This is a genomic window from Pseudomonas sp. JV414, from assembly GCF_032424305.1.
Lineage (GTDB): Bacteria > Pseudomonadota > Gammaproteobacteria > Pseudomonadales > Pseudomonadaceae > Aquipseudomonas > Aquipseudomonas lini.
On the sequence record NZ_VYKC01000020.1, the window covers coordinates 343337 to 458100 of the forward strand.

103 protein-coding genes and 1 tRNA gene (2 of these 104 running past the window's edge) are annotated in these 114764 nt (G+C 59.1%); 65 read left to right on the forward strand and 39 right to left on the reverse strand.

The genetic code is table 11. The annotated features are described in order from the left end of the window. Positions 1–432: the 5' portion of a methyl-accepting chemotaxis protein gene (locus F6R97_RS21255; protein WP_315867046.1), read on the reverse strand. It extends 1458 nt beyond the left edge of the window; only the first 432 of its 1890 coding nucleotides appear in the window; the start codon lies at positions 430–432; its stop codon lies off the left edge, out of view. A 174-nt stretch (positions 433–606) separates the two neighbouring features. On the opposite strand from F6R97_RS21255, the gene F6R97_RS21260 reads away from it, so the two are divergent. After that, positions 607–2094 (forward strand): helicase HerA-like domain-containing protein, encoded by a 1488-nt coding sequence (locus F6R97_RS21260; RefSeq protein WP_315867090.1) that lies wholly within the window; start codon positions 607–609, stop codon positions 2092–2094. Between the two features lie 78 nt (positions 2095–2172). On the opposite strand, the gene F6R97_RS21265 is transcribed toward F6R97_RS21260, so the two are convergent. Continuing rightward, positions 2173–2628 carry a DUF721 domain-containing protein gene (locus F6R97_RS21265; RefSeq protein ID WP_315867047.1) on the reverse strand — a complete coding sequence of 152 codons (456 nt, stop codon included), beginning with the start codon at positions 2626–2628 and terminating at the stop codon, positions 2173–2175. 307 nt (positions 2629–2935) lie between these two features. Here F6R97_RS21265 and secA point away from each other — a divergent pair, with 307 nt between their 5' ends. The 4 genes from secA to F6R97_RS21285 all read left to right on the forward strand — a co-directional run bounded on the left by secA (position 2936) and on the right by F6R97_RS21285 (position 8746). After that, complete coding sequence (gene secA / locus F6R97_RS21270; RefSeq protein WP_315867048.1) at positions 2936–5671, forward strand: preprotein translocase subunit SecA; 2736 nt, start codon at positions 2936–2938, stop codon at positions 5669–5671. A gap of 120 nt (positions 5672–5791) precedes the next feature. Beyond that, positions 5792–7009: a bifunctional glutamate N-acetyltransferase/amino-acid acetyltransferase ArgJ gene (argJ, locus tag F6R97_RS21275; protein ID WP_008015216.1), complete on the forward strand. Its 1218-nt coding sequence runs from the start codon at positions 5792–5794 to the stop codon at positions 7007–7009. Positions 7010–7172: 163 nt separating this feature from the next. Further along, positions 7173–7805, forward strand: coding sequence for a glutathione S-transferase family protein (locus F6R97_RS21280; protein ID WP_315867049.1), 633 nt, complete (start codon positions 7173–7175; stop codon positions 7803–7805). Next, positions 7802–8746 carry a Nudix family hydrolase gene (locus F6R97_RS21285; protein WP_315867050.1) on the forward strand — a complete coding sequence of 315 codons (945 nt, stop codon included), beginning with the start codon at positions 7802–7804 and terminating at the stop codon, positions 8744–8746. The genes F6R97_RS21280 and F6R97_RS21285 overlap by 4 nt, the downstream gene beginning before the upstream one ends. Before the next feature lie 134 nt (positions 8747–8880). Here F6R97_RS21285 and F6R97_RS21290 read toward each other — a convergent pair whose 3' ends face one another. The 3 genes from F6R97_RS21290 to F6R97_RS21300 are packed head-to-tail and all read right to left on the reverse strand — an operon-like array spanning position 8881 to position 12464. Beyond that, positions 8881–9462 carry a cob(I)yrinic acid a,c-diamide adenosyltransferase gene (locus tag F6R97_RS21290; RefSeq protein WP_315867051.1) on the reverse strand — a complete coding sequence of 194 codons (582 nt, stop codon included), beginning with the start codon at positions 9460–9462 and terminating at the stop codon, positions 8881–8883. 2 nt (positions 9463–9464) lie between these two features. Next, positions 9465–11501, reverse strand: a complete 2037-nt coding sequence (locus F6R97_RS21295) for an ATP-binding protein (protein WP_315867052.1) — start codon at positions 11499–11501, stop codon at positions 9465–9467. 45 nt (positions 11502–11546) lie between these two features. Then, entirely contained in the window at positions 11547–12464 is a 918-nt protein-coding gene (locus F6R97_RS21300) for a putative 2-dehydropantoate 2-reductase (RefSeq protein WP_315867053.1), read from the reverse strand. Positions 12465–12604: 140 nt separating this feature from the next. Between F6R97_RS21300 and F6R97_RS21305 the strand changes: the two genes are divergently transcribed. After that, positions 12605–13090: a YajQ family cyclic di-GMP-binding protein gene (locus F6R97_RS21305; protein ID WP_007906601.1), complete on the forward strand. Its 486-nt coding sequence runs from the start codon at positions 12605–12607 to the stop codon at positions 13088–13090. A gap of 137 nt (positions 13091–13227) precedes the next feature. Continuing rightward, positions 13228–14070 carry a mechanosensitive ion channel family protein gene (locus tag F6R97_RS21310; RefSeq protein WP_315867054.1) on the forward strand — a complete coding sequence of 281 codons (843 nt, stop codon included), beginning with the start codon at positions 13228–13230 and terminating at the stop codon, positions 14068–14070. Between the two features lie 145 nt (positions 14071–14215). Here F6R97_RS21310 and F6R97_RS21315 read toward each other — a convergent pair whose 3' ends face one another. Beyond that, positions 14216–15568, reverse strand: coding sequence for an OprD family porin (locus F6R97_RS21315; protein WP_315867055.1), 1353 nt, complete (start codon positions 15566–15568; stop codon positions 14216–14218). An 899-nt stretch (positions 15569–16467) separates the two neighbouring features. Here F6R97_RS21315 and F6R97_RS21320 point away from each other — a divergent pair. Both F6R97_RS21320 and F6R97_RS21325 read left to right on the forward strand, forming a co-directional pair. Then, positions 16468–16893, forward strand: coding sequence for an HIT family protein (locus tag F6R97_RS21320; RefSeq protein ID WP_007897048.1), 426 nt, complete (start codon positions 16468–16470; stop codon positions 16891–16893). A gap of 3 nt (positions 16894–16896) precedes the next feature. Next, positions 16897–17103 carry a SlyX family protein gene (locus F6R97_RS21325; protein ID WP_050683199.1) on the forward strand — a complete coding sequence of 69 codons (207 nt, stop codon included), beginning with the start codon at positions 16897–16899 and terminating at the stop codon, positions 17101–17103. Positions 17104–17158: 55 nt separating this feature from the next. Here F6R97_RS21325 and F6R97_RS21330 read toward each other — a convergent pair whose 3' ends face one another. Next, positions 17159–17761 (reverse strand): cold-shock protein, encoded by a 603-nt coding sequence (locus F6R97_RS21330; protein ID WP_038981954.1) that lies wholly within the window; start codon positions 17759–17761, stop codon positions 17159–17161. A 464-nt stretch (positions 17762–18225) separates the two neighbouring features. Here F6R97_RS21330 and F6R97_RS21335 point away from each other — a divergent pair, with 464 nt between their 5' ends. From F6R97_RS21335 to nadA, 18 genes are all read left to right on the forward strand, one after another. Next, a complete protein-coding gene (locus F6R97_RS21335; RefSeq protein WP_315867091.1) occupies positions 18226–18564 on the forward strand; it encodes a ribbon-helix-helix domain-containing protein in 339 nt (112 codons plus the stop codon). Between the two features lie 136 nt (positions 18565–18700). Continuing rightward, positions 18701–18922, forward strand: coding sequence for an FmdB family zinc ribbon protein (locus F6R97_RS21340; RefSeq protein WP_010457489.1), 222 nt, complete (start codon positions 18701–18703; stop codon positions 18920–18922). Positions 18923–19044: 122 nt separating this feature from the next. After that, on the forward strand, positions 19045–20820 hold the full coding sequence (gene aspS / locus F6R97_RS21345; RefSeq protein WP_048395647.1) for an aspartate--tRNA ligase: 1776 nt from the start codon (positions 19045–19047) through the stop codon (positions 20818–20820). Positions 20821–20943: 123 nt separating this feature from the next. Beyond that, positions 20944–21690, forward strand: coding sequence for a YebC/PmpR family DNA-binding transcriptional regulator (locus F6R97_RS21350; RefSeq protein ID WP_315867056.1), 747 nt, complete (start codon positions 20944–20946; stop codon positions 21688–21690). Positions 21691–21847: 157 nt separating this feature from the next. Continuing rightward, a complete protein-coding gene (gene ruvC, locus F6R97_RS21355) occupies positions 21848–22372 on the forward strand; it encodes a crossover junction endodeoxyribonuclease RuvC (protein WP_007897036.1) in 525 nt (174 codons plus the stop codon). A 115-nt stretch (positions 22373–22487) separates the two neighbouring features. Next, the gene (gene ruvA / locus F6R97_RS21360) at positions 22488–23102 is read left to right on the forward strand and encodes a Holliday junction branch migration protein RuvA (protein ID WP_038981959.1); all 615 of its coding nucleotides are present in this window, start codon (positions 22488–22490) and stop codon (positions 23100–23102) included. Next, on the forward strand, positions 23103–24164 hold the full coding sequence (gene ruvB, locus F6R97_RS21365) for a Holliday junction branch migration DNA helicase RuvB (protein ID WP_008006678.1): 1062 nt from the start codon (positions 23103–23105) through the stop codon (positions 24162–24164). Between the two features lie 127 nt (positions 24165–24291). After that, complete coding sequence (gene ybgC, locus F6R97_RS21370; RefSeq protein WP_007933231.1) at positions 24292–24759, forward strand: tol-pal system-associated acyl-CoA thioesterase; 468 nt, start codon at positions 24292–24294, stop codon at positions 24757–24759. Beyond that, complete coding sequence (gene tolQ / locus F6R97_RS21375) at positions 24749–25444, forward strand: protein TolQ (RefSeq protein WP_007897030.1); 696 nt, start codon at positions 24749–24751, stop codon at positions 25442–25444. The genes ybgC and tolQ overlap by 11 nt, the downstream gene beginning before the upstream one ends. 23 nt (positions 25445–25467) lie before the next feature. Continuing rightward, on the forward strand, positions 25468–25920 hold the full coding sequence (tolR, locus tag F6R97_RS21380; RefSeq protein WP_161794748.1) for a protein TolR: 453 nt from the start codon (positions 25468–25470) through the stop codon (positions 25918–25920). After that, on the forward strand, positions 25920–26999 hold the full coding sequence (gene tolA / locus F6R97_RS21385) for a cell envelope integrity protein TolA (protein ID WP_007897028.1): 1080 nt from the start codon (positions 25920–25922) through the stop codon (positions 26997–26999). Before tolR ends, tolA begins: the two co-directional genes overlap by 1 nt. After that, positions 26996–28297: a Tol-Pal system beta propeller repeat protein TolB gene (gene tolB, locus F6R97_RS21390; protein ID WP_038981961.1), complete on the forward strand. Its 1302-nt coding sequence runs from the start codon at positions 26996–26998 to the stop codon at positions 28295–28297. Before tolA ends, tolB begins: the two co-directional genes overlap by 4 nt. A 52-nt stretch (positions 28298–28349) precedes the next feature. Further along, entirely contained in the window at positions 28350–28847 is a 498-nt protein-coding gene (gene pal, locus F6R97_RS21395) for a peptidoglycan-associated lipoprotein Pal (RefSeq protein WP_003178634.1), read from the forward strand. Between the two features lie 6 nt (positions 28848–28853). Beyond that, on the forward strand, positions 28854–29693 hold the full coding sequence (ybgF, locus tag F6R97_RS21400; protein ID WP_315867057.1) for a tol-pal system protein YbgF: 840 nt from the start codon (positions 28854–28856) through the stop codon (positions 29691–29693). Between the two features lie 165 nt (positions 29694–29858). Next, on the forward strand, positions 29859–30506 hold the full coding sequence (gene queE / locus F6R97_RS21405; RefSeq protein WP_008072914.1) for a 7-carboxy-7-deazaguanine synthase QueE: 648 nt from the start codon (positions 29859–29861) through the stop codon (positions 30504–30506). 1 nt (position 30507) lies between these two features. Further along, positions 30508–31200, forward strand: coding sequence for a 7-cyano-7-deazaguanine synthase QueC (queC, locus tag F6R97_RS21410; protein WP_038981963.1), 693 nt, complete (start codon positions 30508–30510; stop codon positions 31198–31200). A 63-nt stretch (positions 31201–31263) separates the two neighbouring features. Then, a tRNA-Lys gene (locus F6R97_RS21415) sits at positions 31264–31339 on the forward strand. Positions 31340–31590: 251 nt separating this feature from the next. Then, positions 31591–32649 (forward strand): quinolinate synthase NadA, encoded by a 1059-nt coding sequence (gene nadA, locus F6R97_RS21420; protein WP_008072916.1) that lies wholly within the window; start codon positions 31591–31593, stop codon positions 32647–32649. A gap of 135 nt (positions 32650–32784) precedes the next feature. Here nadA and F6R97_RS21425 read toward each other — a convergent pair whose 3' ends face one another. From F6R97_RS21425 to arcD (F6R97_RS21480), 12 genes are all read right to left on the reverse strand, one after another. Then, positions 32785–33273, reverse strand: coding sequence for an RDD family protein (locus tag F6R97_RS21425; RefSeq protein ID WP_007903319.1), 489 nt, complete (start codon positions 33271–33273; stop codon positions 32785–32787). Positions 33274–33368: 95 nt separating this feature from the next. Beyond that, positions 33369–33581 (reverse strand): cold-shock protein, encoded by a 213-nt coding sequence (locus tag F6R97_RS21430; RefSeq protein ID WP_003175786.1) that lies wholly within the window; start codon positions 33579–33581, stop codon positions 33369–33371. A gap of 391 nt (positions 33582–33972) precedes the next feature. Further along, a complete protein-coding gene (gcvT, locus tag F6R97_RS21435) occupies positions 33973–35097 on the reverse strand; it encodes a glycine cleavage system aminomethyltransferase GcvT (RefSeq protein ID WP_315867058.1) in 1125 nt (374 codons plus the stop codon). A gap of 33 nt (positions 35098–35130) precedes the next feature. Then, a complete protein-coding gene (locus tag F6R97_RS21440) occupies positions 35131–36507 on the reverse strand; it encodes an L-serine ammonia-lyase (protein ID WP_038981965.1) in 1377 nt (458 codons plus the stop codon). 205 nt (positions 36508–36712) lie between these two features. Continuing rightward, positions 36713–39565, reverse strand: a complete 2853-nt coding sequence (gcvP, locus tag F6R97_RS21445) for an aminomethyl-transferring glycine dehydrogenase (protein ID WP_315867059.1) — start codon at positions 39563–39565, stop codon at positions 36713–36715. Positions 39566–39576: 11 nt separating this feature from the next. Next, entirely contained in the window at positions 39577–39951 is a 375-nt protein-coding gene (gene gcvH, locus F6R97_RS21450; protein ID WP_050683193.1) for a glycine cleavage system protein GcvH, read from the reverse strand. Between the two features lie 471 nt (positions 39952–40422). Beyond that, positions 40423–41931 (reverse strand): sigma-54-dependent transcriptional regulator, encoded by a 1509-nt coding sequence (locus F6R97_RS21455; RefSeq protein ID WP_038981967.1) that lies wholly within the window; start codon positions 41929–41931, stop codon positions 40423–40425. A gap of 238 nt (positions 41932–42169) precedes the next feature. Continuing rightward, positions 42170–42532, reverse strand: coding sequence for a DUF5064 family protein (locus F6R97_RS21460; protein WP_038981968.1), 363 nt, complete (start codon positions 42530–42532; stop codon positions 42170–42172). A gap of 12 nt (positions 42533–42544) precedes the next feature. Beyond that, on the reverse strand, positions 42545–43474 hold the full coding sequence (gene arcC / locus F6R97_RS21465) for a carbamate kinase (RefSeq protein ID WP_038981969.1): 930 nt from the start codon (positions 43472–43474) through the stop codon (positions 42545–42547). A 182-nt stretch (positions 43475–43656) separates the two neighbouring features. After that, positions 43657–44667 carry an ornithine carbamoyltransferase gene (locus F6R97_RS21470; protein WP_038981970.1) on the reverse strand — a complete coding sequence of 337 codons (1011 nt, stop codon included), beginning with the start codon at positions 44665–44667 and terminating at the stop codon, positions 43657–43659. 69 nt (positions 44668–44736) lie between these two features. Next, positions 44737–45993: an arginine deiminase gene (gene arcA / locus F6R97_RS21475; protein ID WP_038981971.1), complete on the reverse strand. Its 1257-nt coding sequence runs from the start codon at positions 45991–45993 to the stop codon at positions 44737–44739. 35 nt (positions 45994–46028) lie between these two features. Beyond that, the gene (gene arcD, locus F6R97_RS21480; RefSeq protein WP_038981972.1) at positions 46029–47456 is read right to left on the reverse strand and encodes an arginine-ornithine antiporter; all 1428 of its coding nucleotides are present in this window, start codon (positions 47454–47456) and stop codon (positions 46029–46031) included. 445 nt (positions 47457–47901) lie between these two features. Here arcD (F6R97_RS21480) and arcD (F6R97_RS21485) point away from each other — a divergent pair, with 445 nt between their 5' ends. Continuing rightward, positions 47902–49329 (forward strand): arginine-ornithine antiporter, encoded by a 1428-nt coding sequence (arcD, locus tag F6R97_RS21485; RefSeq protein ID WP_038981973.1) that lies wholly within the window; start codon positions 47902–47904, stop codon positions 49327–49329. Between the two features lie 110 nt (positions 49330–49439). Here arcD (F6R97_RS21485) and F6R97_RS21490 read toward each other — a convergent pair whose 3' ends face one another. The 3 genes from F6R97_RS21490 to gap form a co-directional block, all read right to left on the reverse strand. Next, positions 49440–50780 carry a CoA transferase gene (locus F6R97_RS21490; protein ID WP_315867060.1) on the reverse strand — a complete coding sequence of 447 codons (1341 nt, stop codon included), beginning with the start codon at positions 50778–50780 and terminating at the stop codon, positions 49440–49442. A gap of 217 nt (positions 50781–50997) precedes the next feature. Further along, positions 50998–51462, reverse strand: coding sequence for a methylglyoxal synthase (locus F6R97_RS21495; RefSeq protein WP_007903352.1), 465 nt, complete (start codon positions 51460–51462; stop codon positions 50998–51000). 188 nt (positions 51463–51650) lie between these two features. Continuing rightward, entirely contained in the window at positions 51651–52652 is a 1002-nt protein-coding gene (gene gap / locus F6R97_RS21500) for a type I glyceraldehyde-3-phosphate dehydrogenase (protein WP_038981975.1), read from the reverse strand. A 219-nt stretch (positions 52653–52871) separates the two neighbouring features. On the opposite strand from gap, the gene edd reads away from it, so the two are divergent. The 11 genes from edd (at position 52872) to F6R97_RS21555 (ending at position 66599) form a co-directional block, all read left to right on the forward strand. Further along, entirely contained in the window at positions 52872–54698 is a 1827-nt protein-coding gene (edd, locus tag F6R97_RS21505; RefSeq protein WP_050681574.1) for a phosphogluconate dehydratase, read from the forward strand. Next, positions 54695–55645: a glucokinase gene (locus tag F6R97_RS21510; RefSeq protein ID WP_315867061.1), complete on the forward strand. Its 951-nt coding sequence runs from the start codon at positions 54695–54697 to the stop codon at positions 55643–55645. Before edd ends, F6R97_RS21510 begins: the two co-directional genes overlap by 4 nt. Positions 55646–55821: 176 nt before the next feature. Next, positions 55822–56553: a response regulator gene (locus F6R97_RS21515; RefSeq protein WP_008006907.1), complete on the forward strand. Its 732-nt coding sequence runs from the start codon at positions 55822–55824 to the stop codon at positions 56551–56553. Further along, the gene (locus F6R97_RS21520) at positions 56543–58012 is read left to right on the forward strand and encodes an ATP-binding protein (RefSeq protein ID WP_038981978.1); all 1470 of its coding nucleotides are present in this window, start codon (positions 56543–56545) and stop codon (positions 58010–58012) included. Before F6R97_RS21515 ends, F6R97_RS21520 begins: the two co-directional genes overlap by 11 nt. Positions 58013–58240: 228 nt before the next feature. Beyond that, positions 58241–59500, forward strand: a complete 1260-nt coding sequence (locus F6R97_RS21525) for an AGE family epimerase/isomerase (RefSeq protein WP_038981979.1) — start codon at positions 58241–58243, stop codon at positions 59498–59500. 117 nt (positions 59501–59617) lie between these two features. Beyond that, on the forward strand, positions 59618–60925 hold the full coding sequence (locus F6R97_RS21530; RefSeq protein WP_050681578.1) for an ABC transporter substrate-binding protein: 1308 nt from the start codon (positions 59618–59620) through the stop codon (positions 60923–60925). Positions 60926–61090: 165 nt separating this feature from the next. Then, positions 61091–61999, forward strand: a complete 909-nt coding sequence (locus tag F6R97_RS21535; RefSeq protein WP_007902369.1) for a carbohydrate ABC transporter permease — start codon at positions 61091–61093, stop codon at positions 61997–61999. Next, entirely contained in the window at positions 61992–62837 is an 846-nt protein-coding gene (locus F6R97_RS21540) for a carbohydrate ABC transporter permease (RefSeq protein WP_030131859.1), read from the forward strand. The genes F6R97_RS21535 and F6R97_RS21540 overlap by 8 nt, the downstream gene beginning before the upstream one ends. A 3-nt stretch (positions 62838–62840) precedes the next feature. Further along, positions 62841–64001 carry an ABC transporter ATP-binding protein gene (locus tag F6R97_RS21545; RefSeq protein WP_048395668.1) on the forward strand — a complete coding sequence of 387 codons (1161 nt, stop codon included), beginning with the start codon at positions 62841–62843 and terminating at the stop codon, positions 63999–64001. Between the two features lie 192 nt (positions 64002–64193). Beyond that, entirely contained in the window at positions 64194–65540 is a 1347-nt protein-coding gene (locus tag F6R97_RS21550) for a carbohydrate porin (protein WP_315867062.1), read from the forward strand. 204 nt (positions 65541–65744) lie between these two features. Then, positions 65745–66599, forward strand: coding sequence for a D-hexose-6-phosphate mutarotase (locus F6R97_RS21555; RefSeq protein WP_038981983.1), 855 nt, complete (start codon positions 65745–65747; stop codon positions 66597–66599). A 158-nt stretch (positions 66600–66757) separates the two neighbouring features. Here F6R97_RS21555 and F6R97_RS21560 read toward each other — a convergent pair whose 3' ends face one another. Further along, positions 66758–67618: a MurR/RpiR family transcriptional regulator gene (locus F6R97_RS21560; RefSeq protein ID WP_173667542.1), complete on the reverse strand. Its 861-nt coding sequence runs from the start codon at positions 67616–67618 to the stop codon at positions 66758–66760. 228 nt (positions 67619–67846) lie between these two features. Here F6R97_RS21560 and zwf point away from each other — a divergent pair, with 228 nt between their 5' ends. The 4 genes from zwf to F6R97_RS21580 all read left to right on the forward strand — a co-directional run bounded on the left by zwf (position 67847) and on the right by F6R97_RS21580 (position 71730). Further along, positions 67847–69316 (forward strand): glucose-6-phosphate dehydrogenase, encoded by a 1470-nt coding sequence (gene zwf, locus F6R97_RS21565; protein ID WP_048395673.1) that lies wholly within the window; start codon positions 67847–67849, stop codon positions 69314–69316. Then, complete coding sequence (gene pgl / locus F6R97_RS21570; protein ID WP_038981985.1) at positions 69303–70016, forward strand: 6-phosphogluconolactonase; 714 nt, start codon at positions 69303–69305, stop codon at positions 70014–70016. The genes zwf and pgl overlap by 14 nt, the downstream gene beginning before the upstream one ends. 17 nt (positions 70017–70033) lie before the next feature. After that, positions 70034–70699 carry a bifunctional 4-hydroxy-2-oxoglutarate aldolase/2-dehydro-3-deoxy-phosphogluconate aldolase gene (locus tag F6R97_RS21575; RefSeq protein WP_223490864.1) on the forward strand — a complete coding sequence of 222 codons (666 nt, stop codon included), beginning with the start codon at positions 70034–70036 and terminating at the stop codon, positions 70697–70699. A 305-nt stretch (positions 70700–71004) separates the two neighbouring features. After that, complete coding sequence (locus F6R97_RS21580) at positions 71005–71730, forward strand: intradiol ring-cleavage dioxygenase (protein WP_048395675.1); 726 nt, start codon at positions 71005–71007, stop codon at positions 71728–71730. A 2-nt stretch (positions 71731–71732) separates the two neighbouring features. Here F6R97_RS21580 and F6R97_RS21585 read toward each other — a convergent pair whose 3' ends face one another. Together F6R97_RS21585 and F6R97_RS21590 are read right to left on the reverse strand one after the other, a co-directional pair. Beyond that, positions 71733–72914, reverse strand: coding sequence for an aminotransferase class V-fold PLP-dependent enzyme (locus tag F6R97_RS21585; protein WP_048395681.1), 1182 nt, complete (start codon positions 72912–72914; stop codon positions 71733–71735). 25 nt (positions 72915–72939) lie between these two features. Continuing rightward, a complete protein-coding gene (locus F6R97_RS21590; protein WP_007949456.1) occupies positions 72940–73176 on the reverse strand; it encodes a DUF3820 family protein in 237 nt (78 codons plus the stop codon). Positions 73177–73380: 204 nt separating this feature from the next. On the opposite strand from F6R97_RS21590, the gene F6R97_RS21595 reads away from it, so the two are divergent. Then, positions 73381–73848 (forward strand): PA2169 family four-helix-bundle protein, encoded by a 468-nt coding sequence (locus F6R97_RS21595; RefSeq protein WP_038981989.1) that lies wholly within the window; start codon positions 73381–73383, stop codon positions 73846–73848. Positions 73849–74313: 465 nt separating this feature from the next. Further along, positions 74314–74484 (forward strand): hypothetical protein, encoded by a 171-nt coding sequence (locus F6R97_RS29665; RefSeq protein ID WP_367652142.1) that lies wholly within the window; start codon positions 74314–74316, stop codon positions 74482–74484. 484 nt (positions 74485–74968) lie between these two features. Here the strand turns inward: F6R97_RS29665 and F6R97_RS21605 are convergent, their stop codons facing one another. Then, positions 74969–75439, reverse strand: a complete 471-nt coding sequence (locus F6R97_RS21605) for a MaoC family dehydratase (protein WP_007902410.1) — start codon at positions 75437–75439, stop codon at positions 74969–74971. A gap of 43 nt (positions 75440–75482) precedes the next feature. Further along, a complete protein-coding gene (locus tag F6R97_RS21610; protein ID WP_315867063.1) occupies positions 75483–76427 on the reverse strand; it encodes an alpha/beta hydrolase in 945 nt (314 codons plus the stop codon). 245 nt (positions 76428–76672) lie between these two features. Between F6R97_RS21610 and fadD2 the strand changes: the two genes are divergently transcribed. Next, positions 76673–78361, forward strand: coding sequence for a long-chain-fatty-acid--CoA ligase FadD2 (gene fadD2, locus F6R97_RS21615; RefSeq protein WP_050681581.1), 1689 nt, complete (start codon positions 76673–76675; stop codon positions 78359–78361). A 384-nt stretch (positions 78362–78745) separates the two neighbouring features. Continuing rightward, positions 78746–80446 (forward strand): long-chain-fatty-acid--CoA ligase FadD1, encoded by a 1701-nt coding sequence (gene fadD1, locus F6R97_RS21620; protein WP_038981993.1) that lies wholly within the window; start codon positions 78746–78748, stop codon positions 80444–80446. A gap of 79 nt (positions 80447–80525) precedes the next feature. On the opposite strand, the gene F6R97_RS21625 is transcribed toward fadD1, so the two are convergent. Next, a complete protein-coding gene (locus tag F6R97_RS21625) occupies positions 80526–80903 on the reverse strand; it encodes a hypothetical protein (protein WP_048395687.1) in 378 nt (125 codons plus the stop codon). Positions 80904–81094: 191 nt separating this feature from the next. On the opposite strand from F6R97_RS21625, the gene F6R97_RS21630 reads away from it, so the two are divergent. The 3 genes from F6R97_RS21630 (at position 81095) to def (ending at position 82952) form a co-directional block, all read left to right on the forward strand. Then, positions 81095–81286, forward strand: coding sequence for a CsbD family protein (locus F6R97_RS21630; RefSeq protein ID WP_038981995.1), 192 nt, complete (start codon positions 81095–81097; stop codon positions 81284–81286). A 170-nt stretch (positions 81287–81456) separates the two neighbouring features. Next, positions 81457–82416: a YihY/virulence factor BrkB family protein gene (locus F6R97_RS21635; RefSeq protein WP_038981996.1), complete on the forward strand. Its 960-nt coding sequence runs from the start codon at positions 81457–81459 to the stop codon at positions 82414–82416. Beyond that, entirely contained in the window at positions 82413–82952 is a 540-nt protein-coding gene (gene def / locus F6R97_RS21640; protein WP_038981997.1) for a peptide deformylase, read from the forward strand. The genes F6R97_RS21635 and def overlap by 4 nt, the downstream gene beginning before the upstream one ends. A gap of 78 nt (positions 82953–83030) precedes the next feature. Here def and F6R97_RS21645 read toward each other — a convergent pair whose 3' ends face one another. Further along, complete coding sequence (locus F6R97_RS21645) at positions 83031–83444, reverse strand: GNAT family N-acetyltransferase (RefSeq protein WP_038981998.1); 414 nt, start codon at positions 83442–83444, stop codon at positions 83031–83033. A gap of 342 nt (positions 83445–83786) precedes the next feature. Here F6R97_RS21645 and F6R97_RS21650 point away from each other — a divergent pair, with 342 nt between their 5' ends. From F6R97_RS21650 to F6R97_RS21665, 4 genes are all read left to right on the forward strand, one after another. Beyond that, positions 83787–84728 carry a fatty acid desaturase gene (locus tag F6R97_RS21650; RefSeq protein WP_315867064.1) on the forward strand — a complete coding sequence of 314 codons (942 nt, stop codon included), beginning with the start codon at positions 83787–83789 and terminating at the stop codon, positions 84726–84728. A 136-nt stretch (positions 84729–84864) separates the two neighbouring features. Then, positions 84865–85656 carry a phosphate/phosphite/phosphonate ABC transporter substrate-binding protein gene (locus F6R97_RS21655; RefSeq protein ID WP_315867065.1) on the forward strand — a complete coding sequence of 264 codons (792 nt, stop codon included), beginning with the start codon at positions 84865–84867 and terminating at the stop codon, positions 85654–85656. Positions 85657–85890: 234 nt separating this feature from the next. After that, entirely contained in the window at positions 85891–86439 is a 549-nt protein-coding gene (locus F6R97_RS21660) for a sigma-70 family RNA polymerase sigma factor (RefSeq protein WP_315867066.1), read from the forward strand. Next, on the forward strand, positions 86436–87449 hold the full coding sequence (locus tag F6R97_RS21665) for an ABC transporter substrate-binding protein (protein WP_315867067.1): 1014 nt from the start codon (positions 86436–86438) through the stop codon (positions 87447–87449). The genes F6R97_RS21660 and F6R97_RS21665 overlap by 4 nt, the downstream gene beginning before the upstream one ends. Before the next feature lie 112 nt (positions 87450–87561). Here the strand turns inward: F6R97_RS21665 and gstA are convergent, their stop codons facing one another. Next, entirely contained in the window at positions 87562–88164 is a 603-nt protein-coding gene (gene gstA, locus F6R97_RS21670) for a glutathione transferase GstA (protein ID WP_315867068.1), read from the reverse strand. Positions 88165–88263: 99 nt separating this feature from the next. On the opposite strand from gstA, the gene F6R97_RS21675 reads away from it, so the two are divergent. After that, a complete protein-coding gene (locus F6R97_RS21675) occupies positions 88264–89196 on the forward strand; it encodes a LysR family transcriptional regulator (protein WP_315867069.1) in 933 nt (310 codons plus the stop codon). Between the two features lie 72 nt (positions 89197–89268). Here F6R97_RS21675 and F6R97_RS21680 read toward each other — a convergent pair whose 3' ends face one another. Together F6R97_RS21680 and F6R97_RS21685 are read right to left on the reverse strand one after the other, a co-directional pair. After that, positions 89269–89901, reverse strand: a complete 633-nt coding sequence (locus F6R97_RS21680) for a glutathione S-transferase (protein WP_315867070.1) — start codon at positions 89899–89901, stop codon at positions 89269–89271. A 67-nt stretch (positions 89902–89968) separates the two neighbouring features. Then, on the reverse strand, positions 89969–91000 hold the full coding sequence (locus F6R97_RS21685; RefSeq protein ID WP_315867071.1) for a LacI family DNA-binding transcriptional regulator: 1032 nt from the start codon (positions 90998–91000) through the stop codon (positions 89969–89971). 214 nt (positions 91001–91214) lie between these two features. Between F6R97_RS21685 and F6R97_RS21690 the strand changes: the two genes are divergently transcribed. Together F6R97_RS21690 and F6R97_RS21695 are read left to right on the forward strand one after the other, a co-directional pair. Continuing rightward, a complete protein-coding gene (locus F6R97_RS21690; RefSeq protein WP_030131880.1) occupies positions 91215–91748 on the forward strand; it encodes a gluconokinase in 534 nt (177 codons plus the stop codon). Positions 91749–91829: 81 nt separating this feature from the next. Next, on the forward strand, positions 91830–93182 hold the full coding sequence (locus tag F6R97_RS21695) for a GntP family permease (RefSeq protein ID WP_048395710.1): 1353 nt from the start codon (positions 91830–91832) through the stop codon (positions 93180–93182). 117 nt (positions 93183–93299) lie between these two features. On the opposite strand, the gene alaC is transcribed toward F6R97_RS21695, so the two are convergent. Further along, positions 93300–94517, reverse strand: coding sequence for an alanine transaminase (gene alaC / locus F6R97_RS21700; protein ID WP_315867072.1), 1218 nt, complete (start codon positions 94515–94517; stop codon positions 93300–93302). A 138-nt stretch (positions 94518–94655) separates the two neighbouring features. On the opposite strand from alaC, the gene F6R97_RS21705 reads away from it, so the two are divergent. The 3 genes from F6R97_RS21705 to F6R97_RS21715 all read left to right on the forward strand — a co-directional run bounded on the left by F6R97_RS21705 (position 94656) and on the right by F6R97_RS21715 (position 96457). Continuing rightward, a complete protein-coding gene (locus F6R97_RS21705) occupies positions 94656–95318 on the forward strand; it encodes a LysE family translocator (protein ID WP_038982008.1) in 663 nt (220 codons plus the stop codon). Positions 95319–95384: 66 nt separating this feature from the next. After that, on the forward strand, positions 95385–95870 hold the full coding sequence (locus F6R97_RS21710; RefSeq protein WP_038982009.1) for a GyrI-like domain-containing protein: 486 nt from the start codon (positions 95385–95387) through the stop codon (positions 95868–95870). A gap of 98 nt (positions 95871–95968) precedes the next feature. After that, positions 95969–96457 carry an N-acetyltransferase gene (locus tag F6R97_RS21715; protein WP_315867073.1) on the forward strand — a complete coding sequence of 163 codons (489 nt, stop codon included), beginning with the start codon at positions 95969–95971 and terminating at the stop codon, positions 96455–96457. A gap of 104 nt (positions 96458–96561) precedes the next feature. Here F6R97_RS21715 and F6R97_RS21720 read toward each other — a convergent pair whose 3' ends face one another. The 4 genes from F6R97_RS21720 to F6R97_RS21735 form a co-directional block, all read right to left on the reverse strand. Then, positions 96562–98394 carry an ABC transporter ATP-binding protein gene (locus tag F6R97_RS21720; protein ID WP_038982010.1) on the reverse strand — a complete coding sequence of 611 codons (1833 nt, stop codon included), beginning with the start codon at positions 98392–98394 and terminating at the stop codon, positions 96562–96564. A gap of 93 nt (positions 98395–98487) precedes the next feature. Then, the gene (locus F6R97_RS21725; protein ID WP_007902463.1) at positions 98488–99045 is read right to left on the reverse strand and encodes a peptidylprolyl isomerase A; all 558 of its coding nucleotides are present in this window, start codon (positions 99043–99045) and stop codon (positions 98488–98490) included. Positions 99046–99048: 3 nt separating this feature from the next. Then, on the reverse strand, positions 99049–99852 hold the full coding sequence (locus F6R97_RS21730) for an alpha/beta fold hydrolase (protein ID WP_038982011.1): 804 nt from the start codon (positions 99850–99852) through the stop codon (positions 99049–99051). A gap of 14 nt (positions 99853–99866) precedes the next feature. Then, complete coding sequence (locus F6R97_RS21735) at positions 99867–100790, reverse strand: LysR family transcriptional regulator (protein ID WP_008069097.1); 924 nt, start codon at positions 100788–100790, stop codon at positions 99867–99869. 49 nt (positions 100791–100839) lie between these two features. Between F6R97_RS21735 and F6R97_RS21740 the strand changes: the two genes are divergently transcribed. From F6R97_RS21740 to F6R97_RS21750, 3 genes are all read left to right on the forward strand, one after another. Then, positions 100840–101169, forward strand: coding sequence for a hypothetical protein (locus F6R97_RS21740; RefSeq protein WP_038982012.1), 330 nt, complete (start codon positions 100840–100842; stop codon positions 101167–101169). A 151-nt stretch (positions 101170–101320) separates the two neighbouring features. Further along, positions 101321–101920 (forward strand): FMN-dependent NADH-azoreductase, encoded by a 600-nt coding sequence (locus tag F6R97_RS21745; RefSeq protein ID WP_050681593.1) that lies wholly within the window; start codon positions 101321–101323, stop codon positions 101918–101920. 347 nt (positions 101921–102267) lie between these two features. After that, positions 102268–103134, forward strand: a complete 867-nt coding sequence (locus tag F6R97_RS21750) for a carboxylate/amino acid/amine transporter (RefSeq protein WP_050681594.1) — start codon at positions 102268–102270, stop codon at positions 103132–103134. Between the two features lie 108 nt (positions 103135–103242). Here F6R97_RS21750 and F6R97_RS21755 read toward each other — a convergent pair whose 3' ends face one another. Next, the gene (locus tag F6R97_RS21755; protein ID WP_038982015.1) at positions 103243–104541 is read right to left on the reverse strand and encodes a mechanosensitive ion channel family protein; all 1299 of its coding nucleotides are present in this window, start codon (positions 104539–104541) and stop codon (positions 103243–103245) included. Positions 104542–104734: 193 nt separating this feature from the next. Between F6R97_RS21755 and F6R97_RS21760 the strand changes: the two genes are divergently transcribed. Beyond that, a complete protein-coding gene (locus F6R97_RS21760) occupies positions 104735–106081 on the forward strand; it encodes a DEAD/DEAH box helicase (RefSeq protein WP_038982016.1) in 1347 nt (448 codons plus the stop codon). A gap of 136 nt (positions 106082–106217) precedes the next feature. On the opposite strand, the gene F6R97_RS21765 is transcribed toward F6R97_RS21760, so the two are convergent. After that, positions 106218–106496 carry a hypothetical protein gene (locus F6R97_RS21765; RefSeq protein WP_050681596.1) on the reverse strand — a complete coding sequence of 93 codons (279 nt, stop codon included), beginning with the start codon at positions 106494–106496 and terminating at the stop codon, positions 106218–106220. A 381-nt stretch (positions 106497–106877) separates the two neighbouring features. Here F6R97_RS21765 and F6R97_RS21770 point away from each other — a divergent pair, with 381 nt between their 5' ends. Further along, a protein-coding gene (locus tag F6R97_RS21770; protein ID WP_315867074.1) for a filamentous hemagglutinin N-terminal domain-containing protein crosses the window boundary here: on the forward strand, positions 106878–114764 show its 5' portion. Its footprint extends 3687 nt past the window's final position; the window shows 7887 of its 11574 coding nt (coding positions 1–7887); its start codon is at positions 106878–106880; the stop codon falls past the right edge of the window.

The following is a 114764-nucleotide window of genomic DNA, read 5'->3' on the forward strand; positions in this document are numbered from 1 at the left end:
GTACGGTTCGGTCAGTGCCGAGCCGCCGGTGCTTTGCGCACTCTTGTACCAAGGCCGGGCGCGAGGGTCATAGCCCTCAGGCATCTTGCTGTCAGGACGGATGATGAAGGTGCCATCCTTGTTGCCCAGATAGGCGCCCATGAAGGTCGAGGTCACCGCCTTCTGCTCAAGTAGTTTGGAGACATTGCCGGTGTCAGCGTTCAGGGCGACGTTTTGTGACAGGTTTTCGATCAGCAGGCTACGGCCAGCCAGCCAGGTCTGGATATTGTTGGCCGTCACACTGCCCATTTCTTGTAGATAGTTGTCTAGATCGTTGCGTATCGCATTACGCTGCAAATAGTCGTTGTACAAGGTAAACGAGGCGAAGGCAGCTATAACGATGAGGGCGGCGGCAAGCAGTATTTTATGGCTGAAGCGCAGATTTTTATTCATGGCTTGGGGTTCCGCTAAGGTCTTATTATTCAGGGCGTGCTTTTATAAAGGCACGCAAAACGGGCAGTGTTGAAATCAAGCTGATATTTCCGTCCTCTCCTTAGGGGGATTACCGACGCTTTTCAGTCTTTTATATCGGCCATGAAGGATCAAAGATTAACCATGGGTGACAAAATGCCTGACTCATCGCAACTCGTTATCGGCGCCGATCTCGCGGGCCAGTCCATTGCCCAGGCCATGCGCCTGGCGAACCGTCACGGCCTGGTGGCGGGCGCTACCGGGACCGGTAAAACCGTTACCTTGCAGCGCTTGGCCGAAGCCTTCAGCGATGCTGGCGTGGCGGTGTTCGCGGCGGACATCAAAGGCGACCTGTGCGGCCTGGGCGCTGCCGGCAACCCTCAAGGCAAAGTCGCCGAGCGGATCGCCGGCATGCCCTGGCTGAACCATAAGCCGCAGGCGTATCCGGTGACCTTGTGGGACATTAACGGTCAGTCCGGTCATCCACTGCGCACAACCCTGAGCGAAATGGGCCCGTTGCTGCTCGGCAGCCTGCTGGAACTGACCGACAGTCAGCAGTCGGCACTCTATGCCGCGTTCAAGGTGGCCGACCGCGAAGGGCTGTTGCTGTTGGATTTGAAGGATTTGAAGGCGCTGCTCAATCACCTGCGCGACAACCCCGAGTTGTTGGGGGATGACGCGGCGTTGATGACCACCGGTTCCAGCCAGGCGCTGTTGCGCCGTTTGGCGACGCTGGAACAACAGGGTGCTGAAGCGTTATTCGGCGAACCGGCGCTGCAACTGGAAGACATGTTGCAACCGGCCGTGGATGGTCGTGGGCGCATTCACTTGCTGGATGCCAGCCGTCTGGTGCATGAAGCACCGAAGGTCTATGCGACGTTCCTGCTGTGGTTGCTGGCCGAACTGTTCGAGCAATTGCCGGAGCGTGGCGATGCCGAGAAACCGCTGCTGGCGCTGTTTTTCGACGAAGCGCACTTGTTGTTCGCCGGTACGCCCAAGGCGTTGCAGGAACGTCTGGAACAAGTGGTGCGACTGATCCGCTCGAAAGGCGTGGGGGTGTATTTCGTCACCCAATCGCCGGGCGACTTGCCGGATGATGTGCTGGCTCAACTGGGCCTGCGCATTCAGCACGGTTTGCGTGCATTTACCGCCAAAGAACAGACATCCCTGCGCGCGGTGGCCGACGGTTTCCGACCGAACCCGGCATTTGAAGCCTTGTCGGTGTTGACGGAGTTGGGGATCGGCGAGGCGCTGGTTGGCACCTTGCAGGACAAGGGCACGCCGGGGATGGTTCAGCGTGTATTGGTTGCGCCGCCGCAATCGCGGATCGGGCCGCTGACCGAGACCGAACGCACCGTGCTGATCGCCGGTTCGCCGTTCAAGGGGCGCTACGACAAACCGGTCGATCGCGAATCGGCTTATGAAGTGCTGATGGGGCGCAAAGGGCTGGCGCCGGATCCCGAAGCTGCGGCGGGCAAACCAGCACCTGAAGAGCCGAGTTTCACCGACAAGGCCGGGGAACTCCTTGGTACGGCGGCAGGCCAGGCGTTGAAATCAGCCATGCGACAGGCGGCGAATCAATTGGGCCGACAATTGGTACGTGGGTTGATGGGCTCATTGCTCGGCGGCAGCAAACGCCGCTGAAAAGCAAAAGATCGCAGCCTTCGGCAGCGCCCACAGGCGCGTAGGAGCTGCCGAAGGCTGCGATCTTTTGATCTTGCTTCAGGCCTTGGGTTTGGCGTGCGCCGCCAGGCGTTCAAGGGCTGCCCGCAGGTTCGGGTCGGTTATCCCATCAGCCGTCGCCTGAATGGTCGCCGCCGCATCGGTCGACAAATTTATCGTATGCCCCGCCGCCCCTTGCTGAACGGTAGGCGGTTGAACCTTGAACAGAATTCGCGTCAGGCTGGCGAACTCGTCGAACAGCTGTAACTGCCGTTGCAGACGCTTTTGTTGATAACGCAGGCGGGTGGCCCAGTGGCCGTCGGTGACAATCAGCAATAAACTGCCTTCACGCCACGACGCCACATGGCAATGCTCGCGGGCAGCCGGCTGCAACTGGCTTTCCACCAGGCGTTGTAAATGACCCAGGCGTTGAGCATGGCCAAAAATGGCTTTCAGCGGTTTGGCTTCGCGAAGCAGAACGGCGGGTGCTCTGGCCGTGAGAGGGCGAAATGCCATGATCGAACACCTGAAGTAACAGAACGGCCATGGTAACAGAAAGCACCCGTTGCCCCCGACCCATTGCTTTGCGAGCGCTTTACCCATTAAATCAACGAGTAACTTGTGCCCTCGATGGGTTGAAGTTCAGCAAAATGCCCTTATTTTAAGTGAGCCCCGTCACAGCGCAGTGCATGCATCGTGGAATAACGCCACTTTCCTCACCATCGTTTCCGGGTAGAATGCTCGTTCGCATGCGGCCATGAGGGCTGCACGGGCGACTCACGGGGCCGCCCTCCATCCCTTTAGTGTGGAAGATCCTGCCGATATGTTTGCGCCTTTGTTAAAGAAACTTTTTGGAAGCAAGAACGAGCGTGAAGTCAAGCGCATGCTCAAGACGGTGCAGCTCGTCAATGCCTTCGAAGAGCAAATGGTAGCCCTTTCGGACGATCAATTGCGTGCCAAGACCGACGAGTTCAAGGCCCGCCTCGCCAAAGGGGAAACCCTCGACAAGCTGCTGCCCGAAGCCTTTGCGGTCGCCCGCGAAGCCGGCAAGCGCGTCATGGGTATGCGCCACTTCGATGTCCAGCTGATCGGCGGCATGACCTTGCATGAAGGCATGATCGCGGAAATGCGTACCGGTGAAGGCAAGACCCTGGTGGCAACACTGGGCGTTTACCTCAACGCGCTGTCCGGCAACGGCGTGCACGTTGTGACGGTGAACGACTACCTGGCCCGCCGTGACGCCAACTGGATGCGTCCGCTCTACGAGTTCCTCGGCATGACGGTCGGCGTGGTTACCCCATTCCAGCCGCCGGAAGAGAAGCGCGCCGCTTACGCCGCCGATATCACCTACGGCACCAACAACGAATTCGGTTTCGACTACCTGCGCGACAACATGGCGTTCAGCATGGAAGAAAAATTCCAGCGCGAACTCAATTTTGCCGTGATCGACGAAGTCGACTCCATCCTCATCGACGAAGCCCGTACCCCGCTGATTATCTCCGGTCAGGCCGAGGACAGCTCCAAGCTGTACATCGAGATCAACAAACTGATCCCGCAGCTGGAATTGCACGTCGAAGAAGTCGAAGGCGAAGTCACCAAGGCTGGCCACTACACCGTGGACGAGAAGACCCGTCAGGTCGAACTCAACGAAGCCGGTCACCAGTTCATCGAAGACATGCTGACCCGCGTCGGCCTGCTGGCTGAAGGCGAGAGCCTGTATTCGGCGCACAACCTCGGTCTGCTGACCCACGTTTATGCCGGCCTGCGCGCGCACAAACTGTTCAATCGCAACGTTGAATACATCGTGCAGGACGGTCAGGTCGTGCTGGTCGACGAACACACCGGCCGTACCATGCCGGGTCGCCGTTTGTCCGAAGGCCTTCACCAGGCCATCGAAGCCAAGGAACACCTGAACATCCAGGCCGAGAGCCAGACCCTGGCGTCGACTACGTTCCAGAACTACTTCCGTCTGTACAACAAGCTGTCCGGCATGACCGGTACCGCAGACACCGAAGCGTTCGAATTCCACCAGATCTATGGCCTGCAGGTCATGGTCATCCCGCCGAACAAACCGTTGGCGCGTAAAGACTACAACGACCTGGTGTTCCTGACCGCCGAAGAGAAATACGCGGCGATCATCAACGACATCAAGGAGTGCATGACTCAGGGCCGTCCGGTGCTGGTGGGTACCGCCACCATCGAAACGTCCGAGCACATGTCCAGCCTGCTCGTGAAGGAAGGCATCGAACACAAGGTTCTGAACGCCAAGTTCCACGAAAAAGAAGCCGAAATCATTGCTCAGGCCGGTCGCCCGGGCGCACTGACCATCGCCACCAACATGGCCGGTCGTGGTACCGACATTCTGTTGGGCGGTAACTGGGAAGTGGAAGTGGCTTCGCTGGAAGACCCGACCCCTGAGCAGATCGCCCAGATCAAGGCCGACTGGCAGAAACGTCACCAGCAAGTGCTGGAGTCGGGCGGTTTGCAGGTGATCGCTTCCGAGCGTCACGAATCGCGCCGTATCGACAACCAGTTGCGCGGTCGTGCCGGTCGTCAGGGCGACGCCGGTTCCAGCCGTTTCTACCTGTCGCTGGAAGACAGCCTGATGCGCATCTTCGCCTCTGACCGGGTGAAGAACTTCATGAAGGCGCTGGGCATGCAGTCCGGTGAGGCGATCGAGCACCGCATGGTGACCAACGCCATCGAGAAGGCTCAGCGCAAGGTTGAAGGCCGTAACTTCGATATCCGTAAACAACTGCTCGAGTTCGACGACGTCAACAACGAACAACGTAAAGTGATCTATCACATGCGTAACAGTTTGTTGGCCGCCGACAACATTGGCGAAACCATCGCCGATTTCCGTCAGGACGTGCTCAACGCAACCGTCAGCGCGCATATTCCACCGCAATCGCTGCCAGAGCAGTGGGACGTGGCTGGTCTGGAAGCGGCGTTGCAGAGCGACTTCGGTGTGGCGTTGCCGATCCAGCAATGGCTGGACGAAGACGATCACCTGTATGAAGAAACCCTGCGCGAGAAGCTGATGAACGAGCTGATCGCCGCGTACAACGAGAAAGAAGACCAGGCCGGTGCCGAAGCACTGCGCTCCTTCGAGAAGCAAATCGTTCTGCGCGTATTGGACGACCTGTGGAAAGACCACCTGTCGACCATGGATCACCTGCGTCACGGCATCCACTTGCGTGGTTATGCGCAGAAGAACCCGAAGCAGGAATACAAACGCGAGTCCTTCACCTTGTTCTCCGAGCTGCTGGATTCGATCAAGCGCGATTCGATCCGTGTGCTGTCGCACGTTCAGGTTCGCCGCGAAGACCCGATCGAAGAAGAAGCTCGCCTGCGTCAGGAAGCCGAAGCGCTGGCTGCGCGCATGCAGTTCCAGCACGACGAAGCACCTGGCCTGGAGCAACCGGAAGTGTTGGGTGAAGAGGTCGATGTAGCCCTCGCCACCGCACCGGTACGCAACGAGCAGAAGCTGGGCCGTAACGAGCTGTGCTACTGCGGTTCGGGCAAGAAGTACAAGCATTGCCACGGGCAGATCCAGTAAACCCGTTTCATACGCTGAAATACCCGCGCCGCGACCGGCTTATGCCGTCGCGGCGTTTTGCCATTTAAACCACCGACGCCCCGACGGCGGTGCAGACATCATTTATTAAGGAGCGCATTCATGGCTGTTGGTCTTGGTCCTTTGCCAACGTTGCACCCGGTTGCCGGTTTTGAACTCGGTATCGCCTCGGCCGGCATCAAGCGCCCGGGGCGCAAGGATGTCGTGGTCATGCGCTGTGCCGAAGGTTCCACAGTGGCGGGCGTGTTCACCCTCAACGCCTTTTGCGCCGCTCCCGTAATCCTGGCCAAGCAACGTGTACAAGGCCCGGTACGTTACCTGCTGACCAACACCGGCAATGCCAACGCCGGCACCGGCGAACCAGGCCTGGCAGCTGCCGAGCGCACGTGCGCCAAACTGGCTGAACTGACCGGGGTCGATGCAAGCCTGGTGCTGCCGTACTCCACCGGTGTGATCGGCGAGCCGCTGCCGGTCGAAAAAATCGAAGGCGCGCTGCAAGCCGCCCTCGACGACTTGTCGGTGAATAACTGGGAAGCCGCCGCCACCGGCATCATGACAACTGACACCCTGCCTAAGGGTGCCAGCCGCCAGTTCCAGCATGACGGCGTGACCATCACCGTCACCGGCATCAGCAAAGGCGCGGGCATGATCCGCCCGAACATGGCGACCATGCTCGGCTACATCGCCACCGACGCCAAAGTCTCGCGGGACGTGCTGCAAAACCTGCTGCTGGACGGCGCCAACAAGTCGTTCAACCGCATCACCATCGACGGCGACACCTCGACCAACGACTGCTGCATGCTGATCGCCACCGGTCAGGCAGCACTGCCGGAAATCACCGAAGCCAGCGGTCCGCTGTTCGCTTTGCTGAAACAAGCGGTGTTTGAAGTCTGCATGGACGTGGCCCAGGCCATCGTGCGTGACGGCGAAGGCGCGACCAAGTTCGTCACCGTGGAAGTCAACGGCGGCGGCAATCACCAGGAATGCCTGGACGTCGGTTACACCGTGGCCCACTCGCCGCTGATCAAGACCGCGTTGTTCGCCTCCGACCCGAACTGGGGCCGCATTCTGGCCGCCGTGGGCCGTGCCGGCGTACCGAACCTGGACGTGAGCAAGATTGACGTATTCCTCGGCGACGTGTGCATCGCCAGCCGTGGCGCTCGCTCTGCCACCTACACCGAAGCCCAGGGCGCGGCGGTGATGCAACAGGAAGAAATCACCATCCGCATCGAGCTGGGTCGCGGTGATTGCAGCGAAACCATCTGGACCACTGACCTGTCCCACGAATACGTGAAGATCAACGCTGAGTACCGTACGTAAGACTGCGTCGACCCCATCGCGGGCAAGCCCGCTCCCACAAGTTCAGTGGTGTGCACAAACTTTGTGTACGGCGCAATCACTGTGGGAGCGGGCTTGCCCGCGATGACGGGCCACCTGACGCTAGACATTCTGGATTGTTCCCCTGACGAGAAGGCACCCATATATGAGCCTCCACCTGATCATCGGCGACAAACTGTATTCCTCCTGGTCCCTGCGCGCCGCACTGGCCCTCGACCTGACCGGCGTGTCCTACACCGAAGAACTGATCAAGCTGAACCAGCCGGACACTCGCGAGCGCGTGCTCAAGCATTCGCCGACCGGGAAAGTCCCGCTGCTGAAAACCGAACACGGCACCGTCGCCGATTCTCTGGCGATTGCCGAGTACCTGGCCGAACAATTTCCCGATGCCGGCCTGTGGCCCAAAGACACTGCCGCCCGTGCCCAGGCGCGTTCGGCGTGCGCGCAGATGCACAGCGGTTTTTTCGCCATGCGCGGCAACATGCCGTTCGATCTGAGCCACGATGCGCCACTGTCGCCGACCCCGCCTGAGGTTCAGGCTGAAATCGAGCGCATGCTGGCGTTGTGGGCTGAGTGTCGTGCCACCTCGACTGAAACCGGCCCGTTCCTGTTTGGCGGCGCGACCCTGGCCGATGCGTTTTTTGCACCGATCGCCGTGCGTCTGCGCACCTATCAGGTGAAGCTGCCCGAGGCCGATGCGGCCTATGTCGAAACCATCTACCAATGGCCAGCCTTTAAGGCCTGGCGGAAGGCGGGTCTGGAGGAAATAGAGCGGTGAAACGAGTCCATGTAGCAGCCGCGGTTATCCGCGATAGCAACGGCAAGATCCTCATCGCGCGCCGTGCCGACACCCAGCATCAGGGTGGTTTGTGGGAATTCCCCGGTGGCAAGGTCGAGGATGACGAATCCGTCGAAACGGCCCTGGCTCGCGAGCTTCACGAAGAGCTGGGTATCGTGGTCAATACCGCGCGGCCGATGATCAAGGTCCGCCACGATTACCCGGACAAGCAGGTATTGCTGGATGTCTGGGAGGTCTCGGCGTTTACCGGCGAACCCCATGGCGCCGAAGGTCAGCCTTTGGCCTGGGTGACCGCGCGGGAACTGGTGGACTACGACTTCCCGGCCGCTAACCAGCCGATCGTCGCCGCTGCGCGCTTGCCCGGCGATTACCTGATCACCCCGGAGGGCCTGGAAACCCCGGCCTTGCTGCGCGGTATTCAGAAAGCCATCGCTGGCGGCATCAAGCTGATTCAATTGCGCGCGCCCAACGGCTACGACCCGCAATACCGCGATCTGGCGGTGGACGCGGCAGGGCTGTGTGCCGGCAAGGCGCAGTTGATGATCAAGGGGCCGTTTGAATGGCTGGGGGACTTCCCGTCCGCTGGTTGGCACATCACGTCGACGCAGTTGCGCAAGTACGCGGCGGCCGGGCGCCCGCTACCGGCGTCGCGCTGGTTGGCAGCGTCTTGCCACAATGCTGAGGAACTGGCACTGGCCGAGCAGATGGGCGTGGACTTTGTGACCCTGTCGCCGGTACAGCCGACGCAGACCCATCCGGATGCTTTGCCATTGGGTTGGGAACAGGCTTCGACCTTGATCGAGGGCTTCAGTAAGCCGGTATTTTTGCTCGGTGGGGTTGGCCCGGCAGAGCGGCAGAAAGCCTGGGAAGCAGGAGCACAGGGTGTGGCGGGGATTCGGGCGTTTTGGCCTGAGGCCTGATTCTGCGGTGTTGCTGCTGGCGCCATCGCGGGCAAGCCCGCTCCCACAGTGGTTCGTGATGGACACAGATTTGTGTACGACGCTGATCCCTGTGGGAGCGGGCTTGCCCGCGATGGCGTCTTCGGACGCGCCAACTAAACCTGGGGTTTCGCTGCCGCTTGCCACAAAATCTCGGCAATCCCCTGACGCTTGGCAATCAACCGTGCCGCCACAAACAACAAATCCGATAGCCGATTGATATACGCCAGGCCAACCCCGGCCAACGGCTCGATCGCATTCAACTGCTGACAGCGCCGTTCGGCACTGCGCGCCAGGCAGCGGCATACGTGGGCCTGGGCAATCAGCGCGGAACCGCCGGGCAGAATGAAATTCTCCAGCGGCCCCAACTCTTCATTCCACACATCGATCGCCGCTTCCAGGCGCTCGATTTCTACCGTGTTCAGTGCCTGATAAACCGGCATCGCCAGTTCACCGCCCAGGTCGAACAACCGATGTTGGCAGGGCGCCAGCACCTCGATCACTTCGTTCAACCCCGGATACGCGTTACTTTCCGTCGCCAATCCGGCCAATAGCACTCCCACCTGGCTGTTCAGCGTATCGACTTCGCCAATGGCCTCGATGCGCGGATGGTCTTTGGGCACCCGGCGCCCATCGCCGAGCCCGGTTTCGCCTTTGTCGCCAGTGCGGGTGTAAATCTTCGACAAGCGAAAGCCCATGGTTACCTCGACAGCTGATTGAGTTCTTGAGAAACCACCGGAGTGCCCGACAACGGCAGGCGCAAGGTGAAACAAGTGCCTTGGCCCAGCGTCGATTGCACTTCCATCTGGCCTTTGTGGTTGTTGGTGATGATGAAGTACGAGACCGAGAGCCCAAGGCCGGTGCCCTGACCGATTTCCTTGGTGGTGAAGAACGGCTCGAACGTGCGTTTGCGTACGCTCTCGCTCATGCCGATGCCGTTGTCCTCGACCTGAATTTCCGCCCACGGTGGATTCAGTCTTGTACGCAGAATGATCCGCCCCGGTTCGCGGTCGTCTGTACGTTGATGAATGGCTTGCGCGGCGTTTTTCAGCAGGTTGAGCAGCACCTGTTCCAGTTCGTTGGCAGTGCCAGGCACCGGGCCCAGCGCCGGATCGAACTGGCGAATGATCGCCTGGCCCTTGAAGTCGAAACCGATGGCCAGGTCGAAGTCATTGCCGGCGATTTCCACCGCTTGATCGATCAGCGCCGGTAGGTCGCACGGGGCCATTTGCCGGGTACTGCGGCGGCTGAAGCTGAGCATGTGCGTCACGATTTTTGCCGCCCGGGCGCCGGCCTGTTGAATGCCATCGAGTAACTGCGGCACTTCGCGAGCTTTCAAGTACTGGTTGACCGTTTCCAGCTCGATGCCCAGTTGCTCGGCCTGTTCGAGGTTTTTCGGCAGATCGGGTGACAGGCGTCGACGAATGTTCTGCACGTTGTGCAGGATCGCACCCAGCGGATTGTTGATCTCGTGAGCCATGCCGGCGGCGAGGCCACCGACCGAGAGCATTTTTTCCGACTGCACCATCATTTCTTCCAGGGACAGACGCTGGGTGATGTCGTCGATCCGGATCACCACGCCGCGCCCGGCACCGCCCATCAACGGGTAGAACGTCAGGGCGTAATGTTTGGGTTCATCGTCCTTGAGCCAGGTGACGCGTTCGATCTTCGCCACTGTGTGCTGCTCGACGGTTTGCCTGAGCTGCGGCAGAAACGGTTTGAGCGGTTCGAAGGCGAGGAAGATCGGCTGGTTCAAGGCTTCATCGAGACGCGTACCGGACAGGGCGCTGGCTTCCTGATTCCACTGGGTCACGTAGAGCTGCTCGTCGAGGGCGATCAGGGCCGACGGCATGGAATCGATGATGCTGTTGAGGTAGTTCTGGAACCCGGTGAGTTTCTTTTCGATCTTGCTGCGTACCTGAACTTCCAGCTCCAGCTTGCGGTTGGTGTGACGGGTTTCTTCGGCCAGCCCCTGGGCTTGGTCGTAAGCGGCTTGGGAGTCGTCGCGGGCGCGCTTGAGTTGCTGCTCCCGGGCCTCGATGCGCGAGAGCATGGTGTTGAACGCTTCGGCGAGGCTGCCGATTTCGTCGTGGTTGCCGCGAGAGGCGCGCAGGGCGTAGTTCTCTTCGCGGGTCACTTGCCGGGACAACTCTTCGAGCTGATGGATCGGCCGGGTAATCAGGCGTTTGATCTGCCGGGCGATCACCAGCCACAACAGCACGCTGAAGATCAGAATCCCCAGGCTGGCGGTCAGGGTCCCGGTGTAGAACGCCATCGGCAATTCGCTGCTGGCGACCAACAACAGATGGCCGGGCTCGGTACCGGGGCGGGGCAGGGTGATCACTTGATTACTGCGAAACTCCGAGGCTTGCCAGACCTCCATGTGCCGGTAGTGCCCCGGCAGGTTGAGCTTGTCGCCCGCCTGCAACTGTGCCAAGCGCACACCTTTACCGTCATAGAGGGCCGCCGCGCGCAACGGCGTATAACTGTTGAGCTCGTTGAGCAGGCGTTCGGCGTTTTGCGGCGACTTCAACGCTTCGGAGATCAGGCTCGGGTTGGACACCAGTCGGCCAATGGTCTGCAAGGCCTGGGGGGCCATGCTTTCCTGGGAGATGTAATACGCGGCGCTGATAAAGGTCAGGTTGGCGACCAGCAAAACGGTGGTCAACAGCACCAGCAGGGCGGCCAGCAATTTCTGGCCGACTGGAAGGTTTTCAAGGCGCTGGCGCAATGGCATCAGGTTCATCGCTGAAAAGGAACAAGTGGCCAGCGTAGCCGCTGCTCAGTCGCTGGGCAATCCAAGGCTGCGCAGATGGGCGATCAAGCGTTGCTGCAATTGATTGAGGTGAGGCAGGTTCAACTGATGCCGCGACGCGACTTTGCAGGCATGGCCCAACAGATAGCTGATTTCGGTGCGGCGCTGATTCGCGACGTCCTGGTACATCGAGGAGAAATTGGCCGCGGTGGCCTGGATCACCCGTTCGACTTCCTCCCGGAGGTTTTCCGCCGCTGCTGGCTGGCCGCAGCGCTCCAGCAGTTCGGTGAGCTCGGCGCACAGGGTGGCGACTTCGCAATGATGTTGCTGCAAACCGCCGTTGCGGCATTCGTGCAGCACGGTCAGCGGGTTGATCGCACAATTGAGCGCCAGTTTTCGCCACAGCCTTGTGAGGATGTCCGTGCTCCACTCATGGGGAATGCCGGCGGCGCTCAAGTCCTCCAGCCAGATCGGCGCCACCGGATGGCCGGCATCCCCCAGCCAGGTGTAGCCGTGGCCGGCGAACACCACACGCCAGTCGCCATCGCGAAATGCGCCTTCAGTGCTGGAGGCGAAGATGCAGCGCGCCTGAGGCACCTGCGCGGCAACCGCGTCCTGACTGCCGAGGCCGTTTTGCAACAGGATCAGTTCGGCGTCGGGTGTCAGACGGTGGGCGAGTTGGGCGACGGCTTTCTCGGCATCGTAGGCTTTGCAGGCCACCAGCAGACGGCTGATGGGCTCGTCGCTGTCGGCTGTTTGTGCGGACACGGCATAGGTTTTTGCTTCGCTGTGTTCCACGAGCGTCAGCCCGCCCGTCGCTTGATAAGCCTGCAAGCGCGCCGCGTCCCGCAGGATCAGCCTGACCGGTACATCGGCCCGTGCCAGACGTGTGGCCCAAAGGGTGCCGAGGCTGCCGGCGCCCAAAATATGCCAAGGGGTAGACATCAGCTTTTTGCTCGGTTTGTCGCTGGCATGTGAGGCTCGCAGTATCGGTTGGAAAAGACCCGTTATAATGAGCCCGATTTTAACCGCAAGCCAAGCGCGCTCCTTCGTTATCGAGCGTGCCTTTTTATTGGAGAGATTACATGCCGTCGTTCGACGTGGTATCCGAACTGGACAAACACGAAGTCACCAACGCGGTCGAGAACGCCGTCAAGGAACTCGATCGTCGTTATGACCTGAAAGGCAAAGGCACCTTCGAGTTCAAGGAAAAGGACCTGACCGTCAACCTGACTGCGGAAGCCGATTTCCAGCTCGAAGCGATGATCGAGATCCTCAAGCTGGCCCTGGTCAAGCGCAAGATCGACGTGCAGTGCCTTGAAGTCAAGGATGCCTACGCGTCGGGCAAGTTGATGAAGCAGGAAGCGGTCCTCAAGGAAGGCATCGACAAAGAGCTGGCGAAGAAAATCGTCGCTCACGTCAAAGACGCCAAGCTCAAGGTCCAGGCCGCCATTCAGGGCGAGCAAGTGCGCATTACCGGCAAGAAGCGTGACGATTTGCAGGAAGCCATCGCGGCCCTGCGCGCCAAGACGTTCGACATGCCACTGCAGTTCAATAACTTCCGCGACTGACTTTCAAGCGGGAACCTCTCGACGTTTTCGACGTCCGAGGCCCAAGCAACGGCAGAAACGATTGAATCCCCCACGGGTTCGGTCTTTCTGCCGCTCATTTTTTGCGTGCCGGGTAGCCGGAAATCAGGAGAAAGAAGATGGATTTGAATGCTGAAGTGGACAACCTGGTCAAGGTGTCTCAAGCCTGGATTCCAATGATCATGGAATACGGCAGCCGCGTGCTGCTGGCGGTGATTACCCTGGCCATCGGTTGGTGGCTGATCAACAAGGTGACGCAAAAACTCGGCGGCCTGCTCGCGTTGCGTAATGCCGACCTGGCGCTGCAAGGTTTCATCAGCAGCCTGGCGAACATCATTCTCAAGGTTCTGCTGATCGTTAGCGTGGCGTCGATGATCGGGGTGGAAACCACGTCGTTCGTCGCGGCCATCGGTGCGGCCGGCCTGGCGATCGGTCTGGCGTTGCAGGGCAGCCTGGCGAACTTCGCCGGCGGCGTACTGATTCTGTTGTTCCGCCCGTTCCGCATCGGTGACTGGATCGAAGCCCAAGGTGTTGCCGGTACTGTCGACAGCATCCAGATCTTCCACACCGTACTGCGCACCGGCGATAACAAAACCATCATCGTGCCTAACGGCAATCTGTCGAACGGCATCATTACCAATACCAATCGTCAAACGACACGCAAAGTAGTGTTTGATGTTGGTGTGGATTGCCACGCGGATCTGCAAAAGGCCCGCGAAGTGTTGCTGGAATTGGCCAGGGATGAGCGGGTGTTGACTGACCCTGCACCGGAAGCGGTCATTTCCATGCTGGGCGAAAGCTCGATCACTGTTTCGCTACGGGTCTGGGTCAAGACTGCTGATTACTGGAATGTGCTGTTCATGTTTAACGAGCACGCCCGTGATCGTTTGAAAGCAGCGGGTATCGATATTCCGTTTCCGCAGCGGGTTATTCGAGTGGTTCAGGAGTCGGCAACGGTGTAATGATTGGTCCTTCGATACATGTTTGACCTTTTGGTCAGACTTGTTCTGCAAGAGTCCGCTCCATTAAACACAATGCTCTAACCAATAAAAAAGGCCCATCCGAAGATGGGCCTTTTTTTGATTACCGCGAACTAACTTTCGGCAATTACAGAACCGAAATCGGGTAGTCGACGATCAGGCGGAACTCGTCGATATCGCCTTCAGCCTGGTCGGTGTTGGCGCGGTGCCATGCCTGACGAATACGGAAGGACAGATCTTTGGCAGGGCCGGTCTGAACTACGTATTTGGCTTCGAAGTTGGTTTCGTGATGCTTGCCATCTTCGCCGTAGCCGTACAGACGGTATGGGCTGTTGACATCCATTTTGGTGCCGTCGATATCCCAGCCTTTAACGTAACGGGTCATGAAGCTCAAACCAGGTACGCCGTACTCAGCCATTTTCAGGTCATAACGAATTTGTGCAGACTTTTCGTTTGGACCGTTGAAGTCGGAGTACTGGATGGAGTTGGCGAGGAAGATCGAGTCACCGCCGCGGTTGTTGTCACCCACACCGACGTAGTCGAACGGGGTGTCGCCGTTAACTTTCTGGAAACCGAGGGTGACGGTGTGAGCCTTCAGGAACGAATAAGCGGCTGCCAGCGAGAACGTGGTGTTGCTGATGTCGCCCGCTTTTGCATCGCCAGTGTCGTTGGTGCGGTAGATGTTACCGTCCAGGTTGACCGACTGGTCGCTACCCATTGGAATGGTGTAGTTCACGTTACCGTAGTACTGGTTCCAGATGTCCTTGAACTCGGAGCCATAGAGCGAAACGCTCAGGTTGTCGGTAATGCCGTACTTGCCACCGGCATAATCCATGGTTTTGCCGGTTACAGGTTGGCCGTCACTAGGAAAGCTCGAGTACTGGGAATGCAGTTCACCATCGCTGTTCATCTCGTCCTGGCTGGAGGCCGAGTAGAAGTGACCTGCTTCCAGGTCCAGGTTTGTGATTTCGCTGCTCTGCAGTTGGAAACCGGTAGCGGTTTGAGGCAACAGACGGGAACCGCCGACAGCGAACACGGGAGAGGTGCTTGGCTGCATCTCACCGAACTTCAGTTCAGTCTTGGATACGCGAACTTTGACGGCCGCACCGGCTTTGCCGAAATCGTCGTCGTTATCGCCTTGGGAGTTGCGGCTCATGTTGCCCGAGCCAGCTGTGCCATCGCCGCCGTCCAGTTTGATGCCCAGATAACCGAACGCATCAACGCCGACGCCTACAGTACCTTGGGTGTAACCGGAGCTGAATACACCGTGGAAACCCTGGGTCCAGTCTTTCTGATCGTTTGAGCCGGCGGACCTGTCACGGTTGAAGTAATAGTTGCGAAGCAGCAAGTCGAGTTTTGCGTCTTCAACAAAACCTTTGGCTTCGGCTTGGTCGCCTACGAAAGGTGCGGCTGTTGCCATTTGAGTACTGGCTGCTGCTGCAACTGCCAGTGCGATCATGCTCCACTTCATCACGCGCATCGTGATTTGCTCCTTTGGTTTTTAGAAGAGTACTGCCGTCCCGCCTGTTTTATTATCCGGGCGGCTCTTTCTTTTTGTGTCGGCGCAAACTTATATCACGCCGACCATGTTGGCGATACTTGCGGATCTAACCTTTCAGCTTCTTTACGACCCTGTCGCAAATGGCTGGGTAGATGTCGCAAATTCACAATCCCGACGCAATCGGACTGACAACTTTAGCGTTGTTTTCCATGACTTGAGCATCGGTAAAAAAGAGTCCCTGATCCTGCACTTGAATCTCCATTGGGCAACCCTGCCACTGTTTTTATTGGCCTTAAGGCTTCCACTTCCAGCGGACGCCTTATAGACGATATAGGTGTGAATGCAACAAGCGTGCACAAATCGGAATTCTGTTGCTGTTTTTTTCCAAAGGCCTGCCTGCTGCTGTAAAAACCCCATAAAACCGGGGGGTTCAAGCTCGTTTTACTTGGGCTTGACGCCATGCTTCGCATCGTGTTTACCACATCGAACTGATGGGGGCGACAACCAAAAACGTTACCGGTTCACCCCGCCAGTGAGTAGTTAGCGGATGCTGACGCACTGAGCGTAGACGCGTTGTGCGGTTTTGGTGCAAAAAATTTCAATTGCTGTACCGAATTCACACAGTGTCGCTTTGTGATCGAATCGAGCAGCCCGTTGTTTATCGGTCATTTCGGCATTTTTTGTGCTGTGGCTGGTTCTGTCATGGTGCATGCCGGATCAAAATGGCTCATGTCGGGGCGCCCGGAGGACGCTGCTGGTGGCAGTTCGTCGTGAAGCGCGTGGCATTCGCAGGTATGCTGCCGTCCTGTCGCTTGGTGCCGCCGTCTTTTGGTATGGGCGCTAAGCTGAAAAAAGATGACCAGAGGGGAGTGCGCGCTGTGTTCGCTTTAGATCCACGACTTCAACAAGACACGTTGCCAATCGGCGATTTCCCGCTCTGTCGGCTGCTGTTGTCCAATGACTCGAACTACCCGTGGTTCATCCTCGTGCCACGCCGCGAGGATATCAGTGAGATATTTCAGTTAGATGTCGCAGATCAACAGCAGCTGTGGCAGGAAACGACCGCGCTGGCGGAAATGCTCAAGGACTCATTCGACGCGGACAAGTTGAACGTCGCGGCCCTGGGTAATGTAGTCAGTCAGTTGCACATGCATGTGATTGTGCGCAAGCGTGAGGACGCCGCCTGGCCAGCTCCGGTCTGGGGCAAGCAGCAGGCTTTGCCATACAGTCCAGAGCAGATCGCGACGATTCGCGAACGGCTGCGTCTGGTGTTGACCGATGACTTCACGTTTCTGGAGGGTTGAATCATGAGCCTGGAAGAGCGCGTTACCGATCTGGAGAGCCAGCTGGCGTTTCAGGATGACACCATCCAGGCATTGAGTGATGTGCTGGCGACGCAGCAGCGCGCAGTGGAGCGCCTGCAACTGCAAATGGCCGCATTGCTCAAGCGGCAAGAGGAAATGGCCGGTCAGTTCGAGTCCTTCGAAGAAGAGGCGCCACCGCCGCATTACTGAAATGCAGGCAAAAAAAACCGCGAACGATTGTTCGCGGTTTTTTTTAGCCTTGGAATCAGCGACGCGGCAGGGCGGCGATCACATCTTCGGCTTGCAGGCCTTTGTCACGGTTCATGACAGAGAACTCCACGCGCTGGCCTTCGACCAGAACACGGTGGCCTTCACCGCGAATTGCCCGGAAATGCACAAAAATATCATCGCCGGAGTCACGGGAAATAAAGCCGAAGCCCTTGGAGGTGTTGAACCACTTGACGGTGCCAGTATCGCGGTTGCTCATGTCATAGCTTGGCGAGGCGGCGGCCGGTGAAGATTTGTAGAAGCTGACGGCCAGGTGCAAAAAAATGGCGATCAGGGCAACGACCAGGCTGAACAGAACGGCAGGTTGACCGGCGATGACAGGCATCGGGGCGATCAGTGTCAGGGTTTGCAGCACGACAGCCAGCACCAGCAAGGCGCTGACCAGGTTTTGCAGTTGATGACGCGGGCCTTTGTTCCAGTAAGGGATAACAGGTGCAAGGGTGAGGTTGAGCAGGCCGAAAAAGGCCAGGTACAGCGCATCGGGTTGTTGCAGGTAAGGTACCGCTTCGGATCGCAGGCTAGGGATGAAGGACAGCAGCAGGGCTGCTGCGCCCATTAGCAGGTGGACGATTTTCAACATTTTAATTAACTCACGTTAAGACGGATCACAAGGAAGAGCTGATGGAGCACGGTTCGCTTCAGAACAATAAGAGGCGTTGGACACGTGCCCGGTATCAGCCTATGCGCAACCCCCGGAAAATAGGCGGTAGCGACACACTGCCTATTTAACAGCAAAGCCCGCGGCTACTCAAATCAGGCAGTCCAGCGGTGCTTTCCACTGGCCGGTATGCAGATGACGCTTGCTGAGTGTTGTTCGCGCGCAGTGTTCCTCGGATCTTTTGCCTTTTCATTGAGTGATGTTGCGTCAGTTCTTGTGGGAAAACGTCCGGCCTAGGACGTGCTCCATGATCTCCCCTCCGTTGTTGGCTTATCCTACGTTGATGGTCATAAAGTCATCTGGATATGCCTGTGCGCCTGCGCTTTTATAAGGAAACGGAATATGACTCTTATAAGCAGCAAGGATGGCAAAGGAGTGTCAACGGTATGGTTCATGAAGACAGGCGAAACGAGGGGAGGGTCGGTCCACTCAAGGACGTAAGTATTGATTCATTAGTCAGCGAATTCGATATGGGCCTGGCCCAGCCATTTTCCCGGTCAGTGCGTTTGAATGGCTTTGCCACCTGTTTGCGGCTGGAGCAGGTCTATTGGGATATTTTGGGTGATATGGCCAAGGTCAATTGCTGCTCGGTCAGTGCGCTGTTGTCCCACGTGGATCGTGAAGTGCATTTGCGTCATGGCGGGGTGAAGAACTTCACCGGGCTGGTGCGGGTTGTCTGCGTCGTGCACAGCCTGAAGGAGGGAAGTTGCCTCGTCATGGCTTAGCGGTGGCGATTGATCGGGTCGAGTGTCGGTCTGTGCAGTCTTACGGCTGCACAGGCTGCATTTAATGGATATAATCCCGCCCTTTGCCGCAAAGCCCAGTATGCGCGGTAGCAATCTGATCGCCGAGACAACCCCCATGCCGATGTACGACTATCAATGTGCTTCCTGTGGTCATCAGTTGGAAGCCATTCAAAAGATCAGCGCAGCACCGCTGGTCGACTGCCCTGCCTGCCAGGCGCCAGAGCTGAAAAAGATGCTGTCCATGCCGGGCTTCCGCCTCAGCGGCACCGGCTGGTACGAAACCGACTTCAAGACCGGTTCCAAGAAGAATCTGGCCGGTGGCGACAAAGCTGACTAGGGTCTAGCGCCCGGGCTGAATGACACGCGCGAGCTCTTGCATCATCTGGCACCTTGTTTAGGTGTGGGGGTGCGGCAAGACCTCCAACCGAATTTCGAATTACGAGAAGTGAAACCACTACCATGATGCGCAGCCATTATTGCGGCCAACTGAACGAAAGCCTGGAAGGCCAGGAAATTACCCTTTGCGGATGGGTTCACCGTCGCCGTGACCACGGTGGGGTGATTTTCCTCGATATCCGTGATCGTGACGGTCTGGCCCAGGTGGTGTTCGACCCGGACCGCGCTGAATCCTTCGCCGCCGCCGATCGCGTGCGCAGCGAATACGTGGTCAAGATCACCGGCAAGGTTCGCCTGCGTCCGGCCGGTGCCACCAACGCCAACATGGCGTCGGGCATGATCGAAGTGCTGGGCTACGAGCTTGAAGTGCTGAACGAAGCGGAAACCCCGCCGTTCCCGCTCAACGAGTTCTCCGACGTCGGCGAAGAAACCCGCCTGCGTTATCGTTTCCTCGACCTGCGTCGCCCGGAAATGCTCGAGAAGCTGCGTCTGCGTTCGCGCATGACCACCAGCATCCGTCGCTTCCTGGACGAGAACGGCTTCCTTGATGTCGAGACGCCGATCCTGACCCGTGCGACCCCGGAAGGCGCGCGTGACTATCTGGTGCCAAGCCGTACTCACGCAGGTAGCTTCTTCGCCTTGCCGCAATCGCCGCAGCTGTTCAAGCAACTGCTGATGGTCGCCGGCTTCGACCGTTACTACCAGATCGCCAAGTGCTTCCGCGACGAAGATCTGCGCGCCGACCGTCAGCCGGAATTCACCCAGATCGACATCGAGACCAGCTTCCTCGATGAAAAAGAGATCATGGGCATCACCGAAAAAATGATCCGCAACCTGTTCAAGGAAGTGCTGGATCTGGAGTTCGGCGACTTCCCGCACATGACCTTCGAAGAGGCCATGCGTCGTTACGGTTCCGACAAGCCGGACCTGCGTAACCCGCTGGAACTGGTTGACGTTGCCGATCAACTGAAAGAAGTCGACTTCAAGGTGTTCAGCGGCCCTGCCAACGACCCGAAATGCCGTGTTGCCGCTCTGCGCGTTCCAGGCGCGGCAAGCATGCCGCGCAAGCAGATCGACGACTACACCAAGTTCGTCGGCATCTACGGTGCCAAGGGCCTGGCGTACATCAAGGTCAACGAGCGCGCCAAAGGCGTTGAAGGCTTGCAATCGCCGATCGTCAAGAACATCCCTGAAGCCAACCTCAATGTGATCCTTGATCGCGTTGGCGCGGTTGACGGCGACATCGTGTTCTTCGGTGCCGACAAAGCCAAGATCGTCAGCGAAGCCCTGGGCGCGCTGCGGATCAAGGTTGGTCACGATCTGAGCCTGCTGACCTGCGAGTGGGCCCCGATGTGGGTCGTCGACTTCCCGATGTTCGAAGAAAACGACGACGGCAGCTTCACCGCGTTGCACCACCCGTTCACCGCGCCGAAGTGCACGCCGCAAGAACTGGAAGCCAGCCCGGCGACCGCGCTGTCCCGTGCCTACGACATGGTCCTGAACGGCACCGAGCTGGGTGGCGGTTCGATCCGTATCCACCGCAAGGAAATGCAACAGTCGGTGTTCCGTCTGCTGGGTATCAGCGAAGCGGAACAGGAAGAGAAGTTCGGCTTCCTGCTCGACGCCCTGAAATACGGCGCGCCGCCGCACGGTGGCCTGGCCTTTGGTCTGGACCGTCTGGTGATGCTGATGACCGGCGCCCAGTCGATCCGTGAAGTGATCGCCTTCCCGAAAACCCAGAGCGCTGCCTGCGTCATGACTCAGGCACCGGGTCTGGTGGATGCCAAGGCATTGCGCGAACTGCACATTCGTCTGCGCGAAACGCCTAAAGCTGAGTAAGGCTGACCAGAAGGGCGCATCTTCGGATGCGCCCTTTCTTTATAGAATGGTCGAGATTTTTTTTTGCTGGCTGGCGCATCATGGCGTGGCGGGCAATGTTTCAAAGATAATTCGGAGCGAGTTATGGCGGGTCATTCCAAGTGGGCGAACATCAAGCACCGCAAAGAACGTCAGGATGCCAAGAAGGGCAAGATTTTCACCAAGTGGATTCGTGAACTGACGGTTGCTGCTCGTCAGGGTGGCGGTGATCCGGGCTCCAACCCGCGTTTGCGTCTGGCGCTGGACAAAGCGCTGGGTGCGAACATGAGCCGCGACATCATCGACCGCGCGGTTGCTCGTGGTGCCGGTGCCGCCGATACCGACGACATGGTCGAACTGACCTACGAAGGTTACGGCCCGGGCGGTGTGGCGGTGATGGTCGAATGCATGACCGACAACCGCAACCGCACCGCAGCGGCTGTTCGCCATGCGTTCAGCAAGTGCGGCGGCAACCTCGGCACCGACGGTTCGGTGGCCTACCTGTTCGAGCGCAAGGGGCAGGTTTCCTTCGCGCCAGGCGTTGATGAGGATGCGCTGATGGAAGCGGCCATGGAGGCCGATGCCGATGACGTGGTGACCCACGAAGACGGTTCGATCGACGTGTTCACCTCGTTCGCCGGCTTCTATTCGGTGCGCAACGCTTTGGAGGCTGCCGGCTTCAAGGGCGATGATGCGGAAATCGTCATGCTGCCGACCACCAGTGCCGAACTGGACCTGGAAGGCGCCGAGAAGGTTCTCAAGCTGATCGACATGCTTGAAGACCTGGATGATGTGCAAAACGTGTATTCCAACGCCGACATTCCAGAGTCGGTCGCCGCACAGCTCAGTTAAGGCGACTAAGATTCAGTGTGGGAGCTGGCTTGCCTGCGATGGCGGCGTGTCAGGCTACATCATTGTTTGATGTGCCTACGTCATCGCAGGCAAGCCAGCTCCCACATTTGTTATTCGCTGTAATGAATATCGTGCTTTTTCTGACCCCGCAGGCGTTATGACTTTAATTCTTGGAATCGACCCCGGTTCGCGTATCACCGGTTATGGCGTGGTTCGCGATACCGGGCGTGGCTGCGTGTACGTGGCGTCGGGCTGCATTCGCACGGGCTCCGGCGAGCTGCATGAGCGCCTGCAAATCGTCTATCGAGGCGTGCGTGAAGTGATCCAGACCTACGGCCCGGTGACCATGGGCATTGAAAAAGTCTTCATGGCGCGCAATGCCGACTCCGCCCTCAAACTCGGCCAGGCCCGCGGCGCAGCCATCGTGGCTGGTGCGGAGGAAAGCCTGGAAATCGCCGAATACACCGCGACCCAAGTCAAACAGGCGGTGACCGGCACCGGCGGGGCGAACAAGGAACAAGTGCAAATGATGGTCATGCACATGCTGAAATTGACCAGCAAGCCGCAAATCGATGCCTCGGACGCCCTGGCCATCGCGATTTGCCACGCTCACACCCGCTCCAGCCTGTTGCCTCATGGTCTGGGTACGGCACGCAGTCGTGGCGGGCGCCTGCGTCTCTGATAGCATCAGCAATCATTTTTTATGGAATGAGGGTTTTGCGCCTGTGTTGTCGGCGCAAAACCCTTGTTCTGTCAGTCGCCAGCACTGATCTGGCCAAGGCTCAAGGATCTGAAACGTGATTGGACGCTTGCGCGGCACTTTGGCTGAGAAACAGCCGCCGCATCTGATTCTGGATGTAAACGGTCTGGGGTATGAGCTGGAAGTACCCATGACCACGCTTTATCGCTTGCCGTCGGTCGGTGAACCGCTGACCTTGCACACCCATTTGGTCGTACGCGAAGACGCGCAGTTACTCTATGGCTTCTTCGGCAAGCGCGAGCGAGACTTTTTTCGCGAGTTGATCCGTCTCAATGGTGTGGGACCGAAACTGGCGCTGGCCTTGATGTCGAGCCTGGAGGTCGACGAGCTGGTTCGTTGCGTGCAGTCCCAGGACACTTCGGCGCTGACCAAGGTGCCGGGCGTGGGCAAGAAGACGGCCGAGCGTTTGCTGGTGGAACTCAAGGACCGCTTCAAAGCGTGGGAAACCGTACCGGCGATGTTCGCGTTGGTGCCAAACCAGCCGGGTGGGCCAGATGCGCCTCCGGTCGCCACCGCCGAAAATGACGCGGTCAGCGCGCTGATTTCCCTGGGCTACAAGCCGCAGGAGGCCAGCAAGGCGATTTCCGCGATCAAGGAGAAAGGTTTGAGCAGTGAAGACATGATTCGTCGTGCCCTTAAGGGAATGATCTAAGTGATTGAAGCTGATCGTCTGATCGCCGCCACGGGTGGTCCCCGTGACCGCGAGGAAGTCCAGGACCGGGCGATTCGTCCCGTCAGCCTGGCCGAATACATTGGCCAGCCGACCGTTCGCGAGCAAATGGAGTTGTTCATTCAGGCCGCGCGCGGGCGCAATGAATCCCTGGATCACACGCTGATTTTCGGCCCTCCGGGCTTGGGTAAAACCACCCTGGCCAACATCATTGCCCAGGAAATGGGCGTGTCGATCAAAAGCACCTCGGGGCCGGTCCTCGAGCGTCCGGGTGATCTGGCGGCGCTGCTGACCAACCTTGAACCCCATGACGTGCTGTTCATCGACGAGATCCATCGCCTGTCGCCGATCGTCGAAGAAGTGCTGTACCCGGCCATGGAAGATTTCCAGCTCGACATCATGATCGGCGAAGGGCCGGCCGCGCGCTCGATCAAGCTCGATCTGCCGCCGTTCACCCTGGTCGGCGCAACTACTCGCGCCGGCATGCTGACCAACCCGTTGCGCGACCGTTTCGGGATCGTCCAGCGTCTGGAGTTCTACAACACCGCCGACCTGGCAACGATTGTCAGCCGTTCGGCGAACATTCTCGGTTTACCACTGGACCCGGAAGGCGCCTTCGAAATCGCCCGCCGTGCCCGTGGCACGCCGCGGATCGCCAACCGCTTGCTGCGCCGGGTCCGGGATTTTGCCGAGGTCCGCGCCAAGGGCCACATCACCAAACCGATCGCCGACCTGGCGCTGAACCTGCTGGATGTCGACGAGCGTGGTTTCGACCATCAGGACCGACGCCTGCTGCTGACCATGATCGAGAAGTTCGACGGTGGGCCGGTGGGGGTGGACAGTCTGGCGGCGGCGATCAGCGAAGAGCGTCACACCATTGAAGACGTGCTGGAGCCGTATTTGATCCAGCAGGGCTATATCATGCGCACTCCGCGGGGGCGGGTGGTCACTCGGCATGCGTACCTGCACTTCGGTTTAAACATCCCGTCACGATTAGGCGAGATGCCCGTGGTAGACGAGTTCCTCGATGCCGTGGACGATTAGTAACCTTTGCGCGCTGATTTATTCGGGGTTTGTGCTGTCCCAGGACCGTACTTTCGCCATAAAGCCGCGAATCAATGAAAAACAGTTGCCTGGCCGGATTGGCAACCTGAGGAGTAAGCACTAGAGTATGCGCGCGCAAAACGGGCTTGAGCCTTTCGCACATCGTTGTCGCGTTTATTACGAGGACACCGATGCGGGCGGCATCGTGTATTACGTCAATTACCTCAAGTTTATGGAACGGGCTCGAACCGAGCGGCTCCGAGAGCTGGGCTTTGCCCAGTCGGCGCTGGCAGGGGAGGACCTGTTGTTTGTCGTGCATTCCAGCGAAGCGCGTTACCACGCGCCGGCGCGACTGGACGACGAACTGCTGGTAAGCGCTGAAGTAATTGAATTGAACCGGGTCAGCCTGCGCTTCAAACAGCAGGTCAGGCGGGCTACGGATAATGTGCTGCTCTGCGAAGGGCAGTTTCTGGTGGCCTGTGTGCGCACCAACAGTTTGAAACCCCGGGCCATTCCCGAAGCTCTACGTGCGGCCTTTGCCGACGTGAGCGGCGCGGGTACACACTCAAAGCAGGAGATAAAGCGTGGAAGCTAACGTCGTCGACCATTCCTCCATGTGGAGCCTGGTCAGCAATGCCAGTATCGTGGTGCAACTGGTAATGCTGATCCTGGTAGCCGCATCGGTGACCTCATGGATCATGATCTTTCAGCGCAGCAACTTGCTGCGCGCCGGTCGACGTGCCCTGGAGAGCTTTGAAGAGCGCTTCTGGTCCGGTATCGACCTGTCCAAACTCTACCGTCAGGCTGGCAGCAACCCTGATCCGGATTCGGGCGTCGAGCAGATCTTCCGTGCCGGCTTCAAGGAATTCTCCCGCCTGCGTCAGCAGTCCGGCGTTGACCCGGAAGCGGTCATGGAAGGCGTGGCCCGTGCCATGCGCGTCGCCATTTCCCGTGAGGAAGAAAAGCTCGAGCAGAGCCTGCCGTTCCTCGCCACCGTCGGTTCCGTCAGCCCGTACATCGGTCTGTTCGGTACGGTCTGGGGCATCATGAACTCCTTCCGTGGTCTGGCAACTGCCCAGCAAGCGACCCTGGCCACTGTGGCCCCGGGTATCGCCGAAGCACTGATTGCTACCGCGATCGGTCTGTTCGCCGCCATCCCGGCCGTTATCGCGTACAACCGTTTTGCTGCTCGCAGCGAAACCCTGTTGGGCCGTTACTACACCTTCGCCGACGAATTCCAGGCGATCCTGCACCGCAAAGTGCACACCAGCGAAGAATAAGCAGGTAATTTCCAATGGCTTTAATCGCTCGAGCTCGCAAAAAGCGCAAGCCGGTTGCCGAGATGAACGTGGTGCCTTACATCGACGTGATGCTGGTACTGCTGGTCATCTTCATGGTGACCGCGCCGATGCTCAATCAGGGCGTGAAAGTTGATCTGCCCAAGGTTTCCAGCGAAGCCTTGCCGCAGGACAACAACACCCAGGTCCTGACCATTTCGATCAAGTCTGACAAGACCTACTACTGGAACCTTGGCAGCGAAGTCGACACCGATAAGCAGCAGGACAGGGCCATGACCTTGCCGCAAATGACCGACGCCGTGACCAAGATCATTCGCGTCGGTACTGAAGGCGGCAAGCGTACCCAGGTATTCATTCGCGGCGACAAGACTGTCGATTACGGCTCCGTCATGGGCGCGATGGGTGGGTTGCAGAAAGCCGGGGTCGGTAATGTTGGCTTGATTACCGAGGCACCCTGATGCAGCAAATGCGAGAGCCGTCCGCCTCGGAAAGCTACTTCTGGCCTAGTGTCTGGGCGATTGTCCTGCACGTGCTGGTTTTCGGCATGCTGTTTGTCAGTTTCGCCTTCACACCGGAGCTGCCGCCGGCCAAGCCGATCGTCCAGGCGACCCTGTACCAGTTGAAATCGAAAAGTCGGGCGACCACCCAGACCAATCAGAAGATTGCGGGTGAAGCGCAGAAATCTGCTGCGCGCCAGACCGAAGTCGAACAGATGGAACAGAAAAAGATCGAGCAGGAAGCGATCAAGGCCGCGGAACAAAAGAAGGAAGATGCGGCTCAAAAAGCCGAAGAATCCAAGAAGGCCGACGAGACGAAGAAAGCGGAAGAGGCAAAAAAGGCTGATGAAGCCAAGAAAGCCGATGAAGCCAAGAAGACCGCCGAAGCCAAAAAGGCCGAAGAGAAACAATTGGCTGATATAGCCAAGAAGAAATCTGAAGAAGAAGCCAAGAAAGCTGCTGAAGAAGAGGCCAAGAAAGCGGCCGCTGAAGAAGCGAAGAAAAAGATCGTCGAAGACGCGAAGAAGAAAGCCGCGGAAGACGCCAAGAAGAAATCTGAAGCTGAAGAGGCGAAGAAGAAAGTCGCCGAAGACGCGAAGAAGAAAGCTGCTGCCGATGCCGCGAAGAAAAAATCGCAGGAAGCGTCGCGTAAATCCGCCGAAGAGAAAAAGGCTCAGGCCCTGGCAGATTTGCTTTCCGACACGCCGCAGCGTCAGCAGGCCTTGGCCGATGAGCAGGGTGACGAAGTCGCCGGCAGTTTCGATGATCTGATTCGTGCTCGTGCAGCGGAAGGTTGGGCTCGTCCACCTTCGGCACGCAAAGGCATGACGGTCGTGTTGCAAATCGGCATGTTGCCGGATGGTACGGTGACTTCGGTTGGCGTGGCAAAGTCCAGCGGCGATGGTCCGTTTGACGCCTCCGCTGTAGCGGCGGTCAAGAACATTGGACGTTTGACAGAAATGCAAGGAATGAAGCCGAGCGATTTCGCTCCGTATCGTTCATTCAAGATGACATTCACACCTGAGGATCTAGCCTTGTGAGAAACCTTCTTCGAGGAATGCTTGTCGTTATCTGCTGCCTGGCAGGGATAGCGGCAGCTGATGAAAAAAACATTCTGGTCACCAGCGGCAGTGATCGGGCCACCCCGATTGCAGTCGTTCCGTTTGGCAACCAGGGCGGCAGCGTGCTGCCGGACGACATGGCCGAAATCATCGGTAACGACCTGCGCAACTCGGGTTACTACTCGCCGATTCCGAAACAGAACATGATCAGCCAGCCAAGCCAGGCCAGCGAAATCATCTTCCGTGACTTCAAGGCGCTGGGTGCCCAGTACGTCATGGTCGGCAGCATTGTTCCAGCGGGCGGTCGCCTGCAGGTTCAATACGCACTGTTCAACGTCGCCACCGAGCAGCAAGTGCTGACCGGCAGCGTGTCGGGCAGCGTCGATCAACTGCGCGACATGGCGCACTACATCTCCGACCAGTCATTCGAAAAACTCACCGGTATCAAAGGTGCGTTCTCGACTCGTCTGCTGTACGTGACGGCCGAGCGGTTCTCCGAGAAGAACACTCGCTACACGCTGCAACGTTCGGACTATGACGGTGCCCGTGCCGTGACCCTGCTGCAATCGCGCGAGCCGATCCTGTCGCCGCGTTTTGCACCGGATGGCAAGCGCATTGCCTACGTCTCGTTCGAGCAGAAGCGTCCGCGCATTTTCATGCAGAACATAGACACCGGTCGCCGTGAGCAGATCACCAACTTCGAAGGCCTGAATGGTGCGCCGGCATGGTCGCCGGATGGTCAGCGCCTGGCGTTCGTACTGTCGAAAGACGGTAACCCGGACATTTATGTAATGAACCTGGGTTCGCGTCAGATCAGTCGCGTCACCAACGGTCAGGGCATCAACACCGAACCGTTCTGGGGTAAAGATGGTTCGACCATCTACTTCACCTCCGACCGTGGCGGCAAGCCACAGATCTACAAAACCAGCGCAAGCGGTGGTGGTGCGGAGCGTGTGACCTTTATCGGTAACTACAACGCCAACCCTAAACTGTCGGCCGATGAAAAGACCCTGGTGATGATCCATCGTCAGGAAGGCTTCACCAATTTCAAGGTGGCGGCCCAGGATTTGCAGCGCGGTAGTGTAAAGATCCTCACTGATAGCACTCTGGACGAGTCGCCTACTGTTGCGCCCAACGGCACCATGGTAATCTACGCCACCCGCCAGCAGGGCCGGGGAGTCTTGATGCTCGTGTCCATTAATGGACGCGTGAGGCTCCCGCTTCCTACCGCACAAGGCGAAGTCAGAGAACCGTCCTGGTCCCCTTACCTGAACTGACGCGGCGCTACACGTTGTACTTAACACACTGGGGTTCATTAGGAGTTTCACGATGGAAATGCTGAAGTTTGGTAAATTTGCTGCGCTGGCTCTGGCCATGGCTGTAGCTGTAGGTTGCTCGTCCAAAGGCGGCGACAATGCCGGTGAAGGCGCTGTTGATCCAAACGCTGGTTACGGCGCAAACACTGGTGCTGTTGACGGCTCCCTGAGCGAAGAAGCTGCTCTGCGCGCAATCACCACCTTCTACTTCGAATACGACAGCTCGGACCTGAAGCCAGAAGCCATGCGCGCTCTGGACGTTCACGCCAAAGACCTGAAAGCAAACGGCGCTCGCGTTGTTCTGGAAGGCAACACCGACGAACGTGGTACTCGTGAGTACAACATGGCACTGGGCGAGCGTCGTGCGAAAGCCGTTCAGCGCTACCTGGTACTGCAAGGTGTTTCCCCAGCTCAGCTGGAACTGGTTTCCTACGGCGAAGAGCGTCCAGTTGCTACCGGCAACGACGAGCAGTCCTGGGCTCAAAACCGTCGCGTCGAACTGCGTAAGTAATTCGTCATGCGAACGTGCCGTCGTGCTGTAACTGTTTTGGCTCTCAGCCTCGCACCGCTTGCGGTGTGGGCTGCGGTTCCTGTGGTCGAGGACAACTCCGGCTATAACAATAGCGGGAGTAGTTATCCGCCTGCGGGTTACGGTACGAACGGCGCCTATGCCGGGGGAGGGGTTTCGGCCCCTGTCTCGGCACAGGGCGAGCTGTTCAACCAACTGCAATCGATGCAGGAGCAGATCTCACGCCAACAGGGTGTGATCGAAGTTCTGCAAAATGATGTAGCGCGCATGAAGCAAGAGAACCTGGAGCGATATCAGGATCTTGATCGGCGCATAGGAACCGGCGTTGCACCAGCCGCGACTCCTGATAATTCTTCCACCGGTGGCAATTTGAATGCCCCCGGTGCAGCAGCCGGCGCAGGTGCCGGAGCGGCAGCCGCTCAAGCGCCTGCCGCGGGTGGCGAACCGGCTGATCCGGCGAAGGAAAAACTGTATTACGATGCAGCTTTCGACCTGATCAAGGCCAAGGATTTCGACAAGGCCAGCCAGGCTTTCGCCGCATTCCTGCGCAAATACCCGAACAGCCAATACGCGGGCAACGCCCAGTACTGGTTGGGTGAAGTGAACCTGGCCAAAGGCGATCTGCAAGGTGCGGGTCAGGCTTTTGCCAAGGTTTCGCAACTGTACCCCAAGCACCCTAAAGTGCCTGATTCGCTGTACAAGCTTGCTGATGTAGAACGCCGCCTCGGTCATACCGACAGGGTCAAAGGCATTCTGCAGCAGGTTGTGTCCCAATATCCGGGTACTTCCGCCGCTCAGTTGGCTCAGCGCGATTTGCAGCGCATGTAAGCCTGCTTGGTCGTTTTGAAGAAACCCGCGCTTGTCGCGGGTTTTTTCGTTAGAATTCATCCCCTTTTTATGAAACACGCTTTTGGGGATCCGCGCGTTGGCGGGGTTCCTTGAAGTGCCTGACGGAGGCGGACAGCCTGTTTAGCTGTTACGCCCGTGGCGACTATGCAAGACACATTGAGAATCACCGAAGTTTTCTACTCGTTGCAGGGTGAAACGCGGACTGCCGGGCTGCCCACTGTTTTTGTGCGCCTGACCGGTTGCCCATTGCGTTGCCAATACTGCGACAGCGCCTACGCGTTCACTGGCGGCACCATTCGCACGCTCGATGACATCCTCGAGCAAGTCGCCGGTTTTCGTCCGCGTTATGTTTGTGTCACGGGCGGCGAACCCCTGGCGCAACCTAATGCCATTCCCTTGCTCAAGCAGTTGTGTGATGCCGGCTACGAAGTGTCCCTGGAAACCAGTGGCGCGCTGGATATCTCGGCGGTCGATCCACGGGTCAGTCGCGTCGTCGACTTGAAAACCCCGGGTTCAAAAGAAGCGCACCGCAACCGCTACGAGAACATCGAACTGCTCACGCCTAACGATCAGGTGAAATTTGTCATCTGCTCGCGGGAAGACTACGACTGGGCCGTGTCCAAGTTGATTCAGTACGGTCTTGACCAGCGTGCCGGCGAAGTCCTGTTCTCGCCGAGCCACCATGACCTGAACGCGCGTGATCTGGCGGACTGGGTGGTAGCGGACAATCTGCCTGTGCGTCTGCAATTGCAGCTGCATAAATATCTTTGGAATGACGAGCCGGGGCGCTGAAATGACTGAACAAACGAACACTGCAGAGAAACGTGCGGTCATCTTGCTGTCCGGTGGCCTCGACTCCGCGACTGTCGTGGCCATGGCCCGTGCTGAAGGCTATAGCTGCTACACCATGAGCTTCGATTACGGTCAGCGGTCTCACGCCGAATTGCACGCCGCTGCACGGGTCGCCCAAGACCTGGGTGTGGTCGAGCACAAGGTGATCGGCCTGAACCTGAACGGTATCGGCGGCTCGGCCCTGACCGACACTAGCATCGATGTACCGGAAACGCCGGGTGAAGGTATCCCGGTGACTTATGTGCCGGCGCGCAACACCGTGTTTCTGTCCCTGGCGCTGGGCTGGGCCGAAGTGCTGGGCGCACGTGACATCTTTATCGGTGTCAACGCGGTGGATTACTCCGGTTACCCTGATTGCCGTCCCGAGTTCATCGAAGCCTTCGAGCGCATGGCCAACCTGGCGACCAAGGCCGGGGTAGAAGGGCAGGGCTTCCGTATCCAGGCGCCACTGCAGAACCTGAGCAAGGCCCAGATCGTTCAGGCCGGCGTGAAGCTTGGCGTCGATTACGGGCTGACCGTTTCCTGCTATCAGGCAGACGATAATGGCCGCGCCTGCGGTAAATGCGACAGCTGCCGCCTGCGTGCAGAAGGCTTCGCGGCGGCCGGTGTGACTGACCCAACACCTTATTTTTGATTTATTTCAAATTAGGTGTTGAATAGTCCTTAAAAATCAGTATTATACGCGCCACCACACAGCGGGTCGTTAGCTCAGTTGGTAGAGCAGTTGGCTTTTAACCAATTGGTCGTAGGTTCGAATCCCACACGACCCACCATTTTAAAAAATCTGGAAGGCCCACGTAAGTGAGGATTTCCGGGTTTTTTTTTGCCCGCGATTTGAGCTCGGCTCAGTCCGGGGGACGCAGGTCAGAATCATCTTTTGCATCCACGGGATATTCTGTAGCCTTGCGCAGCTTCAACGCTATCCACGCCTGATGAATACTCACTCTCCCGGCGGTACCCCGAAGGGTCCGGAGCCGGGTGTATACTCGACTTTCGCGCGAAAGCGCCTGCAGGTCTTGCGAACATGACGCAGATTTCCGAACGCCTTCTGGTTCAAGCCCACCTCGACGCCAAGCAGCCCAAACCGCTGACCGCCGAGGAAGAGGCTTATTACCGTACTGCCATCGCTGCCGAGCTCAAGGCTCAGGACGCGGTGCTGGTTGCCCACTTCTATTGCGATCCGGTCATTCAGGCCCTGGCCGAAGAAACCGGTGGCTGCGTCTCCGACTCTCTGGAGATGGCCCGCTTCGGCAATGCCCACCCGGCCAAGACTGTGGTGGTCGCCGGTGTGAAGTTCATGGGCGAAACCGCGAAAATCCTCAACCCTGAAAAACGCGTGCTGATGCCGACCCTGGAAGCGACCTGCTCGCTGGACCTGGGTTGCCCGGTGGACGAGTTCTCGGCATTCTGCGATCAGCACCCGGAACGTACGGTGGTGGTGTATGCCAACACTTCGGCGGCGGTCAAGGCGCGGGCGGACTGGGTGGTGACTTCCAGCTGTGCGCTGGAAATCGTCGAAAGCCTGATGGATAACGGCGAAACCATCATCTGGGCTCCGGACAAGCACCTGGGCACTTACATCCAGCGCAAGACCGGCGCCGACATGCTGCTGTGGGACGGTGCCTGCATTGTCCACGAAGAGTTCAAGGCCAAGCAGCTCGAAGACATGAAAGCGCTGTACCCGGATGCGGCCATTCTGGTGCACCCGGAGTCGCCGACCGCCGTCATCGAGTTGGCCGACGCGGTGGGTTCCACCAGTCAGCTGATCGCTGCTGCGCAAAGTCTGCCGAACAAGACCCTGATCGTCGCGACCGACCGCGGCATCTTCTACAAGATGCAGCAGCTGTGCCCGGACAAGGTCTTTATCGAAGCGCCAACGGCCGGTAACGGCGCAGCCTGCCGCAGTTGCGCACATTGCCCGTGGATGGCGATGAACACTCTTGAGCGCACGCTGAAGAGCTTGCGTGAAGGGACGAACGAGATCTTTGTTGATCCGGCGTTGATTCCGCAGGCAGTGCGGCCGTTGAAGCGGATGCTTGATTTCACACAGGCTGCGCGGATGAAGTTGGCCGGCAACGCCTGAGATCTGTCAGTCAAGTCGCAAAAACTGTGGGAGCGGGCTTGCTCGCGAAGAGGGCGTATCAGTCAACATTGATGTTGTCTGACACACCGCCTTCGCGAGCAAGCCCGCTCCCACAGTGATTTTTGTCTGCTGAAATTACTTTGTTTTCTTCGGGATCCGTACAAGCTGGGTATTGGAATAGATGTCATGCCAGCTGCGCTTCTGCTTGTCGAACAGCGACCAGAAGAATCCCAGCCCGAGGCATAGCCAGGACGCGATCGACACCACAAAGCGCAATAGAGCCTGCCACAGGCTGATGGATGAGCCATCGGCGTTTTGCACGCGGATGCCCCAGACCTGCATGCCCAGCGTCTGCCCCGACCAGGTCCAGAACTTGGCGAAGAACCCGAACAGCACGAACAGCAGCACCGTCGATAGCAGCGGATCACCGTCCAGCGCGCCGGCTTCGGTCAAGGCTCGCATTTGGCCTTCGCCGATGATCGCCATCTGGATCATCTTGTAAATGCCGCTGGTGACGATCAGCAGGGCGGTGCATAACAGAAAGTCGTAGAACATCGCTGCCAGACGACGCCCCAGGCCGACGGCGGGGAAGTCGCCCTGTGGGTAGAGCAGGTGTTTCGACATGGCAGCCTCTGAACGGAAAAAGAAGCCATTTTACGGATTTGCGCGCACAAAAAAGCCCCTGATATCAGTATCAGGGGCTTTTTCGTTACAGAAGATCAGGCTTCTGCTTGTACTTCGTCAGCCTGCATGCCTTTCTGGCCTTGCACAGCAACGAAAGTCACTTTCTGGCCTTCTTTCAGGCTCTTGAAGCCGTTGCCCTGAATAGCGCGGAAATGCACGAACAGATCCGGACCGCTTTCTGGAGTGATAAAACCAAAACCTTTCTCGTCGTTAAACCACTTGACGGTACCGCTCTGACGTTGGGACATTTCTTATTTCCTTTGACGCAAAAATGAATGACAGTCTCCTTCTCGTGAAAGAGTACTGGGGCTGGTTGCAGGAGAGTAAGAAGACGTCGAACGGGATGTAGCTAACTTGTAGGCTACTGCCCAGGTCACGATTCCAAGCGACCCATGCAAACACAGTGAACAAACTCTACGCCAACTACGGGAGAAAAAACAAGCCCTGCGAAGGCCCGTATTTCCTCGGGTTGGTGACTATCAGGGAGGCACTAGCGCAGGCTTATTCGATAGAGTTGTTCAGTTGTTTTCGATCGTTATAAGTAACGTTCATAAACGAAACGTGCGCACTGTTTTATGGCGGCTGCGTTACAGATTAGTGCACTGTTAACGCAGCCGCGTTACTTATAGAAACAGTCAATCAACCGCGATAGTAGCGTTGTGGAACAAATGGCATTTTGCTTACAAGCAAAGGCACCTTTTTCCCACGAACAATTGCCCAAACCGGTGTATCCAGACCGATATAAGCGCTGTCGAGGTAACCCATGGCCAAAGGACCGCCGAGGGTCGGACCGAAGCCGCCGCTGCACACGCTGCCGATGATTTCGCCGGCTTCGTTGACGATCTCTGCACCTTCGCGCACTGGCGTGCGTTCCTGCGGCAGCAGGCCAACGCGTTTGCGGCTGATACCAGTTTGCTGCTGGGCGAACACAGTTTCAGCGCCGGGGAAGCCACCGGCCCGCGCGCCATCCGCACGACGAGGCTTGGAGATGGCCCACAGCAGGCTCGCTTCGATTGGGCTGGTTTCGGTGTTCATGTCATGGCCATAGAGGCACAGGCCGGCTTCCAGGCGCAGGGAGTCGCGAGCGCCGAGGCCGATGGCCGCTACTTCCGGTTCGGCCAGCAGGGCACGAGCCAGGGTTTCGGCGTTGGCCGCGGGCACGGAGATTTCGAAACCGTCTTCACCGGTGTAGCCCGAACGGCTGACAAAGCAGTCCACGCCCAACAGCTTCACGCGGGCGAATTGCATGAAGGTCATCTTCGCCACTTCAGGCGCCAGACGTGCGAGTACGGTGACGGCGGCCGGACCTTGCAGGGCCAGCAGGGCACGTTCTTCGAACAGCGGCTCGATGCTGCACTGCTCGCCGATGTGTTTGCGCAAGTGAGCCAGGTCCTGATCCTTGCAGGCCGCGTTGACCACCAGGAACAGTTCGTCGTTACCGAGGTTGGCGACCATCAGGTCGTCGAGGATGCCGCCGGTCTCGTTGGTGAACATCGCGTAACGCTGCATGCCCACTGGCAGGTCGATGATGTCCACCGGCACCAGGGTTTCCAGGGCTTTGGCCGCGTTGGCGCCGGTCAGGCGGATCTGGCCCATGTGCGACACATCGAACAGCCCGGCCTGCTCACGGGTGTGCTGGTGTTCTTTCATCACGCCCAACGGGTATTGCACCGGCATGTCGTAGCCGGCAAACGGCACCATGCGGGCGCCGAGTTCGAGGTGCAGTGCGTGCAACGGGGTTTTCAACAGTTGTTCGGTGGACATATCCAGCTCCTGAAAATAGTGCAGATGCGCGCATCAGCACTCGATAATGTTGACCGCCAAACCGCCACGGGCGGTTTCCTTGTATTTGCTTTTCATGTCAGCGCCAGTCTGGCGCATGGTGCGGATGACTTTGTCGAGGGAGACGAAGTGCTGACCGTCGCCGCGCAGGGCCATGCGCACCGCATTGATGGCCTTGACCGAACCCATGGCGTTGCGCTCGATGCAAGGCACTTGCACCAGCCCGCCAATCGGGTCGCAGGTCAGACCGAGGTTGTGTTCCATGCCGATTTCGGCGGCGTTTTCCACTTGCTGTACCGTACCGCCAAGCACTTCACACAAGGCGCCGGCGGCCATGGAACAGGCGACGCCAACCTCGCCCTGACAGCCGACTTCGGCACCGGAGATCGAGGCGTTTTCCTTGTACAGAATGCCGATTGCGGCGGCCGTCAGTAGAAAGCGCACGACGCCGTCTTCGTTGGCGCCAGGGATGAAGCGCATGTAGTAATGCAGCACTGCCGGAATGATCCCGGCTGCACCGTTGGTGGGCGCAGTGACTACGCGTCCGCCGTTGGCGTTTTCTTCGTTGACCGCCAGGGCATACAGGTTGACCCAGTCCAGCACTGAAAGCGGATCGCGCAGCGACGATTCCGGGTTGTTGCACAATTGCCGATGCAGCGCCGCGGCCCGACGTTTGACCTTCAACCCACCGGGGAGGATGCCTTCGTTGCGGCAACCGGCGGTGACGCAGTCTTGCATCACTTGCCAGATCTTCAGCAAACCGGCCCGGGTTTCCGCTTCGGGGCGCCAGGCACTTTCGTTGGTCAGCATTACCTGACTGATCGACAGGCCGTAAGTGCTGCAATGACCGAGCAGGTCCTTGGCGCTTTTGAACGGGAAGGTCAGTGGTGTGGCGTCTTCGACGATGCGGTCGGCACCGGCGGCGTCTTCATCGACGACAAAACCACCGCCGACCGAGTAGTACTCGCGGCTGCGGATTTGTATGCCCGCCGCATCGAATGCGCGAAAGATCATGCCATTGGGGTGATAGGCCAACGGTTTGCGAATCATCGCCAGGTGTTCTTTCTCGTTGAACGCAATGCTGTGTTCGCCGAGCAGGTTCAGGCGGCCGCTGCCACGAATCTCTTGCAGGCGAGCGGCGACGGTTTCGGTGTCTACGGTGTCCGGGTGTTCGCCTTCCAGGCCCAGCAACACAGCCTTGTCGCTGCCGTGGCCTTTGCCGGTGGCGCCGAGCGAGCCGTAGAGCTCGACTTTGACGCAGGTGGTTGCGGCCAGCAGCCCTTCACGGCGCAGACCTTCGGCGAAGCGCGCAGCAGCACGCATCGGGCCGACGGTGTGGGAGCTGGAGGGGCCGATGCCAATCTTGAACAGGTCGAACACGCTTAACGACATGGTTGTTCTCCGGTTTCTTGTTATAGGCGTAAATATCACGAGGCATGCACCCTGTAGGAGCTGCCGCAGGCTGCGATCTTTTGATCTTGCTCTTGATACCCGAGTGAACTCGAGAAAAAGATCAAAAGATCGCAGCCTGCGGCAGCTCCTACAGGGAGATGTGGTGTTCTTGGAAATGGGGGCGAGCGAACCCGCCCCCTATAGATCAAGCGTAGCTTTCGATCGACGGGCAGGCGCAGACCAGGTTGCGATCGCCGAAGACGTTGTCGACGCGACCGACCGGTGGCCAGTACTTGCCTTCGATCAGCGACGCTACCGGATACACCGCTTGCTCACGGCTGTACGGATGCGTCCACTCGCCGACGATTTCCGCGGCGGTGTGCGGTGCGTTTTTCAGCGGGTTGTCGTCCTTGTCCAGCGTGCCGTTTTCCACCGCGCGAATTTCTTCGCGGATGCGGATCATGGCGTCGCAGAAGCGGTCCAGTTCTTCCTTGGATTCGCTTTCGGTCGGCTCGATCATCAACGTGCCGGCCACCGGGAACGACATGGTCGGGGCGTGGAAGCCGAAGTCGATCAGGCGCTTGGCGACGTCATCGACACTGATGCCGCTGCTGTCTTTCAACGGACGCAGGTCAAGGATGCACTCGTGCGCCACCAGGCCATTGCTGCCGGTGTACAACACGGGGTAATGCTCTTCGAGGCGACGGGAAATGTAGTTGGCATTCAGGATCGCCAGTTGCGAAGCACGCTTGAGACCCGCGCCACCCATCATTCGAATGTACATCCAAGTGATCGGCAGAATGCTCGCGCTGCCGAACGGTGCCGCGCAGACCGCGCCTTCCTTGCGTTCCATCTGGGCGTGGCCCGGCAGGAACGGCGTCAGGTGCGACTTGACGCCAATCGGACCGACGCCCGGGCCACCACCGCCGTGGGGAATGCAGAAGGTTTTGTGCAGGTTCAGGTGGGACACGTCGCCGCCGAACTTGCCCGGTGCGCAGAGGCCGACCATGGCGTTCATGTTGGCGCCGTCGATGTAAACCTGGCCGCCGTTGTCGTGAATGATGCCGCAGATTTCGCGGATGCCTTCTTCGAACACGCCGTGGGTCGACGGGTAGGTGATCATCAGCGCAGCGAGGTGTTCGCGGTGCTCGATGGCCTTGGCGCGCAGGTCTTCGATGTCGACGTTGCCGCGGGCATCGCAGGCGGTCACGACTACACGCATGCCAGCCATGTTGGCGGTGGCCGGGTTGGTGCCGTGGGCGGACGACGGGATCAGGCAGATGTCGCGACGGTCTTCGCCACGGCTCTGGTGGTAGGCACGGATCGCCAGCAGACCGGCGTATTCACCCTGGGAACCGGCGTTCGGTTGCAGGGAGATCGAGTCGTAACCGGTGGCGGCACAGAGCATCGCTTCCAGTTCATCGGTCAGCTGCTGATAACCGGCGCTTTGCTCGGCCGGGGCGAATGGGTGCAAGGCACCGAATTCGGCCCAGGTTACCGGAATCATTTCGCTGGCAGCGTTGAGTTTCATGGTGCAGGAACCCAGCGGGATCATGGTGCGATCCAGGGCCAGGTCCTTGTCGGCGAGCTTGCGCAGGTAGCGCATCAGCTCGGTTTCCGAGTGATAACGGTTGAACACCGGGTGGCTGAGGATCGGCGATTGGCGAACCAGCGCGGCCGGGAGAGTGCTTGCAACGCTCGCGGCCAGTGCAGTGAAGTCTGGCAGCGCTTTGCCTTCAGACAGCACGCTCCACAGGGTTTCAACGTCGGCCTGGCTGGTGGTTTCGTCGAGGGACAGACCCAGACGCTCGCTATCTACAACACGCAGATTGATCTTCTGAGCACGCGCCTTGTCGTGCAAAGCAGCTGTTTGCGCGCCGGTCTTAACCGTCAGCGTGTCGAAGAAGCTGGCTTGCTCGACGGTCAGGCCCAATGCGCTCAAGCCTTTGGCGAGGATCGCGGTCAGGTGATGAATGCGCTTGGCGATCTGCGTCAGGCCTTTCGGGCCGTGGTACACGGCGTACATGCTGGCAATGTTGGCCAGCAGCACTTGCGCGGTGCAGATGTTGCTGGTGGCTTTCTCGCGGCGGATATGTTGCTCGCGGGTCTGCATGGCCAGGCGCAGGGCCGGCTTGCCGAAACGGTCCACGGAAACACCGACCAGACGGCCTGGCATGTCACGCTTGAACGCGTCCTTGGTGGAGAAGTAGGCCGCGTGCGGACCACCGAAACCCAGCGGCACGCCGAAGCGTTGCGCGCTGCCGATGGCCACGTCAGCGCCGAACTCGCCCGGCGGGGTCAGCACAGTCAGGGCCAGCAGGTCAGCGGCAACTGCGACCAGTGCATTAACCGCGTGGAAACGCTCGGTCAGTTCGCGGTAGTCGAACACGTCACCGTTGCTGGCCGGGTATTGCAGCAGCGCGCCGAAGAATGGCGTCACGTCGCTCAGTTCGCGCTCGTCGCCGACCACTACGTCGATGCCCAACGGCTCGGCACGGGTGCGCAACACGTCGAGGGTCTGCGGGTGGCAATGAACCGACGCGAAGAACGCGTGGCTGCCTTTGTTCTTGCTCAGGCGTTTGCAGAAGGTCATGGCTTCGGCAGCGGCGGTGGCTTCGTCGAGCAGCGAGGCGTTGGCGATCGGCAGGCCGGTCAGGTCGCTGATCAGCGTCTGGAAGTTCAGCAGCGCTTCGAGACGGCCTTGGGAAATTTCTGGTTGGTACGGGGTGTAAGCGGTGTACCAGGCCGGGTTTTCCAGCAGGTTGCGCAGGATTGGCGACGGCGTGTGAGTGCCGTAGTAGCCCTGGCCGATGTAGGTCTTGAACAGCTGGTTTTTGCCGGCGATGGATTTGATCAGCGCCAGGGCATCCGCTTCACTCAGGCCGTCTTCCAGGCCGAGAACGCTGGTGCCTTTGATGCTGTCGGGAATGACGCTGGCGCTCAGGGCTTCCAGGGAGTCAAAACCCAGGCTGTTGAGCATGGCTTGCTCGTCGCCGGAACGCGGGCCGATGTGGCGCGCGATGAATTCGTTGGCGGTGCTTAGGTTTACTTGAGTCATGTCAGCGCTCCTCAGGCTTGGGCGATCAGACGGTCGTAAGCGTCTTGATCCAGCAGTTGGCCGACAGCCAAGGCGTCGGTTGGCTTGAAGCGGAAGAACCAGCCTTCGCCCAGCGGATCTTCGTTGACCAGTTCAGGGCTGCTGTCCAGCGCCGGGTTCACTTCCAGCACTTCGCCGTCGAGTGGCATGTACACGCCGCTGGCGGCTTTTACCGATTCCACGGTGGCGGCTTCAGCGCCTTTGTCGTAGGACTGCAGCTCAGGCAGTTGTACGAAAACCACGTCGCCCAAGGCGTTCTGCGCGAAAGCAGTGATGCCGACTGTGACGGTGCCGTCAGCTTCGGTGCGCAGCCATTCGTGATCTTCAGTAAAACGCAACTCGCTCATGGAAACTCCTAAGGGGGCCAGACTCGTCTGGTGGACGCGATTGAATGCTTGGGCAAAAAGCCCTTCTTTATAGGTGGTTACTAAGCAAAAACGCGGCCAATGTTGTTTATTCGTTATAAATCAATGGGATATTGGTTTTTGCGGAAAGCGGAGAAGGGCTGGCTGTAGCGAAATCGCTACAGTACAGACTGAAGAAAAAAGCTGAGGTGGATCAAAGCCTTGCACAGCGGTGATCAGGAGAGAGTGTATCGATATCGTTCCACTGTAGCGCTTTCAGTACAGATGGAGGTCGCTTTTACACAGGTTAGAAACCCTTGAATTGAAATCCGACCCGTAGGAGCTGCCGAAGGCTGCGATCTTGTCCCAGGCGCTACAAAGCTAAAGTCAAAAGATCGCAGCCTTCGGCAGCTCCTACATGGATAAGCGCACGGCCCGATACAAGGGTAAGCATGCGACCGAAGGCAGGGGCATTCAGGGCTTGTTGGGTATGCCGTACTTACGCAACCGATGGGCAATCGCGGTGTGGGAGGTTTGCAGGCGGCTGGCCAGTTGACGGGTCGAGGGGTAGCTGACGTAGAGCTTTTCCAGCAGGGTTTTCTCGAACTCTTCCATGGCCTGTTCAAGGCTGTCGACCTCGCTGTCGCTCTGGCGCGCCACGGAGGTGCCGGCGATGTCGAGATCGCCGATGTCCACCAGGCTGCTTTCGCAAATCGCCGCGGCACGGAAGATCACGTTCTGCAGTTGCCGCACATTACCCGGCCAACGGTTGCCCAGCAGCGCGGGATAAGTGCCCGGCGCAAGACGACAGACCGGTCGCTGGATCTGCGCGCAGGCCTGCTGCATGAAGTAGCGCGCCAGCAGCAGAATGTCCTGGCCGCGCTCGCGCAACGGCGGCACTTCAACATTCAGCACGTTGAGGCGATAGAACAGGTCTTCGCGGAAGGTGCCTTCACTGACCATTTTTTCCAGATCGCGGTGGGTCGCGCTGAGGATCCGCACATTGACCTTCACTTCGCGATCGCCACCGACCCGACGGAAGCTGCCATCGTTGAGAAAACGCAGCAATTTCGCCTGCAAGTACGGCGACATTTCACCGATCTCGTCGAGAAATACCGTGCCCTGGTTGGCCAGTTCCATCAGTCCCGGTTTGCCGCCCCGTTGCGCGCCGGTGAAGGCGCCGGGGGCGTAGCCGAACAGTTCGCTTTCGGCGAGGTTTTCCGGTAGTGCCGCGCAGTTCAAGGCCAGGAACGGCGAACTGTGGCGAGCGCTGATGGCGTGGCAGGCGCGGGCCACTAGTTCTTTACCGGTGCCGGTCTCACCCTGGATCAACAACGGTGCATCGAGGGCCGCAACCCGTTGAGCGCGAGCCTTGAGCGTACGGATCGCCGGGGATTCACCGAGCAGGGCATCGAAGCCTTCGGCATGGTCGTGGTGCAGTGCCGAGAGGCGTTCGCCGATGCGGTTCGGTTGATACAGGGTCAGCAGCGCGCCGGCGTCGGTGATCGGCGTGGCGTCCAGCAGCAGGGTCTGGCCGTTGACGGTGATCTCCCTCAGCGGCAGGCGGAAGCCGTTTTCCAGCAATGCGTCGAGCAACGCCGGGTCGGCAAACAGCTCGCTGATGCTTTCACCTGCCGGTTCGCGGCCGTACAGGGCAATCAATGCCGGGTTGGCCAGAAGCACCTTGCCAGCGCTGTCGAGGGCCAACACCGGGTCGGTCATGGCGGCGAGCAACGCGTCGAGCTGCAAGTGACGGCGCTGGCCGGGAAGGATGTCGACCACCGTCACCGCTTGCACGCCGCGCACGCTGAACAGCGCGTCGCGCAGCTCTTCGAGCACTGCCGGGCTCAAGGTCGGGGCGTCGATGTAGACGTTGGGCGGCACCATTTCCACCGCATCCAGATTGAGATTGCGCCCACCGAGCAGGGCCAGGACTTCCTGGGTGATGCCGACGCGGTCGATGAAGCTGACGTGGATACGCATGGGGCGGTTGGGTTCTGGAGTGCGGAGGGTGGCAAGTATGCCTTGGGGCGGGTCTTAGGTGAAATGTACGTGCTAATTGTAGGAGCGAGGCTTGCCCGCGAAGAGGCCATCGAGACCGCTAAAAGCTTCGCGGGCAAGCCTCGCTCCTACAGGTCGTGTGTCGCGGTCTTTCAGTCGGTTTCCATAGCGAATGAAAGTCCGTCATCGCGAGCAAGCCCGCTCCCACAAGGTCAGTGGGTTATTCGAAGTTCTCGAGGTTTACCGGGTCGCCGGATTTCATATCCAACTGCTTGCGGATGTCTTCAAACATTAAATCGTAATGCTTGTGAATCGAGCCGATCTGGCTGTGTGTCTTCGGGATTCCGTACTTCTCGGCGATTTTTGTCACGTTGTTGGCGAAGTTGTAAGCCTCCTCCTTGGGCAGAAAGAAGGTCTCCTTCATGTCCTTTCCCTGCATGCTGCCGTGCAGGGTGAACAGCATCCCTTTGCCTTTCTTGGGATCCTGCGTGACCTCATAGTCAAGGTGCACGTTGTAGTTGACATCATCCGGGGTCAGCGCGTGGCGCTCGATGTGCAGATGACCGGGCTCAAACGTTGCCATTGACGTCTCTCCTTACAAGTAAGTTATGCCAGGTGTCGCCGTACTGATACGCGTGCCGGCCTTGCCCTGGACGATCGCCTCGATATCCGAGAGTGAACCGATCACCGCGGTTTTTCCAGTATGGCGGGCGAACTCGCAGGCCGCCTGGACCTTTGGTCCCATGGAGCCGGCCGCGAAGCCGAGTTTTTCCATGTCATCCGGGTGGGCCTGGGCGATGGCTTTCTGGGTGGGTTTGCCGAAGTCGATGAACGCCGCGCTAACGTCGGTGGCAATCACCAACAGATCGCTTTCAAGTTGTTCGGCCAGCAGCGCTGAGCACAGGTCCTTGTCGATCACCGCTTCCACGCCCTGCAGTTTGCCACTGGCGGCGTACATCGTCGGGATGCCGCCACCGCCGGCGCAAATCACAATGCTGCCTTTTTCCAGCAGCCACTTGATCGGGCGGATTTCGAAGATGCGTTTCGGTCTCGGGCTGGCGACCACGCGGCGGAATTTGTCGCCGTCCGGAGCAATCGCCCAGCCTTTCTCTGCGGCGAGTTTCTCTGCTTCGGCCTTGGTGTAGACCGGGCCGATGGGTTTGCTGGGGGCCTGGAACGCCGGGTCGTTGGCGTCGACTTCGACCTGGGTCAGCAGGGTGGCGAACGGGACTTCGAAGTCCAGCAGGTTGCCCAGTTCCTGTTCGATGATGTAGCCGATCATGCCTTCGGTTTCGGCACCGAGCACGTCCAGCGGGTAAGCGGAAACCTGGGTGTAGGCCGCGGCTTGCAGCGACAGTAGGCCAACTTGCGGGCCATTACCGTGAGCGATCACCAGTTGATTGCCGGGATAAACCTTGGCGATCTGTTCGGTGGCGATCCGGATGTTGGCGCGCTGGTTGTCCGCGGTCATGGGTTCACCCCGGCGGAGCAGGGCGTTACCGCCCAGAGCAACGACGATACGCATAATGCAGTCCTTCTAAACAGAGGTTGCGGGCGATTCGGCCCCGGTTGGAACTCGGTCAATGTGGGAGCTGGCTTGCCTGCGATGGCATCACCTCGGTGTATCTGACAGACCGAGGCGATGCCATCGCAGGCAAGCCAGCTCCCACAGGGGCTTTGTTCCTGCAGGAGGAACCGGATCGGTCCTTAGATATCCGCCAGCGCCGACACCAGGATCGCCTTGATGGTGTGCATGCGGTTTTCCGCTTGCTCGAAGGCGATGTTGGCCGGTGATTCGAAGACTTCTTCGGTCACTTCAACCCCGTTGGCCAGGTGCGGATAGCGCGCGGCGATGTCTTTGCCGACCTTGGTTTCGCTGTTGTGGAATGCTGGCAGGCAGTGCATGAACTTCACGCGCGGGTTGCCCGAGGCTTTCATCATTTCGGCGTTGACTTGGTACGGCAGCAGTTGCTCGATGCGCTCGTCCCACGCCTCAACCGGCTCGCCCATCGACACCCAGATGTCGGTGTGAATGAAGTCCACGCCCTTGACCGCTGCTTTCGGGTCTTCGGTGATGGTGATGCGCGCGCCGCTTTCGGCGGCGAAGGCCTGGCACTGATCGATGAAGTCCTGATGCGGCCACAGCGCTTTCGGTGCAGCGATGCGCACGTCCATGCCGAGCTTGGCGCCGATCATCAGCAGCGAATTGCCCATGTTGTAGCGCGCGTCGCCGAGGTAGGCGTAGCTGATGTCGTGCAGCGGTTTGTCGCTATGTTCACGCATGGTCAGGGTGTCGGCAATCATTTGCGTCGGGTGGAATTCAGCGGTCAGGCCGTTGAACACCGGCACGCCGGCGAACTTCGCCAGCTCTTCGACGATTTCCTGTTCGAAGCCGCGGTACTCGATGGCATCGAACATCCGCCCGAGCACGCGGGCGGTGTCTTTCATGCTTTCCTTGTGGCCGATCTGCGACGACACCGGGTCGATATAGGTGACGTGGGCGCCCTGATCGTGGGCCGCGACTTCGAAGGCGCAACGGGTGCGAGTCGAGGTTTTTTCGAAGATCAGTGCGATGTTCTTGCCTTGCAGGTGTGGACGCTCGGTGCCGGTGTACTTGGCGCGTTTGAGGTCACGGGACAGGTCCAGCAGGTAGTTCAGCTCGCGAGTGGTGTGGTGCATCAAACTCAGTAGGCTGCGGTTGCGCATGTTGAAAGCCATGATTGGATCTCCTTTGGTATCGGTTATCCCCCGGGCCGCGCTGGATAAGCGGCGGCCAGGGTTTGAAAGTTAATAGTCGATAGGGTCGCGAATGATCGGGCAGGTCATGCAGTGGCCACCGCCACGCCCGCGACCGAGTTCACCGGCGCTGATGGTGATGACCTCGATGCCAGCCTTGCGCAGCAGAGTGTTGGTGTAGGTGTTGCGGTCGTAACCGATCACCACGCCTGGTTCCACCGCCACCACGTTATTGCCGTCGTCCCATTGCTCGCGTTCGGCGGCGAAGCTGTTGCCGCCGGTTTCGACGACGCGCAGCGCTTTCAGGTTGAGGGCCTTGGCCACGGTGTCGAGGAAGCTGGTTTCTTCGCGGCGGATATCGACGCCGCCCGGTTTGCTTTCATCAGGGCGCACGCTGAAGGCGACGATCTGGTTCACCACTTCCGGGAAAATGGTCACGAGGTCGCGGTCGCAGAAGCTGAACACGGTGTCCAGGTGCATCGCTGCGCGGGACTTCGGCAGGCCGGCGACGATCACCCGCTCGACCGCCTTGTTCTTGAACAGGTTGACCGCCAATTGGCCGATGGCCTGTCGGGACGAACGCTCGCCCATGCCGATCAACACCACGCCGTTGCCGATCGGCATCACGTCGCCGCCCTCAAGGGTGGCGCTGCCATGGTCCTGATCCGGATCGCCGTACCAGATCTGGAAGTCGGCGTTGGTGAATTGCGGGTGGAATTTGTAGATGGCAGTGGCCAGTAACGTTTCCTGACGGCGCGCCGGCCAGTACATCGGGTTCAACGTCACGCCGCCGTAGATCCAGCAGGTGGTGTCGCGGGTGAACTGGGTGTTGGGCAGCGGCGGCAGAATGAAGCTGGAGTGACCAAGAAATTCGCGAAACATCTGAATGGTCTTGCCGCCGAAGCTGTCCGGCAGGTCATCGGCGGAGACGCCGCCAATCAGGAATTCGGCAATCTTTCTCGGCTCCAGGCTACGCAGCCAGGAACCTGTTTCGTTGACCAGCCCAAGGCCGACCGAGTTGGCGGTGATCTTGCGTTCCAGAATCCAGTCCAGTGCTTCTGGAATGGCGACGATGTCGGTCAGCAGGTTGTGCATTTCCAGCACATCGATGTTGCGTTCGCGCATCTTGGTGACAAAGTCGAAATGGTCACGCTTGGCTTGAGCAACCCACAGCACATCATCAAAAAGCAGTTCGTCACAGTTGTTCGGGGTCAGCCGCTGGTGGGCCAGGCCGGGGGAGCAAACCATGACTTTGCGCAGTTTGCCGGCTTCGGAATGGACGCCGTACTTAACTTTTTCGGTGGTCATTACAGTGATCCTCCAGATGACAAATGGGTCAGGTGTTACAGAGTCAGGAAGCCGTCATACAGCCCGTAAGCTGCCACCAGGGCGCCCACGACAACTGCTGCGAAAATCAGCTTCTCGACGTTGGTGAAAACCGGTTTGTTGACTTCAAGCTTGGCCTTGGCAAACAGGATCGCGCCGGGCGCATAGAGCAGGGCGGAGAGCAGCAGGTATTTGACGCCGCCGGCATAGATCAGCCAGACCGCGTAGATCAACGCAACGGCGCCGATGAACAGGTCTTTCCTGCGCTCGGCTATAGCGTTTTCATAGCTCTCGCCGCGCACCGCCAGCAGCAGCGCATAAGCCGCCGACCACAGGTACGGCACCAGAATCATCGAAGTGGCGAGGTAGATCAGCGACAGATAAGTGCTGGCCGAGAACAGCGTGATGATCAGGAACAGCTGGACCATGGCGTTGGTCAGCCACAGCGCGTTGACCGGCACATGGTTGGCGTTTTCCTTGCGCAGGAAGGCCGGCATGGTGTGGTCCTTGGCGGCAGCGAACATGATCTCTGCACACAGCAACACCCACGACAGCAGCGCACCGAGCAATGAGATGATCAGGCCGACGCTGATCAGCACCGCGCCCCAATGACCGACCACATGTTCCAGCACGGCGGCCATGGACGGGTTCTGCAGTTTGGCCAATTCCGGTTGGGTCATGATCCCCAGCGACAGCACATTCACCAGCACCAGGAACAGCAACACGGTGATGAAACCGATGACGGTGGCTTTACCAACGTCGCTGCGTTTTTCCGCGCGGGCCGAGAAGATGCTCGCGCCTTCGATGCCGATGAACACCCACACGGTGACCAGCATCATCTTGCGCACCTGGTTCATCACGCTGCCCAGGTCAGGGTTTTTCACGCCCCAGATGTCGGCGGTGAAGATGTCCAGTTTGAACGCGAAAATCGCGATCAGGACAAACAGCAGCAGCGGTACGATTTTGGCGACGGTGGTCACCAGGTTAATGAACGCTGCTTCCTTGATTCCGCGCAATACCAGGAAATGCACACCCCAGAGCAGCACCGACGCACCGATCACGGCAGCGACAGTATTTCCCTCGCCAAAAATGGGGAAGAAGTAGCCGAGGGTGCTGAACAAAAGTACGAAGTAACCAACGTTACCCAGCCAGGCGCTGATCCAGTAACCCCAAGCGGACGAGAAACCCATGTAGTCGCCGAAACCGGCCTTGGCGTAGGCGTAAACACCGCCGTCCAGATCAGGTTTTCGATTAGCGAGGGTCTGGAACACGAAGGCCAGGGTCAACATGCCCACTGCGGTAATTGCCCAACCGATAAGAACGGCACCGACGTCTGCACTGGCGGCCATGTTCTGGGGCAAAGAGAAGATCCCGCCACCAATCATTGAGCCGACAACCAATGCAACCAAGGCGCCGAGCTTCAGTTTTCCGGGGGATTCAGACATTGCATGACTCCAGTGCAGGAGAAGAGAGAAAACAGGTTAGTTTTGTTCGCTGTTCAATCATCTGACTTAGATCAATGCATGGTCACATTCCATTGTTAAGTAAAGAGTTATGGGGCTTTTACAGGTATAAGGCTAATGCCCGGAAAGCCCTGTGCAGAGGCCTCGGATAAAAGTGAAAGAAATAAAGCGTATCAGTTGAAGTTTAGACGCTAGTTTGTTTTTTTGTTTTGGCAAGTATTGGTCGTTTGATTTTGCAGTGATATTGATTTATTAGGATCTACCGACAAAACCGCTATTTCCGGATGCTGCAATAGCGTGATCAGTTATAAATAAAGGCAAGATTGGCGTTAATTGATAAACGTTATTACGCTTTATCTATTTAGTAAAAAACCGACTATGTGACGGTCTCGCGGCGATAGCGCGGCGGGGTTAATGGAGACGCCGAATGTCGCAACCGACGCAAAAGCTTCGCCTGAGTGCGCTGATCGCTTTGGTGGTGGGATCGATGGTTGGCGGCGGGATTTTTTCCTTACCGCAAAACATGGCGGCGCGTGCCGATGCCGGGGCGATATTGATTGGTTGGGCGATCACTGCAGTGGGCATGCTGACCCTGGCTTTCGTCTTTCAGACCCTGGCCAATCGCAAGCCGGAACTGGACTCCGGGGTATATGCCTACGCCAAGGCCGGTTTCGGCGATTACATGGGTTTTTCCTCCGCCTGGGGATACTGGATCAGCGCCTGGCTGGGCAATGTCGGTTATTTCGTGCTGCTGTTCAGCACGCTCGGTTATTTCTTTCCGGTGTTTGGCCAAGGCAACACGCCGATCGCCATCGGCTGCGCGTCGGTGCTGCTGTGGGCGGTGCATTTTCTGGTGCTGCGCGGAATCAAGGAGGCGGCGTTCATCAATCAACTGACCACCGTGGCCAAGATCGTGCCGCTGATCATGTTCATCGTCATCGCCGCTGTGGCTTTCAAGGCGGACATCTTCACCCGCGACATTTGGGGCCGCAGCAACCCGAATTTCGGCGGCGTGATGGACCAGGTGCGCAACATGATGCTGGTCACCGTGTTCGTGTTCATCGGTATCGAAGGCGCCAGTGTGTATTCGGCGAGGGCGCAGAAACGTTCGGACGTGGGCCGGGCGACGGTCATCGGTTTTATCGGGGTATTGGCGCTGCTGGTGCTGGTGAACGTGTTATCCCTCGGGATCATGAGCCAACCGGAATTGGCCACCTTGCAGAACCCGTCGCTGGCTGCGGTACTGGAACATATCGTCGGCCCTTGGGGCGCGTTGCTGATCAGCATCGGCTTGGCGATTTCGCTGCTGGGGGCCTTGTTGTCGTGGGCGCTGCTGTGCGCTGAAATCCTCTTCGCCACCGCGAAAGACAAGACCATGCCAGCCTTCCTGAAAAAGGAGAACGCCAACCATGTGCCGGTCAATGCGCTGTGGCTGACCAACGTGATGATCCAGATTTTTCTGCTGATCACACTGTTTTCCGCCGGCACTTACACCAGCCTGATTTACCTCGCCTCATCGATGATTCTGGTGCCGTACCTGTGGTCGGCGGCGTATGCGGTGTTGTTGAGCGGGCGAGGGGAAACCTATGAGCATGCGTCGGCCGAGCGCACGAAAGACTTGCTGATCGGCGGCATTGCCCTGTCTTACGCGGTTTGGTTGTTGTATGCCGGGGGCGTGAAATACCTGCTGCTTTCGGCGTTGTTGTATGCACCGGGGGTGATTCTGTTTGCCCAGGCCAAGCGGGAACAGGGCAGGCCGTTGTTTACGTTGGTGGAGAAGGGAATTTTCAGCTGTGTGGTTGCCGGGGCGGGGCTGGCGGCGTATGGGTTGTACAGCGGGATACTGTCTTTGTGATCCGGTATTTGCGGTGACTGTTCGGGCCTCATCGCGGGCAAGCCACGCTCCCACAGGTGATATGTGTTCTCCTGTGGGAGCGTGGCTTGCCCGCGATAGCTATCTGATGGTCACCACCACTGCGCGCGATGGGAACCCAATTCCCCGGCCGGCAGCGCCCACTGCAGCGGTGTCCCGGTGATTTTCAGTGGCACCTGCAGTCGGTGGGCCGGTCCCCATGGTGTCTGCTCAACCAACATCCCTTGATCGTTGTCATCCTCCGCCCGCAACGCCTCATCGGTCCCCGCGCCATGTTCAATAAGCAATTTGGCGGTCCGCGCCAACGACAACCTGGCCGACCCGCCACGACCCAATAACGTGATCGCCGTAGCCGCCATCAAATACCCGGTGGCGTGATCAAGCGCCTGCACCGGCAGCGGTGTCGGTTTGTTCGCTTTCTTCCACTGCATCCCCTTTTCGGCAATCCCGCTGCTCATCTGTACCAAACTGTCGAACCCTCGACGGTTCTGCCAGGGGCCGCTCCAACCGTAGGCGTTGAGGCACACATCAATCAGGCCCGGTGCCAGTTTTTGCCGCGCGGCGACACCGTAACCCAACCTTTCCAATGCATCGGCGCGGTAGCCGTGGAGCAAGATATCGGCGTCCTTGAGCAGACTTTCGAACACTGCGCGGTCGTCATTGTTGTGCAAGTCCAGGCGCGCACAGCGTTTGCCCAAAGTGACTTCCGGCACCACACCCGGTTCGTTCCAGGTTGGAGGGTCGATGCGCAAAACATCGGCACCGAGGCCGGCGAGAAATCGGCTGGCGATGGGGCCGGCCAACACGCGGGTCAAATCCAGCACCTTGATGCCCGCCAGCGGTTGCGCCACCGAACCCCGCCACGGCTTCGCGTTTTCGCCGCTGTCGGCGCTGTCGGCGCTGAACTGAATCAACGGTTCGGCGTTCACCGCCAAACCTTGGGGATGCGCTTGCCATTGCGACCAGCTGCGCATTTCGGCCGCGCAACCACCGGCATCAACTACGGCCTGTTCCAGATCACTTTTCACCCATTGCGCAACCTTGCTCGCCATCGCGGCGCGGTCGGCACAGGCGCCGAGGACGCTTTCAGCGGCGGCACGATGATGAGGCGCGTTGGTGTGCAGGCGGATCCAGCCGTCCTTGGTCGCATAGTCACCGGCAACCGGGTCCCACAACGGTGGAACGCTCCAGCCCATGGGACGGATTGACGTTGCGAACCAGAACGACGCCAGGCGCCGGTCGACTTCAAGGGCAGGCAAACGGCCGGTGTGTTGTTGCAGCCATTCACTGACAGCCTGACCGGCGGCGGCAATGCTCGCGCAGGCAAGGTCGGTGACGGCAAACGCCGAGGGCAGGGCGCCACTCGAGGTAAACGGGATTGGGGTGTGCGGCAAGCCGAGCGCGGCTTGAATAGACGTGAGTAAACCAGTCATCGAAGGCCCTCCGGAACGAGAGCCCGAGCATAGATCAAAATACCGCTCGATTAGATGAAAACGCCGATCGCCGGCCGAATACCCGATCCTGTGGGAGCTGGCTTGCCTGCGATGGCGGTGTATCAGCCAATAGGATTCGGCTGACACACCGCCATCGCAGGCAAGCCAGCTCCCACAAGGATTTCTGATTGTTGCTAAACCCGGAACTGGTCACGCTTCATCCACGCCCCAGCAGATAGGTCGCGTAATCCGGGATGCGGTGTTCGTGAGCCTGATCCATCAACGGGCTGCTGAGCAGGTAATCGGCGCTGCACTCGTTGCAGGCCACCGGGATGTTCCACACCGCCGCGACCCGCAGCAGCGCCTTGATGTCAGGGTCGTGGGGTTGCGGTTCGAACGGGTCCCAGAAGAACACCAGCATATCGACCCGCTGCTCGGCGATTCGCGCGCCCAGTTGTTGGTCGCCGCCCAGAGGACCGCTGATCATGCTTTCCACCGGCAGGTCGAGGCGTTGTTGTAACAACAACCCCGTCGTGCCGGTGGCGACCAGTTCATGTTGCGCAAGTTTGTCTTTCTGCCGCTCGGCCCAGTCCAGCAAAAATACTTTGCAGTGGTCGTGGGCAACCAGGGCGATACGCTTGCGCGCTGCCAGGGTTTTTTGCGTAAAGCTGATACCGATCATCGCTTGCTTCTCCCAGGCGTAATGCGCCTGCGACAATGCACTTTCGCCGTTGCAAATACCCGGTAGGAGCTGCCGCAGGCTGCGATCTTTTGATCCTGGCGGCTGTGAGGCCGACAAAAAATCAAGATCAAAAGATCGCAGCCTGCGGCAGCTCCTACAGGTCCGCGTCGACACAGGTGTCGAGCTGTTTATTCTGCGTTGCAGAGCGCCAGGCAGTTATCGAGCATGCGGTTGGAGAAGCCCCATTCGTTGTCGTACCAGGCCAGCACTTTGAGCAGCTTGCCGCTGGACTTGGTGTGGTTGGCGTCGAAGATCGACGACAGAGGGTTATGGTTGAAGTCGCTGGAAACCAGCGGCAGGGTGTTGTAACCCAGGATCTTCGAGTGCTGGCTGGCGTGTTTGAGCATCGCGTTGACTTCATCGGCCGACGCTTCACGCTTGAGCTGCACGGTCAGGTCCACCAGCGACACGTTGATCACTGGAACACGCACCGCCATGCCGGTCAGTTTGCCCGCCAGTTCCGGCAGCACCAGGCCTACTGCTTCAGCGGCGCCGGTCTTGCTCGGGATCATGTTCTGGGTGGCGGAACGGGCGCGGTACGGGTCGGTGTGATAGACGTCGGTCAGGTTCTGGTCGTTGGTGTAGGCATGGATGGTGGTCATCAAACCGCTTTCGATGCCCAGCTCGCGGTGCAGCACCTGGGCCACTGGGGCCAGGCAGTTGGTGGTGCACGAGGCGTTGGAAATGATCTGGTGCGATTGGCGCAGAATGTCGTGGTTAACACCATAAACCACGGTGGCGTCGGCGCCTTTGGCCGGGGCTGAGATAATCACTTTGCGCGCGCCGGCCGTAATATGCGCGGCGGCTTTGGCACGGTCGGTGAACAGACCGGTGCATTCGAACACGACGTCGACCTTTTCCGCGGCCCAAGGCAATTCGGCCGGGTTGCGAATGGCGCTGACCGAAATACGGTCGCCGTTGACGGTCAGGCTTTCCTGATCGTGCTGGACTTCGGCATCGAATGTGCCATGAACAGTGTCGTACTTGAGCAGGTGAGCATTCATCGAACTGTCGCCCAGGTCGTTGATCGCTACGATCTGCAGATCCTGACGATAACCTTGGGTATACAGTGCGCGTAGGACATTACGGCCGATACGGCCAAAACCATTGATTGCGATTCGAAGAGTCATTTACAGCGCCGCCGTCGTTTTGTTGTTGGAATTACAAGATTATTCGCAAAAAAATAGAAAACAAGCCTTTTTAGTGGCAATATTTTGTTTTATCTACAACGAGTGACCTGAATCAACTGGTCCGAATGATCAAGAAAACCGTCTGTCATCCCAATCACAGCGGTGCTTGATCAGCATAGACAATCAGGTCGCCACATCCGTTAGCCTGGAGTTCTACACATGCATCCCCGCGTCCTTGAGGTCACCGAACGGCTTATCGCCCGCAGCCGCGCCACGCGTGAGGCTTACCTTGCATTGATCCGCGGCGCCGCCAGCGACGGCCCGATGCGCGGCAAGCTGCAATGCGCCAACTTCGCCCATGGCGTAGCCGGGTGTGGCAGCGACGACAAGCACAGCCTGCGGATGATGAACTCCGCCAACATTGCAATAGTTTCGTCATATAACGACATGCTCTCGGCGCATCAGCCGTACGAAGTCTTCCCGGAACAGATCAAAAAAGCCTTGCGCGAAATCGGCTCCGTCGGCCAGTTCGCCGGTGGCACCCCTGCGATGTGTGATGGCGTGACCCAAGGCGAGCCGGGCATGGAACTGAGCCTGCCGAGCCGCGAAGTGATCGCGCTGTCCACCGCTGTAGCGCTTTCCCACAACATGTTCGACGGCGCGCTGATGCTCGGCATCTGCGACAAGATCGTGCCGGGCCTGATGATGGGCGCGTTGCGGTTCGGTCATCTGCCGACGATTTTCGTACCGGGCGGGCCGATGGTGTCGGGCATTTCCAACAAGCAGAAAGCCGATGTGCGTCAGCGCTACGCCGAAGGCAAGGCGACGCGCGAAGAGCTGCTGGAATCGGAGATGAAGTCCTATCACAGCCCTGGCACCTGCACCTTCTACGGCACCGCCAACACTAACCAGTTGCTGATGGAAGTCATGGGCCTGCACTTGCCGGGCGCCTCTTTCGTCAACCCGAACACCCCGTTGCGTGATGCCCTGACCCGTGAAGCGGCGCACCAGGTCACCCGTCTGACCAAGCAGAACGGCGACTTCATGCCGATCGGCGAAATCGTCGACGAGCGTTCGCTGGTCAACTCCATCGTCGCCCTGCACGCCACCGGCGGTTCGACCAACCACACGCTGCACATGCCGGCCATCGCCATGGCCGCGGGCATTCAGTTGACCTGGCAGGACATGGCCGACCTCTCCGAGGTAGTGCCGACCCTGAGCCACGTGTACCCGAACGGCAAAGCCGACATCAACCACTTCCAGGCGGCGGGCGGCATGTCGTTCCTGATCCGCGAACTGCTGGAAGCCGGCCTGCTACACGAAAACGTCAACACCGTGCTCGGCCACGGCCTGAGCCGCTACACCATGGAACCGTTCCTCGAAAACGGCGAACTGGTCTGGCGCGAAGGCCCGATCGAAAGCCTCGACGAAACCATCCTGCGTCCGGTCGCTCGCGCATTCTCGCCAGAGGGCGGCCTGCGCGTGATGGAAGGCAACCTCGGTCGTGGCGTGATGAAAGTTTCCGCCGTCGCTTTGGAAAACCAGGTCGTCGAAGCACCGGCCATGGTGTTCCAGGATCAGCAGGATCTGGCCGATGCCTTCAAGGCCGGTTTGCTCGAGAAGGATTTCGTCGCGGTGATGCGCTTCCAGGGCCCACGTTCCAACGGCATGCCGGAGCTGCACAAGATGACGCCGTTCCTCGGCGTGCTGCAGGATCGCGGTTTCAAAGTCGCGTTGGTGACTGACGGGCGCATGTCCGGCGCCTCGGGGAAAATCCCGGCGGCGATCCACGTCAGCCCCGAAGCTTATGTGGGCGGCGCTTTGGCGCGAGTGCAAGAGGGCGATATCATCCGCGTCGATGGCGTCAAAGGCACTCTGGAGCTTAAGGTGGACGCCGAAGAATTCGCAGCGCGCGAACCTGCCAAAGGTCTGTTGGGCAACAACATTGGCAGCGGTCGCGAACTGTTTGGTTTCATGCGCATGGCCTTCAGCTCCGCAGAGCAAGGCGCCAGCGCCTTTACTTCTGCCCTGGAGACGCTTAATTGAAACTGGCTCTGGTCGGTGACATCGGTGGCACCAACGCACGTTTCGCGTTGTGGAAAAACCAGCAGCTGGAATCGGTCCAGGTGCTGGCGACGGCAGACCACGCCAGCCCGGAGGAGGCTATTGCGCTTTACCTGAGCGGGCTCGGTCTGGCGCCGGGTTCGATCGGTTCGGTGTGCCTGTCGGTGGCGGGCCCCGTGAGTGGCGATGAATTCAAGTTCACCAACAATCACTGGCGGCTCAGTCGCAAGGGGTTCTGCAAAACCTTGCAGGTGGATCAACTGCTGTTGATCAACGACTTCTCGGCGATGGCGCTGGGCATGACCCGTTTGCAGCCGGGCGATTTCCGGGTGGTCTGCGAAGGCACCCCGGAACCGTTGCGGCCGGCGGTGGTGATCGGCCCGGGCACTGGCCTGGGCGTGGGCACGTTGCTCGATTTGGGCGAGGGCCGTTTTGCCCCGCTGCCGGGGGAGGGCGGTCACGTCGACCTGCCGCTGAGCAGCCTGCGAGAAACCCAACTGTGGCAGCACATCTTCAACGAGATCGGCCATGTCAGCGCTGAAACGGCGTTGAGCGGCAGTGGTTTGCCGCGGGTCTACCGGGCGATCTGCGCGGTGGACGGTCACACGCCGGTGCTCGACACGCCTGAGTCGATTACGGCGGCCGGGCTGGCGGGCGATCCGATTGCCCTGGAAGTGCTCGAGCAGTTCTGTTGCTGGCTCGGTCGCGTGGCCGGTAACAACGTGCTGACCACCGGTGCACGGGGTGGTGTTTACATCGTTGGCGGGGTGATTCCACGGTTTGCCGATTTCTTCATCGAAAGCGGTTTCGCCCGGTGCTTCGCCGACAAAGGTTGCATGAGCGATTACTTCAAAGGCATTCCGGTGTGGCTGGTGACGGCGCCGTATTCCGGGTTGGTGGGCGCGGGTGTGGCGCTGGATCAGGCTTGAAACCGCGTCGCCTTCATCGCGGGCAAGCCACGCTCCCACAGGATTACCTACATCTGAAAATGTGCGCATAACCTTGTGGGAGCGGGCTTGCCCGCGATGAGGCCCTCACAGACAACATAGATCTTTGATCGATCAGGCATAATCCTCCCCAACACAAACAACAAGGACGCCGCCCCGTGAGCTCAGTCAACAAGTCGATTTTGTTGGTCGATGACGATCAAGAGATACGCGAGTTGCTGGACACCTACCTGACCCGCGCCGGTTTCCAGGTCCGTACCACGCCCGATGGTGCAGGCTTTCGTCAGGCCTTGAACGAGGCGCCGAGCGATCTGGTGATTCTCGATGTGATGCTGCCGGACGAAGACGGTTTCAGCCTCTGTCGCTGGATCCGCCAACACCCGCGCCAGGCCCATGTGCCGATCATCATGCTCACCGCCAGTTCCGACGAGGCCGACCGCGTCATTGGCCTGGAACTGGGCGCCGACGACTACCTTGGCAAACCTTTCAGCCCCCGTGAATTGCAGGCGCGCATCAAAGCCTTGTTGCGCCGCGCGCAGTTCGGTCAGGAGCGTTCCGGCAGCGAAGTGCTGGCTTTCGACGACTGGCGACTGGACATGGTCAGCCATCGACTGTTCCACATCGACGGCGAGGAAGTGATTCTCTCGGGCGCCGATTTCGCGCTGCTGAAACTGTTCCTCGATCACCCTCAGGAAATCCTCGACCGTGACACCATTGGCAACGCCACCCGTGGCCGTGACCTGATGCCGCTCGATCGCATTGTCGACATGGCGGTCAGCCGTTTGCGCCAGCGCCTGCGCGACACCGAAAAACCGCCACGGCTGATCCGTACCGTGCGCGGCAGTGGTTACCAACTGGCAGCCAACGTGGTTGCCAGCAATGGCCACTGAGTTCCTGCGCAAGCTCGCCGGGCAGGTGCCGGTGCCGCGCTCGCTGCTCGGGCGCATGTTGCTGCTGACCCTGCTGGCGGTGTTATTCGCCCAGGCGCTGTCGAGCGTGATCTGGGTCTCGCAATTGCGCGCCACGCAGCTTGAAGGCCTGGTCACCAGCGCTCGCAGCCTGGCTCATTCGATGACGGCCAGCGTCAGTTATTTCCGCTCGTTGCCGGTGGCGTTTCGACCGCTGGTACTCGATCAATTGCGCAGCATGGGCGGCACCCGATTCGTGGTGACGCTCAACGACAAACCCTTGGGGATGGAAGTGCTGCCGATCACCCCGCGCAAAGAAGCGGTGCTCAAAGCGGTGGGCGAAGTGTTGCGCGAGTCGCTGGGTCAGGACATCGACATCTCGGTGACGTTCGTCAGCCCCGAAGACCTGCGGATTTTCAACGGCGGTTTGAAACTCGATGAGTTGCCACGTTCCTGGGCGCATTACGCGTTGACCCTGGAGCCAGTGAACCCGCCGGTGCTGGTCACGCAAATCCAGATGGCACCGGGCGAATGGCTGTACATCGCCTCGCTGTTGCCCGAGCCCTACACCAGTCTTGAAGAGCAAGGCCTGCCGGCGCAGCAGGTCTGGTTCATCGTGCTCACCAGCGGTTTCCTGCTGCTGTTCATCGGCCTGTTAGTGCATTGGCAGAGCCGACCGCTCAAACGATTGGCGCGGGCGGCGCGAGACATGTCTCTGGGTGCGGAAGTCGAACCGGTGGCGGAGGGCGGCGGCAGTGAAGTGGTGGAAGTAGGCCGCGCCTTCAATGCGATGCGCGAGCGCATCAGCCGTTACCTGACCGAACGCAGCCAGTTGTTCAGCGCGATTTCACACGATTTGCGCACGCCGATTACCCGGTTGCGACTGCGGGTGGAATTGCTTGAAGACGAAAAACTGCAAGCCAAATTCGGCCGTGATCTGGATGAGCTGGAGCTGCTGGTCAAGGGCGCGCTGCAGTGCGTGAAAGACACCGACATTCACGAAAACATCGAGCCGGTGGACCTCAATCATGTGCTCGACTGTTTGGTGGAACCGTATCTGGCACCCAACGGCAATGGCCGCGTGACTCAGCATGGCCGGGCGCTGGCGCCGTATCCCGGTAAACCATTGGCACTCAAGCGTTGCATCGGCAACCTGATCGACAACGCCTTGAAGTATGGGCAGAACGCGCATCTGCACATCGATGACGACGAGAGCGCGTTTGTCCTGCATGTCGACGATGAAGGGCCGGGCGTGCCGGAGCAGCGGCTGGAGCAGGTGTTTGAGCCGCACTTCCGTTTGGCCGGGCAGCAGCAGGGTTATGGCCTGGGGCTGGGGATTGCGCGCAACATTGCCCATAGCCATGGCGGTGAGGTCAGCCTGCAAAACCTGCGTGAAGGCGGGTTGCGGGTGACGTTGCAGTTGCCGCGTAGTGTTGATTAGGAAGACCGCGTTATCGTTCTTCGCGAGCAAGCCCGCTCCCACATTGGATTTGTGTACGACGCAGAACCACTGTGGGAGCGGGCTTGCTCGCGAAGGCGTCAGTCCCTTCAATACATCCCTCAAGGCTAATGTCACAGCTCGGTGACATAACTCGCCCCCTTCGTTACCTGCCCGCCACCGCTCGTTGTTTAGACTGCCCCCAGTCATAACAACAAAAAAGGTACTCCCATGGACACCTTCCAACCCGCCTTCAGCAGTTGGCTGAACGCGCCTGCCCATCAGCAATGGCTTACCGCCGAAGGCCTGCGCCTGCTGGCATTTGCCAAGGCTGCAAAGCTTGCCGAAGGCTTTGGCAATCTCGATGAAAAGGGTCGCCTGTCGGCCAACGCGCAAGCGGAAACCATGAACACCGCGCGCATGACCCACAGCTTCGCCATGGCCCACATCCAGGGCCTGCCGGGTTTTGCCGAGCTGGTGGATCACGGCATCCAGGCCCTCAGCGGACCGCTGCGTGATGCCAAACACGGAGGCTGGTTCTCCACGCCCGAACACCGTGATGGCAATACCGGCAAAGCCGCTTACCTGCATGCCTTCGTGGCGTTGGCCGCGAGTTCTGCGGTGGTCGCTCAGCGTCCCGGCGCACAAGCCTTGCTCGACGATGCGATCCATATCATCGACACCCATTTCTGGTGCGAGGAGGAGGGCGCCATGCGTGAATCCTTCAACCGCGACTGGAGTGAAGAAGAAGCCTATCGCGGCGCCAACAGCAACATGCACGCCACAGAAGCCTTTCTCGCCCTAGCCGATGTCACCGACGACAACCGCTGGCTGATTCGCGCGCAGCGCATCGTCGAGCGTGTCATTCACGATCATGCCGCGGCCAATGACTATCTGGTGGTCGAGCATTTCGACCGCGACTGGCAGCCGCTGCGCGACTACAACCACGACAACCCGGCTGATGGTTTCCGCCCTTACGGCACCACGCCGGGCCATGGTTTTGAATGGGCGCGGCTGTTGCTGCATCTTGAAGCTGCGCGTGTACAGGCCGGGATACTCACGCCGGGCTGGCTCGCCACCGATGCGCAAAAACTGTTCGAGCACAATTGCCGTCACGGCTGGGACGTCGACGGTGCGCCGGGCATTGTCTACACCCTCGACTGGGACAATCGCGCGGTGGTTCGCCATCGCCTGCACTGGACGCACGCCGAAGCCAGTGCCGCCGCCAGTGCGCTGCTCAAACGCACCGGTGATGAGCAATACGAGCACTGGTACCGACTGTTCTGGGGATTTTGTGACAGTCATTTCATTGACCGTTGCGATGGCAGCTGGCATCACGAACTCGATCCGCTGAACCGTCCGAGCGCCGATATCTGGGCCGGCAAACCCGACCTGTATCACGCCTGGCAAGCCGTACTGATCCCGCGCCTGCCGCTGGCGCCGAGCATGGCCACTGCGCTGGCGCAATTGTGCCAGAGCGCTCCTGTGTAACCATGTGGTGACATTCGCGCGTCCCTTCGTTACCTGCGAAGGGGCATCCCCTGTTTAGAATCCTATGCAGCGCAAGCACCAGACTTGCATGCATAACAACAAGAAAGGTACTACTAGATGAATGCGATTTCTCGCCTCGCTACTGTCATTTCTCTCGCTTCGTTGCTTCCCGTTGCTGCATTCCCAATCAGTGCCCTTGCCGCCGATGCCAAAGGTTCGGTGGAAGTCGTTCACTGGTGGACGTCTGGTGGTGAAAAAGCGGCCGTCGATGTGCTCAAGGCCCAAGTCGAAAAAGACGGCTTCACCTGGAAAGACGGCGCAGTCGCCGGCGGTGGCGGCTCCACGGCCATGACCGTACTCAAAAGCCGCGCCGTGGCCGGTAACCCGCCGGGCGTTGCCCAAATCAAGGGGCCGGACATTCAGGAGTGGGGCAGCACTGGCCTGCTCAGCACCGACACCCTCAAAGACGTTTCCAAGTCCGAAGGCTGGGATAACCTGCTGATCAAGAAAGTCTCCGACACCGTGAAATACGAAGGCGATTACGTCGCCGTGCCGGTGAACATTCACCGCGTCAACTGGCTGTGGATCAACCCGGAAGTCTTCAAGAAAGCCGGGATCGAAAAAGCGCCGACCACCCTCGAAGAATTCTATGCCGCTGGCGACAAACTGAAAGCCGCCGGCTTCATCGCGCTCGCTCACGGTGGCCAGCCTTGGCAAGACAGCACCGTGTTTGAAGACGTGGTGCTCTCGGTCATGGGCGCTGACGGTTACAAGAAAGCCCTGGTCGACCTGGACCAGAAAACCCTCTCGGGCCCCGAGATGGCCAAGGCCTTCACCGAGCTGAAAAAAATCACCGGCTACATGGACCCGAACCGCGCCGGTCGTGACTGGAACATCGCAGCCGCCGACGTCATCAACGGCAAGGCCGGCATGCAGATGATGGGTGACTGGGCCAAGAGCGAATGGACCGCCGCGAAGAAAGTCGCGGGCAAGGACTACCAGTGCGTGCCGTTCCCGGGCACTGAAAAAGCCTTCACCTACAACATCGACTCGATGGCTGTATTCAAGCTCAAAGCCGATCGCAAAGGCGACATCGCCGCTCAACAAGACCTGGCCAAGGTCGCTCTGGGCAAAGACTTCCAGAAAGTCTTCAGCATCAACAAAGGCTCGATCCCGGTGCGTACCGACATGCTTAACGACATGAGCGCGCTGGGCTTCGATTCTTGCGCTCAAGCGGCGGCCAAGGATTTCCTGGCTGACGAGAAGACTGGCGGCCTGCAACCGAGCATGGCGCACAACATGGCCACATCCCTGGCCGTGCAGGGCGCGATCTTCGATGTGGTGACCAACTTCATGAACGACAAGAACGCTGACCCGGCCAAGGCCAGCGCACAACTGGCATCGGCTGTCAAAGCTGCCCAGTAATCCCTGACACATATCTGAGAGCGTTCCCCTGTAGGAGCGAGGCTTGCCCGCGAAAGCAGTCTGACATTCAACACATTTGTCACCTGTTACACCGCCTTCGCGGGCAAGCCTCGCTCCTACAAAGGATCGCTCTGTGATTCTCACTTCTTCACCTGGATTATCCCGATGAGCTCTGTGGCGGTTTTCAGCAAAGCCTCACCGTTCGACGCATTGCAGCGCTGGCTTCCCAAGCTGGTTTTGGCGCCAAGCATGCTGATCGTCCTGGTTGGTTTTTACGGTTACATCATCTGGACATTCGTACTGTCCTTCACCAATTCCAGCTTCATGCCGAGCTACAAGTGGGTCGGCCTGCAGCAATACATTCGCCTGATGGACAACGATCGCTGGTGGGTCGCGAGCAAGAACCTCGCGGTGTTCGGCGGCATGTTCATCGGCATCAGCCTGGTGCTAGGCGTGTTCCTCGCGGTGCTGCTGGATCAGCGCATTCGCAAGGAAGGCTTCATCCGCACCGTTTATCTGTACCCGATGGCGCTCTCGATGATCGTTACCGGTACCGCGTGGAAATGGCTGCTCAACCCAGGCCTGGGTCTGGACAAGATGCTGCGTGACTGGGGCTGGGAAGGCTTCCGTCTCGACTGGCTGGTGGATCAGGATCGCGTGGTGTATTGCCTGGTGATCGCCGCCGTGTGGCAAGCCTCCGGGTTTGTGATGGCGATGTTCCTGGCCGGCCTGCGTGGCGTCGATCAATCGATCATCCGCGCGGCGCAAGTCGACGGTGCGAGCCTGCCGACCATCTACTTGAAGATCGTACTGCCGAGCCTGCGCCCGGTGTTCTTCAGCGCTTTCATGATTCTCGCGCACATCGCGATCAAGAGCTTCGACCTGGTGGCGGCGATGACCGCGGGTGGCCCGGGCTATTCGTCCGACCTGCCGGCGATGTTCATGTACTCCTTCACGTTCAGCCGTGGCCAGATGGGCATTGGTTCGGCGAGCGCCATGATGATGCTCGGCGCGATCCTGGCGATTCTGGTGCCGTACCTGTACTCCGAATTGCGAGGCAAACGCCATGAGTAATCAACTCGGAAAACCGGCCATCAGCTTCAGCCGTATAGCCATCTACGCAACCCTGTTGCTGGCCGCCGCGATCTATTTGGTCCCGCTGGTGGTGATGCTGCTGACCAGTTTCAAATCCCCGGAAGACATCCGCACCGGCAACCTGCTGAGCTGGCCGCAAGTGATTGACGGCATCGGCTGGATCAAGGCCTGGGACAGTGTCGGCAGCTACTTCTGGAACTCGGTGAAAATCACCGTGCCGGCGGTACTGATCTCGACCTTCATCGGTGCCATGAACGGCTACGTGCTGTCGATGTGGCGCTTCCGTGGTTCGCAACTGTTCTTCGGCCTGTTGTTGTTCGGCTGCTTCCTGCCGTTCCAGACCGTACTGCTGCCAGCCTCGTTCACCCTCGGCAAGATCGGTCTGGCCAACACCACCACCGGCCTGGTGCTGGTGCACGTGGTTTACGGTCTGGCGTTCACCACGCTGTTCTTCCGCAACTACTACGTGAGCATTCCGGATGCGCTGGTCAAGGCGGCGCGGCTGGATGGCGCAGGCTTCTTCACGATTTTCTGGAAGATCCTGCTGCCGATGTCGATCCCGATTGTGATGGTCTGCCTGATCTGGCAGTTCACGCAGATCTGGAATGACTTCCTGTTCGGCGTGGTCTTCGCCAGTGGCGATGCCCAGCCGATTACCGTGGCCCTGAACAACCTGGTCAACACCAGCACCGGGGCCAAGGAATACAACGTTGATATGGCCGCCGCGATGATCGCCGGGCTGCCGACACTGCTGGTCTACATATTCGCTGGCAAGTATTTCCTGCGTGGGCTGACGTCCGGCGCGGTCAAGGGGTAGAACATGGCAACTCTCGAATTACGCAACGTCAACAAGACCTACGGTGCCGGTTTGCCGGACACCCTGAAAAACATCGAACTGAAGATCAATGACGGTGAGTTCCTGATCCTGGTCGGTCCATCGGGCTGTGGCAAATCCACCTTGATGAATTGCATTGCGGGTCTGGAAAACATCAGCGGCGGGGCGATCCTGGTGGACGACGCCGACATCAGCGGCATGAGCCCGAAAGATCGCGACATCGCCATGGTGTTCCAGTCTTACGCGCTGTACCCGACCATGAGCGTGCGCGACAACATCGCGTTCGGCCTGAAGATTCGCAAAATGCCCACCGCCGAAATCGACGAAGAAGTCGCTCGCGTGGCCAAGCTGCTGCAAATCGAACACCTGCTGAGTCGCAAACCGGGTCAGCTCTCCGGTGGTCAGCAACAGCGCGTGGCCATGGGCCGGGCGCTGGCGCGGCGGCCGAAGATTTACCTGTTCGATGAACCGCTGTCCAACCTCGACGCCAAGCTGCGGGTCGAGATGCGCACCGAAATGAAACTGATGCACCAGCGCCTGAAAACCACCACGGTCTACGTGACTCACGACCAGATCGAAGCCATGACCCTGGGTGACAAAGTGGCGGTGATGAAGGACGGGATCATTCAGCAGTTCGGCACGCCAAAAGACATCTACAACAACCCGGCCAACCTGTTCGTGGCGAGCTTCATCGGTTCGCCGCCGATGAACTTTATTCCTCTGCGTTTGCAGCGAAAGGAAGGGCGATTGGTAGCGCTGCTCGACAGCGGTCAGGCGCGCTGCGAATTGCCGCTGGGCATGCAGGACGCCGGGCTCGAAGACCGCGAAGTGATCCTCGGCATGCGCCCGGAGCAGATCGTTCTGGCGGGCAGCGAGCCGAATGGTTTGCCGACCATTCGTGCCGAAGTGCAGGTCACCGAACCGACCGGACCCGACACCCTGGTGTTCGTCAATCTCAACGACACCAAAGTCTGCTGCCGCCTGGCACCGGACGTCGCCCCAGCCGTGGGCGAGACCCTGACTTTGCAATTCGATCCATCGAAAGTGCTGCTGTTCGATGCCAAGACCGGTGAACGCCTGGGGGTGGCCGGCCTGCCAAAAACCGAAGCTCACAACGCCAACGTAGCCCAATTCAAAGGCAGATAAAGATCAAATGTGGGAGCGGGCTTGCTCGCGAAAGCGGTCTGACATTCAACAGTGATGTCGACTGACACACCGCCTTCGCGAGCAAGCCCGCTCCCACAGGGGGGATTCGCGGCAAATGGGGACATCCGCCGCAATCGATGTAAACCGCGTTAGATAAAAACAGTTAATAACAATAAAGACGAGGATGTAGGGATGAAGAAGAAGAATAACGCTCAGCTTATCTGCCAGTTGTCAGCGATTGCGGCAATGATGCTGGCCGGTAGCGTACACGCGGCTGACGCGTTCAGTGCTGACTCGCAGTGGATGACCGGGGATTGGGGCGGCGAGCGGACCAAGCTGATCGAACAAGGGATCGACATCAAGGCCGACTACGTCGGTGAAGTGGGCGCCAACCTGCATGGCGGCTACAACGACGACAAGACGGCACGTTACGCCGACCAGTTTGGCTTGGGCGTGGCGCTGGACCTGGAAAAACTGTGGGGCTGGGATAACACCCAGGCCAAGATCCAGCTCACCAACCGTAATGGTGAGAACATCTCCAATGATCGTGTCGGCGACCCGCGTGCCGGCACCTTGAGTTCCTCCCAGGAAGTCTACGGCCGTGGCCACATGGTCCGTCTGACTCAGTTGTGGATCAAGCACCAGTTCCTCGACGGTAAACTGGACGTCAAGGCCGGTTACTTCGGCGAAGGCGAAGACTTCAACACCTTCCCTTGCGAGTTCCAGAACCTGGCGTTCTGCGGTTCCCAAGCGGGTAACTGGGCGACCAACATCTGGTACAACTGGCCGGTCATGCAGGCGGCAGTTCGCGTGAAGTACAACATCACGCCAGAGTTCTATGCACAGATCGGCGCGTACAACCAGAACCCGTCGCAACTGGAGCACGGTAACGGCTTCAAGCTCAGCGGCAGTGGTACCGAGGGCACCGTCTTGCCGGTCGAGCTGGTCTGGTCACCGAAGGTCAACAACCTGCCGGGCGAATACCGTGTGGGTTACTACAAGAGTACGGCCAAGGCCGATGACGTTCGTGAAGACGAAGACGGCAATGATGCGGCAACCAGCGGCAATGCCTATCGCAGCCACAGCAGCAAGTCCGGCTACTGGTTCGTGGCGCAGCAACAACTGACCACCCACAACGGTGACGCTTCGCGCGGTCTGAACATCGCGGCCAACGCCACCTTCCACGACAAGGACACCAACTTCGTCGACAACTACCAGTCGCTGATGTTTGTGTACAAGGGGCCGTTCGATGCGCGTCCTAAAGATGACGTCGGGATCGGTTTTGCCCGTATCCATGTCAACGACGACGTGAAGAAGAACGCCGAGTTGGTCAACGCCGCCAATGGAGTCACCGACTACAACGATCCGCTGTTCTCGCCGTTGCGTTCCACCGAATACAACTACGAGATCAACTACGGCTTCCACGTTACCAACTGGCTGACCGTACGCCCTAACCTGCAATACATCACTCATCCGGGCGGTGTGGATGAAGTCGACAACGCGCTGGTCGCCGGCCTGAAAATTCAGTCGGTGTTCTAACGCGTCTGCGATAAGCTCCTCTCTATGTGCGCATTTTTGCGGACGGCCAAGGCTGTCCGCTTTTTTTTGGGGGCAGCACACCCCTTGGACAGATCGTTCCCACGCTCTGCGTGGTAACGCCGCTCTGGACGCTCTGCGTCCATCGTATGTAACGCAGAGCGTGGGAACGATCAGGTAGAAAAATGATTTTCAGGACCGTGGCACATGCTTGAGCATCCGCTACAACGCTTCTTCAAATCCTTGCGCGAACGTCCGGTGTTTGCGTGGGAGCGCTATCAGATGCGCGATGTGCTGGTGATCGATCATCCGCTGTGTCAGGCGGTGTTCAGTCGGCAAGGCGCGCAGCTGCTGCACTTCCAGCCCAAGGGTCAGAAACCCTGGCTGTGGTGCGCGGCGAAGTGGCCGCATGTCGGTGCAATTCGCGGTGGTGTGCCGGTGTGCTGGCCGTGGTACGGCCGTCATCCGAGCGAAAACGCCTGGCCGTCCCATGGCTGGGCGCGTTTGCTCGACTGGAAACTGCTCGACAGCAGCAGTGATGACGATGGCGTGCACCTGCACTGGCAGTTACAGCTGTGCGACTGGCAAGTTGACTTGCACGCGCACCTGGGTGAACGCATGGATTTGCACCTGAGCACCGAGCATCAGGACGACATGCCGTGCCAGTTGAGCCAGGCGTTGCACGCCTATTGGCGTATTGGTGACGTGGGCGAGGTAGCGCTGTCTGGGCTCGACGGTGCGCAAGGTTACGACCAGTTGAGCCGCCAGGTTTGCCAGCAGCAAGGCGAGTTGCGGGTCGACGGTGGTTGTCAGCGAGTGTTCCAGCATGACGGCGAATTGCAGCTCATGGACCACGCCTGGCAGCGGCAGCTGTGCATAGATACCGGTGACCATGCGGACACGGTGGTCTGGCATCCCGGCTCGCGGCCGTTGCTGGGGGTGAGCTGGAATGAGGTTTTAGAGTTCGTCTGTGTGGAGGCAGCCAGCGGCGGGACCGACAGCCTGTGCCTGGCACCGGGAGAAAGGGCGCATTTGAGTTTGCAGGCGCGGGTTGGGGCTTAGCTCAAGATCCAGGGTGTTGCGGGTATCGCCTTCGCGAGCAAGCCCGCTCCCACAGTGGATCTGCTTTGAACACAAATACTGTGTCCACTGAAGATCTAATGTGGGAGCGGGCTTGCTCGCGAAGGCGGCTTGTCAGGCGATATAAAACTCAGATTGGGTTAATTAAACTCATCCCCAATCGGATACCGACTGGCATTCAGGCTTTCCTTGATCTTGCGCAAATGCGGCTGGAAATCCACGCCCCGGCGCAGGGTCATGCCGGTGGCGAGCACATCGAGCACGGTCAACTGAATGATCCGCGACGTCATCGGCATATAGATGTCGGTGTCTTCCGGCAGCGGAATGTTCAGGCTCAAGGTACTGGCCTTGGCCAGCGGCGACCCCTCGGCCGTCAAACCCAGCACTGAAGCGCCGTTTTCCCGGGCGATGCGCGCCACTTCCACCAATTCGCGGGTGCGGCCGGTGTAGGAAATGATCACGAACAACTCACCGGTGTGGGCCACCGAGGCGATCATGCGTTGCATCAGCACGTCGGCATGGGCGGTCACCGCCAGGTTGAAGCGGAAGAACTTGTGCTGCGCATCCAGCGCCACCGGGGCCGAAGCACCGAGGCCGAAGAAGTGGATCTGCCGGGCCTGGATCAACAGGTCGACGGCGCGGCTGATCAGGTTCGGGTCAAGCGCCTGCAACGCACTGTCCAAAGAGGCGATGGCGCTGCCGAAAATCTTTTTCGTATACGCTTCCGGATTGTCATCGGCTTCAACCGCCCGGCTGACATACGCCGCGCCACTGGCCAGGCTCTGGGCCAGTTGCAGTTTCAGTTCCGGGTAGCCGCTGACACCGAACGAACGGCAGAAACGGTTGACCGTCGGCTCGCTGACCTTAGAGGCCTGGGCGAGGGCGGCGATGCTGAACCGGGTGGCCTGCTCTGGGTTGAGCAGGATCACTTCGGCGACTTTGCGTTCTGCCTTGTTCAGGTCTTCAAGGCGATTCTGGATCTGTTCCAGTAAATTTCGCACGCGGTCCATTACATGTTCCTTAGGTCAGCAGCGCAAATAAGCGTTCGGCTAATGCAAATTGGGCCTTTGATACGACCCATAACGGTGGCCTATCCTACTGATGGCTCCGATCGACCACCACTCGGAATCTGTATTTTGCGAAAATGTTGTGGTTATTACTACATTTTCCCTTGAGTGATGCCTTGAAAAAAGGTATTTGTAGCTTAACTTGATAAAAGAACAAACATCATGCCTTCGATTACGGTTGAACCGTGCACCTTTGCCTTGTTCGGCGCTCTCGGCGATCTAGCCCTGCGCAAGCTGTTTCCTGCCCTCTATCAACTCGATGGCGCCGGCCTGCTTCATGAGGATACGCGCATTATCGCGCTGGCCCGTGAGCCCGGCAGCGAGCAGCAGCACCTGGCATTCATCGCCACTGAGCTGCGCCGCTACGTGGGTGCCAAAGAGCTGGATGAAGCGGTGGTCGAGCGCTTCCTGGCCCGCTTGAGCTACCTGCACGTCGACTTCCTCAAGGCTGACGATTACGTCGCCCTGGCCGAGCAGGCTGGCAGCGCCCAGCGGGTGATTGCCTACTTCGCCACCCCGGCAGCGGTTTATGGCGCTATTTGCGAGAACCTGTCGAAGGTCGGCCTGACCGAAAACACCCGTGTAGTGCTGGAAAAACCCATCGGTTCGGACCTGGAATCCTCGCGCAAGGTCAACGACGCCGTGGCGCAGTTCTTCCCGGAGAACCGCACCTACCGCATCGACCACTACCTGGGCAAAGAGACCGTACAAAACCTGATCGCCCTGCGTTTCGCCAACAGCCTGTTCGAAACCCAGTGGAACCAGAATTACATCTCCCACGTGGAAATCACCGTGGCCGAGCAGGTCGGGATCGAAGGCCGTTGGGGCTATTTCGACAAGGCCGGGCAGCTGCGGGACATGATCCAGAATCACCTGCTGCAATTGCTCTGCCTGATCGCCATGGACCCGCCGGCCGACCTGTCCGCCGACAGCATCCGCGACGAGAAAGTCAAAGTCCTCAAGGCACTGGCGCCGATCAGCCCGGAAGGCCTGACCACTCAAGTGGTGCGCGGCCAGTACATCGCCGGGCACAGCGAAGGCAAATCGGTACCCGGGTATCTGGAAGAGCCTAATTCCAACACCCAGAGCGACACCGAAACCTTCGTCGCACTGCGTGCCGATATTCGTAACTGGCGCTGGGCCGGCGTGCCGTTTTACCTGCGGACCGGCAAGCGCATGCCGCAAAAGCTGTCGCAGATCGTCATCCACTTCAAGGAACCGTCGCACTACATCTTCGCCCCCGAGCAGCGCTTGCAGATCAGCAACAAACTGATCATCCGCCTGCAACCGGACGAAGGCATTTCCTTGCGCGTGATGACGAAAGAACAAGGCCTGGACAAGGGCATGCAGCTGCGCAGCGGTCCGTTGCAGCTGAATTTTTCCGATACCTATCGCAGCGCGCGGATTCCCGACGCCTACGAGCGGTTGTTGCTGGAAGTGATGCGCGGCAATCAGAACTTGTTTGTCCGTAAAGATGAAATCGAAGCCGCGTGGAAGTGGTGTGACCAGTTGATCGCCGGGTGGAAAAAATCCGGTGATGCGCCCAAGCCGTACGCGGCCGGGTCGTGGGGGCCGATGAGCTCCATTGCACTGATTACGCGGGACGGGAGGTCGTGGTATGGCGATATCTGAATTGAAACTGCCTCAGGGCGTTAGCGCTCATGAGTTCAAAAGCCCGGTGCTGCTGGCCGAAGGCCTGGCGCTGAATGTGGCCAAGCAACTGAGTGACGCGATCGACGCGCGCGGCACCGCGACCTTGGTGGTTTCCGGTGGACGCAGCCCGGTGGCGTTTTTCCAGCACCTGGCCAAGCAGACGCTGGACTGGTCCAAGGTTGTCGTCACTCTGGCTGACGAGCGCTGGGTGCCGGTGGAACACGCCGACAGCAATGCCGGTCTGCTCAAGCGTTACCTGTTGCAAGGCCCGGCGGCCAAGGCTCAGTTCCTGAGCCTCTACAGTGCCACCGCCAACCTGGAACAGGCCGCCGAGCAGGCTGATCGCTTGCTCGCCGAATTGCCGTCGATCGACGTGCTGGTGCTGGGCATGGGTGACGACGGTCATACCGCTTCGCTGTTCCCCAACAGCCCGAACCTGGCCGATGCCTTGAAAGTCGACGGCACCCGTCGCTGCTGGCCGATGCTGGCGCCGACCGTGCCTCATCAACGCCTGACCATGAGTCGCGCGTTGCTGGCTTCGGCGAAGACCACCGTTCTATCGATTTCCGGTCAGTCCAAGCTGACCACCCTGAGTGCCGCACTGGCCGGTGACGATGTCGCCGCCATGCCGATTCGGGCGTTTCTGCAACCTACGTTAGAGATTTACTGGTGCCCATGAACCAAGGATCAGCCGCTATGACAAACACATCCCCGACCGTTTCCATGGCGGACAAAGTTGCCCTGATCGACAGCCTCTGCGCCAAGGCGCGGATCCTGCCGGTGATCACCATCGCGCGTGAACAGGACGTACTGCCGTTGGCCGACGCCCTGGCGGCCGGTGGCCTGACGGCGCTGGAAGTGACCCTGCGTTCGCAGTTCGGCCTCAAGGCGATCCAGATCCTGCGTGAAAAGCGTCCGGAACTGGTGACCGGCGCCGGTACCGTGCTTGACCGCAGCATGCTGGCCGCTGCCGAAGCGGCCGGTTCGCAATTCATCGTCACGCCGGGTATCACCCGTGACCTGCTTGAAGCCAGTGTCGACAGCCCGATCCCGCTGTTGCCGGGCATCAGCAACGCCTCCGGCATCATGGAAGGCTATAGCCTGGGTTATCGCCGCTTCAAGCTGTTCCCGGCGGAAGTCAGCGGCGGCGTCGCGGCCATCAAGGCGCTGGGCGGCCCGTTCGGCGAAGTTAAATTCTGCCCGACCGGCGGCGTCAGCCCGGCCAACATCAAGAGCTACATGGCGTTGAAAAACGTGATGTGCGTGGGCGGTAGCTGGATGCTTGATCCCGAGTGGATCAAGAACGGCGACTGGGCCCGCATCCAGGAGTGCACCGCCGAGGCGTTGGCCCTGCTGGACTGATTAACCGGATTTTTACCAAACACTTCGTTGTGTGTTCTACGGCTTTACGGTGCACTTGGTCGGTGCACCGTTTTTTTTTGCCTGAAATAAAACCCCTTATGGCTGCAACGCCTTTTTTTGCCAAAAGAAACCTGTAGGAGCGAGGCTTGCCCGCGAAGGCGATCTTCCAGCCACATCAATACTGAATGTGCCGACGCCTTCGCGGGCAAGCCTCGCTCCTACAGGACATCATGCGATACATAGTTACCGCATCTCACCGCTCGTCCAGCGTTAACCTGCGTTCATCTTATGGAAGAGAGAACGTCATGGACGACAACACTGCAATTACATCCCCACCTCCGGTCTGCCAACTGTCACCCGAACAGATCGCCGGCCCGTATTTTCGAAACCCGAAACTGATCCGACGGAACATCAGCGAAGGCATGGATGGCATCCCCTTGGTGCTGCGGCTGACGATCGTCGATGCGATGACCGGTCAACCGGTCACCGGGGCGGTGGTCGATATCTGGCATTGCAACGCGCGCGGGGCGTATTCGGGCTGGAGCAAGGTCGACCCGGACAAGGAAGTCGACGTCGATGCCATCGGTTCGATCCCGCGCACCGATGACGATACCTACCTACGCGGCGGGCAATTTACCGATCAACAGGGCGTGGTGCGATTTACCACCATCTACCCGGGTTTTTATGCCGGCCGCGCCCTGCATATTCATGTGGCGGTACGAATCACGGCCGGCAACAACTATCTGGAAGAGCGGCATGTCGCCTGGGTCGGCCAGCTGTATTTTCCCGAGGTGGCCTCGCGGACGGTACTCAATGCCCGCGAGTACCGTGGGCGTGGCACCTGCGCGCTGAACAACGAGCAGGATGAGTTCTATCAGGGCATGGGCGGTGAAGCCTCGACCTTGAATGTCCATGCCATCGGTCGAGACTCGAACGAAGACGGCTTTTTCGGGCACATGACCATCGGTGTCGACACGTTTGCGGTGTCATCGCAAATCAAGCCCGAGGACTTCGACAAATACACTGTGTGACCTCAGCGCAATTCAGTCAGCGCCCGGGTCAGCAGATCCATGTCGGCTGCGGTGGTGGTGAGCCCCGGCGTAATGCGGATGCACGGGCCACACGCCGCCCCGCTGCGCGCCACGGTAAACAGGTTGTAGTCGTTGAGCAGGCGCTCGACCATCACCTGCTGATCGGCATGCCGGGTAAAGCGCATCGAGGTGATGCCGCAATACAGGCGTGGGTCATCCGGGGTCATGACTTCGATTCCCGGTAACCCCCTAACGGCATTGACCCATCGGTTGCGCAGGTAATTGAGCCGCATGCCCTTGGCGATGGAACCGCCCATGGCGCGATGTTCTTCGAACACCAGCGGCAGGGTCAGCAGGGCCGGAATATTGGGCGTGCTGTAGGGCGTGCGGGCGCGAATGTCGGTGACCGGGAAATGCATCTCGCCCATGTCCGGGTCGATGTCGGCCAGACGCTGGGGCGCAATGTAGATGAACCCCAAAGTCAGCGGCGCACCGATCCATTTGTGCAGGTTGTAGCCGGCAAAGGCGATGCCCAGTTCATCGAGATTGAATTCGATCTGGCCGAGGGCATGGGCGCCGTCGAGAATCACGTCGATGCCGTGTTCCCTGGCGGCAGCAGCAATCGCCTGCACCGGCATGACCAGTCCGGTGCGATGGGTGACGTGGGTCAGGGCCATCAACTTCAGTCGCGGATAACGCACGAAAGCTTCGCGGTAAGTGGCCAGTAAACTGTCGAAACTCGCGGGGTGGCGGTGTTCGATCTCGATCACTTCCACGCCTCGATAGCGGGCCAGCCAACGCATCGCGCCCTTGACCGTGTCGTACTCCAGATCGCCTATCAGCACCTGATCGCCCGGTTCCAGGCGATTGTAGTTGCGGATCAGCGATTGCAGGCCATCCGAGGCGTTGCGGGTGAGGGCGACGGCTTCGGCGGGCGCACCGATCAGCTCGGCCAATTGCGCACGAATCTTGACGCTTTCATCCTGTTCGAAGCGCTGGCGCACATGCACCGAGTTGCCGCGGTTGATCAGCTCGATGTTGCGCTGATACTCCTCGACCACGGTGCGCGACATGCGTCCGAAGTAACCGTTCTCCAAGTTCAGGGGGCCGGGTTCGACGGCATAACGGTCGGCAAAGGTCTGCCAAAAACCTTCATCGCGGGAACGGCGGGTGTTATCGGGCATGAGCAACTCGGTGAGGTAGGGTGGGTCAGTGGCGAGGGGCGGGTTTGCCGTGTTTGGCGCGCAGCGGTTCGAGCAGCTCCGACAAGCCGTTGTGGTCGATTTCCTGCATCAAGGCCAGCAAACCGCCCAGTTCACCGTGAGGGAAACCTTCGCGAGCGAACCAGTTCAGGTACTGGCCGGGCAGGTCAGCGATGATGCGGCCCTTGTATTTGCCGAAGGGCATTTCGCGGGTAATCAGCAGTTCGAGTTTTTCGGGATTCATCATCAGTCGTCTTGATTCAAAGCAGTCTGGAAAATACAGGCATTCTGCATGCAGGCCAAATGACAGATCATGCAAAAAAAGCGGATACAGATTTCGCCTTAAACACTAACTTATTGAAATATAAGTAAAAAGACGTCAATTCAAAGCTGGCATGCAGGGTGCAACTACTTATTGCATCTTTCATCAACCGCAAGGAATTGAAAAATGACCGACATTAATAAAGACGCGATCTCTGTACTCAACGACCTGATTGAAACCAGTAAAGACGGTCAGGAAGGGTTCAAGACTTGCGCTGAAGACATCAAGCATCCAGAACTTAAAAACCTGTTCATTCAGCGCTCCGCCGACTGCGCTGCTGCCGCTGCCGAGCTGCAGGCTGCCGTGCGTTCCCTGGGCGGTGATCCGGAAACCTCCACCAGCGTCAGCGGCGATCTGCACCGTCGCTGGGTCGATGTGAAGGCGATGTTCACCGGCAAGGATGAAGAGGCAGTGCTGAACGAAGCCGAACGCGGTGAAGACCACGCGCTGAAGGCTTACAAGGACGCACTGGAAAAAATCAACAAGGACAACCTGGTGAGCATTCGTGACATCGTTGAACGCCAGTATCACGGCGTACAACGCAACCACGATCAGGTGAAAGCCCTGCGTAATCAGGCTCGCGCACGCTCATAAGCGTTCGTTATCTGTCAAAAACGCCAGCCAGCCTGGCGTTTTTTTGTGTTCGGGATTTAACACTGGGCGGGATATACGTGCCCATCACTTTGCAGGCCTTGTTCGCACCTGACCGCCGCGCCTTGCAGTTCGCGATCAAGACTTTGATCGGTGGCGGATTGGCGCTGCGGAGCGTCGCTTGTGGGGGGGTGTTCTGGACAGCGTAATGGCTACTTAGTAGCATCCGCCGCATACGGATCTTTCTCCTGCACGTCGATCGACGTGGGTCAATCAAGGAATCGAAATGCACGACTTCACCCATGGCGATAAAACCGTTTCTTTCACTGTCTTGAGCGGTGAAGTGGTGGGCAGCGAAAAACTCAGCGAGACCCGCGTGACATCCACGGGCGGCGTTCATGTGAACGGTAACGATGGTGATGTGACGCCTGTGCGCATCAGTTCTGTTTCGATCATCAATCATGAGTTCTGGGTCAGAACCCCGGACGGCGTCGAGCACGATGTAAAGCTGCGCGGCGTGGACATTCCTTTGCGCACAGGTCAGGAAATCTCTTTGATCAGTGCCTTGAAAAAGGATGGTTCGCCGCTGCACACCATTTTGCAAAACCACACGGCGTCCAAGCGCTGGGTGCTGCGTGACGCGAAGGGGCTGAATACCGAGCTGGAGCTGTCGCCCTTTAACTGGAAGACACTACTGATCGTGCTTGGATTGTGCGTCGCCGGTCTTGCTACAGCCGGGCTAGGCTTTCTGGCGGCGACAGGCTACTTTTGCTACGCGTGGTATCAGGGCTCCCAGCGCAAGAAACTGCTGATTAGCGATTTGAACGCCTACATCGAGAAGCTGGACAATCAGGTCGCCAGTCGTGGCCAGGCGCCAAGCCCTGTTCAAATTGAAAGCCCGGCCCAGGCTGAAATCTCTTTCCAGGTCGAAAGTCCTGCACCGGCGCAATCCCCTGCCGAGACTGAAAGCCCTGCGCTGAACAGTGAGAGCGTGCGCAGGGCGCTATCGCGCAATCTCTGATTTGGCTCAGAGGCAGACACAGCAAGGGGGAGCAAGCTCCCCCTTCAGTTTTTCCCGGACACCAGTGACGCAGAACGTGGGAACGATCAGCAGACTTGCAAATCAGCCGATGCTGATCGCCGGCAGGGTAGGCAACGTCACGGTCTGTTGCTTGCGCGGCGCCAGAATCTCCGCCTCGCCATCCACGACCAACTCATCGCGCTGGTTGAATACCCGAGTGGCGATGCGCACACGAAATTTCGGCAGTTTCTCGAGAATCTCCAGGCGCACAGTCAGCGTGTCGCCAATTTTCACCGGCTTCTGAAAGCTCATCGTCTGACCGATATAAATAGTCCCCGGCCCAGGCAACTCGCAAGCCACCGCCGCGCTGATCAACGCGCCGCTGAACATGCCGTGGGCGATACGCTCCTTGAACATGCTGGCGGCGGCGAATTCGGCGTCCAGGTGCACCGGGTTGTGATCGCCGGACATCGCGGCGAACAACTGAATGTCGCGTTCTTCGACGGTCTTGCTGTAGCTGGCGGTCTGGCCGACTTCGAGGGCTTCGTAAGGGGTGTTGGTAACCTGGGTCATCTGTCTCGATTCCTGTGACGAATTAAATAAATCCACAAAAAAACTATTCGGCTCTGGGTGGCCGGCGGTTGCTCAAGGCCTGGGCGATCCAGTTCAGCACGTCGGACGTCACTTCGTCGCGGTTGCTCTCGTTAAACAGTTCATGCCGGGCCTGCGGGTAAATAGTCAGCTGCAGGCTCTGGCAGCCAGCGTCGCGCAGGGCGTGGGCCAGATCTTTCAGACGTTTGCCTTCGCTCACCGGATCACATTCGCCGCCAATCACCAGCAACGGCAGGCCCCGATCGATCTGGGCGAGATTGGACGCTTTGCTGATTTGCTGCAAGCCGCCGAGCAAATCGACCCACAGTTGATTGGTGCAGCGAAAGCCGCAGAGCGGGTCATTGGCGTATTTGTCGACTTCGGCGGGGTCGCGGCTCAGCCAGTCGAATGGCGTGCGCGCCGGTTTGAATTTTTTGTTGAACGAGCCGAACGACAGCCATTCGATCAGCGCACTGCGCCCCTTGGGCCCTTGGCGCAGGCGTTCCAGACGAGCAATCTGCCGCGCTGCGCGATAGAGCGCTATTGGCTGGAAATTCGAGCCGCTGAGAATCGCCCCGTGCAGGCTGGCGCTGTGGTGCAGCAAATAAGCCTGGGCGATATAGCTGCCCATGCTGTGGCCGAGCAACACGATTGGCACGCCGGGATGCTGTTGGCCGATATGTTGGTTAAGGCTGGCGAGGTCGCCGACCACTTTGCACCAGCCATCATCGTCGGCGAAATGGCCCAGCGTACCGTTTTCGGCAGTTTTGCCATGTCCACGCAGGTCCGGCGCATAAACGCCGTAATCCTGATCACAGCAGGCTTGCGCCAGACGGGCGTAGCGACCGCTGTGTTCCGCCATGCCGTGGGCCAGCAGGATCACCGCCTTGAGCGGCGCGGCTGGCAGCCACTGGTTGACGAAGAGGCGGCTGCGGTCACTCGCGGTCAGCCAGAAAGTGTCGTGGATCATGGCGATTCCTTTGCGTTGGACTGCATGAGACTGCTGGGTGGAAAGCAGCCCCGCTGCATTGTATAGCGCATCCGTCGCCTACCGTCTGATCAGGCCACGGCGGGGCAGCAAGATTCACGCGATCTATGACGCCCGTGCGCATATTTGCCTGATTCACCATAGCTGCTAGTGTCCGGGAAGCACCGCTTTTTCAGAAGTGACAGAAAGCGGCCCCCGGATAGGCTCAGGTAAAGAGGACAAAAATAATGCAACCTGATTTCTGGAATGACAAACGCCCGGCCGGCGTGCCCCTGGATATTGACCTTGGGGCCTATAAGTCGGTGATCGAGGTGTTCGAGCGTTCCTGCAAGAAATTTGCTGACCGACCGGCGTTCAGCAACATGGGCGTGACCCTGACCTACGCCGAACTGGAACGCTACAGCGCCGCGTTCGCCGGTTACCTGCAAGCCCACACCGACCTGGTGCCGGGGGATCGCATTGCGGTGCAGATGCCCAACGTCCTGCATTACCCGATTGCCGTGTTCGGTGCCTTGCGCGCCGGGCTGATCGTGGTCAATACCAACCCCTTGTACACCGCGCGGGAGATGCGTCATCAGTTCAAGGACTCCGGTGCCCGGGCGCTGGTCTATCTGAACGTGTTCGGACAGAAGGTCCAGGAAGTACTGCCCGACACCGACATCCAGTACCTGATCGAAGCGAAGATGGGCGACTTGATGCCCACAGCCAAGGGCTGGCTGATCAATACCGTGGTCGCCAAGGTCAAGAAAATGGTCCCGGATTATTCCTTGCCGCAGGCGATTTCCTTCAAAAGCGCGCTGCGTCTGGGTCGGGGCCTGGGCATCAAACCGCTGAACGTCGGCCTCGACGACATCGCCGTGCTGCAATACACCGGCGGCACCACCGGGCTGGCCAAGGGCGCGATGCTGACCCACGGCAACCTGGTGGCGAACATGCAGCAGGCGCGCGCGTGTCTGGGGCAATTCGGCGCTGACGGTCAACCGCTGCTGCGCGAAGGCCAGGAAGTGATGATCGCGCCGCTGCCGCTGTACCACATCTATGCCTTCACGGCGAACTGCATGTGCATGATGGTGACCGGCAACCACAACGTGCTGATCACCAATCCACGGGACATTGGCGCCTTCATCAAGGAACTGAAGAACTGGCGGTTTTCGGCGCTGCTGGGGCTCAACACGCTGTTCGTCGCGCTGATGGACCATCCCGACTTCAAGACCCTGGATTTCTCCAGCCTCAAGCTCACCAACTCCGGTGGGACCGCGCTGGTCAAGGCTACGGCCGAGCGCTGGGAACAGCTCACTGGTTGCCGGATCACCGAAGGTTACGGCCTGACCGAAACCTCGCCGGTGGCCTGCACCAATCCCTACGGTGACAAGTCGCGCATCGGCACGGTCGGCCTGCCGGTACCGGGCACGACGCTCAAGATCATCAACGATGAAGGCGTTGAGCAGCCGCTGGGCGAGCGTGGCGAACTGTGCATCAAGGGCCCGCAGATCATGAAGGGCTACTGGCAGAAACCCGAAGCCACCGCCGAAGTGCTGGATGCCGACGGCTGGTTCAAGTCGGGCGACATTGCGGTGATCGACCCGGACGGTTTCGTACGCATCGTCGATCGCAAGAAAGACATGATCATCGTCTCGGGCTTCAACGTGTACCCGAACGAGATCGAAGACGTGGTGATGGCCCACCCGAAGGTCGCCAACTGCGCGGTGATCGGCGTGCCGGACGAGCGTTCGGGGGAGGCGGTGAAGTTGTTTGTGGTGGCCCGCGAATCCGGGGTCAGCCTTGAAGAGCTGAAGGCCTATTGCAAGGAAAACTTCACGGCGTACAAAGTGCCCAAGCACATCGTCTTGCGTGAGTCGTTGCCGATGACGCCGGTGGGCAAGATTCTGCGGCGGGAGTTGCGTGAGATCGCCTGATCTGTGAATGGCCGCGCTTCGCGCGGATCGCGGGCAAGCCACGCTCCTACAAGTCCAGTGTTGTTTACAAAGCGGTGAACGACGCGAACCCTGTAGGAGCGAGGCTTGCCCGCGAAGCTTTTAAGGGACCGAAACCCCGGTTTCAGGGGCTTCCAAGGTGCTATAGAATTTTTGCTCTAAAAGTGACTATTGAATATTCAAGAGTCATAAACGTGACCGTAGGGGCCAATTTTGGCTCTAGTCGGCCCTTGGCAAAGCTGCTACTCTCGGCGCGCTTTGTGACCTCTCGGCCTTGTTAAAAGCCAGACTCACCAATAATCAAACACCAATAATAATCGCATCAAATGCGGTATTTGAATTCGCGTTGCTGAGGAGTGGGCTTCCATGATCGAAGACTTTTGGAAGGATAAGTACCCAGCTGGAATTGCTGCCGAGATCAATCCAGACGAGTATCCGAATATTCAGGCAGTGTTGAAGCAATCCTGCCAACGCTTCGCTGACAAACCGGCATTCAGCAACCTGGGCAAGACAATCACCTACGGTGAGCTGTACGAATTGTCCGGTGCCTTTGCTGCTTACCTGCAACAGCATACCGATTTGCAACCCGGCGATCGAATCGCCGTGCAACTGCCCAACCTGTTGCAATACCCGGTTGCCGTCTTTGGTGCGATCCGCGCCGGGCTGATCGTGGTCAACACCAACCCGTTGTACACCGCGCGGGAAATGGAACACCAATTCAACGACTCCGGTGCCAAAGCCCTGGTCTGCCTGGCCAACATGGCGCATCTGGCCGAGATCGTCGTGCCGAAAACCGGCGTCAAGCACGTGATCGTCACTGAAGTGGCCGACCTGCTGCCGCCGCTCAAGCGCCTGCTGGTCAACAGCGTCATCAAGTACGTGAAGAAGATGGTCCCGGCGTATCACTTGCCCAAGGCCATCAAATTCAATGACGTGCTGAGCAAGGGCCATGGCCAGCCAGTGGCTGAAGCCAACCCGGCCAGCGGCGACGTTGCCGTGCTGCAATACACCGGCGGCACCACCGGCGTGGCCAAGGGTGCGATGCTGACCCACCGCAACCTTGTGGCGAACATGCTGCAGTGCAAAGCGCTGATGGGCTCCAACCTCAACGAAGGTTGCGAGATCCTGATCACCCCGTTGCCGCTGTACCACATCTATGCGTTCACCTTTCATTGCATGGCGATGATGCTGATCGGCAACCACAACATCCTGATCAGCAACCCGCGCGACCTGACGGCGATGGTCAAGGAGCTGTCGAAGTGGAAGTTCAGCGGTTTCGTCGGCCTGAACACGCTGTTCGTCGCGCTGTGCAACAACGAAGCGTTCCGCAAGCTGGATTTCTCCAGTCTGAAAATCACCCTGTCCGGCGGCATGGCCTTGCAACTGGCTGCGGCCGAACGCTGGAAAGCGGTTACCGGTTGCCCGATCTGCGAAGGTTACGGCATGACCGAAACCAGCCCGGTGGCCACAGTGAACCCGAGCCAGAACATCCAGATCGGCACCATCGGTATTCCGGTTCCATCGACTTTGTGCAAAATCATCGACGATGCCGGTGTTGAACAGCCATTGGGCGCCATCGGTGAACTGTGTGTGAAAGGTCCGCAAGTCATGAAGGGCTACTGGCAGCGCCAAGATGCCACTGACGAAATCCTCGACAGCGAAGGCTGGTTGAAGACCGGTGACATCGCGCTGATCCAGCCAGACGGTTACATGCGCATTGTCGATCGCAAGAAAGACATGATCCTGGTCTCCGGTTTCAACGTGTACCCCAATGAGCTTGAAGACGTGCTGGCAACCCTGCCGGGCGTGCTGCAATGCGCGGCCATTGGTGTTCCGGACGAGAAATCGGGCGAGGCGATCAAGATTTTCATCGTCGCCAAACCGGGCGTGACCCTGACCAAGGAGCAGGTGATGGAGCACATGCGCGCCAACGTCACCGGCTACAAAGTACCGAAAGCCGTAGAGTTCCGCGACGCGCTGCCGACCACCAACGTCGGCAAGATCCTGCGCCGCGAACTGCGCGACGAAGAGCTGAAGAAACTGGGTGCGAAGAAAGTAGGCGCCTAGTCAAACAAAAGCCCCGCGGATGCGGGGCTTTTGTTAGAGCCAGAAAGCAAGATCAAAAGATCGCAGCCTGCGGCAGCTCCTACATACGGAACTGCGCGAAATTGACGTTGGTACCCGTCGGGCGCATGTCCTGCAGGTAGGAGTCCTTGTCGGCGCTCAGTTCCAGGCTCAGGGCTGCCTTGCGCTTGCCTTGGTTGCGCACCACCAGGCCTTCGAGTTTTTCGCGCAGGAACACCGTCGGCACTTTCAGGTGCAGCAGTTCGTCGGTATCCGGGGTGTGCATCAGCAAGTGAATCCATTCGTACTGACCAACGGCCAGGCGCGCGACCGGAATATCGAACCAGAAGATATTGCGGTTGCGGTTCAATTCGGTGAAATGGCAGTTGTTGACGCCAAGCACAGCACCGCCGAGTTCCTGGTTTCTGCGGGCAATGGCCAGCTTTTTATCGAGTTTCATAACGTTCCTACGGGATTGGATCTTCAGCGCCATGGCCTGAATACGTTGCGCATTCTCGGGGCAAAGCCCGCAAACATAAAGCCTAACCTGCGAAATGTCCGGTTAATAAATAAATGAAACTCCGCGCAAAGGCCCTCGGTCAACCCTTGTGTAACCACTTTCCTCGTTGAAATGTTCACAGGAGAAATACCATGAGCAGCACAGGCGATAAAGTTAAAGGCATGGCAAACGAAGCGGCCGGCAACGTCAAGCAAGGCGTCGGCAAGGCCACCGGCAACGAAAAACTGCGCTCCGAAGGCGTGGCGCAGGAGAGGAAAGGAGAAACCCAGCAAGCGGTCGGCAAAGCCAAGGATGCTCTTAAAAAAGGCATCGACAAGGCGTAACCCGGGCTTTGACGAGTAATCGAAACGGCCATCCGCGGATGGCCGTTTCTGTGTCAGCTTGAACTTGAGCAAGGAAATTGTTTCAAAGTCGCCAAGTAGGCTACTTTGTTGTAGAAAACGGCCCCTGAGTCGCCATGACTTCAACCTTTTTGCGGCGAAAGGAGACGCTAATGTTTTTTCCTAACATGAAGGGTTTGCCCCTGCACCGGGTGATGATGCGAACGGTCACCGAGTTCGTCGACGACGAGATGTCGACCTATGCCTCGGCACTGGCCTATCAAATGCTGTTCTCGCTGTTCCCTTTCATCCTGTTCCTGATCGCCCTTATCGGTTTCCTGCATTTGCCGGACTTCTTCTCCTGGCTGCGCCTGCAATCGGAACTGGTCTTGCCACCCCAGGCGCTGGACCAGGTGAACCCGGTGATCGATCAGCTGCAGCAATCCAAGGGGGGGTTGTTGTCGGTGGGTATCGTGATCGCCCTGTGGACCGCGTCCGCCGGTGTGCGGTTGATGATGAGCGCGATGAACGCCGCATATGATGTGGTCGAAGGCCGTCCGGTCTGGAAACGTTTTCCGCTGTCGATTTTCTACACCATCGGGATCGCCGGCATGTTGCTGATCGCCGCCGCGCTGATGGTGCTCGGGCCGCAGGTGATGGGCTGGATTGCCGCGCAAGTAGGCCTCGAAGATTTCATCGTGACAGTCTGGACCATCGTCCGCTGGCCGGTGGTGGTGATTCTGCTGATGATGGCGGTGGCGCTGATTTACTACGTCATGCCCGACGTCAAACAAGAGTTTCGCTTTATCACCCCGGGTGCGGTGTTGTCCGTGGTGGTCTGGATCATCGCTTCGCTGGGCTTCGGTCTCTACGTCAAAACCTTCGCCAACTACAACGCCATGTATGGCAGTATCGGCGCGATCATCGTGTTGCTGCTGTACTTCTATATTTCCGCCGCGGTGCTGTTGCTCGGCGCGGAAATGAATGCGGTGATCGAGCACATGTCGCGCGAAGGCAAAGACCCTGGCGAGAAGGTCCCTGGCGAGCATGGCCCCGGCCATGAAGAAAAGCACCACGTTTCGGGACTGGGGCGCGACCACTCAAAGCCGACCACTGACGAAGCCATAAAATGATCCGTGAAATTCTGAAAATGGGCGATGAGCGCCTGCTGCGCATTGCCCCGCCGGTGCCAGCGGAAATGTTCGACAGCCCTGAGTTGTGGCAACTGATCGACGACATGTTCCAGACCATGGAAAGCGTCGGCGGAGTCGGCCTGGCCGCACCGCAGATCGGTGTCGACCTGCAACTGGTGATCTTTGGTTTCGAACACAGCGAACGCTATCCCGACGCCGAAGCGGTGCCGCAGACGATTCTGATCAATCCGCTGATCACGCCATTGAGCCCGACCCTCGAAGAGGGTTTCGAAGGCTGCCTGTCCGTGCCGGGCCTGCGCGGGGCGGTAGATCGTTATCAGCAGATTCGTTATGAAGGCTTCGATCCCAAGGGCGAACCGATCGTGCGCATTGCCTCGGGATTTCATGCGCGGGTGGTGCAGCATGAATGCGATCACCTGATCGGCCGGCTATACCCGTCGCGCATCAGTGATTTCAGCAAGTTCGGGTTTACCGAGGTGATGTTCCCGGACCTGGATCCTGCGGCGGATAGCTAAAAGATCGCAGCCTTTGGCAGTTCCTACGGATGTACGCATACCTGTAGGAGCTGCCGAAGGCTGCGATCTTTTGATCTTCTAACCTGGTTGCAAACCCATCGCAATCATCGGTTTGCTGCGCGCATAACGGCTCAACCGTTCAGCCATGGCGTAGGGCAGGGGCGGGTCGAACGTAAAACCGCGGCGCTCATAAAAGCCACGCAAATCCGGATGGCAGAACAACCAGACCGGCTCTTCGAGATCCTTGACCGCTTCAGCGATCAACGCCGCGGCGATTCCTTGCTCGCGACAGCGGGGGGCGACGAACAGCCCGGTCAGCCAATGCCCATCCGCCACCGGACGCAGGCACAGTGCGGCGACAATCTCCTCGCGGCGCGCCACCCACAATTGAGCATCGCGGACTGCTTTCATCGACGATTGATGGGCGCGGTAAAACTTGTTCATCAACGGCCACAACGGCTCGTCGAGCAAGGTGTACTGGGTGTTGGGCATGGGCCTGGACTGTCGGTGCGCAAAGCGGGTGATTATAAAAGAACGCCGGCGCCGCGATAGGTGTATACCTGATCTCACGTCCCGTATGAGTGGAGTATGTATCATGGCCAAAGGCATGGATTCAAAGAAAGCGGCAAAGAAAAAACCGGCTAAAACCGCCGATGAAAAACGTGCGGACAAGAAGGCCAAGAAGGTGGGCGTGTTCGGTCACTGATCCCGCGTCAACGGAGCCCGAGTTCTCGGGCTCTTTGTTTTTCAGGCCTATCGAAATAACCAGATAATCTGCAAGAAATCCCTGCGCCATTGCACAGAGGGGGACTGGTTCCCGTTCTGAGCAAAGCCATGCCCCATTATTTTGATGCTGCCCACCGTGAAGAAATCGAAACCCTGCGCCAACGCTTCACCGCTCGCACCGAGTGGCCGACCTGGCTGCTGTTTATCGGCGTGTACGTCGGCTGGTTCAGCATTGTTCTGGGCAGCGACCGATTGGGGCTCTGGTGGAGCACGTTGTTGCTGATTCCACTGCTGGTATTGTGGTTGTCGGTGCAGCACGAATTGCTGCACGGCCATCCCACCCGTTGGCAAACGCTGAATAAAGTCCTCGGTTATGCGCCGTTCGCGGTCTGGTATCCCTACACCCTGTACCGCGACAGTCATTTGCTGCATCACCGCGACGAAGACCTGACCGTCCCCGGTCGCGATCCGGAAAGCCGTTACCTGAGCGCCGAACAGTGGCAGCGCAGTTCGTTGTTCGAACAGGGCCTGCACTGGCTGAACAAAACCGTGCTCGGGCGCTTTGTCCTCGGTGCGCCACTGGCCTTGCTGGCACTGGCTCGGGAAGAGCTGCAACGGCTAAAAGCGGGTGAGCGCCAGGCCTGGTTGATGTGGCTGACCCACGGCGCGCTGACGCTGCTGATGCTGACGTTCATCGCGCGCTACAGCGCGTTGCCAGTCGGGCATTACCTGTTGCTGATCAGCGTGCCGGCGCTGTCGATCGCGATGATTCGTTCCTACTATGAACACCGTCCTCACGTGCAACCCGAGCAACGCACCGTCATCAACGAAGCTGCATGGCCGTGGCGCTGGCTGTTCCTGAACCTCAATTTTCACCTGGTGCACCACGACTTGCCGGGCCTGCCCTGGTACGACCTGCCACGGGTCTATCGCGCGCGCCGCGAGCAATGGCTGGCGCGCAGTGGCGGGTTTGTGGTGCAGGGTTATGCTCAGTTGATGCGTCAGCATGGGGTGAGGGCGATTGACAGTCCACGGCATCCGTTTCACTGATTGTGAATGAGTTCCCCTGTGGGAGCGGGCTTGCTCGCGAAGAGGTCATGTCAGTCAATATTGATGTTGCATGACACACCGCCTTCGCGAGCAAGCCCGCTCCCACAGGGGATTTTTGTTGCATGGGAAGATTTTGATGACTCAACACCTCGCTGAATTACTGATGTACACCTCCCCCGAGCCGATCCGCCAGGCCAACGAGCATTGGCTGGCGCAGATCGTCGAACGGCTCGGCAGCACTCGCCGAGAGGCCGAAGGGCTGTCGCTGATGGACCTTTGGCTGTCCCCGCACCTGTTGCTGACCCAGACCTGCGGCTATCCCTTGATGACGGCTTTGCGCGGTCGCGTCCGGGTTATCGGTCGTCCTCGTTACGAACTTCCGGACAGCAATGGCGGTAACCATTGCAGCCTGTTACTGACTCGCGCCGACGATCCTCGATGGACCTTGTCGGCCTTCCGAGGCAGTCGCGGTGTGATCAACGGTGAAGACTCCAACAGTGGGATGAACCTGTTGCGTCACCGATTGGCACCGTTGCAGCGCGACGGAGAATTTTTTGCCACTGTCGCCATCAGCGGCAGCCACCGCGAAAGCCTGCGTTGGCTACGTGATGACCTGGCGGACCTGGCCGCCATCGACAGCGTGACCTTCGCTTATCTCGCGCAGTATGCGCAGGGAGAGGTCGAAGGTCTGCGCGTGTTGGCGCGCACGGCGTTCAGTCCGACGTTGCCCTACATCGCGGCCGCTGGCACCACCGATGAGCAGGCTGAACAGCTTCGACAGGTGATGAATCAGACGTTGAAGGAGTTGCCCGACGTCGCCGAGACTTTGGGCCTGCAAGAAGTGCTGCCGGCCACCGAAAGCGACTATCAGGTCATTCTCGATTATCAGCAGGAGGCCGAAGCGCTGGGCTATGGGAGGTTGCGATAGCTTCGGAAAAGATCGCAGCCTTCGGCAGCTCCTACAGGGTGTACGCCATCCAAATGTAGGAGCTGCCGAAGGCTGCGATCTTGGCGATCTGATGAGCGCCGAAAGGTCGAAATGGCTAATTCATTTGTGGAATATAAAAATTCGTTTTAAGTATTATTAATGAATAAGGCTCCTTGCTAGGATCGCGCCACCGGATCACCGGACATTCAGCGACCCCTAACCCATGGAGCCTCTATGTCCGGCGCCGACCTTTCCCATCGCAACGACGTGGGCGGATTGTTCCGCGCCCACTACGCCTGGCTGTGCGCACGGCTGCGCCGATATCTGGGTGCCAGCCCCAGCGTCGAAGACATCGCTGCCGAAACCTTCGTGCAGTTGCTCGAATCACCAGGCCTGACGCCAATTCGCGAACCTCGCGCCTTGCTCACCACCATCGCCCAGCGGTTGATTTATCAGCTGTGGCGCCGTCGTGATCTGGAACGCCTGCACCTTGATCAGCTATTGCCGGTGGACCCTCTCGACGGACCATCGCCCGAAGATCTGGCGCAGTTCTCCCAGGCCCTGACACGCCTTGACCAAACACTCGACCGCCTGCCAGGCAAGGTCAGGGCAACCTTTCTGCTGTCGCGAGTCGACGGCCTGACTTACCCCCAAATCGCCGCCAAGCTGGGTATTTCCCAGCGATCGGTCAGCGTCTACATGACCCGCTCCCAGGCACTGTGCGCCCAGCACAGCGCCAACGAACCCTTGAACCGACCACCCTTGACCCAGAGGTCCGCATGAGATCGATCAAAACCTTGCTCGGCAGTTCGCTGCTAGCCCTGAGCCTTGTGGCTGGCCATGTTCCAGCCGCAGAAAAAACCACGCCCATCCACTTCGGTGACATCACTTGGGAAAGTGGCAGCCTGATCACCGAGATCCTGCGGTTGATCGTCGAGAAAGGTTATGGCTACCCGACCGACACCTTGCCGGGCAGCACCGTCAGCCTTGAAGCGGCGTTGGCGAAGAACGATATTCAAGTGATCGGCGAAGAGTGGGCGGGGCGCAGTCCGGCCTGGGTCAAGGCGGCCTCCGAGGGCAAAGTATTTGGTTTGGGCGACACGGTGAAAGGCGCCACCGAAGGTTGGTGGGTGCCGGAATATGTGATCAAGGGCGACCCGGAACGCGGCATTAAGCCTTTGGCGCCGGAGCTGAAATCCGTCGCCGACCTGGCGCGCTACAAGGACGTGTTCCGCGACCCGGAAGACCCCAGCCGTGGACGCTTCCTCAACAGCCCGACCGGCTGGACATCGGAGATCGTCAACAGCCAGAAACTCAAGGCTTATGACCTGACTGCCAGCTACGTCAACTTCCGCACCGGTTCCGGCGCGGCGCTGGATGCCGAGGTCGCTTCATCGATCCGCCGTGGCAAACCGGTGCTGTTCTACTACTGGTCGCCGACGCCACTGTTGGGTCGCTTCAAACTGGTGAAGCTCGAAGAGCCTCCGTTCGACGCTGAAGCCTGGAAGACCCTGGCCGATGCCAACAACCCGAACCCCAAGGGCACGCGTTCGATGCCGGCCAGCCTGGCCATCGGCGTGTCGGCACCGTTCAAGGCGCAGTACCCGGACCTGGTGGCGTTCTTCGAAAAGGTCGATTTGCCAATCGATCTGCTGAACCAGACCCTCGGGCAAATGAGCGAAAAACGCCAGCCACCGCGTCAGGTCGCCGAAGCGTTTTTGCGCGATCAGCCGCAGGTGTGGAAGGCCTGGGTGCCGGGGGAAGTGGCAAACAAAGTGAGTGCGAGTTTGTAGTTCAGCGGTGTTTGATCGATAGCTATCGCGGGCAAGCCCGCTCCCACACTGGATCTTCGGTGTTCACAAAATTCCTGTGGGAGCGGGCTTGCCCGCGAAGCGATCTAAAGCCTTACGCCAACTCCGCCGCCAACGCCGCTTTCACGCTTGGTCGCTGATCAATCCGCGCTTGAAACCGCGCCAACGCCGGCCAATCATCCAAATCAATCGCAAACAGCCGAGCCCAGCGCAACACCGTAAACAGATACGCATCAGCAATACTGAATCCGCCAGCCATCAAATAATCCTGCCTCTCCAACGTCTGACCCAACACGACAAAACGCTTGAACAGCTTCTCTTTGATGAGCGCTTTCACATCATCCGGAAACTGCGAATTGAACAGCCAACCCAGCCCGCCATGAATCTCGGTCGAGACGAAATTCAGCCATTCCTGCAAACGCACCCGCTCGAATGTCCCGTTCGGCGGTGCCAGGTTCGCCTCAGGCCGTAGGTCTGCCAGGTACTGCAGAATCGCCGGGCCTTCGGTCAGCACATCACCGTTATCCAGCTGCAATGCCGCAACGTAGCCTTTTGGGTTAATGGCCAGAAAGTCCTCGCCGGTGGCGGTTTGCTTGGTGCTGTTATCGACGCGGACCAACTCGAACGGCAAGTCCAGTTCGCGCAGCACAATGTGCGGCGCCAATGAGCAGGCTTGCGGGGCGTAATACAACTTCATGGGCAGGGCTCTGGTTGCGGGTTTGCGCCAGTGTCATAGTGCGCGGCACGCTCGGTAAAATTAATCTTTCAGAACACTGCCATTAGGAATGCTACTGCCATGATGAATTTGATGCACTGGCGAATGGTGGTGGCGGTGGCCGATACCGGCAACATTACCCGGGCCGCCGAGCGGATCGGCATGACCCAGTCCGGTGCCAGTCAGGCGCTGGCACTGATCGAAGAAACCCTGGGCGTTCAGCTGTTCAGTCGGGAAAACCGTCAGACCTTGCCGACCGCCATTGGCTTGCCTGTGATCGAACAGGCGCGAACCATGCTCGTGGCTCTGGAGAACATTCGCAGTACCGTCGACGCCACTAAAGATATCCAGCGCGGGACGATTCGCCTGGCCAGTTTCCCGTTGGTGCTGACGACCTTTCTGCCGCCACTGCTGCGCCAGTTCAATCGGCTGTATCCCGGCATTCAAGTGGTGGCGCTGGAGGTCAGCGACGATGAAGTGGAAACGTTGCTCAGTGACGGGCTGGTGGATGTCGGTGTGGCGTTGAACCCGGCGCCCGCGCGCAATACCGGTCGTTTGGGACGTGATGCCTGGGTGGCGGTTCTGCCCGGTGGCCACCCCTTGGCACGCCGTTCGAATGAACAGGGCGTCTCATTGGAGGAACTGGCGGAGCAACCCTTTGTGCTGGCCACGGGCGGTTGTTCGACCAATGCCCGCAGCCTGGCCGCCGATGCCGGGCTACAACTGTTGGATGTGCGGGCGGAGGTGCGAGAATGGAGCAGTGCATTCACCCTCGTGAGGGAAAACATTGGCGTGACCCTGGTGCCGGAAATGACCCTGCCGACCCATCGCCAAGGTTTGCGGGTAGTGCCTGTGATGCCGCGTATCGATCGGGAGTTTTCCTTGGTAGTCGCGCCCAACAAAGAACCTTCGGCGGCGGTGCGGGCGTTGTTGGGCATGCTCGCAGACCGCAATCCATGTGGGAGCGGGCTTGCCCGCGAAGACGGCGGTACAGTCAACATTGATGTTGCCTGACCCGCCGCTTTTCGCGAGCAAGCCCGCTCCCACAGGTTTCGCGCCTGAGCCGGGTAAATCGTTCAGGCGAAATCAAGGCACGCCGTTACAGGCGTGTTCCATGAACCCCGGCCGCAGCGCCAGTCGTTGGCAATAAGCATCGACGGCGGGGTAGTCCGGGCGCTCCATCGGTGTCATGCGCCAGCGGTTGACCGACAGCCCGATGAGAATATCGGCCAGTGTGAAGTGCGGTCCCGCAACATACGCATCGGTTGTCGCGAGTTGCTGTTCGAGGATGCCCATTTTCGCGTTCCAGCCGCGAACGCCATCAGCAATCCGCTGCGAGTCCTGAAAGTTCGGCAGTTGCCTGACCAGCGCAAAAAAGGCGTAGCCCCAGGACGGATTGAGTTCGGTGGCTTGCCAGTCCATCCATTGCTCTACGCGAGCGCGCGCCGCCGGTTCAATGGGCAACAGGTCAGTGTTTTGGTGTTTGCCAGCCAGGTACCGGCAAATGGTATTGGACTCCCACAGCACGCCGGCTTCGTCGATGAGAACCGGCACTTGTGCGTTAGGGTTGAGCTGGAGAAATTCCGGGCTCTGGGTCGATGCGAAACCGCTGCCCCAGTCTTCGCGTTCGTATGAAACCCCCAGTTCGTCGCAGGTCCACAGGACTTTTCTGACGTTGATTGACGAGGCCCGACCCAAAATCTTCAGCGTATGTCCCATTGAGCTTCTCCGTTTGCTGTTCCAGGTATCGGGAATCTAGCACGCGGAGCGTGGGAATGGTCGTACGTCAGGTGCTCTCGCGCACCTTCAATTCAAACCCCATATCCTGCACCGGTTTGGTCACTGAATTGCCGGCCAGCAAGGTCAGCATCAGCTCTGCGGATCGACGGCCAATGGCTTCTCGTGGGGTGCTGATGCTGCTCAGGCGTGGGACCATGTGCTCAGATGCCGGCAAGTCGTTGAAGCCGAGGATCGCCACGCGCTCGGGGATCTTGATTCCATTGCGCAACGCTTCAAGCAACGCGCCTTGGGCCAGGTCGTCGTTGCCGAAGAAGATTGCATCGACGTCTGGGTGGGCGGTGAGCAGTTGCAGGAACAATTCGCCGCCCAGTCCCACCGACGAGGCTCGCGGTGTCAGTACTTCCAGGGCCGGATCATACAAACCGGCCTTTTGCAGCGCGCGGCGGAAACCTTCGCCACGCAGCAGCGTGCGTTGATCCAGTTGCGCGCCGATATAGGCCAGGCGTTTGCGACCGCGTGACAGCAAATGCTCGGCCGCGGTTTCGCCGGCAGCGACTTGCGAAAAACCGACGCAATTGAGCCCGGCTCCGCTGTCCAGCTCCATCATGTACACGCACGGGATATTGCTGGCCTCGATCATTCGCCGCGAACTTTCGGTGCGGTCGAAACCGGTCAGCAACAAACCGCGAGGCTGATAAGCCATGTAATTGCGCAGCAGGTTTTCTTCTTCATCACGCGAGTAATGGAAGTTGCCGATCAGCACTTCGAAGCCCTTTGGTCGCAAAACCTGATGAATGGCTTCCAGCGTGTCGATGAACAGCAGGTTGGACAGCGAGGGCACCAAAACCACCACGGAATGGCTCTGGGCCGAGGCTAATGCGCGGGCGGCGGGGTTGACCACGTAGTTCAGGTCAAGGGCGGCCTTCTGGACTTTTTCCACCAGTTCGGTGGCCACCGTGCTGACGCCACGCAGGGCGCGGGACGCCGTAATCGGGCTGACACCGGCCAGGCGCGCGACTTCGTTGAGGGTAGGGCGGCCAGTGGTGCGAGTATTTTTATCGTTTTTAGGGGTAATCATCGGACGGCTTGCCAAACAAAATTCAAGGCACTAAGGTAGCGCTGTCTCGATGCAGCTGCAATGCGTGAACGAGGTTTGCCTGATCCTCGTTTTTTGGCCTCGAGAACGAACATGCTGCAACCCACAAAAATGACAAGAAGGCGTCGGCAACTTCTGCTTTTGCACTTGAGTCTTACGTAGCAAAGGTAGCGCTGTCTGCGCGCTGAGGTGTTACATGAATCATCCCATCACCGCCCTGGTCATCATGGGCGTTGCCGGTTGCGGCAAGACCTGCGTCAGCCAGTCCCTGTGCCAGCTTAGCGGCGCGACCGCCATTGAAGGCGACACTTTCCACCCTGCCGCCAATATCGAAAAGATGAGCGCGGGTATCCCCCTGAACGATGAAGACCGTGCCGGCTGGCTCGACAGCCTGTGCGATGAACTGCGCCGCATCGATGCCAAGGGCGAACGCCCAGTGCTGACTTGCTCGGCCCTCAAACACAGTTACCGCGAACGCTTGCGCAGTGCCTTGCCGGGCCTGGGCTTCGTTTTCCTTGAGCTGACCCCCGAAGTCGCCGCCGATCGTGTGTCTCATCGGCCGGGCCACTTTATGCCGTCGACCTTGATCGACAGCCAGTTCGCCACACTTGAATCGCCCGTTGGTGAGCCCCTGACCCTGGCTCTGGATGCGTCCAGCCACAGCGTCGATGAGTTAGCGAAGCAGGCTCATGCCTGGTGGCTCGATCATGGCTTGAAACTCGCCAGTTGAGTTTTACTCCAAAAGATAGCGCTGTCCTGACGGCTTCTGATTAACCGCTTTAATAACAACAACAAACAGGAGACACCCCTTATGTTTGGCATGTCCCACGAGACCTTTCTGCTGCTGGATGCAGTGGTCACGGTGATCGGGCTTATCGTCCTGATCACCAAGTTCAAGATTCACCCCTTCATCGCCCTGATCATCGCCGCAGCCTTTCTCGGGCTGACCTCCGGCATGCCGATCGGCACCATCATCAAGGCGTTCCAGGACGGCTTTGGTGGGGTGCTCGGTTTCGTCGGGATCATCCTGGCGCTGGGCACGATGCTCGGCAAAATGATGGCCGAGTCGGGCGGGGCGGATCAGATCGCCCAGACCCTGATTCGGGCCTTCGGCAAGGACAAGGTGCAGTGGGCCATGATGTTCGCGGCCTTCCTGGTCGGCATCCCGCTGTTCTTCGAAATCGGTTTCGTGCTGCTGATCCCGCTGGTGTTCATCGTCGCCCGTCGTACCGGCGTGTCGATCATCAAGATCGGTATCCCGCTGCTGGCCGGTCTGTCCGCCGTGCATGGTCTGGTTCCGCCGCACCCGGGTCCGTTGCTGGCCATCGGCGTGTTCGGTGCCGACATCGGTAAAACCATTCTTTACGGCCTGATCGTTGCGCTGCCGACCGCCATCATCGCCGGTCCGATCTTCGGTACGTTCATTGCCAAGCACATTCCTGGTCATCCGAATCAGGAACTGGTGGATCAACTGGTGCGCGATGAGGATGCAGGTGATCTGCCTAGCTTCGCCATTACCTTGGTCACCGTGCTGTCGCCCGTGTTCCTGATGCTGCTCAAGACCTTTGCCGATGTGGCGCTGCCGGACGGCAACTTCTTCCGCACCTTCATGGACCTGATCGGTCACCCGATCTCGGCGCTGCTGCTGGCGTTGCTGCTGTCGCTGTACACCTTCGGCTACAAGCAGGGCATCGGTTCGCAACAGATGCTCAAATGGCTGGACGCGAGCCTTGCACCAACCGCCGCGATCATCCTGATCATCGGTGCCGGTGGCGGCTTCAAACAGATGCTGGTGACCAGCGGTGTGGGTAATGTCATCGGCAACATGGCGGTGGAAGCGCAGATCTCGCCAATCCTTCTGGCCTGGCTGGTGGCGGCGGTGATTCGCATCGCGACCGGTTCGGCAACCGTGGCGACCATTACTGGCGCAGGCATCGTGGTGCCGGTGGTGGGGATGATTCCGGGTGTGAACCGTGAGTTGCTGGTGTTGGCCACCGGTGCCGGTTCGTTGATCCTGTCTCACGTCAACGACGCCGGTTTCTGGCTGGTGAAGCAATACTTCAACATGACCGTGGCGGAAACCTTCAAGACCTGGACCGCGATGGAAACCATCCTGTCCGTGGTGGGCCTGGGCTTCATCCTGCTGTTGTCGTTGTTCGTTTAAGCACACCGCAAAACAAATGTGGGAGCGGGCTTGCTCGCGAAGGGGACATAACATTCAAAGTAGATGTTGAATGTTAGTCCGCTTTCGCGAGCAAGCCCGCTCCCACAGTTATTTGTGTCAGGTGTTGGTTTTCTGAACCAGCCCATCCGCCCGGAACATCCCGCGAATCCCGCGCACGGCCTGACGAATCCGGTCCTGGTTTTCGATCAGCGCGAAGCGCACATGATCATCCCCATACTCGCCAAATCCCACACCCGGCGAGACACAGACCTTGGCCTCGGCCAGCAGTTTCTTGGCGAACTCCAGCGAGCCCATGTGTGCATAAGCCTCGGGAATCTTGGCCCAGACGTACATCGATGCTTTCGGGTTTTCGACCATCCAGCCCAGTTCATGCAGACCTTTGACCAGCACGTTGCGACGTTGCCGATACTGATCGGCAATGTCTTTGACGCACTGCTGATCGCCTTCCAGCGCCGCGATGGCCGCGACTTGCAGCGGGGTGAACGTGCCGTAGTCGTGGTAGCTCTTGATCCGCGCCAGGGCGTTGACCAGCTCTGGGTTGCCGACCATGAAACCGATGCGCCAGCCCGCCATGTTGTAGCTCTTGGACAGGGTGAAAAACTCCACCGCGATGTCCTTGGCGCCGGGCACTTGCATGATCGACGGGGCTTTCCAGCCGTCGTAGACGATGTCGGCGTAGGCCAAGTCGTGCACCACCAAAACGTCGTACTGTTTGGCGAGGGCGATCACCCGCTCGAAGAAGTCCAGCTCCACGCACTGGGCGGTGGGGTTGGACGGGAAGCCGAGGATCATCATCTTCGGTTTCGGGATCGAGCCGCGAATCGCCCGTTCCAGCTCGGCGAAAAAATCCACGCCTGGGATCAGCGGCACTGAGCGCACTTGGGCGCCGGCAATCACGGCACCGTAGATGTGAATCGGGTAGCTCGGGTTCGGCACCAGTACGGTGTCGCCCTGGTCGAGGGTGGCCAGCATCAAATGCGCCAGGCCTTCCTTGGAACCAATGGTGACGATGGCTTCGGTTTCCGGGTCGATGTCGACCGCGTAGCGATCCTTGTACCAGTTGGAGATCGCCCGGCGCAGGCGAGGAATCCCTTTGGACGTGGAGTAGCCGTGGGTGTCTTCACGCTGGGCGACGGTGACGAGTTTTTCGACAATGTGCGGCGGCGTGGCGCCGTCGGGGTTGCCCATGCTCAAGTCGATGATGTCTTCGCCACGACGACGGGCGGCCATCTTCAGCTCGGCAGTGATGTTGAAAACGTAAGGGGGGAGTCGATCTATGCGCGCAAAGCGGCGCGGCGAACCTTGTTCGGCCATTGTTGCCTCGGATAACGTAAGCGCCCGGAACCGTCCGAGCGACGCTGGCCACTGCGGTGGCCTGTGGCGGAATGTAAGGGCAGTCATGGCAAACTGTCTAGCCTGCGCATCAATAAATTTTTCCCAAGGATATGGTCGATGGAATTTACCAGTGGCTTCTTGTTGAGCCTTTCGCTGTGCCTGGACATCGGCGTGGCCAATATCGCGATGATCACGCTGGCGATGCAGCGCGGCTATTTTCAAGGCTTTGCTCTGGGGTTGGGGACGTGTGTCGGCGATCTGATTTATGCCGTGCTGGCATTGGCCGGCATGACCGTATTGCTGCAGTACGAGACCGTGCGCTGGGTGTTGTGGATCGGCGGGTCGGCGCTGCTGCTGTATTTTGCGGCGAAGATGATTTATTCGGCGATTCACCATGAAGCGCTGTTGGCGCAAACCCCGGAAGTGGGGCACAACTCGCACCGGAAAGAGTTCTTGCGCGGGATTTTCCTCGCCATGTCATCGCCCAGTGCCATTCTCTGGTTTGCCGCGGTGGGCGGCACGCTGATCGCTCGTTCCGGCGGCGGTGGCGCACTGAGCTCGGCGCTGTTTCTCGGCGGTTTCTTGTGCGCCGGAGTGCTCTGGTGTGTCGGTCTGTGCTTTGCTGCGAGCCACGGCGGCAAATTGCTCGGTGACAAACTGCTGCGTTATTCCTACATGGCATCGGCAGCGATCTTCTGCTACTTCGCGGTCTACGTGATCCTATCGGGTTATAACGAGTTTATCGGTCCAGGCGCCATCGAACAGTTGCACGCACTGTAATTGGGCGAATCGGGTTTGGCTTCTATACTCCCAGCCGAACCCACTTTTTGTACCAGGAGTTGAGTCATGGATGAGCAAACAGGCGTCGAAACGGCCGAGCCGCGCTTCGAAAACGGGCACTTCATGCTCATAGCGGGGCTTGGCGGCCGATTTACTGCGGATACGACCAAAGCGATCCCCGACCTATGGGAGAAATTCATCCCCGAGATTGGCAAAATTCCCGGTCAGAAAGGCGAAGTAACCTACGGCATCTGCTGTAATCCGGATGGCAAGGGTGGTTTCGAATACATCGCCGGTGTCGAAATCAGCAAGCTCGACGACCTGCCCGAGAAGTACCGCTGGATCGAAGTTCAGCCTCAGAAGTATGCAGTCTTCGAACACAAGGGCTCTCTGGATACCTTGCCCCAGACCTTTCAATACATCTGGAAAACCTGGTTGCCGAAGTCCGGCCATGAAGCTGCGGACGCTCCGGAGTTCGAGCGCTACAGCGACGATTTCAACCCGAAGCTCAATACCGGCGTGCTGGAAATCTGGCTGCCGCTCAAGGCGTAATGGCCTGGATCGAGAGGCGGATCGGTGATTCGCCTCTCGATGTCGTGTTGATGCTGATTTATGATCCCCAACCTTTCCCACGCCGATTCAGAGCTGCCATGAACACCGTCATCCGCCACGTCAGCCCCGCTGACCTGGATCGCTGCTATGCCATCGAAACCGTTGCCTACGAAGGCGATGAAGCCGCCACCCGCGAGAAAATCGCCACCCGCATCGCCACCTGGCCCGAGGGCTTCATCGTTGCTGAAGTGGATGGCGTTGTCGCCGGTTTCATCAATTCCGGTGCGGCGTTTGAGGTGGAGATGTCGGACGAGGCGTTCAAGGAACTGATCGGCCACGACCCGGCCGGCCCGCACGTAGTGATCATGTCGGTGGTGGTGCATCCGGACTACCAAGGGCAGGGGCTGGCGAAACGCTTAATGGGTGAGTTCATCCAGCGCATGCGCGCACTGAACAAGGCCAGCATCCACCTGATGTGCAAAGAGCGGCACATTGCGCTCTATGCCGGGTTTGGTTTTGCCTACATCAAGCCTTCGGCGTCCGACCATGGCGGGATGGCGTGGCATGAGATGGTGTTGACGCTGTAGTGTGGGAGCGGGCTTGCTCGCGAAGAGGGAGTGTCAGTCGATATTAAAGTTGCCTGATACACCGCATTCGCGAGCAAGCCCGCTCCCACAGGGTTCGTGTTGCCTCAATCGATCCCGACAAACCCTCCGGTCTGGTGTTGCCACAACCGCGCATACAACCCGCCATGGGCCAGCAGTTCGGCGTGGCTGCCGGTTTCGGCGATCTTGCCGTTTTCCAGCACCACCAACCGGTCCATCCGCGCGATGGTCGAGAGGCGGTGGGCGATGGCGATCACGGTCTTGCCCTGCATCAGGGTTTCGAGGCTTTCCTGAATCGCCGCTTCGACTTCCGAGTCCAGTGCCGAGGTGGCTTCGTCCATGATCAGGATCGGCGCGTCCTTGAGCAGTACCCGAGCGATGGCAATCCGCTGACGCTGGCCACCAGAGAGTTTCACTCCGCGTTCACCGACGTGAGCATCGAAACCGGTGCGGCCTTCAGAGTCCGACAGTAACGGGATGAATTCGTCGGCGCGGGCCTTGTGCACTGCTTCCCAGAGCTCGGCGTCGGTGGCGTCGGGTTTGCCGTACAGCAAATTGTCGCGGATCGAACGGTGCAGCAGCGAGGTGTCCTGGGTGATCATGCCGATGCGTTCACGCAGGCTTTCCTGACCGACTTCGGCGATGTTCTGGCCGTCGATGAGAATCCGTCCGCCCTGCACGTCATACAGGCGCAACAGCAGATTGACCAGCGTCGATTTGCCGGCACCGGAGGGGCCGATCAGGCCGATTTTCTCACCGGGCTTGATGGTCAGGTTGAGGTCGCCGATGATCCCGCTTTTCTTGCCGTAGTGAAAATCGACGTGATCGAAACGCACCTCGCCACAGGCCACCGCCAAGGGTTTCGCCTGTTCACGGTCGGTGACGCTGACCGGTTGAGCGATGGTTTTCAGACCGTCTTGAACGGCACCGATGTCTTCGAAAATGCCGTTAACCACCCACATGATCCAGCCGGACATGTTGACGATCCGGATCACCAGACCGGTGGCCAGGGCAATCGCGCCGACCGAGATCAGCGACTGCGTCCACAGCCACAGGGCCAACCCGGTGGTACCGACGATCAACAGGCCGTTCATGCTGGTGATGACCACGTCCATGCTGGTGACCACACGGCCAGCCAGTTGGGCTTTTTCAGTCTGTTCTTCGATGGCTTCACGAGCGTACTGCTGTTCGAAGTTGGTGTGGGCGAACAGCTTGAGGGTGGTGATGTTGGTGTAGCCGTCGACAATCCGCCCCATGAGTTTGGAGCGCGCATCGGAGGACACCACCGAACGTTCCTTCACACGCGGCACGAAGTAGCAGAGCGCGCCGATATACGCTGCCATCCACATCAGCAGCGGGATCATCAGACGCCAGTCGGCTTCGGCAAACAGCACCAGTGAGCTGATGGCGTAGATCAGCACGTGCCACAGCGCGTCCACCGCTTGTACGGCAGAGTCGCGCAGGGAGTTGCCGGTTTGCATGATGCGTTGGGCGATGCGCCCGGCGAAGTCGTTCTGGAAAAAATTCAGACTCTGTTTGAGCACGTAACTGTGGTTCTGCCAGCGAATCAGGCTGGTCATGCCGGGGTTCAGGGTCTGATGCACCAGCAAGTCATGCAGGCCAACGAATACTGGGCGCAGAATCAGTGCAACCACCGCCATCCAGGCCAATTCGAGACCGTGATCCTGGAAAAAGTTGACGTTCGGGGTGCCTTGCGCCAGGTCGATGATGCGGCTCAGGTAGCTGAACAGTGCCACTTCGATCAGCGCGCCGAACAGGCCGACGATCAGCAGGGCGGCGAAACTCGGCCAGACCTGCTTCAGGTAATAGGTATAGAAGGGGAGAACCCGATCCGGCGGAGCCGCCGTCGGTGCATCGCGGAAAATGTCGATCAGTTTTTCAAAACGGCGATAAAGCATCAGTTATTCGCCCGCGCACGGGCTCTCCTTTAAACGATATGAGCGGCGCCGGAAGCACCGGCGGCCGCTCAAAACTCCCTGTCCAGCTTACTCTCAGTCGATGCGCTTGGCCGACTTGATGAAGACAGGGTCGGCTGGCACGTCTTTCATGCCGCTTTTGGTGGTGGTCTGGGAGTTGACGATGACATCGACGACGTCCATGCCTTTAACGACTTTACCGAACACGGCATAGCCGTCGCCCTGGTCGAGGAAGTCGTTGTCTTTGACGTTGATGAAGAACTGGCTGGTGGCCGAATCCGGGACGGAAGTACGGGCCATGGACAGCGTGCCACGCACGTTATGCAGGCCGTTTTTGGATTCGTTCTTGATCGGCGCCTTGGTTTCTTTCTGCTGCATTTGTTGAGTGAAACCGCCGCCCTGGACCATAAAGCCAGGAATCACTCGGTGAAAAATCGTGTTGTTGTAGAAGCCGCTGTCGACGTACTCAAGGAAGTTCTTGGTACTGATCGGTGCCTTGACCGGGTCCAGTTCGATTTCGATCTGGCCGTTGGTGGTTTCCAGCAGCACGTGCGGCGCCTTGGCGGGCGTGGCGGCCATCAGGTTGGCGGCAAACAGAACGGAGCCGGCGACGAGGGCGATTTTTTTCAGCATAAGTCAGTGATCCTGAGTGGTGGTGTCGACTGCGGTGAGAAATTCGAGCAGCGTTTGGTTGAAACGTTCGGGTTGATCCAGCGGGGTGGCGTGGCGCGAGTCGGCGATCACTACCAGCCGCGCATCGGGCAGCAGTTTTACATAGGTTTCTTTCAACGCGACCGGGGTGTAGTCACGGTCGGCGCTGACGATGAGGGTTGGACAGGAAACCTTGGAAAGTCGTTCCTGAACCCCCCAGCCAACGATGGCATCGAAGCTGGCGAGATAAGCATGTTTGTCGTTTTTTGCCCAGCGCGCCGCTATTTTTTGTCGTAACGAAGCTTGTTCAGGCTTGGGAAACAGTTTGGCGCCCAGGGCCTTGCCGATGGTGCCCATGCTCAGCGCGCGCATCAGACTCCAGCGCTTGAACCACTGCCAGTAGTCGTTGCGGCTGCGCCGTTTGACTTCGGGCGCGCTGTTGACGATGCACAGGCTCTTGAGCAGTTGCGGCTGGTCCACCGCCAGTTGAAAAGCGATCATGCCACCCATTGAAAGCCCGACAAGATGTGCAGGGCCAAGATTCAAGTGTTCCATCAACGCAATCAGGTCGGCGCTGAACCCGGGGATGCTGTAGCGCTCGCGGGGCTTGTCGGAGCGCCCGTGGCCGCGCACATCCGGGACAATCACTCGATGGTGGGCCGAGAGCGCCGGAATCTGCATTTCCCAGTCCAGGGTGCTGGAGCCCAGCCCATGGACCAGCAGCAACGGCGTGCCGTGGCCATATTCCTCATAGTGCAGGTTGCAACCTTCATGTTCGAAATAGGCCATGGGTACACTCCGTGTCAGGCTTGTTCAGGGGCGGCGAAGGGCGCATCCAGCGGCGCGGTATCGAAGGTGCGCAGCAGTTCGATGAGAATCTGCGTGGCCGGGCCCAAGGGTTTGTCCTTGTTCGAATACAGATAGAAGCTCGGGTTGCGGCTGCCGCCCTGGTCCAACGGTAGCACTTTGAGCGTACCTTCCTTGAGCTCACGCTCGATCATGTGCCGAGGCAGCCAGGCGAAGCCCAGGCCGCTGCTGACAAAGGTCGCGGCGGTGGCCAGGCTGCCGACGGTCCAGCGCTGTTCGGCGCCGAGCCAGCCGACGTCTCGCGGTTGTTGACGGCCGGAGTCGCGGATCACCACTTGCATCTGGCTTTCCAGGTCCTGGAAGTTCAGTTCGCGGTTCAAGCGATGCAAGGAATGCTCGGGGTGGGCCACCGCGATGAATTCGACGTCGCTCAGTTCCGCGCCCAGGTAGCCAGGAATACTGAACCCGGTGATGGCCAGATCGGCCACGCCTTCAAGCAACACCTCCTCGACACCCGACAACACTTCTTCGCGCAGACGCACCCGGCAGCCACGGCTTTGCGGCATGAACGCGGTCAGTGCGCGGACGAGGCGGGCGCTCGGGTAGGCGGCATCGACTACCAGCCGCACTTCCGCTTCCCAGCCTTGCTCCATGTGATGGGCCAGGTCTTCCAGTTGACTGGCCTGTTTCACCAGTTGCCGGGAGCGGCGCAGCAACACGCCGCCGGCCTCGGTGAGCACCGCTTTGCGGCCGTCGATGCGCAGCAATGGCACACCGAGCTGGTCCTGCATGCGCGCTACGGTGTAGCTGACCGACGATTGCGAGCGGTGCAGCGCTTCGGCGGCCTGGGCGAAACCGCCGTGATCGACCACGGCCTGCAACGTTCGCCATTGATCAAGGGTCACGCGGGGCGCTTTCATGTTGAGCTCCTCTTGTCCTAAGCTGGCAGTCCTTATTGGAGACTGCCGAATGAAAAAACTGTGTTGTGTGATGGCGGGTTGTGCGGTGTTTGCGATGCTGCCGCTGACTGCATTTGCTTATCCGATCGACGTTCAAAAGCAATTGAACGGCATGAGCATCGACTACAACGCCTTTGATACAGATGCCGATATCGCTTCCATTCAGGTGAACAACTACGGCAGCACCGATGCGATCTGCAAGGTGGTTTTCAACAATGGTCCAGAAGCGCCGCGTAACCGCACAATCGAAGTGCCCGCCGGTAAACACAAAAACGCCACCGCAAAGTTCACCCGAACCATCATCAAGATGCGTATCAACCTGACCTGCACCCCGAAATGACATCAAGCGGAGCAAGCTGGCTGGGGCATGCTCCGCTTATAAACGAATTTATCGATGCTTTATAGCAGTTATTTGCGCTTTTTCATCGATATGACTCTGTTTAACCTTCACTCCATCGACCTACAGCATTCTCAGATGGAGGCTACATCCCATGTCCCGCGTTCTGATCATCGAAAGCAGCGCCCGTCAGCAAGACTCGGTTTCCCGCCAGTTGACCCAGACCTTCATCAGCCAATGGAAAGCCGCACACCCGGTCGACCAGATCACCGTTCGTGACCTGGCCACCAACCCGGTGCCGCACTTGGACATCAACTTGTTGGGCGGCTGGATGAAACCCGCCGAACAACGCAATGACATCGAACAAGCCTCGCTGGAACGCTCCAATCTGCTGACCGATGAACTGCTGGCCGCCGACGTACTGGTAATGGCCGCGCCGATGTACAACTTCGCCATTCCGAGCACCCTCAAAGCCTGGCTCGACCATGTGCTGCGTGCCGGCGTGACCTTCAAGTACACCGAAACCGGCCCGCAAGGTTTGCTCAACGGCAAGCGTGCTTATGTGCTGACCGCTCGCGGTGGTATCCATGCCGGAGCCGCCTCGGATCACCAGGAACCGTACCTGCGTCAGGTCATGGCTTTCATCGGCATCCACGACGTAACGTTTATTCACGCCGAAGGCATGAACCTGGGCGGCGGCTTCCAGGAGAAAGGCCTGAACCAGGCCAACGCCAAGCTTTCTCAGGTCGCCTGAGCCGTTAATCGCCAGATAATCGCTGGATGGTCTAGTGACCTGGCGCAACCCTTCAAGCCTGTACGCGCATCGAACCTCCCTTTGCACTTGTTGCTCCTGAGTGCTCTAGCCCGATTGAACGCATTAGCGAGATCGGGCTTTTTTTTGCCTGCGATTTAGTGAATGAGCACACAACCCCTGTGGGAGCGGGCTTGCTCGCGAAGAGGGCGTGTCAGTGGATATTAATGTTGACTGACCCACCGCATTCGCGAGCAAGCCCGCTCCCACAGTAGATTTGTGTATTGCCTGACTGTTCGCGATCAAGGGCAAAACCCGCTATCGTCGCCGCCATTCGAAATGAGGCGACCATGGGCTATCTACTTTTTGTCACGCTGATCCAGGCGTTTTCCTTCAGTTTGATCGGCGAATACCTGGCCGGGCATGTCGACAGTTACTTCGCGGTGCTGGTGCGGGTGCTGCTGGCGGGGCTGGTGTTCATTCCGCTGACGCGCTGGCGTCAGGTCGAGCCGGCGTTCATGCGCGGTATGTTGCTGATCGGCGCGTTGCAGTTTGGCGTGACTTACGTCTGTTTGTATTTGAGCTTCCGGGTGCTGACGGTGCCGGAAGTGTTGCTGTTCACCATCCTCACTCCGCTGCACGTGACCCTGATCGAAGATGCGCTGAACCGGCGCTTCAATCCGTGGGCGTTGATCGCGGCATTGGTGGCGGTACTCGGGGCGGCAGTGATTCGCTATGACCGGATCAACCCGGATTTCTTCATGGGTTTCCTGCTGCTGCAACTGGCCAACTTCACCTACGCCGCCGGGCAGGTGCTCTACAAACATCTGGTGGCCCGACATCCGAGCGATCTGCCGCACTACCGGCGCTTCGGCTACTTCTACCTGGGTGCGTTGGCGGTGGTGTTGCCGGCGTTTCTGCTGTTCGGCAAACAGAACTTCCTGCCTGAAGCGCCACTGCAATGGGGCGTGCTGCTGTTCCTCGGCCTCGTCTCGACCGCGCTGGGTTTGTACTGGTGGAACAAGGGCGCGTGCCTGGTGAACGGCGGGACGCTGGCGGTGATGAACAATTTGCATGTGCCGGTGGGGTTGCTGATCAACTTGCTGATCTGGAATCAGCATGAAGAGCTGGGGCGGTTGTTGTTTGGTGGGTCGGTGATTCTGATGGCGGTGTGGATTAGTCGGTTGGGTGTACGCAAACTTGTGGCTATCCACTGAACCCTGTGGGAGCGGGCTTGCCCGCGAAAGCATTGTGTCAGGCAATATTGATATCGACTGACATGGCCTCATCGCGGGCAAGCCCGCTCCCACAGGTTAGAGGCGCTGCTACATAACGTGTTTTTCAGACTCGGGAATGTGGCTCGCGCCCAGCACCGCCGGGAGCAACCCCGACCGCAAATCCCCACCGCTCGGCTGCTGATAAAGGCTCAAGCCAAACTCTGGCAGCACTGCCAGCAGGTAATCGAAAATATCCCCCTGAATCCGCTCGTAATCAGCCCACACGGTGGTGCGGGTGAAACAGTAGATTTCCAGCGGGATGCCCTGAGCGGTGGTCTGCATCTGGCGAACCATGCAGGTCATGTTCGGCTGAATCTCCGGGTGGCTCTTCAGATACGCCAACGCATAGGCGCGGAAGGTGCCGATATTGGTCATCCGTCGACGGTTGGCCGACATCGCCGCGACGTTGCCCTGTGCTTCGTTCCAGGCCTTGAGCTCGGCTTTCTTGCGGCTCATGTAGTCGGTCAGCAGATGCACCTGAGCCAGTTTCAGCTCTTCGTCATCGCGAATAAACCGCACGCCGCTGGCGTCGATGAACAGGCTGCGCTTGATTCGGCGCCCACCGGACTGCTGCATGCCGCGCCAGTTCTTGAACGACTCGGACATCAGGCGCCAGGTCGGGATCGACACAATGGTCTTGTCGAAATTCTGCACCTTGACCGTATGCAAGGTGATGTCCACCACGTCGCCGTCGGCACCGACTTGCGGCATCTCGATCCAGTCACCGACCCGCAGCATGTCGTTGCTGGTCAGTTGCACGCTGGCAACGAACGACAACAGAGTGTCCTTGTAGACCAACAGAATCACCGCCGACATGGCGCCCAGACCCGACAGCAGCAACAGCGGCGAACGGTCGATCAACGTGGCGACGATGATGATCGCGCCAAACACGAACAACACCATTTTCGCCAGTTGCACATAGCCCTTGATCGAGCGGGTGCGGGCATGTTCGGTGCGGGCATAGATGTCCAGCAGGGCATTGAGCAATGCGCTGACGGCCAGCACCAGGAACAGAATGGTGAACGCCAGCGCCACGTTGCCGAGGAAGTTCAGGCTGGTTTTGCCCAACTCCGGCACCAGGTGCAGGCCGAACTGGATCACCAGCGAGGGCGTCATCTGCGCCAGGCGATGAAACACTTTGTTGTGGCGAAAATCGGTGATCCAGTGCAGCGACGGCTGGCGGCCGAGTATTTTGGTCATATGAAGAATGAGGTAACGCGCCACTCGTCCGAGCACCAGCGCCACCACCAGCAGCAACATCAGCGCGAGCGTGGAATGCAGGAGCGGGTGCTGATCGAGAGCACCCCAGAGGTCTTGGGCGTTGAGCCAGAGCTGTTTGATATCCATGGGTGAAAACGGTTCTTCTGTAGGCCGCGACGGGGCGATTAGAGCATTTAAGACGTTCCGGATGACGTTTTGAGACAAAACAGGCAACAAAAAAACCACTGTTTGCAGCCGTTTGTATAAAGAAACTCGGCCTTCGCGCTCGAAACCGTTACCCTATGCAGCTGTTTTTTTGTATTTCTTCGAGGTAGCACCCGTGTTTTCCCAATTCGCCCTGCACGAACGCCTGCTCAAAGCCGTGGCCGAGCTTAAATTTGTCGAGCCAACGCCTGTGCAAGCAGCGGCTATCCCGCTCGCGCTCCAGGGGCGTGACCTGCGGGTGACAGCGCAAACCGGTAGCGGCAAAACCGCGGCCTTCGTTTTGCCGATCCTCAACCGCTTGATCGGCCCGGCCAAAGTCCGTGTCAGCATCAAGACCCTGATCCTGCTGCCAACCCGCGAGCTGGCCCAGCAGACCATCAAGGAAGTCGAGCGCTTCGCTCAGTTCACCTTCATCAAGTCCGGCCTGATCACCGGCGGTGAAGACTTCAAGGTCCAGGCCGCCATGCTGCGCAAGGTGCCGGACATCCTGATCGGTACGCCGGGCCGGATGATCGAGCAACTGAACGCCGGCAATCTCGACCTCAAGGAAGTCGAAGTGCTGGTGCTCGACGAAGCCGACCGCATGCTCGACATGGGCTTTGCCGAAGACGTGCAGCGGCTGGTCGACGAGTGCACCAACCGTCAGCAGACCATGCTGTTCTCCGCCACCACCGGCGGTTCGGGCCTGCGCGAGATGGTCGCCAAGGTCCTGAACAACCCTGAACACTTGCAGCTGAACAACGTCAGCGATCTGAACGCCACCACTCGTCAACAGATCATCACCGCCGACCACAATCAGCACAAAGAACAGATCGTGAACTGGCTGCTGGCCAACGAGACCTATCAGAAGGCCATTGTGTTCACCAACACCCGGGCCATGGCTGACCGTATCTACGGCCGCCTGGTGGCGCAGGAATACAAAGCGTTCGTGCTGCACGGCGACAAAGACCAGAAAGACCGCAAACTGGCCATCGACCGTCTGAAGCAGGGCGGCGTGAAGATCCTCGTGGCCACCGACGTTGCGGCCCGTGGCCTGGACGTGGAAGGCCTGGACCTGGTGATCAACTTCGACATGCCGCGCAGCGGCGACGAATACGTTCACCGCATCGGTCGCACCGGCCGCGCCGGCAACGATGGCCTGGCCATCTCGCTGATCTGCCATGGCGACTGGAACCTGATGTCGAGCGTCGAGCGCTACCTCAAGCAGAGCTTCGAGCGCCGCACCATCAAGGAAGTCAAAGGCACCTACGGCGGACCGAAAAAGGTCAAGGCCTCGGGTAAAGCCGTTGGCGTGAAGAAGAAAAAAGTCGACGCCAAAGGCGACAAGAAGAAGACCGGCGCCAAGGCTCCGACCAAGCGCAAGATCGCCAACCGCCCGAAGACCGACGCCCTGTCGCTGGTCAGCAAGGACGGCATGGCCCCGCTCAAGCGCCGCAAGCCGGAAGCACCGGCTGCTGAATAAAGCGCGGTAGCGATCCCATAAAAAACCCGGCCAGTGTCCGGGTTTTTTTACGTCAAAAGATCGCAGCAGCGCTTACAGCTGCACGCTCAAACCCGTGTAGGAGCTGCCGAAGGCTGCGATCTTTTGATCTTGCCGTTCAGCTCTCGGCTTTCTTCTCCGCCGACTGCAACTCCTTGAGACGCTGATCGATCAACTGGCACTTGTCCGGCAAATCCTTGCTGGCCGTCTCCAGGTCCATCTTCTGCAACTCATCATTGATCTCCTTGGCCTTGGCCGGGTTCTGCTCAGTGATCTTGGCGACCTCCTTGGCCAATTGTTCGCGCTTGGCGGTGGCTACATCGGGAGGGCAGGCCCAAACGGGGAGGGCACAGGCGAGGCTGGCAGCGAGAGTCAGTTTCAGCAGAGTGGTTTTCATGAGCGGGGCCTCATTTCTCAATGTCACGGCGTTATTGAGTGGAGGGTTTTTCCACCCGGAAAGTTCAGCCAGTGGACCCAAACCCGCGCGCTAGAGCCTCCGCCAAAAACACCTCGAACAGCTTATTGACGTCAGAATTATGGCAACTTAACATCGCGCCATCACATTGATATCACTTTGCCGTTTCGAGGGACCGAACAGACCATCCGCACGCTGATGCAATGGTCGTTTACGCCACGCCTGGGACCTTCTGACCCAAGCGCGCATTTATCCCCTTATGACGTATTCGCTCTGCAAACGCCCCCAGCGTCTGCCGTGTCGGGACGGCTGTGTCTGTGAATTGCTCACCCACCCTTATCGTTCGCAACGAGACCTTTTGACATGGACGTTCGCCACTACGCCTTCCTCGCTGGCCAGCCCTCTGCTGCGGTCAAAAACCGTGAGCACTTCTGGGGCATGCCCAAGCGCGGGTTGGCGTTCCTGTTGGCCAACGTCATGTTCTGGCAACCGATGTGGGCGCAGGCCGACGGCATTGTGGTGGCCTCGCCGGGCACCAGCCTCGGGCAGGCGGGCAACGGTGTGCCGATTGTCCAGATCGCTACGCCCAACGGCAGCGGCCTGTCGCATAACCAGTTTCACGATTACAACGTCGGCACCCAGGGCGTGATCCTCAACAACGTCGCCAACCAGACCGGCGCGACGCAATTGGGCGGGATCATTATCGGCAACCCGAACCTGACCAACGGAGTCGCGGCACAAACCATCCTCAACGAAGTGGTCGGTGGCAGCCCCAGCCAGTTGCGCGGTTACACCGAAGTAGCGGGGCAGTCGGCCCGCGTGATTGTCGCCAACCCCTATGGCATCAGCTGCAACGGCTGTGGCTTCATCAATACCCCGCGCGTGACCTTGACCACCGGCAAACCGGTGCTGGACAACGGTCGGCTGGATCGCTTCCAGGTCGATCAGGGCAGTGTCGCCATCGATGGCGCCGGACTGAACGCCAGCAACGTCGACCGCTTCGAAATCATCACCCGCAGCGCGAAGATCAACGCCGAGATTCAGGCCAGGAACCTGACCATCGTTGCCGGTCGCAACGACGTCAACGCCGACAGCCTCAACGCCACCGCCCGTGCCAATGACGGCAGCGCCAAACCGCAATTGGCCATCGACTCTTCGGCCCTCGGTGGCATGTACGCCGGGGCGATCAAACTGGTCGGTACCGAGGCCGGGGTCGGGGTGAAACTCGACGGCAAACTGATCGCCAGTGGCGGGGATATCCAGCTGGATGCCAATGGGCATCTCAGCCTCGCGCAGACTTCTGCCACAGGGGCAGTGAACGTCAAAGCCGCCAGTCTCGACGCTCAGGGACCGGTCTACGCCGGCACCGCCGTCAACATTCAAACCCAAGGCAACCTGACCAACCAGCAAACCCTCGCTGCCCGAGACAGCATCACCCTGAGTGCCGGCGGTCAGCTGACCAACAATGGCGTCATCGAAGCAGGGGTCAACGTCGACACCAGCCGCAACGCCACGGGCGATGTGAGCCTCAGCGCGCAGAACCTCAACAACACCGGCAAGAGCGTGGTGGCCAGTCGTAATCTGACGGTCAACACCAGTCAGACCCTGAACAACCAGGGCGGCACGTTGAGAGCCGCGCAAACCGCCAACATCACCGCCGGGACTCTGGACAACCAGAACAATGGCCGGGTGTTGAGCAGCGGCACGCTGAACGTAACGGCCAATCAGGTCCTCAACACCAAGGGGGTGATCAACAGCACGGGCAATTTGACGGGCACGATCGGTCAGCTGAACAACAGTAACGGTGAAGTTTCCAGTGCCAGCATCACCCGACTCAACGCGATCACACTGAACAACCGCAGTGGTCAGGTCCTGGGCGACCTGGGTTTGAATATCGACCTCAGCGGCGCCCTGGATAACCGCGACGGTGTATTGGGTTCGGGCTGGAGCGTGGATCTCAAAGCCGCCAGCCTCGACAACCGCGACGCCGGGGTGGTGGTCAGCGACGGCAGCCTCACCGCGCGCATCAGCGATTTGCTGGATAACCAGAACGCGGGTGAAATCAGCGCCAAGGGCACCATCGATGTACGCACGGGCAAACTCGACAACCGCGGTGGCACAGTCAGCGGTAAAGACACGCTGACTTTGATCAGCGATTCTGCTGATAACCGCGGTGGGGTGATCCAGGCCGACAAACAGCTGAAATTGCAAGTTGGCCAACTGGATAACCGTGACAAAGGCTTGATCAGTGGCAAGGCCGGTATCGCCTATGACGGTACTCGCCTGGACAACAGTGGCGGCTTGCTCAGTGCTGTCGGCCCGGTCACCCTCGACGCCGATGAAGTGCAAAACGCGGCCGGGCGGATCTCCAGCCAAGGTGACCTCACCGCCACCATTGGCCTGCTGCAACAACAAGGCGGGGCATTGGTCGCCCAAGGCAACCTGAGCCTGACCGGCACAACCCTCGATAACAGCAATGGCGGCCTGATCGGCACCACTAAAGCGCTGACGCTAAAAGTCGACGACATCGACAACCGCGCAGGCGAGCTCTCCAGCAGCCTATTGCTGAAGGTCGAAGGTCAACGCCTGGACAACAGCGACGGAGGGAAAATTTTCGCCGCTACCGATCTGCAAATGATCGTTGCCAAACTGATCAACCAGAATAAAGGCCTGATCGTCGCCAAGGGCGCAACGACGCTGACCGGCACCACGCTGGACAATACCGGCGGCACCTTCGACAGCCTCAAAAGTCTGGTGATCACCCTCGACGATGCCTTGCTCAATGGCCAAGGGCTGATCAGCAGCGAAGGGACTTTGACCGTCAACGCGGCCAGCCTCGATAACAGCTCTGGCAGCTTGGGCAGTGCCGGTGCGTTGTCCGTCACCAGTCGTGGCGCCTTGCTCAATCTGGGTGGTTCGATCAGCACCGACAACACCTTGACCCTAGACAGCGCCAGCCTGGATAACAGCCAGAAAGGCCTGATATCCGGTAAAGACGCCACCCACGTCATCACCGGCAACGTTGATAACAGTCAGGGCGGTCGCCTCATCAGCGGCGCCACCCTGGAGCTCACCGCCAAGCAGGTCAATAACGCCACCGGACGCATTGCCAGCCAGCAAGCGTTGACCGCCTCGGTTACCGGGCTCGACCAGCAGGGCGGTGAACTGTTCAGTCAAGCCAGCGTGAGCCTGGACCTGAACAACGGTCAACTGAACAACCAAGGTGGTCTGATCAACGCGCCGTTGCTGATGTTGAAAAACCTCAAGGACGTCAACAACCAGAACGGTGAAATCTCCAGCGCTCAAGCCTTCACACTGACTGCTCAGAACCTCGACAACAGTAACGGCAAGTTGCTGAGCAATCAGGGTCTGACCCTGCGCATCGCACAAGCCCTGAACAACCTCAAAGGCGTGATTTCCGCCGCGTCCCTCGATAGCCACAGCGACAGCCTCAACAACAGTGAAGGCTTGATCAGCAGCCGTGGCCGGCTGGAACTCACCACCGACAACACGCTGGATAACCAAAAAGGCGCGGTCATCGCTGACGGTGAACTGTTGCTCACCGCCGACACCCTGGACAACTTTGGCGGCGACGTTGCCGGCAAGGCCGACGCCACCGTTCAGGCCAAAACCCTGAATAACCAGAAAGGCAAATTGATCGCCACCGGTGTGCTCAAGCTGACCGCCGATACCCTCGACAACCGCGAAAAAGGTCTGCTGGGTTCCACCAAAGCCATGACCCTGACGGTCGATGACCTCGATAACCGTGGCGGTGAAGTGAGCACCAACGCCGATTTGTCGGTCACCGGTACAAAACTCGACAACAGCGATGGCGGTCAGGTTTTTACCGGTCAGGCGCTGACCCTTACCGTGGACCAATTGCTCAACCGCAACAAAGGCCTGCTTAGCGCCACCACCGCGCTGAACCTGCAAGGGCGTTTGCTGGATAACAGCGGCGGCAATCTGCTCAGCGTGCAGAACATGCACTTGAACCTGACCGGCGCGTTCGACAACAGCCTGGGCCAGGTCAGCAGCGAAGGTGCGCTGACCGTCAAAACCACGCAACTGACCAACACCCAGGGCAGTCTTTCCAGCGCAGCCGATCTGAAGCTCACCAGCGACGGCAGCGTCAGCAACCAAGGCGGTACTGTGGTCACCGATGGCGCGCTCACGCTCATCAGCGCCAGCCTCGACAACCACGAGCAAGGCAACATCAGCGGCAAAGGCGCGGTGACGGTCACCACCGGCGCGTTCGATAACAGCCAGGGTGGCCGACTCAACAGCGCCAGTACCCTGAACCTCGTCGCGGGCCAGGTCACCAATCAGAACGACGGCCGTATCGGCAGCCAGGGCGCCTTGACCGCTTCGGTCACCAGGCTGGATCAGCAGGGCGGCAAGTTGTTCAGCAACACCAGCCTCAGCCTGGATCTGAACAACGGCCAACTGAATAACCAGAACGGCCTGATCAATGCCCCCGGTACCTTGCTGCTCAAACAACTCAAGGGCGTCAACAATCAGGGGGGTGAAATCTCCAGCGCCGAAGCCTTCACGCTGACCGCGCAAAGCCTGGACAACGGTAACGGCAAATTGCTGAGCAATCAGGGCCTGACCCTGCGCATCGCCAACGCGCTGGACAACGTCAAAGGCCTGATCGGCGCTGCGTCCCTCGACGTGCGTGCCGCCAGCCTGAACAACAGCGGCGGCAGCCTGACCAGCCGCGGCGACCTCGAGCTGACTGTCGACGGGTTGTTGCGCAACGATGCCAAGGGCCTGATCAACGCGGCCAAGCTACTTAAAATCGGTAGCGCCGAATTCAATAACCAGAGCGGCACGGTGCTTGGCGCCAGCGCCGTCATCCTCAATGCCATGGCGCTGAACAACCGCGATAACGGGTTGATCAACAGCCAGGGCAAACTGACCCTGACCGCCACTAGCCTGGACTCCAGCAACGATGGCGAAGTCTCGGCCAAGGGCGATATCGACCTGACCCTGACGTCCCTGACCCAAGACGGCGGTCGCCTGCTTGGCGAAAAAGCCGTCACCGTGGAGCTGGCCAACGGCGATTTCGACAATCGCAACGGCGTGCTCACGGCCAAGGGGCCACTGACCCTCAAGCGCCTGCGCGATCTCAACAACCAGAACGGGGAAATCTCCAGCAACCTCGGTTTCGATGTGATTGCCCGCGCCGTGGATAACAGCGCTGGCAAGCTGATCAGCAGTCAGCTACTGACGGTCAACGGCACCAGCCTGATCAACCAGAAGGGACTGATCTCCGGTTGGCAGGGCCTGACCGTCAATGGTGACAGCCTCGATAACCGCGACAACGGCACACTCTCGAGTCGCAACGGTGATGTTGCCGTGGACCTCAAGGGCGCCTTGCTCAACAGCAATGCCGGGGCATTGGTCAGCCAGGGCAGCCTGAGCGTCAAATCAAAGAGTCTGGATAACAGTAACAAAGGCATCCTCAGCAGCGCGGCAGGACAGACCCTTACCTTGGGCGAGTCTCTCAACAACAACCAGGGTGGCTTGATCGACAGCGGCGCCACACTGGATATCACCGCCGGGGCATTGACCAACGCGGGCGGCACGATCGACGCGCAAGAGGCGATCAATGTCACGGGCACGGGCCTGGACAACACGGCCGGGAGCATCGCCGGTAATGGCGCAGTGACGCTGGATCTGCTCGGCAACGCATTGACCAATACCAGCGGCAAACTGGTCGGCGCCGGTCCGGTGCTGATCAAGGGCGTTACCGACCTCGCTAACCAGAACGGCCAACTCGCCAGCCAAAGCACGCTGACCCTTCTGACCGGTTCGTTGGACAACAGCAACAACGGCACCATCGCCGCCAAGGACGCTTTGCAGATCACCGCCAGCGGCGCGGTACGCAACAACACCAATGGTCTGATCTACAGCCAGAACGCCGGCCTGAACTTAAAAGCAGCCAGCCTGGCCAACGGCAAAGGCGCGATCCAGAGCCAGAACGGCTTGACCCTCGACGTCAGCGGCAACCTCGATAACCAGAGCGGCAAAGTCATTGCCCAAGACGGTGTCGTGAAGGTCGACGCCGCCAACATCGACAACCGTGGCGGCGTGCTGTCGAGCATCAAAGGCGCCCTTGAAGCGCGAACCGTCGGCGTACTGCGCAACGGCTACGACCTCAACAACAACCGCCAGGGCGGGATCATTCAAGGCCAGGGCCTGACGCTGTCGGCACTGGCCGGCCTGGACAACAACGGCGGGCGGATCTCGGCGCAAGCCACCGACGCGAGCATCACCACCGCCGCGTTCGACAACCGTAATGGCGTGCTCTACGCCAAGGGCCTCGCCGGCGTGACCGGCACCAGTCTGGACAACGGTAATGGGCAGATTGCCGGTAACCGCATCGACCTCAGCCTCAGCGGCGCCCTGAGCAACCGTGCCGGTATCGTTGAAAGCGACACCACGCTGACCGTCAAAGCGGCTAGCGTCGATAACCAGACTGGCCGGCTTCGCTCCCTGGGCAACACCGGCAAGACCAGCTTCCAGATTGGTGGTTTGCTGGATAACCGTAATGGCGTGCTCGAAACCGCCAACACCGACCTGACCCTGGCCGTTGGCAGCTTTCTGAATGCCGGTGGCCAACTCAATCACGTGGGGCGCGGCAAGTTTGATATCTCTACCGCCAATGTCATTGGCGCCGGGGGCAGCATCACCACCGGCGGCACGCTGGATTTGAATGCTGATACCTGGATCAACTCCAGCGTCATCCAGGCCGGGCGCTTGAACGTCAACGTCGGTAACTTCAGTCAGACCGCCAGTGGCAAGTTGCTGGCCTCGGAGTATTTTCAAGCTCGTGGTGGTAACTGGACCAATGATGGGTTGATTGCCAGCGATGGCGTCGTGGATATGCAGTTGGGCGGGATCTATGGCGGCAACGGACGGATGTCGAGTGTTGGCGGCATTTACCTGACGGCGGCGCAGCTAAACCTGACTGCTGCCTCAAGCATTGCCGGTGGTGGTGACTCCACGATCAAAATCGGCGGACAGCTGACCAACGCCGGGCGGTTGACTTCCAACGCCGGCCTGACCGTAGAAGCCGGCAGTCTTGTCAACTACGGAACGCTGGGTTCCGCTCAAAACCTCGACCTCAAAACCCCGTCGCTGCTCAATGATCGCGGGCTGATCTTCAGCGGTGCCGACATGACGTTGAGTGTGGGTAACTTCACCAACCAGAACGGCGACCTGTACGGTTTGCGCGATGTCGTCGTTAAAGGATACGGCGGAGCGGCCCAAGCCACCCAAGTCTCAAACATCTCCGGTTCCATGGAGAGCGGCGGCACATTCACACTCAACGCCGGCTCCTTCGCCAACCGTACTTCGGGCGACGACGGTACCCAGAACTTTGGCCTGTCGCGTACCCTGGTTTCCGGTTTCCTTGCGGTGCAATGCGGCGATTGCTTCGGCGACGACTACGAGGTCAATTACATTGCCCGAGAAGTCTTCGAGGGCGGGCAGGACAGCGACACCACGGCATCCGCCCTGTTGACCGCAGGCGGTGACTTCGTCTTCAACGGTGGCGACTTCCTCAATAGCAAAAGCACCGTCAGTGCGACCGGCAACATCACCATAAATGCCAACAACCTGAAAAACATTGGTGCCGTCAGTGGCAGTATCGAGCGCACGCGCACCTATCGGACCGGCCGGGTCACCGACGGAACGGTCAATCGCTTCATGCCGCAGGTGGTGGCATACAACCAGCGTAACAACCCGGATTTTCCGAACCTCTACTACATCGACGGTTCTGGAGGTTTTAGTTTAGGTACCGCTGCGTATGGCACCCGCCGGGAGGGTGGCCGGGAGGGTGGCACGATCGATATAGTCGTGGTCAAGGACACCGTGACGAATAAGGTGGTGACCAACACTCTCTCGGGTTATTCCGTCGGTTCTATCAGCCCTCAATCCCAATACGATCGCAACAACCTGGTGGAACTGCCGACCCGCTTGCAGAGCTACACCCTGGTCAGTGACATTGAAACGGCGCGCGATGGTGGCAGCGTCAACTCCGGGCGCAGCGCCGTTATCCAGGCCGGCGGCAATGTCTCGATTACCGCTGCTCAGGACCTGCAGAATAGTGTCATCCACCAAGACTACGGCTCCACCGGTGGCACCAATAAAGTCGCGGATACCAAGGCCAGCGGTACCGGCACCACGGTCATAAGGCTCAATAGTCAACTGCCCCCCGATCTTGCCCAGCAGCAAGTCAACCCG

Bases quoted from the DNA above. Each gene is read 5' to 3' on its own strand.
- F6R97_RS21260 (WP_315867090.1), top strand. From the start codon at position 607: ATGCCTGACTCATCGCAACTCGTTATCGGCGCCGATCTCGCGGGCCAG.
- F6R97_RS21265 (WP_315867047.1), bottom strand. From the start codon at position 2,628: ATGGCATTTCGCCCTCTCACGGCCAGAGCACCCGCCGTTCTGCTTCGC.
- secA (WP_315867048.1), top strand. From the start codon at position 2,936: ATGTTTGCGCCTTTGTTAAAGAAACTTTTTGGAAGCAAGAACGAGCGT.
- argJ (WP_008015216.1), top strand. From the start codon at position 5,792: ATGGCTGTTGGTCTTGGTCCTTTGCCAACGTTGCACCCGGTTGCCGGT.
- F6R97_RS21280 (WP_315867049.1), top strand. From the start codon at position 7,173: ATGAGCCTCCACCTGATCATCGGCGACAAACTGTATTCCTCCTGGTCC.
- F6R97_RS21290 (WP_315867051.1), bottom strand. From the start codon at position 9,462: ATGGGCTTTCGCTTGTCGAAGATTTACACCCGCACTGGCGACAAAGGC.
- F6R97_RS21295 (WP_315867052.1), bottom strand. From the start codon at position 11,501: ATGCCATTGCGCCAGCGCCTTGAAAACCTTCCAGTCGGCCAGAAATTG.
- F6R97_RS21300 (WP_315867053.1), bottom strand. From the start codon at position 12,464: ATGTCTACCCCTTGGCATATTTTGGGCGCCGGCAGCCTCGGCACCCTT.
- F6R97_RS21305 (WP_007906601.1), top strand. From the start codon at position 12,605: ATGCCGTCGTTCGACGTGGTATCCGAACTGGACAAACACGAAGTCACC.
- F6R97_RS21310 (WP_315867054.1), top strand. From the start codon at position 13,228: ATGGATTTGAATGCTGAAGTGGACAACCTGGTCAAGGTGTCTCAAGCC.
- F6R97_RS21315 (WP_315867055.1), bottom strand. From the start codon at position 15,568: ATGCGCGTGATGAAGTGGAGCATGATCGCACTGGCAGTTGCAGCAGCA.
- F6R97_RS21325 (WP_050683199.1), top strand. From the start codon at position 16,897: ATGAGCCTGGAAGAGCGCGTTACCGATCTGGAGAGCCAGCTGGCGTTT.
- F6R97_RS21330 (WP_038981954.1), bottom strand. From the start codon at position 17,761: ATGTTGAAAATCGTCCACCTGCTAATGGGCGCAGCAGCCCTGCTGCTG.
- F6R97_RS21335 (WP_315867091.1), top strand. From the start codon at position 18,226: ATGGTTCATGAAGACAGGCGAAACGAGGGGAGGGTCGGTCCACTCAAG.
- F6R97_RS21340 (WP_010457489.1), top strand. From the start codon at position 18,701: ATGCCGATGTACGACTATCAATGTGCTTCCTGTGGTCATCAGTTGGAA.
- aspS (WP_048395647.1), top strand. From the start codon at position 19,045: ATGATGCGCAGCCATTATTGCGGCCAACTGAACGAAAGCCTGGAAGGC.
- F6R97_RS21350 (WP_315867056.1), top strand. From the start codon at position 20,944: ATGGCGGGTCATTCCAAGTGGGCGAACATCAAGCACCGCAAAGAACGT.
- ruvC (WP_007897036.1), top strand. From the start codon at position 21,848: ATGACTTTAATTCTTGGAATCGACCCCGGTTCGCGTATCACCGGTTAT.
- ybgC (WP_007933231.1), top strand. From the start codon at position 24,292: ATGCGCGCGCAAAACGGGCTTGAGCCTTTCGCACATCGTTGTCGCGTT.
- tolA (WP_007897028.1), top strand. From the start codon at position 25,920: ATGCAGCAAATGCGAGAGCCGTCCGCCTCGGAAAGCTACTTCTGGCCT.
- pal (WP_003178634.1), top strand. From the start codon at position 28,350: ATGGAAATGCTGAAGTTTGGTAAATTTGCTGCGCTGGCTCTGGCCATG.
- ybgF (WP_315867057.1), top strand. From the start codon at position 28,854: ATGCGAACGTGCCGTCGTGCTGTAACTGTTTTGGCTCTCAGCCTCGCA.
- queE (WP_008072914.1), top strand. From the start codon at position 29,859: ATGCAAGACACATTGAGAATCACCGAAGTTTTCTACTCGTTGCAGGGT.
- queC (WP_038981963.1), top strand. From the start codon at position 30,508: ATGACTGAACAAACGAACACTGCAGAGAAACGTGCGGTCATCTTGCTG.
- nadA (WP_008072916.1), top strand. From the start codon at position 31,591: ATGACGCAGATTTCCGAACGCCTTCTGGTTCAAGCCCACCTCGACGCC.
- F6R97_RS21425 (WP_007903319.1), bottom strand. From the start codon at position 33,273: ATGTCGAAACACCTGCTCTACCCACAGGGCGACTTCCCCGCCGTCGGC.
- F6R97_RS21430 (WP_003175786.1), bottom strand. From the start codon at position 33,581: ATGTCCCAACGTCAGAGCGGTACCGTCAAGTGGTTTAACGACGAGAAA.
- gcvT (WP_315867058.1), bottom strand. From the start codon at position 35,097: ATGTCCACCGAACAACTGTTGAAAACCCCGTTGCACGCACTGCACCTC.
- F6R97_RS21440 (WP_038981965.1), bottom strand. From the start codon at position 36,507: ATGTCGTTAAGCGTGTTCGACCTGTTCAAGATTGGCATCGGCCCCTCC.
- gcvP (WP_315867059.1), bottom strand. From the start codon at position 39,565: ATGACTCAAGTAAACCTAAGCACCGCCAACGAATTCATCGCGCGCCAC.
- gcvH (WP_050683193.1), bottom strand. From the start codon at position 39,951: ATGAGCGAGTTGCGTTTTACTGAAGATCACGAATGGCTGCGCACCGAA.
- F6R97_RS21455 (WP_038981967.1), bottom strand. From the start codon at position 41,931: ATGCGTATCCACGTCAGCTTCATCGACCGCGTCGGCATCACCCAGGAA.
- F6R97_RS21460 (WP_038981968.1), bottom strand. From the start codon at position 42,532: ATGGCAACGTTTGAGCCCGGTCATCTGCACATCGAGCGCCACGCGCTG.
- arcC (WP_038981969.1), bottom strand. From the start codon at position 43,474: ATGCGTATCGTCGTTGCTCTGGGCGGTAACGCCCTGCTCCGCCGGGGT.
- F6R97_RS21470 (WP_038981970.1), bottom strand. From the start codon at position 44,667: ATGGCTTTCAACATGCGCAACCGCAGCCTACTGAGTTTGATGCACCAC.
- arcA (WP_038981971.1), bottom strand. From the start codon at position 45,993: ATGACCACCGAAAAAGTTAAGTACGGCGTCCATTCCGAAGCCGGCAAA.
- arcD (WP_038981972.1), bottom strand. From the start codon at position 47,456: ATGTCTGAATCCCCCGGAAAACTGAAGCTCGGCGCCTTGGTTGCATTG.
- arcD (WP_038981973.1), top strand. From the start codon at position 47,902: ATGTCGCAACCGACGCAAAAGCTTCGCCTGAGTGCGCTGATCGCTTTG.
- F6R97_RS21490 (WP_315867060.1), bottom strand. From the start codon at position 50,780: ATGACTGGTTTACTCACGTCTATTCAAGCCGCGCTCGGCTTGCCGCAC.
- F6R97_RS21495 (WP_007903352.1), bottom strand. From the start codon at position 51,462: ATGATCGGTATCAGCTTTACGCAAAAAACCCTGGCAGCGCGCAAGCGT.
- gap (WP_038981975.1), bottom strand. From the start codon at position 52,652: ATGACTCTTCGAATCGCAATCAATGGTTTTGGCCGTATCGGCCGTAAT.
- edd (WP_050681574.1), top strand. From the start codon at position 52,872: ATGCATCCCCGCGTCCTTGAGGTCACCGAACGGCTTATCGCCCGCAGC.
- F6R97_RS21520 (WP_038981978.1), top strand. From the start codon at position 56,543: ATGGCCACTGAGTTCCTGCGCAAGCTCGCCGGGCAGGTGCCGGTGCCG.
- F6R97_RS21525 (WP_038981979.1), top strand. From the start codon at position 58,241: ATGGACACCTTCCAACCCGCCTTCAGCAGTTGGCTGAACGCGCCTGCC.
- F6R97_RS21530 (WP_050681578.1), top strand. From the start codon at position 59,618: ATGAATGCGATTTCTCGCCTCGCTACTGTCATTTCTCTCGCTTCGTTG.
- F6R97_RS21535 (WP_007902369.1), top strand. From the start codon at position 61,091: ATGAGCTCTGTGGCGGTTTTCAGCAAAGCCTCACCGTTCGACGCATTG.
- F6R97_RS21540 (WP_030131859.1), top strand. From the start codon at position 61,992: ATGAGTAATCAACTCGGAAAACCGGCCATCAGCTTCAGCCGTATAGCC.
- F6R97_RS21545 (WP_048395668.1), top strand. From the start codon at position 62,841: ATGGCAACTCTCGAATTACGCAACGTCAACAAGACCTACGGTGCCGGT.
- F6R97_RS21550 (WP_315867062.1), top strand. From the start codon at position 64,194: ATGAAGAAGAAGAATAACGCTCAGCTTATCTGCCAGTTGTCAGCGATT.
- F6R97_RS21555 (WP_038981983.1), top strand. From the start codon at position 65,745: ATGCTTGAGCATCCGCTACAACGCTTCTTCAAATCCTTGCGCGAACGT.
- zwf (WP_048395673.1), top strand. From the start codon at position 67,847: ATGCCTTCGATTACGGTTGAACCGTGCACCTTTGCCTTGTTCGGCGCT.
- pgl (WP_038981985.1), top strand. From the start codon at position 69,303: ATGGCGATATCTGAATTGAAACTGCCTCAGGGCGTTAGCGCTCATGAG.
- F6R97_RS21575 (WP_223490864.1), top strand. From the start codon at position 70,034: ATGACAAACACATCCCCGACCGTTTCCATGGCGGACAAAGTTGCCCTG.
- F6R97_RS21580 (WP_048395675.1), top strand. From the start codon at position 71,005: ATGGACGACAACACTGCAATTACATCCCCACCTCCGGTCTGCCAACTG.
- F6R97_RS21585 (WP_048395681.1), bottom strand. From the start codon at position 72,914: ATGCCCGATAACACCCGCCGTTCCCGCGATGAAGGTTTTTGGCAGACC.
- F6R97_RS21590 (WP_007949456.1), bottom strand. From the start codon at position 73,176: ATGAATCCCGAAAAACTCGAACTGCTGATTACCCGCGAAATGCCCTTC.
- F6R97_RS21595 (WP_038981989.1), top strand. From the start codon at position 73,381: ATGACCGACATTAATAAAGACGCGATCTCTGTACTCAACGACCTGATT.
- F6R97_RS21605 (WP_007902410.1), bottom strand. From the start codon at position 75,439: ATGACCCAGGTTACCAACACCCCTTACGAAGCCCTCGAAGTCGGCCAG.
- F6R97_RS21610 (WP_315867063.1), bottom strand. From the start codon at position 76,427: ATGATCCACGACACTTTCTGGCTGACCGCGAGTGACCGCAGCCGCCTC.
- fadD2 (WP_050681581.1), top strand. From the start codon at position 76,673: ATGCAACCTGATTTCTGGAATGACAAACGCCCGGCCGGCGTGCCCCTG.
- fadD1 (WP_038981993.1), top strand. From the start codon at position 78,746: ATGATCGAAGACTTTTGGAAGGATAAGTACCCAGCTGGAATTGCTGCC.
- F6R97_RS21625 (WP_048395687.1), bottom strand. From the start codon at position 80,903: ATGAAACTCGATAAAAAGCTGGCCATTGCCCGCAGAAACCAGGAACTC.
- F6R97_RS21630 (WP_038981995.1), top strand. From the start codon at position 81,095: ATGAGCAGCACAGGCGATAAAGTTAAAGGCATGGCAAACGAAGCGGCC.
- F6R97_RS21635 (WP_038981996.1), top strand. From the start codon at position 81,457: ATGTTTTTTCCTAACATGAAGGGTTTGCCCCTGCACCGGGTGATGATG.
- def (WP_038981997.1), top strand. From the start codon at position 82,413: ATGATCCGTGAAATTCTGAAAATGGGCGATGAGCGCCTGCTGCGCATT.
- F6R97_RS21645 (WP_038981998.1), bottom strand. From the start codon at position 83,444: ATGCCCAACACCCAGTACACCTTGCTCGACGAGCCGTTGTGGCCGTTG.
- F6R97_RS21650 (WP_315867064.1), top strand. From the start codon at position 83,787: ATGCCCCATTATTTTGATGCTGCCCACCGTGAAGAAATCGAAACCCTG.
- F6R97_RS21655 (WP_315867065.1), top strand. From the start codon at position 84,865: ATGACTCAACACCTCGCTGAATTACTGATGTACACCTCCCCCGAGCCG.
- F6R97_RS21660 (WP_315867066.1), top strand. From the start codon at position 85,891: ATGTCCGGCGCCGACCTTTCCCATCGCAACGACGTGGGCGGATTGTTC.
- F6R97_RS21665 (WP_315867067.1), top strand. From the start codon at position 86,436: ATGAGATCGATCAAAACCTTGCTCGGCAGTTCGCTGCTAGCCCTGAGC.
- gstA (WP_315867068.1), bottom strand. From the start codon at position 88,164: ATGAAGTTGTATTACGCCCCGCAAGCCTGCTCATTGGCGCCGCACATT.
- F6R97_RS21675 (WP_315867069.1), top strand. From the start codon at position 88,264: ATGATGAATTTGATGCACTGGCGAATGGTGGTGGCGGTGGCCGATACC.
- F6R97_RS21680 (WP_315867070.1), bottom strand. From the start codon at position 89,901: ATGGGACATACGCTGAAGATTTTGGGTCGGGCCTCGTCAATCAACGTC.
- F6R97_RS21685 (WP_315867071.1), bottom strand. From the start codon at position 91,000: ATGATTACCCCTAAAAACGATAAAAATACTCGCACCACTGGCCGCCCT.
- F6R97_RS21690 (WP_030131880.1), top strand. From the start codon at position 91,215: ATGAATCATCCCATCACCGCCCTGGTCATCATGGGCGTTGCCGGTTGC.
- F6R97_RS21695 (WP_048395710.1), top strand. From the start codon at position 91,830: ATGTTTGGCATGTCCCACGAGACCTTTCTGCTGCTGGATGCAGTGGTC.
- alaC (WP_315867072.1), bottom strand. From the start codon at position 94,517: ATGGCCGAACAAGGTTCGCCGCGCCGCTTTGCGCGCATAGATCGACTC.
- F6R97_RS21705 (WP_038982008.1), top strand. From the start codon at position 94,656: ATGGAATTTACCAGTGGCTTCTTGTTGAGCCTTTCGCTGTGCCTGGAC.
- F6R97_RS21710 (WP_038982009.1), top strand. From the start codon at position 95,385: ATGGATGAGCAAACAGGCGTCGAAACGGCCGAGCCGCGCTTCGAAAAC.
- F6R97_RS21715 (WP_315867073.1), top strand. From the start codon at position 95,969: ATGAACACCGTCATCCGCCACGTCAGCCCCGCTGACCTGGATCGCTGC.
- F6R97_RS21720 (WP_038982010.1), bottom strand. From the start codon at position 98,394: ATGCTTTATCGCCGTTTTGAAAAACTGATCGACATTTTCCGCGATGCA.
- F6R97_RS21725 (WP_007902463.1), bottom strand. From the start codon at position 99,045: ATGCTGAAAAAAATCGCCCTCGTCGCCGGCTCCGTTCTGTTTGCCGCC.
- F6R97_RS21730 (WP_038982011.1), bottom strand. From the start codon at position 99,852: ATGGCCTATTTCGAACATGAAGGTTGCAACCTGCACTATGAGGAATAT.
- F6R97_RS21735 (WP_008069097.1), bottom strand. From the start codon at position 100,790: ATGAAAGCGCCCCGCGTGACCCTTGATCAATGGCGAACGTTGCAGGCC.
- F6R97_RS21740 (WP_038982012.1), top strand. From the start codon at position 100,840: ATGAAAAAACTGTGTTGTGTGATGGCGGGTTGTGCGGTGTTTGCGATG.
- F6R97_RS21745 (WP_050681593.1), top strand. From the start codon at position 101,321: ATGTCCCGCGTTCTGATCATCGAAAGCAGCGCCCGTCAGCAAGACTCG.
- F6R97_RS21750 (WP_050681594.1), top strand. From the start codon at position 102,268: ATGGGCTATCTACTTTTTGTCACGCTGATCCAGGCGTTTTCCTTCAGT.
- F6R97_RS21755 (WP_038982015.1), bottom strand. From the start codon at position 104,541: ATGGATATCAAACAGCTCTGGCTCAACGCCCAAGACCTCTGGGGTGCT.
- F6R97_RS21765 (WP_050681596.1), bottom strand. From the start codon at position 106,496: ATGAAAACCACTCTGCTGAAACTGACTCTCGCTGCCAGCCTCGCCTGT.